Origin of the sequence: Kurthia sibirica (assembly GCF_003143975.1) — a bacterium.
Lineage (GTDB): Bacteria > Bacillota > Bacilli > Bacillales_A > Planococcaceae > Kurthia > Kurthia sibirica.
The window spans coordinates 1-101,015 of sequence record NZ_QFVR01000012.1 but is presented as its reverse complement, the minus strand read 5'-3'; the positions used below and the strand labels follow the sequence as shown (position 1 = coordinate 101,015).

General features: G+C 36.6%; 104 protein-coding genes, 1 pseudogene and 3 riboswitches. Of the genes and pseudogenes, 72 read left to right on the top strand and 33 right to left on the bottom strand.

Translation table 11 applies throughout. The features are described 5' to 3' along the window. Positions 1-1,688: Ig-like domain-containing protein (locus DEX24_RS10330; protein WP_146192983.1), on the top strand; the 1,688-nt coding region annotated here is incomplete at its 5' end. A gap of 200 nt (positions 1,689-1,888) precedes the next feature. Continuing rightward, a complete protein-coding gene (locus tag DEX24_RS10325) occupies positions 1,889-2,182 on the top strand; it encodes a hypothetical protein (RefSeq protein ID WP_109306354.1) in 294 nt (97 codons plus the stop codon). Between the two features lie 53 nt (positions 2,183-2,235). On the opposite strand, the gene DEX24_RS10320 is transcribed toward DEX24_RS10325, so the two are convergent. Genes DEX24_RS10320 through fdhF form a run of 3 tightly spaced genes read right to left on the bottom strand, consistent with a single transcriptional unit; the run spans position 2,236 to position 6,715 of the window. After that, entirely contained in the window at positions 2,236-3,282 is a 1,047-nt protein-coding gene (locus tag DEX24_RS10320; protein ID WP_109306353.1) for a P-loop NTPase, read from the bottom strand. Between the two features lie 16 nt (positions 3,283-3,298). Next, positions 3,299-3,775: a helical membrane plugin domain-containing protein gene (locus tag DEX24_RS10315; RefSeq protein ID WP_109306352.1), complete on the bottom strand. Its 477-nt coding sequence runs from the start codon at positions 3,773-3,775 to the stop codon at positions 3,299-3,301. Between the two features lie 3 nt (positions 3,776-3,778). After that, positions 3,779-6,715 carry a formate dehydrogenase subunit alpha gene (fdhF, locus tag DEX24_RS10310; protein WP_109306351.1) on the bottom strand — a complete coding sequence of 979 codons (2,937 nt, stop codon included), beginning with the start codon at positions 6,713-6,715 and terminating at the stop codon, positions 3,779-3,781. 607 nt (positions 6,716-7,322) lie between these two features. On the opposite strand from fdhF, the gene DEX24_RS10305 reads away from it, so the two are divergent. Genes DEX24_RS10305 through DEX24_RS10290 form a run of 4 tightly spaced genes read left to right on the top strand, consistent with a single transcriptional unit; the run spans position 7,323 to position 10,359 of the window. Beyond that, entirely contained in the window at positions 7,323-7,670 is a 348-nt protein-coding gene (locus DEX24_RS10305; protein ID WP_109306350.1) for a Na-translocating system protein MpsC family protein, read from the top strand. Between the two features lie 12 nt (positions 7,671-7,682). Next, a complete protein-coding gene (gene fdhD, locus DEX24_RS10300) occupies positions 7,683-8,495 on the top strand; it encodes a formate dehydrogenase accessory sulfurtransferase FdhD (RefSeq protein ID WP_109306349.1) in 813 nt (270 codons plus the stop codon). A gap of 18 nt (positions 8,496-8,513) precedes the next feature. Then, positions 8,514-9,530, top strand: coding sequence for a GTP 3',8-cyclase MoaA (gene moaA, locus DEX24_RS10295; protein ID WP_109306348.1), 1,017 nt, complete (start codon positions 8,514-8,516; stop codon positions 9,528-9,530). 46 nt (positions 9,531-9,576) lie between these two features. After that, positions 9,577-10,359: a formate/nitrite transporter family protein gene (locus DEX24_RS10290; protein ID WP_109306347.1), complete on the top strand. Its 783-nt coding sequence runs from the start codon at positions 9,577-9,579 to the stop codon at positions 10,357-10,359. Between the two features lie 210 nt (positions 10,360-10,569). On the opposite strand, the gene moaC is transcribed toward DEX24_RS10290, so the two are convergent. From moaC to DEX24_RS10275, 3 genes are read right to left on the bottom strand one after another with little or no spacing between them, the layout of a single operon-like run. Continuing rightward, on the bottom strand, positions 10,570-11,052 hold the full coding sequence (gene moaC, locus DEX24_RS10285) for a cyclic pyranopterin monophosphate synthase MoaC (protein ID WP_109306346.1): 483 nt from the start codon (positions 11,050-11,052) through the stop codon (positions 10,570-10,572). Continuing rightward, positions 11,052-11,627 carry a molybdenum cofactor guanylyltransferase gene (gene mobA, locus DEX24_RS10280; protein ID WP_109306345.1) on the bottom strand — a complete coding sequence of 192 codons (576 nt, stop codon included), beginning with the start codon at positions 11,625-11,627 and terminating at the stop codon, positions 11,052-11,054. The genes moaC and mobA overlap by 1 nt, the downstream gene beginning before the upstream one ends. Next, on the bottom strand, positions 11,624-12,118 hold the full coding sequence (locus DEX24_RS10275; protein WP_109306358.1) for a MogA/MoaB family molybdenum cofactor biosynthesis protein: 495 nt from the start codon (positions 12,116-12,118) through the stop codon (positions 11,624-11,626). Before DEX24_RS10275 ends, mobA begins: the two co-directional genes overlap by 4 nt. Before the next feature lie 96 nt (positions 12,119-12,214). Between DEX24_RS10275 and DEX24_RS10270 the strand changes: the two genes are divergently transcribed. Genes DEX24_RS10270 through moaD form a run of 5 tightly spaced genes read left to right on the top strand, consistent with a single transcriptional unit; the run spans position 12,215 to position 15,720 of the window. Beyond that, the gene (locus DEX24_RS10270; protein ID WP_109306344.1) at positions 12,215-13,231 is read left to right on the top strand and encodes a MoeB/ThiF family adenylyltransferase; all 1,017 of its coding nucleotides are present in this window, start codon (positions 12,215-12,217) and stop codon (positions 13,229-13,231) included. Between the two features lie 11 nt (positions 13,232-13,242). Further along, on the top strand, positions 13,243-14,535 hold the full coding sequence (locus DEX24_RS10265) for a molybdopterin molybdotransferase MoeA (protein WP_109306343.1): 1,293 nt from the start codon (positions 13,243-13,245) through the stop codon (positions 14,533-14,535). After that, positions 14,502-15,029, top strand: a complete 528-nt coding sequence (gene mobB / locus DEX24_RS10260) for a molybdopterin-guanine dinucleotide biosynthesis protein B (RefSeq protein WP_109306342.1) — start codon at positions 14,502-14,504, stop codon at positions 15,027-15,029. Before DEX24_RS10265 ends, mobB begins: the two co-directional genes overlap by 34 nt. Continuing rightward, positions 15,016-15,483: a molybdenum cofactor biosynthesis protein MoaE gene (locus DEX24_RS10255; protein ID WP_109306341.1), complete on the top strand. Its 468-nt coding sequence runs from the start codon at positions 15,016-15,018 to the stop codon at positions 15,481-15,483. Before mobB ends, DEX24_RS10255 begins: the two co-directional genes overlap by 14 nt. Positions 15,484-15,486: 3 nt before the next feature. Next, a complete protein-coding gene (gene moaD, locus DEX24_RS10250) occupies positions 15,487-15,720 on the top strand; it encodes a molybdopterin converting factor subunit 1 (RefSeq protein WP_109306340.1) in 234 nt (77 codons plus the stop codon). Positions 15,721-15,813: 93 nt separating this feature from the next. On the opposite strand, the gene modB is transcribed toward moaD, so the two are convergent. Beyond that, positions 15,814-16,470, bottom strand: a complete 657-nt coding sequence (gene modB / locus DEX24_RS10245; protein WP_109306339.1) for a molybdate ABC transporter permease subunit — start codon at positions 16,468-16,470, stop codon at positions 15,814-15,816. Positions 16,471-16,473: 3 nt separating this feature from the next. Beyond that, positions 16,474-17,265, bottom strand: a complete 792-nt coding sequence (gene modA, locus DEX24_RS10240) for a molybdate ABC transporter substrate-binding protein (RefSeq protein WP_246131411.1) — start codon at positions 17,263-17,265, stop codon at positions 16,474-16,476. Between the two features lie 161 nt (positions 17,266-17,426). Here modA and DEX24_RS10235 point away from each other — a divergent pair, with 161 nt between their 5' ends. Further along, on the top strand, positions 17,427-18,356 hold the full coding sequence (locus DEX24_RS10235) for a helix-turn-helix transcriptional regulator (protein WP_109306338.1): 930 nt from the start codon (positions 17,427-17,429) through the stop codon (positions 18,354-18,356). Positions 18,357-18,596: 240 nt separating this feature from the next. Here DEX24_RS10235 and DEX24_RS10225 read toward each other — a convergent pair whose 3' ends face one another. Continuing rightward, on the bottom strand, positions 18,597-19,652 hold the full coding sequence (locus DEX24_RS10225; RefSeq protein WP_109306336.1) for an ABC transporter ATP-binding protein: 1,056 nt from the start codon (positions 19,650-19,652) through the stop codon (positions 18,597-18,599). 264 nt (positions 19,653-19,916) lie between these two features. On the opposite strand from DEX24_RS10225, the gene DEX24_RS10220 reads away from it, so the two are divergent. The 3 genes from DEX24_RS10220 (at position 19,917) to DEX24_RS10210 (ending at position 23,237) form a co-directional block, all read left to right on the top strand. Next, complete coding sequence (locus tag DEX24_RS10220) at positions 19,917-20,864, top strand: zinc-binding dehydrogenase (RefSeq protein WP_281288183.1); 948 nt, start codon at positions 19,917-19,919, stop codon at positions 20,862-20,864. Between the two features lie 154 nt (positions 20,865-21,018). Beyond that, the gene (locus tag DEX24_RS10215) at positions 21,019-21,996 is read left to right on the top strand and encodes a zinc-dependent alcohol dehydrogenase family protein (protein WP_109306335.1); all 978 of its coding nucleotides are present in this window, start codon (positions 21,019-21,021) and stop codon (positions 21,994-21,996) included. Positions 21,997-22,247: 251 nt separating this feature from the next. After that, on the top strand, positions 22,248-23,237 hold the full coding sequence (locus DEX24_RS10210) for an acrylyl-CoA reductase family protein (RefSeq protein ID WP_109306334.1): 990 nt from the start codon (positions 22,248-22,250) through the stop codon (positions 23,235-23,237). Between the two features lie 177 nt (positions 23,238-23,414). On the opposite strand, the gene DEX24_RS10205 is transcribed toward DEX24_RS10210, so the two are convergent. Then, positions 23,415-23,951 carry a TetR family transcriptional regulator gene (locus tag DEX24_RS10205; RefSeq protein ID WP_109306333.1) on the bottom strand — a complete coding sequence of 179 codons (537 nt, stop codon included), beginning with the start codon at positions 23,949-23,951 and terminating at the stop codon, positions 23,415-23,417. 142 nt (positions 23,952-24,093) lie between these two features. Here DEX24_RS10205 and DEX24_RS10200 point away from each other — a divergent pair, with 142 nt between their 5' ends. The 10 genes from DEX24_RS10200 to DEX24_RS10155 all read left to right on the top strand — a co-directional run bounded on the left by DEX24_RS10200 (position 24,094) and on the right by DEX24_RS10155 (position 35,814). After that, positions 24,094-24,918: a pirin family protein gene (locus DEX24_RS10200; RefSeq protein WP_109306332.1), complete on the top strand. Its 825-nt coding sequence runs from the start codon at positions 24,094-24,096 to the stop codon at positions 24,916-24,918. Positions 24,919-25,289: 371 nt separating this feature from the next. Then, positions 25,290-25,425, top strand: a riboswitch (cobalamin riboswitch). Positions 25,426-25,581: 156 nt separating this feature from the next. Next, a complete protein-coding gene (metE, locus tag DEX24_RS10195) occupies positions 25,582-27,873 on the top strand; it encodes a 5-methyltetrahydropteroyltriglutamate--homocysteine S-methyltransferase (RefSeq protein ID WP_109306331.1) in 2,292 nt (763 codons plus the stop codon). Positions 27,874-28,015: 142 nt separating this feature from the next. After that, on the top strand, positions 28,016-28,468 hold the full coding sequence (locus tag DEX24_RS10190) for a GNAT family N-acetyltransferase (RefSeq protein WP_246131409.1): 453 nt from the start codon (positions 28,016-28,018) through the stop codon (positions 28,466-28,468). A gap of 373 nt (positions 28,469-28,841) precedes the next feature. Further along, entirely contained in the window at positions 28,842-30,167 is a 1,326-nt protein-coding gene (gene brnQ, locus DEX24_RS10185; RefSeq protein ID WP_109306329.1) for a branched-chain amino acid transport system II carrier protein, read from the top strand. Between the two features lie 136 nt (positions 30,168-30,303). Further along, positions 30,304-31,260, top strand: coding sequence for a bile acid:sodium symporter family protein (locus DEX24_RS10180; RefSeq protein WP_109306328.1), 957 nt, complete (start codon positions 30,304-30,306; stop codon positions 31,258-31,260). Positions 31,261-31,402: 142 nt separating this feature from the next. Beyond that, entirely contained in the window at positions 31,403-32,590 is a 1,188-nt protein-coding gene (locus tag DEX24_RS10175; RefSeq protein WP_109306327.1) for an ABC transporter permease, read from the top strand. Beyond that, positions 32,587-33,240, top strand: coding sequence for an ATP-binding cassette domain-containing protein (locus DEX24_RS10170; RefSeq protein WP_109306326.1), 654 nt, complete (start codon positions 32,587-32,589; stop codon positions 33,238-33,240). The genes DEX24_RS10175 and DEX24_RS10170 overlap by 4 nt, the downstream gene beginning before the upstream one ends. 42 nt (positions 33,241-33,282) lie before the next feature. After that, entirely contained in the window at positions 33,283-33,915 is a 633-nt protein-coding gene (locus DEX24_RS10165) for a hypothetical protein (protein WP_109306325.1), read from the top strand. A gap of 96 nt (positions 33,916-34,011) precedes the next feature. Further along, complete coding sequence (locus DEX24_RS10160; RefSeq protein ID WP_109306324.1) at positions 34,012-34,968, top strand: aldolase catalytic domain-containing protein; 957 nt, start codon at positions 34,012-34,014, stop codon at positions 34,966-34,968. A 219-nt stretch (positions 34,969-35,187) separates the two neighbouring features. Next, entirely contained in the window at positions 35,188-35,814 is a 627-nt protein-coding gene (locus DEX24_RS10155) for a hypothetical protein (protein WP_109306323.1), read from the top strand. A gap of 34 nt (positions 35,815-35,848) precedes the next feature. Here DEX24_RS10155 and DEX24_RS10150 read toward each other — a convergent pair whose 3' ends face one another. Both DEX24_RS10150 and DEX24_RS10145 read right to left on the bottom strand, forming a co-directional pair. Further along, positions 35,849-36,199, bottom strand: a complete 351-nt coding sequence (locus tag DEX24_RS10150) for a YxeA family protein (RefSeq protein ID WP_170112911.1) — start codon at positions 36,197-36,199, stop codon at positions 35,849-35,851. Between the two features lie 93 nt (positions 36,200-36,292). Then, on the bottom strand, positions 36,293-36,571 hold the full coding sequence (locus tag DEX24_RS10145) for a hypothetical protein (protein ID WP_109306321.1): 279 nt from the start codon (positions 36,569-36,571) through the stop codon (positions 36,293-36,295). Between the two features lie 242 nt (positions 36,572-36,813). On the opposite strand from DEX24_RS10145, the gene DEX24_RS10140 reads away from it, so the two are divergent. From DEX24_RS10140 to DEX24_RS10130, 3 genes are all read left to right on the top strand, one after another. Further along, positions 36,814-37,563: an alpha/beta hydrolase gene (locus tag DEX24_RS10140; protein WP_109306320.1), complete on the top strand. Its 750-nt coding sequence runs from the start codon at positions 36,814-36,816 to the stop codon at positions 37,561-37,563. 110 nt (positions 37,564-37,673) lie between these two features. Beyond that, a complete protein-coding gene (locus DEX24_RS10135) occupies positions 37,674-38,156 on the top strand; it encodes a GNAT family N-acetyltransferase (protein ID WP_109306319.1) in 483 nt (160 codons plus the stop codon). 29 nt (positions 38,157-38,185) lie between these two features. Continuing rightward, the gene (locus DEX24_RS10130) at positions 38,186-38,509 is read left to right on the top strand and encodes a YnfA family protein (RefSeq protein ID WP_109306318.1); all 324 of its coding nucleotides are present in this window, start codon (positions 38,186-38,188) and stop codon (positions 38,507-38,509) included. A gap of 24 nt (positions 38,510-38,533) precedes the next feature. On the opposite strand, the gene DEX24_RS10125 is transcribed toward DEX24_RS10130, so the two are convergent. The 4 genes from DEX24_RS10125 to DEX24_RS10110 form a co-directional block, all read right to left on the bottom strand. Further along, complete coding sequence (locus DEX24_RS10125) at positions 38,534-39,589, bottom strand: sensor histidine kinase (RefSeq protein WP_109306317.1); 1,056 nt, start codon at positions 39,587-39,589, stop codon at positions 38,534-38,536. Next, positions 39,579-40,262 carry a response regulator transcription factor gene (locus tag DEX24_RS10120; RefSeq protein ID WP_109306316.1) on the bottom strand — a complete coding sequence of 228 codons (684 nt, stop codon included), beginning with the start codon at positions 40,260-40,262 and terminating at the stop codon, positions 39,579-39,581. The genes DEX24_RS10125 and DEX24_RS10120 overlap by 11 nt, the downstream gene beginning before the upstream one ends. A 15-nt stretch (positions 40,263-40,277) precedes the next feature. Then, on the bottom strand, positions 40,278-42,035 hold the full coding sequence (locus tag DEX24_RS10115) for an ABC transporter ATP-binding protein (RefSeq protein ID WP_109306315.1): 1,758 nt from the start codon (positions 42,033-42,035) through the stop codon (positions 40,278-40,280). A 118-nt stretch (positions 42,036-42,153) separates the two neighbouring features. After that, positions 42,154-43,044 (bottom strand): 3-hydroxyacyl-CoA dehydrogenase, encoded by an 891-nt coding sequence (locus tag DEX24_RS10110; RefSeq protein ID WP_109306314.1) that lies wholly within the window; start codon positions 43,042-43,044, stop codon positions 42,154-42,156. Between the two features lie 501 nt (positions 43,045-43,545). On the opposite strand from DEX24_RS10110, the gene DEX24_RS10105 reads away from it, so the two are divergent. From DEX24_RS10105 to DEX24_RS10090, 4 genes are all read left to right on the top strand, one after another. Next, on the top strand, positions 43,546-43,746 hold the full coding sequence (locus tag DEX24_RS10105; RefSeq protein ID WP_109306313.1) for a cold-shock protein: 201 nt from the start codon (positions 43,546-43,548) through the stop codon (positions 43,744-43,746). Between the two features lie 519 nt (positions 43,747-44,265). After that, complete coding sequence (locus DEX24_RS10100) at positions 44,266-45,381, top strand: hypothetical protein (protein ID WP_109306312.1); 1,116 nt, start codon at positions 44,266-44,268, stop codon at positions 45,379-45,381. A 222-nt stretch (positions 45,382-45,603) separates the two neighbouring features. Next, positions 45,604-45,789, top strand: a complete 186-nt coding sequence (locus tag DEX24_RS10095; protein ID WP_109306311.1) for a hypothetical protein — start codon at positions 45,604-45,606, stop codon at positions 45,787-45,789. Beyond that, positions 45,786-46,328, top strand: coding sequence for a histidine phosphatase family protein (locus tag DEX24_RS10090; protein ID WP_109306310.1), 543 nt, complete (start codon positions 45,786-45,788; stop codon positions 46,326-46,328). Before DEX24_RS10095 ends, DEX24_RS10090 begins: the two co-directional genes overlap by 4 nt. 238 nt (positions 46,329-46,566) lie before the next feature. Here DEX24_RS10090 and DEX24_RS10085 read toward each other — a convergent pair whose 3' ends face one another. After that, positions 46,567-47,442: an NAD-dependent epimerase/dehydratase family protein gene (locus tag DEX24_RS10085; RefSeq protein ID WP_109306309.1), complete on the bottom strand. Its 876-nt coding sequence runs from the start codon at positions 47,440-47,442 to the stop codon at positions 46,567-46,569. Between the two features lie 128 nt (positions 47,443-47,570). On the opposite strand from DEX24_RS10085, the gene DEX24_RS10080 reads away from it, so the two are divergent. From DEX24_RS10080 to DEX24_RS10060, 5 genes are all read left to right on the top strand, one after another. Then, a complete protein-coding gene (locus tag DEX24_RS10080; protein ID WP_109306308.1) occupies positions 47,571-48,098 on the top strand; it encodes a GNAT family N-acetyltransferase in 528 nt (175 codons plus the stop codon). A 26-nt stretch (positions 48,099-48,124) separates the two neighbouring features. Continuing rightward, entirely contained in the window at positions 48,125-48,421 is a 297-nt protein-coding gene (locus DEX24_RS10075) for a hypothetical protein (protein WP_109306307.1), read from the top strand. A gap of 215 nt (positions 48,422-48,636) precedes the next feature. Beyond that, positions 48,637-49,470, top strand: a complete 834-nt coding sequence (locus DEX24_RS10070) for a leucine-rich repeat domain-containing protein (protein WP_170112910.1) — start codon at positions 48,637-48,639, stop codon at positions 49,468-49,470. A 74-nt stretch (positions 49,471-49,544) separates the two neighbouring features. After that, a complete protein-coding gene (locus DEX24_RS10065; RefSeq protein ID WP_109306305.1) occupies positions 49,545-49,895 on the top strand; it encodes a PH domain-containing protein in 351 nt (116 codons plus the stop codon). Between the two features lie 300 nt (positions 49,896-50,195). Then, positions 50,196-52,307: an autotransporter outer membrane beta-barrel domain-containing protein gene (locus DEX24_RS10060; RefSeq protein ID WP_170112909.1), complete on the top strand. Its 2,112-nt coding sequence runs from the start codon at positions 50,196-50,198 to the stop codon at positions 52,305-52,307. A gap of 140 nt (positions 52,308-52,447) precedes the next feature. Here DEX24_RS10060 and DEX24_RS10055 read toward each other — a convergent pair. After that, positions 52,448-53,143: pseudogene (locus tag DEX24_RS10055) on the bottom strand (transposase); the annotation flags it as partial. A gap of 349 nt (positions 53,144-53,492) precedes the next feature. On the opposite strand from DEX24_RS10055, the gene DEX24_RS10050 reads away from it, so the two are divergent. From DEX24_RS10050 to DEX24_RS10040, 3 genes are all read left to right on the top strand, one after another. Continuing rightward, on the top strand, positions 53,493-53,837 hold the full coding sequence (locus DEX24_RS10050; RefSeq protein WP_109306303.1) for a hypothetical protein: 345 nt from the start codon (positions 53,493-53,495) through the stop codon (positions 53,835-53,837). Positions 53,838-53,860: 23 nt separating this feature from the next. After that, positions 53,861-54,367: a DNA-deoxyinosine glycosylase gene (locus DEX24_RS10045; protein ID WP_246131580.1), complete on the top strand. Its 507-nt coding sequence runs from the start codon at positions 53,861-53,863 to the stop codon at positions 54,365-54,367. Between the two features lie 401 nt (positions 54,368-54,768). Continuing rightward, positions 54,769-54,897, top strand: a complete 129-nt coding sequence (locus DEX24_RS10040; RefSeq protein ID WP_380042010.1) for a transposase — start codon at positions 54,769-54,771, stop codon at positions 54,895-54,897. 215 nt (positions 54,898-55,112) lie between these two features. Here the strand turns inward: DEX24_RS10040 and DEX24_RS10035 are convergent, their stop codons facing one another. Continuing rightward, entirely contained in the window at positions 55,113-55,733 is a 621-nt protein-coding gene (locus tag DEX24_RS10035; RefSeq protein ID WP_109306302.1) for a trimeric intracellular cation channel family protein, read from the bottom strand. A 113-nt stretch (positions 55,734-55,846) separates the two neighbouring features. Beyond that, the gene (locus DEX24_RS10030) at positions 55,847-56,659 is read right to left on the bottom strand and encodes a lipid II flippase Amj family protein (RefSeq protein ID WP_109306301.1); all 813 of its coding nucleotides are present in this window, start codon (positions 56,657-56,659) and stop codon (positions 55,847-55,849) included. A 177-nt stretch (positions 56,660-56,836) separates the two neighbouring features. Between DEX24_RS10030 and DEX24_RS10025 the strand changes: the two genes are divergently transcribed. The 4 genes from DEX24_RS10025 to cydC all read left to right on the top strand — a co-directional run bounded on the left by DEX24_RS10025 (position 56,837) and on the right by cydC (position 61,827). Next, complete coding sequence (locus tag DEX24_RS10025) at positions 56,837-57,547, top strand: hypothetical protein (RefSeq protein WP_109306300.1); 711 nt, start codon at positions 56,837-56,839, stop codon at positions 57,545-57,547. A gap of 93 nt (positions 57,548-57,640) precedes the next feature. Continuing rightward, positions 57,641-58,132 (top strand): hypothetical protein, encoded by a 492-nt coding sequence (locus tag DEX24_RS10020; protein ID WP_109306299.1) that lies wholly within the window; start codon positions 57,641-57,643, stop codon positions 58,130-58,132. Between the two features lie 288 nt (positions 58,133-58,420). Further along, positions 58,421-60,127, top strand: coding sequence for a thiol reductant ABC exporter subunit CydD (gene cydD / locus DEX24_RS10015; protein ID WP_109306298.1), 1,707 nt, complete (start codon positions 58,421-58,423; stop codon positions 60,125-60,127). Next, complete coding sequence (cydC, locus tag DEX24_RS10010) at positions 60,124-61,827, top strand: thiol reductant ABC exporter subunit CydC (RefSeq protein WP_109306297.1); 1,704 nt, start codon at positions 60,124-60,126, stop codon at positions 61,825-61,827. Before cydD ends, cydC begins: the two co-directional genes overlap by 4 nt. Positions 61,828-62,005: 178 nt before the next feature. Here the strand turns inward: cydC and DEX24_RS10005 are convergent, their stop codons facing one another. From DEX24_RS10005 to DEX24_RS09990, 4 genes are all read right to left on the bottom strand, one after another. Next, a complete protein-coding gene (locus DEX24_RS10005; protein WP_109306296.1) occupies positions 62,006-62,713 on the bottom strand; it encodes an ABC transporter ATP-binding protein in 708 nt (235 codons plus the stop codon). After that, positions 62,713-63,801, bottom strand: a complete 1,089-nt coding sequence (locus DEX24_RS10000; RefSeq protein ID WP_109306295.1) for an ABC transporter permease — start codon at positions 63,799-63,801, stop codon at positions 62,713-62,715. The genes DEX24_RS10005 and DEX24_RS10000 overlap by 1 nt, the downstream gene beginning before the upstream one ends. 110 nt (positions 63,802-63,911) lie before the next feature. Next, positions 63,912-65,303, bottom strand: a complete 1,392-nt coding sequence (locus DEX24_RS09995; RefSeq protein ID WP_109306294.1) for a sensor histidine kinase — start codon at positions 65,301-65,303, stop codon at positions 63,912-63,914. Next, complete coding sequence (locus tag DEX24_RS09990; RefSeq protein WP_109306293.1) at positions 65,300-65,977, bottom strand: response regulator transcription factor; 678 nt, start codon at positions 65,975-65,977, stop codon at positions 65,300-65,302. Before DEX24_RS09990 ends, DEX24_RS09995 begins: the two co-directional genes overlap by 4 nt. A 158-nt stretch (positions 65,978-66,135) precedes the next feature. Between DEX24_RS09990 and DEX24_RS09985 the strand changes: the two genes are divergently transcribed. From DEX24_RS09985 to DEX24_RS09965, 6 genes are all read left to right on the top strand, one after another. Further along, a complete protein-coding gene (locus tag DEX24_RS09985) occupies positions 66,136-67,371 on the top strand; it encodes an MFS transporter (protein WP_109306292.1) in 1,236 nt (411 codons plus the stop codon). Positions 67,372-67,453: 82 nt separating this feature from the next. After that, positions 67,454-67,596: riboswitch (cyclic di-AMP (ydaO/yuaA leader) on the top strand. Positions 67,597-67,707: 111 nt separating this feature from the next. Continuing rightward, on the top strand, positions 67,708-69,534 hold the full coding sequence (locus tag DEX24_RS09980; RefSeq protein WP_109306291.1) for an APC family permease: 1,827 nt from the start codon (positions 67,708-67,710) through the stop codon (positions 69,532-69,534). 89 nt (positions 69,535-69,623) lie between these two features. Further along, positions 69,624-69,788 carry a hypothetical protein gene (locus DEX24_RS17200; RefSeq protein WP_170112908.1) on the top strand — a complete coding sequence of 55 codons (165 nt, stop codon included), beginning with the start codon at positions 69,624-69,626 and terminating at the stop codon, positions 69,786-69,788. 38 nt (positions 69,789-69,826) lie between these two features. Then, positions 69,827-70,258, top strand: coding sequence for a hypothetical protein (locus tag DEX24_RS09975; protein WP_109306290.1), 432 nt, complete (start codon positions 69,827-69,829; stop codon positions 70,256-70,258). Positions 70,259-70,353: 95 nt separating this feature from the next. Next, on the top strand, positions 70,354-71,244 hold the full coding sequence (locus DEX24_RS09970; RefSeq protein ID WP_109306289.1) for a hypothetical protein: 891 nt from the start codon (positions 70,354-70,356) through the stop codon (positions 71,242-71,244). Between the two features lie 236 nt (positions 71,245-71,480). After that, positions 71,481-72,368 carry a DMT family transporter gene (locus DEX24_RS09965; protein WP_109306288.1) on the top strand — a complete coding sequence of 296 codons (888 nt, stop codon included), beginning with the start codon at positions 71,481-71,483 and terminating at the stop codon, positions 72,366-72,368. A gap of 406 nt (positions 72,369-72,774) precedes the next feature. On the opposite strand, the gene DEX24_RS09960 is transcribed toward DEX24_RS09965, so the two are convergent. Genes DEX24_RS09960 through DEX24_RS09945 form a run of 4 tightly spaced genes read right to left on the bottom strand, consistent with a single transcriptional unit; the run spans position 72,775 to position 74,419 of the window. Further along, on the bottom strand, positions 72,775-73,206 hold the full coding sequence (locus DEX24_RS09960; RefSeq protein WP_109306287.1) for a GNAT family N-acetyltransferase: 432 nt from the start codon (positions 73,204-73,206) through the stop codon (positions 72,775-72,777). A gap of 14 nt (positions 73,207-73,220) precedes the next feature. After that, positions 73,221-73,721 carry a GNAT family N-acetyltransferase gene (locus DEX24_RS09955; RefSeq protein WP_109306286.1) on the bottom strand — a complete coding sequence of 167 codons (501 nt, stop codon included), beginning with the start codon at positions 73,719-73,721 and terminating at the stop codon, positions 73,221-73,223. A gap of 54 nt (positions 73,722-73,775) precedes the next feature. Next, positions 73,776-74,090 carry a DMT family transporter gene (locus DEX24_RS09950; RefSeq protein WP_109306285.1) on the bottom strand — a complete coding sequence of 105 codons (315 nt, stop codon included), beginning with the start codon at positions 74,088-74,090 and terminating at the stop codon, positions 73,776-73,778. Then, positions 74,090-74,419, bottom strand: coding sequence for a DMT family transporter (locus tag DEX24_RS09945; RefSeq protein ID WP_146192982.1), 330 nt, complete (start codon positions 74,417-74,419; stop codon positions 74,090-74,092). The genes DEX24_RS09950 and DEX24_RS09945 overlap by 1 nt, the downstream gene beginning before the upstream one ends. Before the next feature lie 63 nt (positions 74,420-74,482). Next, positions 74,483-74,592: riboswitch (guanidine-I (ykkC/yxkD leader) on the bottom strand. A gap of 115 nt (positions 74,593-74,707) precedes the next feature. Between DEX24_RS09945 and DEX24_RS09940 the strand changes: the two genes are divergently transcribed. The 5 genes from DEX24_RS09940 to DEX24_RS09920 all read left to right on the top strand — a co-directional run bounded on the left by DEX24_RS09940 (position 74,708) and on the right by DEX24_RS09920 (position 79,057). Next, on the top strand, positions 74,708-75,637 hold the full coding sequence (locus DEX24_RS09940; RefSeq protein ID WP_109306283.1) for a 1,4-dihydroxy-2-naphthoate polyprenyltransferase: 930 nt from the start codon (positions 74,708-74,710) through the stop codon (positions 75,635-75,637). A gap of 84 nt (positions 75,638-75,721) precedes the next feature. Further along, positions 75,722-76,573 (top strand): putative RNA methyltransferase, encoded by an 852-nt coding sequence (locus tag DEX24_RS09935; protein ID WP_109306282.1) that lies wholly within the window; start codon positions 75,722-75,724, stop codon positions 76,571-76,573. Between the two features lie 75 nt (positions 76,574-76,648). Next, on the top strand, positions 76,649-77,110 hold the full coding sequence (locus DEX24_RS09930; RefSeq protein WP_109306281.1) for an ASCH domain-containing protein: 462 nt from the start codon (positions 76,649-76,651) through the stop codon (positions 77,108-77,110). Between the two features lie 97 nt (positions 77,111-77,207). Beyond that, a complete protein-coding gene (locus tag DEX24_RS09925; RefSeq protein ID WP_109306280.1) occupies positions 77,208-78,536 on the top strand; it encodes an FAD-dependent oxidoreductase in 1,329 nt (442 codons plus the stop codon). Between the two features lie 14 nt (positions 78,537-78,550). Then, complete coding sequence (locus tag DEX24_RS09920) at positions 78,551-79,057, top strand: GNAT family N-acetyltransferase (RefSeq protein WP_109306279.1); 507 nt, start codon at positions 78,551-78,553, stop codon at positions 79,055-79,057. Positions 79,058-79,193: 136 nt separating this feature from the next. On the opposite strand, the gene DEX24_RS09915 is transcribed toward DEX24_RS09920, so the two are convergent. After that, a complete protein-coding gene (locus DEX24_RS09915; protein WP_109306278.1) occupies positions 79,194-79,679 on the bottom strand; it encodes a VanZ family protein in 486 nt (161 codons plus the stop codon). A 112-nt stretch (positions 79,680-79,791) separates the two neighbouring features. On the opposite strand from DEX24_RS09915, the gene DEX24_RS09910 reads away from it, so the two are divergent. The 11 genes from DEX24_RS09910 to DEX24_RS09860 all read left to right on the top strand — a co-directional run bounded on the left by DEX24_RS09910 (position 79,792) and on the right by DEX24_RS09860 (position 88,097). After that, positions 79,792-80,766, top strand: a complete 975-nt coding sequence (locus tag DEX24_RS09910) for a YecA family protein (RefSeq protein ID WP_109306277.1) — start codon at positions 79,792-79,794, stop codon at positions 80,764-80,766. After that, on the top strand, positions 80,735-81,841 hold the full coding sequence (locus DEX24_RS09905) for a GTPase (protein ID WP_246131432.1): 1,107 nt from the start codon (positions 80,735-80,737) through the stop codon (positions 81,839-81,841). The genes DEX24_RS09910 and DEX24_RS09905 overlap by 32 nt, the downstream gene beginning before the upstream one ends. Before the next feature lie 324 nt (positions 81,842-82,165). Next, a complete protein-coding gene (locus tag DEX24_RS09900) occupies positions 82,166-82,507 on the top strand; it encodes a DUF7662 domain-containing protein (protein WP_109306276.1) in 342 nt (113 codons plus the stop codon). A 54-nt stretch (positions 82,508-82,561) separates the two neighbouring features. Beyond that, positions 82,562-82,774, top strand: a complete 213-nt coding sequence (locus DEX24_RS09895; RefSeq protein ID WP_109306275.1) for a hypothetical protein — start codon at positions 82,562-82,564, stop codon at positions 82,772-82,774. Positions 82,775-82,851: 77 nt separating this feature from the next. Then, positions 82,852-83,376, top strand: coding sequence for a DUF2179 domain-containing protein (locus DEX24_RS09890; protein WP_109306274.1), 525 nt, complete (start codon positions 82,852-82,854; stop codon positions 83,374-83,376). A gap of 491 nt (positions 83,377-83,867) precedes the next feature. Then, the gene (locus DEX24_RS09885) at positions 83,868-84,467 is read left to right on the top strand and encodes a lysophospholipid acyltransferase family protein (protein WP_109306273.1); all 600 of its coding nucleotides are present in this window, start codon (positions 83,868-83,870) and stop codon (positions 84,465-84,467) included. Positions 84,468-84,569: 102 nt separating this feature from the next. Continuing rightward, complete coding sequence (locus tag DEX24_RS09880) at positions 84,570-84,842, top strand: helix-turn-helix domain-containing protein (RefSeq protein WP_109306272.1); 273 nt, start codon at positions 84,570-84,572, stop codon at positions 84,840-84,842. Between the two features lie 171 nt (positions 84,843-85,013). After that, positions 85,014-85,568, top strand: coding sequence for a signal peptidase I (lepB, locus tag DEX24_RS09875; protein WP_109306271.1), 555 nt, complete (start codon positions 85,014-85,016; stop codon positions 85,566-85,568). 100 nt (positions 85,569-85,668) lie between these two features. Then, positions 85,669-86,520: a KPN_02809 family neutral zinc metallopeptidase gene (ypfJ, locus tag DEX24_RS09870; protein WP_109306270.1), complete on the top strand. Its 852-nt coding sequence runs from the start codon at positions 85,669-85,671 to the stop codon at positions 86,518-86,520. Between the two features lie 146 nt (positions 86,521-86,666). Next, positions 86,667-87,383 carry a YebC/PmpR family DNA-binding transcriptional regulator gene (locus DEX24_RS09865; RefSeq protein WP_109306269.1) on the top strand — a complete coding sequence of 239 codons (717 nt, stop codon included), beginning with the start codon at positions 86,667-86,669 and terminating at the stop codon, positions 87,381-87,383. A gap of 138 nt (positions 87,384-87,521) precedes the next feature. Beyond that, positions 87,522-88,097, top strand: a complete 576-nt coding sequence (locus DEX24_RS09860) for a YdcF family protein (RefSeq protein ID WP_109306268.1) — start codon at positions 87,522-87,524, stop codon at positions 88,095-88,097. Positions 88,098-88,166: 69 nt separating this feature from the next. Here the strand turns inward: DEX24_RS09860 and DEX24_RS09855 are convergent, their stop codons facing one another. Next, entirely contained in the window at positions 88,167-89,195 is a 1,029-nt protein-coding gene (locus DEX24_RS09855; RefSeq protein ID WP_109306267.1) for a YecA family protein, read from the bottom strand. Positions 89,196-89,388: 193 nt separating this feature from the next. Between DEX24_RS09855 and DEX24_RS09850 the strand changes: the two genes are divergently transcribed. From DEX24_RS09850 to DEX24_RS09830, 5 genes are all read left to right on the top strand, one after another. Beyond that, positions 89,389-91,086 carry a M3 family oligoendopeptidase gene (locus DEX24_RS09850; RefSeq protein ID WP_109306266.1) on the top strand — a complete coding sequence of 566 codons (1,698 nt, stop codon included), beginning with the start codon at positions 89,389-89,391 and terminating at the stop codon, positions 91,084-91,086. Positions 91,087-91,389: 303 nt separating this feature from the next. Further along, a complete protein-coding gene (locus DEX24_RS09845) occupies positions 91,390-92,469 on the top strand; it encodes an AI-2E family transporter (protein ID WP_109306265.1) in 1,080 nt (359 codons plus the stop codon). Between the two features lie 104 nt (positions 92,470-92,573). After that, entirely contained in the window at positions 92,574-93,038 is a 465-nt protein-coding gene (locus DEX24_RS09840; RefSeq protein WP_109306264.1) for a hypothetical protein, read from the top strand. Positions 93,039-93,309: 271 nt separating this feature from the next. Then, on the top strand, positions 93,310-93,918 hold the full coding sequence (locus DEX24_RS09835) for an alpha/beta hydrolase (protein WP_109306263.1): 609 nt from the start codon (positions 93,310-93,312) through the stop codon (positions 93,916-93,918). Positions 93,919-94,011: 93 nt separating this feature from the next. After that, positions 94,012-94,311 (top strand): hypothetical protein, encoded by a 300-nt coding sequence (locus DEX24_RS09830; protein ID WP_109306262.1) that lies wholly within the window; start codon positions 94,012-94,014, stop codon positions 94,309-94,311. Between the two features lie 58 nt (positions 94,312-94,369). Here DEX24_RS09830 and DEX24_RS09825 read toward each other — a convergent pair whose 3' ends face one another. From DEX24_RS09825 to DEX24_RS09815, 3 genes are all read right to left on the bottom strand, one after another. Beyond that, positions 94,370-96,475: an MMPL family transporter gene (locus DEX24_RS09825; protein WP_109306261.1), complete on the bottom strand. Its 2,106-nt coding sequence runs from the start codon at positions 96,473-96,475 to the stop codon at positions 94,370-94,372. Between the two features lie 163 nt (positions 96,476-96,638). Next, positions 96,639-97,649 carry an inorganic phosphate transporter gene (locus DEX24_RS09820; protein ID WP_109306260.1) on the bottom strand — a complete coding sequence of 337 codons (1,011 nt, stop codon included), beginning with the start codon at positions 97,647-97,649 and terminating at the stop codon, positions 96,639-96,641. Positions 97,650-97,664: 15 nt separating this feature from the next. Continuing rightward, on the bottom strand, positions 97,665-98,285 hold the full coding sequence (locus tag DEX24_RS09815; protein WP_109306259.1) for a DUF47 domain-containing protein: 621 nt from the start codon (positions 98,283-98,285) through the stop codon (positions 97,665-97,667). 634 nt (positions 98,286-98,919) lie between these two features. On the opposite strand from DEX24_RS09815, the gene fumC reads away from it, so the two are divergent. Beyond that, positions 98,920-100,299, top strand: coding sequence for a class II fumarate hydratase (gene fumC, locus DEX24_RS09810; RefSeq protein WP_109306258.1), 1,380 nt, complete (start codon positions 98,920-98,922; stop codon positions 100,297-100,299). Positions 100,300-101,015 lie beyond the last annotated feature (716 nt).

Here is a 101,015-nt window from a genome sequence, read left to right as displayed (position 1 = left end):
ATACTGGGCAAAATGTAGGAACACCAACGGATGCGACAGTAAAAGATGCACCGTATGATGCGGATGCACATAAACCAACGATCAAAGAACCAACTGCAGGCGACAATAAAGTAGATGGTACAGGTGTGCCAGGCGATACAATCATCTTAAAAGATAAAGATGGCAATAAAATTGGTGAAGGCACGGTCGATAAAGATGGCAACTACACGATCCCAACGGATCGCCCACTTGAAAAAGGTGAAGTGATTACAGCTACACCAAATACTGGGCAAAATGTAGGAACACCAACGGATACGACAGTAAAAGATGCACCGTATGATGAAAAAGCGCATAAGCCAACGATCAAAGAACTAACTGAAGGCGATAATAAAGTAGATGGCACAGGTGTACCAGGCGATACAATCATCTTAAAAGATAAAGATGGCAATAAAATCGGTGAAGGCACAGTGGGAGAAGATGGAACATTCATCACATCTACTACACGTCCATTGAAAAAAGATGAAGTGATTACGGCTACACCAAATACTGGGCAAAATGTAGGAACACCAACAGATGCGACAGTAAAAGAAGCACCATATGATAAAAAAGCGCATAAACCAACGATCAAAGAACCAACTGAAGGCGATAATAAAGTAGATGGCACAGGTGTACCAGGCGATACAGTCATCTTAAAAGATAAAGATGGTAATAAAATCGGTGAAGGCACCGTCGACAAAGATGGCAACTATAGCATCAAAACCGACCGTCCATTGAAAAAAGATGAAGTGATTACGGCTACACCAAATACTGGGCAAAATGTAGGAACACCAACGGATGCGACAGTAAAAGAAGCACCATATGATAAAAAAGCGCATAAACCAACGATCAAAGAACCAACTGAAGGTGACAATAAAGTAGAAGGTACAGGTGTACCAGGCGATACAATCATCTTAAAAGATAAAGATGGTAATAAAATCGGTGAAGGCACCGTCGATAAAGATGGCAACTATAGCATCAAAACCGACCGTCCACTGAAAAAAGATGAAGTGATTACGGCTACACCAAATACTGGGCAAAATGTAGGAACACCAACGGATGCGACGGTAAAAGAAGCACCATATGATGAAAAAGCGCATAAACCAACGATCAAAAAACCAAACGAAGGTGACAATAAAGTAGAAGGTACAGGTGTACCAGGCGATACAATCATCTTAAAAGATAAAGATGGTAATAAAATCGGTGAAGGCACGGTCGATAAAGATGGCAACTATAGTATTCCGATTAATCGTCCTTTAGAAAAAGGTGAAGTGATTACAGCAACGCCAATTACTGGTGATCATATGGGAACACCAACGGAAGCTACTGTTTCTGATGCACCAAAAACGGGTGGAGTACCAACAGAAAAGAATCCTATAGAATCAATTACACCAACACCAATACCAAATAATGGTTTGGGTTCGTTAAATGATACGATTAAGAAAGATTTACCGAATAATTTAGCAACTAATAATGGAACAACACCATTAGCAACACCAAATTTACTAAATAGTACAGTTCCAAAAACTAATGGGCAAGGTAATCTTTCTACATTACCTCAAACGGGTACTGAAAATACATTTACTAAATTATTACTTGGTTTAGGTACAATGTTTGTAGCACTTTCAGCATTTATGTTTAAAGGGTTGAGAAGAAAGAATAAAATGAACTAAAAAAAATCCTGCAAGCAATGATGTCTCATTTTTTAACAGAGGAATCTTATATGAGCTACTTCGAAAGAAGTAGACTTATATAAGGTTTTTTTTATTTTTAGTAGGAGAAGGGGGTATGGTGAAATAATAGGCACCAAATAATGAAAAATAGTATACTTATAATAGGAAGAAACTCAAATTATAAAAGGTGGTTTTAATCGATGGATGAGCAAATAACGCTGTGGATTACACAATTTCAAAAAAATAAGGATGCCGATGCACTAGGAAGTTTAAAGGCGCATTGTGCGAGCATGCTTGAACCTTTATTTTTAGAATTTACAGAGAAATATGGAGAGGAAGCAGGAGAACTCTTACGTTTGAAATGGGATAAACGATTTTTCTTTATTTTTTCAAAATATCAACTGAATGTTGGTTTACCCTTAGAAAGCTTCGTTGAAAATACATATCGCTTTTATTTTATACAAGTATTACGTAAAGCAGGTTACACGAAGTAATACACAAAAAAATCCCCCTCACTTGATGATTACAATCAAGGAGGGGGATTTTTTTAACTAAAGGCGATGTCTTCTGCTAGATGTGTAAATACTTCACCTACGGTAGAGTCTTCATCATAAATAGATGAACCGGTATTTTCTTCTGGTTTTGCGAAAGGTACACGAGCGAGCACACTACAATTTAATGAGCGTGCTAGGTTATCGCCGCCACCTTGTCCGAGTATATAATTTTTCTTACCATCTGGCGTTTCAAAATAGGCCATGTTTTCTACAACCCCTAATACTTCATGCTTCGTATGAAGTGCCATCATGCCTGCACGTGAGGCTACGTAGGAAGCTGCATTATGAGGTGTTGTTACAATAATTTCTTTGGCTTGTGGAATCATCGCTGCAACATCAATTGCTACATCGCCTGTACCAGGAGGCAAGTCTAGCAGTAAATAGTCGAGCTCACCCCAATGTGTATTCACTAGGAAATTACGAATCCATTTATTTAGCATGGGACCACGCCACATAACGGGTTGATTGTCCTTCGTATAAAAGCCCATCGACATAATTTTTACACCATCGATTTCAACGGGAATCGCTATTTTATCAATCATCGTTGGTTTTTGCTGTGCGCGCATCATTGCTGGAATACTGAAACCATAAATATCTGCATCAACAATTCCGACTTTTTTACCAAGACGTGCAAGAGCAGTTGCTAGATTAATCGTAATCGTAGATTTACCAACGCCTCCCTTGCCACTTGTGATTGCGATAAATTGCACGCCAGAATCAGGTGCAAGCATTTTTGGCATACCTTGACCATCCACATTCTGCGTTTTTAAAGACGCTGTTAAAATCATGCGCTCCTCATCTGTCATCGTACCAAATTGTACGGAAACTTTTGTCGCACCAAGCGCCATAATGGCTTCTTCAACATCTTGTTGGATTTTCGCTTTTAATGGACAGCCTTTAATAGTGAGAATAATTTCTAGTGATACATGCGAATCGGAAATTTGTACATTCCTTACCATATTCAGCTCAACAACACTTTTATGGAGCTCCGGATCATGGACATCTTTTAATGCATTTACAATGTTTTCGTTCGTTAACATTCGGTATACCACCTTACTATTTTAAATTGCTGCCGAGTCCTTTTAAGAAATGAATGCCGAAATTCATCGCACGATTTACATCCGGATCATTCATCATTTTGATTAGTTTGAGTTTGCTGATTTTATCGGTCGTTTCAATCGCTTTATTGGCCTCATCGACACCACTCATCAAACCAGCCACAAGTTTTGTTGTAACAGCGGGATCTAATTCAGCAAGAGCACCAGCAGCACCCATCATATTATTAATCATATTCGTCACGGGTTTGCTTGTCAGCTGACCTAATGCGATATTTGCTACTTCTTCTTTCGCTTCAAGCATTTTATTGGCGGCTTCTAGTGCGCCAATTGAATCCAATTCACCGATGAGCGTCAAAATTTGTGTAACAGCGCGATCATTGTCAGTGACAAGTTTTTTCAAACTCGCTAATTTTTGAGTCGTTATTTGTTCTTCAGATAACACTTCTTTTTTAATCGTTTTTATTGGTGCAGCCATTGCTTACTCCCCCTTATCAGTTGTTAAGTGAACATAATCTGGGCGATTCCATTTACGTTGCACTTCGACTCCATTTTGTGGATGACGTTTTTTATAACGTGGGTTTGTACGAGGAAGTGGATTTTTCCCTCTTGGTTTTAATACTTCCACTTTGACCTTCGTTTGTTTATAAGCTGGAGTAGAAGTACGAATATCAGCACCAGGGCCTGTCAAGAAGTTAATTGCCGAATCCTTACTTGTCGAATTCATCGGTAAGAATAATTCATTGCCAGATACACGGTCTGTGACAAGAGCGCTCAATTTTAATGCACCAAACGGTGACACAAGACGTATGAGGGCACCTGTTTCAATCTGACGTTCTTTGGCAAGTTCAGGAGATACTTCAACGAAAATTTCTGGTACTTTTTCTTGAATTCCTTTTGATTTATTCGTCATATTCCCCTCATGAAAATGCTCCAGCATACGGCCGTTATTAATATGACAATCATATTGATCTTCGAATTCATATGGCGTTACCCAGTCATATAAAGCAAAGCGTGCTTTTTTATCTGGAAAGTGGAAACCATTTTCATAGAGTAATGGTGTATCTGTACCATTTTCTGCATCTCCCCAACAGAAGCTACCCCAATCAGCTAACACATCATAATTGGCTTCTTTGAATAGCGGAACAAGGCTGACAATTTCATCGAAAATATCGCTTGGATGGCTATAATTCCAGTCAGCACCTAAACGGTTAGCAATCAACTGCATAATTTCCCAATCAGCTTTCGAGTCACCAAGTGTTGGTAAAGCTTTGTATAGACGTTGGACGCGGCGCTCTGTATTTGTAAATGTACCGTCTTTTTCTAAAGAAGGGGCAGCTGGTAATATAACATCGGCATATTGTGCTGTACGTGACATGAAAATATCTTGTACGACAAAGAAGTCCAATTCAGATAATACTTTATCAACATGGTTAGCGTTGCAGTCTACAAGTGCCATATCTTCGCCAACTAAATACATGGCTTTCATCGTTCCTGCTTCAATAGCATCGAGCATTTGCATATTGGTTTTTCCTAATTCAGGGCGGATAGTTACGCCATATGCTTCACCAAATTTAGTACGAGATTCTTCATCTAATACTTTTTGATACCCAGGTAGTAGATTTGGTAATGTACCCATATCACAAGCACCTTGCACATTATTATGTCCACGAAGTGGATAGGCACCTGCACCAGGGCGGCGATAATTACCGGTAGCTAATAATAAATTAGAAATTGCAGCGGATGTATCTGAACCGCCAGTGTTTTGTGTTACACCCATACCCCAGAGGATACACGTACCATCCGCATCGCGAATCATTTTTGCTACATTAATCAATGTTTCAGGTGAAAGACCTGTGTGTTTCTCAGCATATTGTAAGGTGTATTTTTCTAAGACATCGTTAAAATCATCGAAAAAATTAACATTCTCTGTGATGAATGCTTCATCATGCCATCCTTGATCAATCATATATTTTGTCACAGCCATTAACCACACTTGATCCGTACCTTGTTTTGGATGAAGATGGATATCGGAGCGTTCGGCCATTTCATTTTTACGAACATCAGCCACAATCAGCTTTTGGCCGTGTAATTTATGTGCACGTTTCACGCGAGTCGCCAATACAGGATGACCTTCTGCAGGATTTGCGCCGATGATGATGACAAGCCCAGCTTGTGCGATATCTTTAATCGTGCCAGCATCGCCCCCCATACCTACTGTACGGAATAAGCCATCTGTTGCTGGAGATTGACAATAACGTGAACAGTTATCAACGTCATTTGTTTCAAATAATTGACGTGCCATTTTTTGCATGAGGTAGTTTTCTTCATTCGTAATTTTGGATGAAGAAATAAAGCCGACAGAACCGTGACCAAATTCTTTTTTATAGCCACCTAATTTAGTTGCGACTAAATCCAAAGCCTCATCCCAAGATGCCTCAACAAATTCGCCATCTTTACGAATTAATGGTGTTGTAATACGTTCTTCCGAGTTAACAAAGTCCCAACCGAATTTTCCTTTGACACATGTTGAAATAGCATTGACAGGACCTTCTGATGGTTGTATTTTAAGGATTTTCCGATCTTTCGTCCACACTTCGAATGAGCAACCAACACCACAGAATGTACAAACGGTTTTTGTTTTTTTCGTACGTTTACTACGCATAGCAGCCTCTACTTCAGAGATAGCGAAAATACCGCTATAACCAGGTTCAACCTCTTTGATTAAGTCAATCATTGGTTCTAATGTTTCTGGTTTGATGCTCGTCATAAAGCCAGCCTCACCTAGCATTGATTTTTCCATTAATGCATTACATGGACAAACTGTGACACATTGACCGCAACTGACGCATGACGAATCATTGATATCAACACCTTCATCCCAGATGACACGTGGTTTTTCAGCTTCCCAATCAAGCGATAATGTTTCGTTTACTTGTAGGTTTTGACATACTTCAACACATTGACCACACGCGATACATTGGTTAGCATCGTAGCGATAAAAAGGGTGTGATGAATCGATAGGGTTTTCTTCAACCTTAGGTGTATAGGGGTATTTTTGATGTTCGATGCCCATCATTTCAGTCGTATTATGCAGTGTACAGTTACCATTGTTATTATCACAAACTGTACAATACAACATATGATTTTCTAGTAGGCGATCCATCGCTTCCGTTTGTGCTGCTTTAGCGCTTATTGATGCGAGTTGGATATCCATGCCGTTGACAGCTTTTGTCGAGCAAGAACGGACAAGTTTGCCATCTACTTCTACAATACAAGTATCACAAGTTTGGATAGGGTCAACTGTTGGTACATAACAAACCTGGGGATGTTCAAGCTTATGAGCATTAATTGTTTCTAAAATGGTAGCATCATCTGCTACATCATAGGGTGTACCATTAATTTTGATTTGGGTCATGGCTATTTCCTCCGTTTTCATATTCTGATACTTATGAACAGCAAGTTAGCTTTGAAAGTAAGTAGGGAATAGTGAATCGAGCTATCTATTTTAATTGTCTTGTTATATTAGCTATTCCCTATTTGCTACAAATATATGATTAAAATGTAATAATGCTGAAAAATTAACGAGTGTACATCTGCGTATCAGAACTTTCTAAAAAAAAATCCACCATGAATCAACATACGCAAAAAAGTATGTTGACTATACATGGTGGATAAAATTATTAACATGACTTGCTAATAATCCAATCTACTTTTTAATTGAAAAAAATTGAATAAAAGATATCACTCATTCCAATCATTTAAAGTATTCGCTCAGTGCTACTGAATAAGAAAATACCAAAAATAATAACAAGAAGAAAAACCCATTATTAACTGAAATAATTATAGTACTTTTAGCAAAGTTACACAATAACAAATAAGAAATATTGTTTGGTGATAATTATTCTCATTAAAATTAATACTTTAAATTTCCTGTAAGTTGCTATATCATTAACGAATTGTAAGGGTATCCTCACAGTCGAAATAGAAAAATAAAGTAAAAAAACGTTGGGGGAATCTTTAATATGTCTCAGAAAATCCATGAATTTAACGATATCATTCGTAAACTACGAAAGGATTTGTTTGGCAAGGGTCCAGAACGTATCCATACAGTTTTTGTAGAAAACATGGCAATATCAACTTTGACAGGCAATGTGACACCAACGGAAAAATTCATCGCAAGTACGGCAGATGGATTGAAGATGGTGCATGCTGCGCGTACAACAATGATTCAAGACCTCTATGCGCAACAGACACCAGAAGGTATGGAGGAATTAGTTGGCTCGAAGCTACTCCATCTTTTTTCAGATATTAAAATTGAAGAAGATATCGCCATATCCGTATTTGTTTTTGAAGATCCGATTAGTCAATAAAGGAGGTGCCTGATGGAAAACACAGTGACAAGGCAGGTGCTACGTATTGTTGGTGACGATGTCCAGAAAGTGAAAGATACAGTCGTTACAGAATATGCAGTGACTGTAAAAATTAATCAAGAAGAATTTGTAACGATGGTTTGTACACCGGAATACGTAGAAGATATGGTGATTGGGTATTTGGCATCTGAACGGGTGATTCGTAATTTTGATGAAATCGAAAGTATTTGGCATCAGGAAAAAGAAGGCTTTGTTCATGTGAAAACCAAAAAAGTAAATCCTTATTTTCAACAAATGCAAAATAAGCGTTATATAACTTCTTGCTGTGGCGCTAGTCGTCAAGGTTTTGTATTCGCAAATGACGCCCTTGTAGCCAAAAAAATGACAGACGTACATGTGCGTGTCACACCTAAAGATTGCTACCGCTTGATGCGTGCGTTACAAAATTCAGCGGATGTTTTTCAACAAACAGGTGGTGTTCATAATGCGGCACTCTGTGATAAATCAGGTATTGTCTTAGGTCGTATGGATATTGGACGCCATAATGCACTCGATAAAATATATGGCTATTGCTTAAGAAATAATATAGTGATGCACGATAAAATTATTGTATTTAGTGGGCGAATCTCTTCAGAAATCTTGTTAAAAGTTTCTAAAATTGGTTGTGAGATTGTCCTATCGAAATCTGCACCAACCGAACTTGCTCTTGAATTGGCAGAGGGTTTAGGGATTACGACTGTTGGCTTTATCAGAAAAGACGCGATGAATGTATATACGCATGAAAAACGCATTCAATTACAAAATGACAGTTCATTGAACTCGTGATAGAAGGAGGAATTGCATATGAAACATGTAGTAGACCAACTTCAAAGACCGCTTAGGGATTTACGTATATCCGTAACAGATCGTTGTAATTTTCGTTGTAGCTATTGTATGCCAGCAGAAGTATTTGGACCAGACTATGCATTTTTACCACATGAAAAAATCTTAAGTTTTGAAGAAATTGAAAGACTGGTAAAAGTTTTTGTAGGATTTGGTGTACAAAAAATTCGCATTACAGGTGGAGAACCTTTACTACGCAAAGATTTACCGCAATTAATCAAGAGGATTCATGGGGTTGAGGGTGTAGAAGATATTGCTATGACAACAAATGGAACCTTGCTTAAAAAATATGCACAAGCTTTAAAGGATGCGGGTTTGGCACGTGTATCAGTCAGTTTAGATTCATTGGATGAGGATCGTTTCTTAGAAATGAATGGTCGAAGAGGTAAAGTAAAGACGGTTCTTGAAGGAATTGAAAAAGCGGCACAAGTAGGGCTGCAAGTAAAAATTAATATGGTTGTAAAAAAAGGGAAAAATGAACAAGATATTGTTCAAATGGCCGAATTTTTCAAAGGTAAACAACATATTCTTCGATACATCGAATATATGGATGTCGGCAATTCAAACGGTTGGCGATTAGATGATGTTGTAGCAAAAAAAGACATTATTGAACAGGTGAATACTTTTTCACCGCTTGAAGCAATTGCTCCAAATTATAAAGGAGAAGTGGCATCACGTTTTGAGTATCAGGATAAAAAGACAGAGATCGGAGTAATCTCCTCCGTGACAGAATCTTTTTGTTCAACATGCTCACGTGCACGCATTTCTGCTGAAGGTAAGCTCTATACATGTTTATTTGCCACTAAAGGGACAGATTTACGTGAATTATTGCGAGTTGATGAGGACGATACAGCCATCAAGAACTGTATTTCGACTGTATGGAAGGAACGCAAAGATCGTTATTCCGATGAACGTAATGAGCAGACAATGGCCGAGAGAAAAAAATCGAAAATTGAAATGTCTCATATTGGTGGGTAACGAGCGTAAATTTGATACTTAGACACTTGAGGAGATGTAATTTTTAATGGCTTTTAATAAACCTGCAGAAATCGCTGATATAGCAATTAATATCGGTGTAGAAAAAGTAGATTCAACAGTAAAAAAAATGCTTGTGTTAGGATTTTTAGGTGGCGCGTTTATCGCATTAGGCTTTTTATTAGATATTCGTGTGATGGCGGCAATGCCTGCTGAATGGGGAAGTTTTGTCACATTTTTAGGTGCAGCTGTCTTCCCACTTGGCTTAATTTTAGTATTATTGGCTGGAGCAGATTTAATTACAGGGAATATGATGACTGTACCAATGGCTTTTTTTGCAAAAAAAATAAATATTTCGCAATTATTATATAACTGGTTTTGGGTGACGGTAGCTAATTTACTTGGGGCACTATTTGTAGCCTTTGCATTTGGGCATTTTTTAGGCTTAACAGAAACAGGTGTTTTTTTAGATAAAACAATCGCAATTGCAGATGCTAAAATCGGTGACTCATTTTTACATACGTTTGTATCAGCAATTGGCTGTAACTGGCTAGTATGTTTAGCCTGTTGGTTATGTTTTGGTGCCAATGATTTCGTCGGTAAAATACTGGGGATTTGGTTCCCGGTAATGGCTTTTGTTACATTAGGATTCCAACATGTTGTCGCAAATATGTTCGTGATTCCAGCAGCAATCTTTGCTGGTCATGCAACATGGATGCAATTAATTGATAATGTAATTCCAGCATTTTTGGGTAATGCAGTGGGTGGCGCATTATTTGTAGGCGCTATATACTTTGTTGCTTATAACAAAAAGAAAGCAGTAAATATATAAAAAAAGAGCCTGAGACAAACGTATTTTCAACAGAGAAAATCCCGTATGATTTTTCGAAATCATATGGGATTATTCATTTCAATCAATTTCCACTGCGAAAAACGCTTTCCGCGGACATGGCTGAAAACGCCTCGTCACTACGTTCCATTGATTTGATTATTCGTATTGGAGGCATGTTATTTTTGTTCTGTCCCAGCCCCAATAGTTTGTTTACTCGTAATTAAAAGTTCCACTTTTACCGCCTGTTTTTTGTACAAGATACGTATTTTTGATGACCATTGTTTTATCGACGGCTTTACACATATCATAAAATGTTAGTGCAGCAACAGACACGGCCGTTAATGCCTCCATTTCGACACCGGTCTTTCCGCTACATGTAACAGCTACCTCTATATGAAGTTCATAGCCTTCTGCCGTTTTTTTATAATCAAACGTAAAATCTGTACCTTGTAACATAATAGGGTGGCACATCGGAATAATATCCGCTGTTTTTTTGGCACCCATGATGCCAGCAATTTGCGCGACCTGTGTGGGATCTCCTTTTTTAATCTGTCCATTTTGAATAGCATCATAAACGGCATTTGATAATGTAATGATACTTCGGGCGATCGCTGTACGTTTAGAAGGATTTTTATCAGAAATATCGACCATTTTGGGTCTACCTTCTTCATTCCAATGTGTAAAGTTTGTCATCATTTATCTCCTTTGGGCCAATCTGTTTCATAATTTATATTTGTAAAAACATTGTCGTTAACTGAGAAATCTACATAATGCACACGAATTTCAGCAAGTAAAGCTTTCATGCTCCGGTGATTATTTGCCACTAGTTTCGTTGTAGTTGCTAGCGCGCTCCGGCGATAGAGTGCAGCTAATGGCTGTATACGTGCAGACTGTTGTGGTATAACTGCATCATAGCAACTATCGATTTTTTGCAGTAATAATTTTACGAAGTCTGCAGACATATAGGGCATATCACTTGCGATGACGAAAAACCATTCGATATCAGGGTTCTCAATAAAGAGCTGATGCAATGCAAAAAGCGGGCCTTGATGACTTGGTGTTTCAATGAGCCAAGTGACATCGCTATGCGGTGGAAAAGATGGGAATAGTGCATCATTCGTTGCGATAATAATGGGGCAAAGATTGTTTTGTCTAAGCGCATTAAGGCTATGGTGGTACAATGGCAAACCCTGAAAAACTTCAAACATTTTATGGCGACCAAAACGTGAAGACTGACCACCCGCTAAGATGACACCTGCAATGATCATGGGCGATTCAATTCCCCAACAAAATGTTGGACGGTTGGTATAATCAATTGTTTCATCGCCAAAGTAACGGCATTTTTAGAACCAGGGATGAGATAAATAGCAGTTTGTTGACGACAACCAGCTGTTGCACGACTGAACATCGCCTTTGGACCAATGGCATCATAACTTAAAGAGCGAAAGAGTTCGCCAAAGCCTGTCATTTCTTTTTCAAATAACGGTGTCAGTGCTTCAAAACTTTGATCTCGTGGTGAAAATCCACTACCGCCAGTGACGATAATCGTATTGATTGAGGGATTTTGGCACCATTTTTTTATATGTTCGATTAACCGAAGTGGTTCATCCTTTTCAATCAGATAAGCTTGAATTGAAAAAGAGGCAGCAGATAAAGCTTCATGAATGTACAGACCACTGCTATCTGTTTTTTCGGTTCGCGTATCACTAACCGTTAAAATGGCAGCAGAAATTGCATGCTCATTATGTGTCGGGTGCATCATTAATAGCCTCCTTACTAGTATAGTGAGTTTTATTATAAAGCTATAAATCCAAACGTCAAATTAAAATAACAAAAAGAAGGGTGGAGAACATCAATGGAGGATCGTTATTCGAGACAGCAACTATTTCGTCCAATTGGCATGAATGGACAACAATTATTGCAACAAAAACATGTCCTCATTATTGGTGTTGGCGCGCTAGGCAGTGCTAGCGCAGAAGCACTAGTAAGAGCAGGTATCGGTCGATTAACAATTGTTGATCGCGATTATGTAGAGTGGAGTAATTTACAGAGGCAACAACTCTATACAGAAGCAGATGCACATGAAAAACTACCAAAAGTGATTGCAGCAAAAGCACGTCTACAAGCTATTAACTCACAAGTAATAATTGATGCTCATATTTTAGATGCATCGAGCCCCGAGTTGCTACTACTTCTAGAGACAGTGGATGTTATGATTGATGCTACGGATAATTTTGATATTCGTTTTATCATCAACGATATAAGTACAAAATATAAAATCCCATGGGTGTATGGTTCATGTGTGAGTAGTTATGGTGCAGTGTATACAATTATTCCCGGAGAGACACCTTGTTTCCATTGCTTACTTGATGTTATACCAACTTCAACGTTAACTTGCGATACAGCGGGCATTATTAGTCCAGCTGTTCAAATTGTTGCAGCTTACCAAGTAGCAGAAGCCTTGAAATTAGTAACGAATAATAAAGAAGCTGTAAATCGGAAATATAAAACTTTTGATGTTTGGCAAAATCAGAATATGGACATCGATGTTGGAAAGATGCGAAAAATGCAGTGCCCATGCTGCGGTGAGCAGGCGATACATCCTTATTTAGCATACGAAAACCAAACAAAACTTGATGTATTATGCGGTAGAGATGCTGTGCAAATTAGACCACCGAAAGCAATTCAGTACAATTTTTCTGAATTGGTCCAACAGCTTCAGCAACATGGTCATGTTCAAAGTAATGCTTATTTATTGTCTTATGAAGTGCCGGAGTACCGTTTTGTTCTTTTCCAAGATGGACGTGTTGTTATACATGGTATACGAGACGAGCAACAAGCAAAAAAAATCTATTATCAGTTATTAGGATAGGAGTGTTGAATATGGTAGAAAAAAGAATCCCTCTGGCTGTTTCACAGGCAGTGCAACATATTATGAATTATGCTAGTGAAGGACCGGAAGAATATGTTAGTTTAGAATCAGCTTATACAAGGTTTTTAGCACAGGATATCGCAGCAGATCAAGATGTTCCACCATTTAATCGTTCTCCATACGATGGTTTTGCCATTCGTGCGATGGATAGTCAGTCAGCAAGTGCCGAACAGGCTGTGCGATTTAAAGTTGTTGGTACAATTGGTGCAGGTTTTGTCTTTGAAGAAAGAGTCCAAGCATTTGAAGCGGTGCGAATTATGACAGGTGCCCCAATTCCATTGGGCTGTGATGCAGTAGTTATGTTGGAATTGACGATGAATGAAGAAGTTGATGGACAAGCATTCATGTCTATTAAACGACCATATACAACCGGAACGAATATATCCTATCAAGGTGAAGATGTAAAAAAAGGTGACATACTTATTGAGAAGGGGCAGTCTATTAACCCAGGAATAGTCGCTTTACTTGCCACATTTGGTTATGCAGAGGTACCGGTATTTCGTAAGCCAATCGTCGGCATCATCGCGACAGGAAGTGAATTGTTAGAACCTAATGAAGCCCTAGTTCCAGGGAAAATTCGCAATAGTAATGCCTATATGACAATGGCACAAATCGAACGTGCAGGTGCTACGGTAAAATATTTTGGTAAATTTAGTGATGATTTAGCTGTTTGTATCGATGTGGTAAAGGAAGCATTGTCAGAAGTAGATTTACTGATTACAACAGGGGGCGTATCTGTTGGAGATTTCGACCACCTACCAGCAATTTATGCAGCGCTTGAAGCGGAAGTATTATTCAATAAAGTGGCGATGAGACCTGGCAGCGTAACGACGGTTGCAGCACTAAATGGTCAACTATTATTTGGATTATCGGGTAATCCATCAGCTTGTTATGTAGGATTTGAATTATTTGTAAAACCAATTATTCGTCGTATATTGGGCAGTGCAAAGCCACATTTACGAAAAGAAAAAGCGCTACTAGGTGAAGATTTTACGAAAGCTAATCCATTTACGCGCTTCGTACGTGCGACTATTCATTTTGCTAATGGTCAACTTATTGCGACGCCATCCGGTTTTAATAAATCGAGTGCTGTATCTTCTTTGGCAACAGCAGATGCTTTCATTGTTTTACCAGGTGGTTCAAGAGGTTACGAAAAAGAGATGTTAGTTGATGTATTATTACTAGATGATTTACAAGGAAGTGAGTGGCCATGGGACAATATCACAAAGTACTCCAAGTTGTAGGTTATCAAAATAGCGGTAAAACGACATTGATGGAGCAGTTAATTATACAAGCTGAAAAAGACGGCTATCGCGTCGCAGCAATCAAACATCATGGGCATGGTGGGATGCCAAATAATGATCAATCAAAGGATAGTGCGCGTCATGAAAAAGCGGGTGCGATAATCACAGCGGTTGAGGGCGACGGTATGCTAAGGATGAGTATTCACCAGCAGGAATGGTCGCTTGCTACTATATTAGCTATTTATGAAAATTTTGATATCGATCTTGTCTTAGTAGAGGGATATAAAAAAGAAAAATTCCCTAAAATTGTAATTTTACAATTAGAGGAAGATTTCTCTTTATTAAAGAGTTTAGAAAATATTATATGTGTTTTGTATTGGCCAACCTACACTGGACCAGCTTGTACGCAATTCCCCGCTTTTTCAATCGATGATTCACAACAATATATGGCGTTTTTACGTAAGGAAATGGGGCAGAATCATGCAGCACAATAAATTTGAAATTGTCGATGAGGCAATTGATGTAGAGCAAATGCGTCAAAAAGTGATGAGTCGTAATGCCGGTGCGCTCACGTTATTTATCGGTACGGTACGCGAAATGACAAAGAGCAAAAAAACATTATCCTTACAATATGAAGCCTATGCACCAATGGCAGTGAAAATGTTCGAACAGATTGAACAAGAAATTCTCGTGAAATGGCCGGATGTTTTACTAGCTATTACACATCGCGTTGGTCATCTGGCCATTTCAGATATTGCGGTGGTGATCGCTGTTTCTTCGCCACATCGAAAAGTAGCCTATGAAGCAAATGAGTTTGCTATTGAAAGAATTAAACAAATTGTTCCTATTTGGAAAAAGGAATATTGGGAAGATGGAACTGCTTGGATTGGCGATCAGTTGGAGAATATTCCCTATCCACAAGGTAAACCAAAGAGAGAGGAGGAATAAGCAATGATTGAAATTTTCTTTTTCGCTCATCTTCAAGAAGTGATGGGGAAACAAAAATTATCTGCACCACTTGCAAATCAATGTGTGGCTGATGTGAAAAAGTGGTTGATGATAGAATATCCATTGATGTCATTAGCGCAGGTCATGTCTGCAGTCAATGAGGAATTTGCAACCGATGATACAATTGTTAAAGAAGGAGATACGATTGCCTTCATTCCACCTATTAGCGGTGGTTAATAGTATTAAAACTCCTGCCAAATAGACAGGAGTTTTTTTGTTTTATCTCAAATTTAGATGATTGCTTGTTTTTGGACAGGTAACTTTTTCTTGTCACATTTTTATAAGATGGACGAGTAATAACATAATGAAGGAAATGGCAATCATACTAATGACCAACGACCAAGCGAGCGTCATATTACCGGAGTCAATAGCCATGTAAATAGCGAGGGGCGCAGTTTGTGTTTTCCCTGGTAAATTTCCTGCAAACATGAGCGTTGCACCGAATTCACCAAGTGCACGGGTGAAGCTCAAAATGGCACCGGATATAATCGCTTTTGATGCTAGGGGAATGGAGATGAAGAAAAAGACCTGCCACTCTTTTGCGCCGTCAATGCGCGCAGCGTTTTCGATATCTTCATCAACACCTTCGAACCCTGTTTTGGTTGATTGATACATAAGTGGGAAGGCGACAACAATCGATGCGATAACAGCTGCCCACCATGTGAACATGATGGGGGCATGGAATAACCACACGATGAAATCGCCAGCAAAGCTGTTTTTCCCAAAGAGTATAATGAGTAAAAATCCTACGACAGTGGGCGGTAATACGAGCGGTAATAAAAGTACTGTTTCGAATAAAAGCTTCCCTTTGAACTGTCTTTTTGCCATCCATTTGCCTAATAGAATGCCGACAACTAAGACGATGATTCCTGCTACAAATGCGGTTTCGATCGATAGTTTAAGAGGAGTCCAAAATTCGGTACTCATAGATTAATTTGCTCCTTTAAAACCGTATTTTTCAAATACTTTCATCGCTTTTTCACTCTGTAAAAACGCATAAAATGCTTGCGCTTCTTCCATATGCTTACTATCTTTAATAATGCCTACTGGATAAATAATAGGCGTGTGCCACTCACTTTTTGCTGTAGCTATAATCGTCGCTTTGTTGGTTGTTAGGGCATCTGTTTTATAAACAATTCCTGCATCAACATTACCTGTTTCAACATATGTTAAAACTTGTCGAACGTCTTTAGCGTAGACAGTTTTTGCTTCAAGCGTGGTCCATAACTTCAATTTTTTTAATGTTTCAAGACCATATTGACCTGCTGGTACTACTTCAGGTGTGCCAAGTGCAATTTTTGAAGCTTTTGTTACATCTTTAAATGCATGTATTTTTTTTTCATTGTCTTTTGGAACGACTAATACAAGCTCATTTGATAAAAGATCAATGCCATGTTTTTTTTCAATCAACTCATCTTTGATTAGGGCGTCGAACTGATTTTGAGCAGCAGAGAAAAATAAATCTACTGGTGCACCCTGTGAAATCTGTTGTTGTAATGCACCTGACCCGCCGAAATTGAATTGTAATGTAACATCTGCGTGTTCCTTTTTATAAATCGTTTGAAGGTCCACTAAAGAATCCTGCAAGCTTGCAGCTGCTGAAATCGTTAATTCAGTCGTGTGCTTTTTTGAAGATTCTTTCGAAGCATCATTACTTGTACATCCTGTAAGGATCATCATAAATAAGAAGCTCATTCCTAATAAACTATAAATCTTTTTCAATGAAATTCGAACTCCTTTTATAGCTCGTTATAACAAGACATAACCAATTATAATTAGTTATAACAAAAAAGGAAAGAAAAAATATAAAAAAGATTTCTTTTTGCCATATTTTTTATAAATACGGTAGAATTATAAAGAGCAGCATGGGAGGAGAGTTAGACATGCCACAGGATTATTCATATACGATTGAAGAGGTTGCGCAGCGATTAAAAGTGTCAAAACTTACTATATATGATTTAGTGAAAAAAAAGGAATTAGCTGTTTTTAGGGTAGGACGTCAAATGCGTGTAAATGAAGAGGATTTACATGCGTATATTAACCGCAATAAAACAGGCAGTCATGAAAAAATAAGTATAGAAACATCGAAAATACTTCCTTCACCTGCCCCTTCAAAACTAATTATTAGCGGGCAAGACGTCGTTTTAGATGTTTTAGGTAAATATCTTGAAAAAGAGACGGAAGCTAAAATATTACGTTCACATGAAGGTAGTTATAATGGTGTGTTAGCGATGTATAATGGTGACTGCGATATTGCGAGTATGCATATGTACGATGGAGATACGGGTGAATACAATACTTCCTATTTGAAAAAAATATTCGTTAGTCATCCATATATTCTAATCAATTTATTAACACGACGTGCTGGTTTTTATGTTGAAAAAGGTAACCCTCTCGGCATTGAAAAATTTGAAGACATTACTCGACCTCATTTACGTATAATCAACCGAGAAAAGGGTTCGGGTGCACGCGCTTTACTGGATGAAAAACTGCGTATTCATCAAATTCCTCGTACGACTATTATGGGGTATGAGGATGAAGAGAGGAGTCATTTAGACGTAGCATCTATAGTAGCGCGCGGCTATGCTCAAATTGCTGTAGGAATCGAGCAAACGGCTAAACTCGTCAATGTTGATTTTATACCACTTGTTGAAGAACGTTATGATATTGTCTTGTTTAAAACAGCAGCTAACGAAGTATTAATAAATAAGGTCAAATCGATCTTAACGTCACGATTATTTCAAGAAGAAGTGAAGGCACTTGGAGGCTATAATATTAGTCAGATGGGTGAGGTAATCTATGAAACCTTATAAAAAAGAGCCTGAGACAAACGTGTTTTCAACAGAGAAAATCCCGTATGATTTTTCGAAATCATACGGGATTATTCATTTCAATCCATTTCTGCTGCGGACATGGCTTCCAACGCCTCATCATTACGTTCCTGTGGAGTTTTCAGCTCATGCTATTCCCGCAGGCGTCGTTTTCTGTGCGTTCCATTGATTTGATGATTCGTATGGGAGACATACTATTTTTGTTCTGTCCCAGGCTCTTTTTTATCGAATGAAGTTTGTTGTATGAGCATCAAAAAAAAGAATAGTTGTAGCTGTGAGGGATAAGGACTCACCAACCTGATAATGATGTTGACCTTGTAAAGTAAGCGTCCAACTTTGCTCTTTCATTTGTAACGTAATATGCGTTTCATGACCAAGCTGTTCCAGCGCAACAATAGGTAATTCAAAGTCACAACCAATTGTTAGTTGTTCCGGACGAATACCGATGATCAGTGCTGTATCTTGAGGCAATGCAGCATATTGCTGTTCAGTCACCGTTAGTGAATAACAGCCTGCAATAATTAATGTATGGTCATTCAAAATAGCATGCGCGCTATTAATGGTAGGCGAACCGATGAACTGTGCGACAAAAAGATTGGTTGGTTGATTATACAATTCAAGTGGTGTACCAATCTGTTGAATGTCACCTTGATGTAATACCATGATACGATCGCCCATAGTCATTGCCTCTGTTTGATCATGAGTGACATAGATTGTTGTTAATCCCAAAGTCTGTTGTAATTGTTTGATTTCTATACGCATTTGCGCACGTAACTTAGCGTCAAGATTGGATAAAGGTTCATCCATTAAGCAAAGAGGGGCATGACTGACGATTGATCTAGCTAAGGCTACACGCTGCCGTTGTCCTCCTGAGAGCTCTTTTGGTTTTCGTTTACTATAAGGTGCAAGCCCAAGTAGTGTGATACATTCTTGCAGTCGTTTTTGCTGTTGCTCTTGATCGAGTCCCTTGCATTTTAGACCAAAAAGAATATTATCTTCTACGGTTAGGTGAGGATAGAGTGCATAATTTTGAAAAACCATTGAGAGATTTCTTTCTCTTGGTGAACGTGTATCCATACGCTCACCATTCAAAAGAATTTGCCCACCATCCATTTTTTCTAAACCAGCTATTATTTTGAGTAAGGTGCTTTTTCCAGAACCGGAAGGACCGACAAGAACAAAAAATTCACCTTCTTCTATCGTTAAGCTGATATTATGTAATACCTTTGCTTCACGATGAAAGGATTTGTGTATGGCATTTAATTGTAAGAAGCCCAAGCTTATCACCTCATTTTCTAGAATCATTGTCATTCTAACATATAGTATGTATTGATGTAGCAATATATCGTACTTTTCCGTTGAGTGTTACGCATAATGTGACTATACTAAAGTAGTAGTATTGTGACAATTTTTTCTAATTCAAAAGGGGATGAATAGATGAAAGCAGCGTTAATATACAATGCCAAAGATGTTCGAATTGAAGAGGTAGAGGTAGCACAAGTAACAACGGGTTTAGCAAAAGTCGCAGTGGAATAGACAGGTATTTGCGGCTCTGATTTACATGCATATCATCATGGTGCAGGTATTCCTATCGAAGCAGCTCATGCTTTTACAGGCGATCAAGCACCTTTGGTATTGGGCCATGAATTTGCAGGCACTGTCGTGGAAATTGGTGAAGATGTGACAAATGTGATGGTGGGAGATCGCGTAACGATAGAACCTATTTTATATTGTGGTAAATGCATTCATTGTAGAAAAGGTAGCTATAATTTATGTACAGTATCTCAAGGAGCATTTCTCGGTCTTGCTAAAGATGGAGGTTTCGCAGAATTTGCGGTGACGGAAGCATCAAGAATGCATAAAATTCCAGATAATATGTCGTTGGAAGAAGCCGCATTAGTCGAACCAACTGCAGTAGCTTTCCATGCAGTGCGTAAAAGTGGCTTGAAAGTAGGGCAAACTGTAGCTGTTTTTGGTGCAGGACCAATTGGTTTATTAACATTGTTAGCGGCACAGGCTGCTGGTGCTACAACGACATTTGTCGTCGATCTCTCTAAAGAGCGACTTGAGAAGGCGCGAGAGCTTGGTGCAACATATACGATTAACCCGTTAGAAGAAAATGCGGTTGAAAAAATAATGCGTATAACAGGTAGTGGAGTGGATATTGCTTTTGAAGCTGCGGGCGCACAACCAACATTTACGAGTGCGATGAATGCTATCGATGCAGGTGGTACAGTAACGGTTGTAGCGGTCATTCCAATTGATGTAACGATGAATGCTATCATGCCATTAATTAAAGAAACAACATTGAATTTTAGCTGTGCCTATGCCAATGAATTTCCACAAGTAATTGACTTAATTGCATCTGGGAGATTGGATGTTAAAAAAGTAATTACCAAGAAAATTACTTTGGCTCATTTAGTGGAACAAGGCTTGGAACTACTTTTAGTAGATAAAAGTCAGGCGAAAATAATAGTTAGTCCCAAGTAAGTATTTGAAACCATATACCAAAAGCATTTAATCGCTTTTGGTATATGGTTTTTACTAAATAAAAAGTGGTTTATTTATTTGAATTACAACCTACAGTTGCGTATCATACTAGTCAAGATCATAAAACGACAGCAAAAGGAGAGAGGCCAATTAAATGAGAGGACAAAGATTAATATGCCGAACATTTGGGCAGCCAGAAAAAGTGCTGCAGTTAGAGGACATTTCCATCTCTCCACCACAACAAGATGAACTAGTAGTACGCATGATTGCTCGACCGATTAATCCTTCTGATCTAATACCGATTCGTGGTTCATATAGTCATCGTATCGATCTGCCCTATATACCGGGTTATGAAGGTGTTGGTATAGTAGAACAAGTGGGCAGTAGCGATTATAAGCATTTAATTGGTCAGCGTGTCTTACCGCTTCTTGGGCAAGGCACATGGCAGCAATATGTGACTTCACCGGCCCGTTTTGCAATCCCGATTCCTAGTAGTATTGATAATATAACTGCTGCCCAATTATATATAAATCCATTGACTGCTTTTGTCACAAGTAGGGAAGTGCTACAGTTGAAAATGGGAGACGTTTTGCTCGTCAATGCCTGTAATTCAGCTATTGGTAAACTCTATATTCAACTATCAAAAATCTACGGTTTTCGCGTCATTGCAGTGACAAGAAATAATCATCATACAGAGGAGTTACTGCGTCTTGGAGCGGAGGTAGTTATTGATACAACGACGATGTCATTATTTGAAACAGTCATGGCATTAACAAATGGTTGTGGAGCGGATGCCGCTATTGACTCAATAGGAGGAAGACAGGGCAATAACTTAGCTTTTGCTGTGCGTCCCAATGGCCAATTTTTGACGATTGGATTACTTTCGGGTGAGCAAGTAAATTGGTCAGCAATTGTCAATAAAGCATATGTAGAGGCAAATATTTTTCATTTGCGTCATTGGAATCATCAAGTAACTGTTGAGCAATGGCAATCGACCTTCAAACAATTAATTCAGCTCATAGAGGCCGGAAAGTTGGAGCTAATGAAGCCGAGTGCGCAATTTAGTTTACAGCAATATAAAACAGCAATTTCAGCAGTAGAAGACCAGATTGGCAAGGTGTTTTTAGTGTAGTGGTATTTTGGGCACGTTATTTTCCGCTTTTTACAATGGATAAAAAAACAGAATTGCTAGCTATGTAAACCATTAAGAGCAGCAATAGGATAAAAGAATAGCCTATTTTCACCGCCGCGATCTCCTGTAATTGTCGCAGTGAATAGCGAGGGAAAACAATACGATTACTCGAATTTTAAAGGCTATCATTTGTAAAAATGATGAAATATCCCGTACTATTCAAATTATAAAAAAAGAAGGAGAATGATCATATGACAGAAAAATTTAATGCGCTCATTGTAGACGATACAAATGATTTTGTAGTTGAGGTTCGTCAATTAACTTTGGCTGATTTACCAGCTGGAGACGTCTTGATTAAGGTAGCCTATTCATCTATTAACTATAAGGATAGCCTTGCTTCTATCCCAAATGGCAATATAGTAACTTCTTATCCATTTGTTCCAGGCATTGATTTGGCGGGTGTTGTCGTATCATCAGAGGATCCTCGTTATAAAGAAGGCGATGAAGTAATCGCAACAAGCTATGCAATCGGCGTATCTCATTTTGGTGGTTTTAGTGAATATGCACGAATTTCTGCTGAATGGATTGTACCGTTGCCAGCAGGTCTATCGATGAAAGAAGCGATGACGATTGGAACAGCGGGTTTTACAGCAGCATTATCTGTCATGCGTTTAGAAGAAAATGGCTTGACGCTGCATAAGGGAAAGGTATTAGTCACTGGTGCTACTGGTGGAGTAGGTAGCTTCGCTGTCTCCATTTTATCAAAATTAGGATATGATGTGGAAGCAAGTTCAGGTAAAGAGCAAGAGCATGCTTATTTAACGCAACTAGGGGCTAAAACTATTATTTCGCGAGAAGCTGTATATGATGGTAAAATTCGTGCACTAGGACAACAAAACTGGGTAGCAGCAGTTGATTCGGTTGGCGGTGAACCTTTAGCAGCATTATTAAGTCAAATTACGTATGGTGGATCGGTAGCCAGCAGTGGTTTAACAGCAGGAACCAATTTACCAACTAGTGTATTTCCATTTATATTGCGCGGCGTGAATTTACTGGGTATTGATTCTGTATTTTGTCCGATGGAAAAACGACGCCAAGTTTGGCAACGACTCGCAACCAATTTTAAACCAACCAATTTACAGGATTTTATCTTAGAAGAAATTTCATTACAGCAACTACCAGAAAAGTTGCCTATGCTCCTAAAAGGACAGGCACGTGGAAGAATGCTTGTGAAATTATAAACATGGGAAGGCATCTCCTTAACAAGGGAGATGTCTTTTTTATGGACACCACACTTCAAATGGCATACAACAAGAAGTGATTTTATGATGGGTGAAGATAATTGCTCATCATGTCTAGCTTTTTACGACATGATCACAGTTGTTGGTGTATTTTGTATAATGATGTCAAAAAGCTAGTTATATTAATCGAATAAGCTGTTGTGCAGTGAATTTCGCAAGCTCATTTACGGACGTATTTTTTTCTACTAGCGATTGTGCATAAGCGGCATACATCGCCCAACTAATCATTGTAGCAGTCGTTGTTTGATAGCTGTTAGAAGGCAGTAAAGCAGCGATGAAATCTGTCATCATACGCTTGATGGTTTCCTCGACAAGTCTGTGAATGGACTGATAGCCTGTGTGGCATTGAGAAGCCATCTGATTATGGACATCAAAGATAGCAAGCATCATTTTTTCAAGTGTTTCTTCAGTTAATGCTTGATGACAAGAAAAGTGAGTCTGCATAATCATTTTTAATTGTGAGCCTAAAACAGTATCGAGCATCTCATATTTATCTAGGTAATGCGCGTAAAATGTTGCACGATTTACGCCAGCATTTTCCGTAATATCTTTGACGGTAATTTGCTCAAAACTCTTTTTACGAATCAATGTATTAAATGCACCATCGAGTAATTCTCGTGTTCGAATGGCTCGTGGATCAGTAATCTCTGACATATAGTGGACCTCCTTCACAACAATTCACATAGCGTGTTGCCTAAGCAACAAACGATGCATATTGTTCGTTGTTGTTTTCTTCATTAGCGTTTATACTTCAACTATACAACAACTGTTGTCTAGATGAAAGGGGCCAATTATCATGTTAAAACCAAATGAAATTCACACGATTCCACTACAACAAAGCGAGGGACGTGCAGTACGTTTAGTTTTAGATACAAGGGATTTACAAGCGAATGATCCGTTTGTTATTTTGGCAGATGATACATTTGCTCATAATACATTTGCAGATCATCCCCATAAGGGAATTCAAACGGTGACGTATGTGCTTGATGGTAGCTTGACACATTATGATAGTAAAACGGGGACAGGTGGCCGTTTATCAGAAGGTGATTTTCAAATAATGACAGCTGGACGAGGTATTATTCACAATGAAAACCCGGATCATGGTGAGGAAGCGCGTGTTATGCAATTATGGGTTAATTTATCAAGTGAGCATAAAAAAGTAGATGGCCAATACGAAGATTTAGCATTTAAAGATGTGCCTACAGCTAAGATAGAAGGCGGTTTACTAGAAGTATATGCTGGTAAAGTTGGAGAGTTGATCTCGCCTCTAAAACAATTTACGCCATTCACTTTTGCGGTCGTGACATTACAAGCAGGTGCGAGCTATCACTTGCCAGTACAAGCTGATTTTAGCAATAATGTCTACGTCTTAGAAGGTGATCTCAAAATTAGTGGAGAAAACGCTAGTAAATTTCAAGCAGCAACATTTGCTGTCAATGACGAAGCTACTACTATTAGTTTCGAAGCAAAAACGCCAGCGAAAATTGCCTATTTTGGAGGGCAGCCAATCCGTCAACCAATTGCTGCAAGAGGTCCATTTGTTATGAATACCAATGAAGAATTAAAAGAAGCATTTGCTGACTATCGTAATGGTCAATTTTTAGATGGTGCACCTTATTAATTTACCGTAACATGTAGCGTGATTATACGCTGCATGTTTTTTTGTCCTATTATAAATCACAGAAAGGGTGAGCAAATGATGTGTTCAATGGATATAGATTAATAGCGGGGGTAAAATATGCTCCGATGGCATAATGAAAAGATCATTGAATGAATTTCTTAAAAAAACTATACGAAAATGACAGCATCAAAATGAACAAAAAATAAAAATAATAGACGATTAGAAATTAGAATACGGCAATAAAATGACATCAACTAGCAAAATAATGATCAGGCGATTTGTTTGTTATGTTAGAATAATTAGAACAAAAAGAATATTCAGAAATAATACCCTATTACTCCGATATGTATGATATAGTGTATTAAATAATTCAATAACGTATAAGAAATGGTGCTTTTTTGAAAGCTTAAAAGGGAAGTTCGGTGAAACTCCGACGCTGTCCCGCAACTGTAAATCAATTGTAGTCGATTGATTAGCCAGATTACCTGCCAACTTCTAGTACAGCCAAAACCTACGTGGAAATAGGTGGTGATGCGTACGATGAATGTCTATAAAAAGAGATTGAATGATCTTTTTTGTATTCAACGAACCTCCCAGTCGTTTCCTTTAAAGGAAACGACTTTTTTGTTTTTGGATTATAAAAATATAATGGGGGTACGTTGTATGAATTTAGTAAAAACAGTCGTTGGTTATCCGTATATTGGAGATAATCGTCAGTGGAAACGTGTCGTAGAATCATTTTGGAAAGATGCTATTAGCGAAGAGGAATTTAGACAGCAAATGCATGATTTGCGCATAGCGTACTTAAAACGTCAGCAAGCTTTAGGCGTAGATTTGTTGACGGTTGGTGATTTTACATTATACGATCGCATATTAGATTTATCAGTGATGTTTGGTCTCGTGCCGGCACGTTATCATACACAGGGAAATCAGCCATCATTAGATACATATTATGCGATGGCTAGAGGTGCAAAAGATGTAGTAGCATGCGAAATGACCAAATGGTTCAATACAAATTATCACTATATTGTACCTGAATATGAAGAGGATGCTCTATCTTTTCAACATAACTACCTACTTGAGTACTTTGAAGAAGCAAAAAATGAGTTGGGTGTCATTACGAAGCCAACTTTAATCGGACCATATACTTTTTTAACATTAACAAAAGGATATAGCAAACAACAACGAGCGGCATATATTTTAGCGTTAATTCCACTATATGCACGAGTAATCAATGAGTTAACTGCAGCGGGCGCTACATGGATTCAGTTAGAGGAACCCGCATTAACAAAAACGTTAGCAGACGACGAAGTGAAGCTTGTCGAAGAAATATATCAACAATTAGCAGCTGAAACAACGGGTGCTCAATTGCTTATAGAAACATATTTTGAAGCATTGACGGCCTATGATCGACTTATTAAATTACCTGTTGCAGGTATTGGACTTGATTTTGTTCATGGAAAAAAAGAAAATATGGAAGCTATACGCAAATTTGGTTTCCCAACAGAAAAATTAATAGCGATTGGTTGTGTAAATGGGCGTGATATTTGGTCAGCAAATTTGGCGCAAGTAACTTCAGATGTCAAAACAGTATTGGCGTTAAGTGGTGTAGAGAATGCATGGATTCAATCTTCATGTAGTTTACAACATGTTCCGGTTACGACAGCTTCAGAACAAAAAATTGCAGTGGTTTTAAAAGAAGCCTTATCATTTGCTGATGAAAAAATCCAAGAAATTATTCAGATTGCCGATCATCTTGTAACAACTGATGAGGGTGCTAAACAGACTGTATCTCATAGTACGAACGCAATTGAGGCATTAGCAGCGGATGCTTCACGTCAAAATCAAAAAGTTAAACAATTAATTGAAGCGGTAACAGAACAACAATTTTCTCGTGAAACATCGTATGAAAACCGCCAAATAGCGCAACAAGAAGCTTTACAATTACCAGATTTTCCAACAACGACAATCGGAAGTTTCCCTCAATCAGCTGACGTGAAAAAAATGCGTGCACAATGGCGTAAAAAGGAAATAACAGATGAGCAATATGCTGATTTTGTAAAAAAAGAAACAGCGCGCTGGATTCACATTCAAGAAGAAATTGGTCTAGATGTTTTTGTCCACGGTGAATTTGAAAGAACGGATATGGTTGAATATTTTGGCGAAAAATTGACTGGTTTTGCTTTCACAGATAAAGCATGGGTTGTATCATATGGTTCACGTTGTGTGAAGCCGCCTATTATCTATGGTGATGTAGAGTGGACTGAAGCCATGACTGTCAAAGAAATCGTAAATGCCCAAAGCTTGACTAATAAGTATGTAAAGGGAATGTTGACAGGGCCGGTGACAATTTTGAATTGGTCCTTTGTGCGCGATGATATTCCACGCGAGCTAGTGGCCAATCAGATTGCCTTAGCGCTACGTCAAGAAATCGCTGCACTAGAAGAAGCGGGTATTGTTGTCATTCAAGTGGATGAACCGGCTTTACGTGAAGGCTTACCTTTGCGTCAAGAAAACAAAGATGATTATTTAAATTGGGCAGTGCGTGCATTTAAACTAGCTACATCATCTGTCTTACCAACGACACAAATTCATACACATATGTGCTATTGTGAATTTAATGATTTCATTGGACCAATTCGGGCATTGGATGCGGATGTTATTTCCTTAGAAACATCGCGTAGTCATGGTGAATTAATCGATTCATTACAAGAAAACCACTATGAACTAGGTATTGGTTTAGGCGTCTATGACATCCATAGTCCACGTATCCCAAAAATAGAAGAAATCACTGCTATATTAACAGATAGTTTACAAGTGATCGATCGCAAACAGTTTTGGGTCAATCCAGATTGTGGTTTAAAAACACGACAACAGTATGAAACGGTTGAGGCGTTGAAGAATATGGTGGCTGCTACACAAAAATTAAGACAACAAGTAAAAACGGTGAACTAATCGAGTGTTTTAGATGAGGGGCAAATAACAGAGAAATAACTCAAACCCGTAGGATGTTAAAAAATCATACGGGTTTTGTAGTGTTCAAGCTATTTTGATATAGATATTGTATACTAATAGACAGTAAAGGGTGATGGATATGATGCAATTAATCACAATGACAAAACAAGCTTTTGCTGATTATTTACCATTAGCAATTAGTCAATTTGCAGAAGAAAAAGTATTAGCAGGTAATTGGACTGCAAATGAATCAGTGCAGTTATCACAAGAGACATTTGCCAATTTATTGCCGAATGATGAGAATACAAAGGATCATCATCTATTTTCGATTCAACAAGATCTGTTGCTTGTTGGGATGATTTGGTTACATCAATCTTCGACGACAGCCAGCTTTATTTATGATTTCATCATTTTCGATGAATTTCAACGTAAGGGGTATGGAGAACAAGCGATGAAATTATTAGAGATAGAAGCAAGGAAGTTGGGAATTGAAGAAATTGGATTGCATGTCTTTGGACACAATAATGGAGCAATCAAACTCTATAACAAGCTTGGTTACATAACGACAAATATATCAATGACCAAAAAAATTTAAAATAGCATACAAGTTATCATCAATTAGAGTCTGAGACAAACGTATTTTCAACAGAGAAAATCCCGTATGATTTTTCGAAATCATATGGGATTATTCATTTCAATCTATTTCCGCTGTGAAAAAAGCTTTCCGCGGACATGGCTTCAAACGCCTTGTCACTGCATCCTGTGGTTTTCAACTCATGCTATTCCCACAGGAGTCATTTTCTGCGCGTTCGATTGATTTGATTATTCGTATTGAAGACATACGATTTTTGTTCTGTCCCAGGCTCTTCTTTTTTTTTGGGAAAATAGTGGTTGTTGTTCCTTGAAAAAGTTGTTAATATACTTAAAATACTATTTGAAATAAAAAATTAATATCATAAGGAGCAATAATGAAGAAAAAAATCTCATTTTCTACCTACGCAATTATTGGAACAATGTTATTTGGCATGTTTTTTGGTGCTGGAAATTTAATTTTCCCTATTCAGCTTGGTCAATTATCGGGAACAAATTTTTGGATGGCTTTAACCGGTTTTCTTGTAACAGCAATCGGTTTGCCATTCATGGGAATATTGGCTATTGGTTTATCGGGTAGCAATGGACTACGCGATTTAGGTAATCGTGTTCATCCAAAGTTTGGCCTTCTATTTTCATTTGCCCTCTATTTAACAATAGGTCCCTTTTTCGCCATCCCAAGAACGGCAACCGTCCCATTTACTGTGGGTATTGAGCCATTTATAGCGCCAGAAAATATGACGTTTGTATTAGCATTATTTAGTTTTATATTCTTTTTAATCGTTTATTATTTTTCTTTAAATCCTGCAAAAATTATGGATTATATCGGTAAATATTTAACACCTGCATTTTTATTATTTCTTTTTGTATTGATTATTACAAGCATAGTAAAGCCGATGGGGAATTTTCAAAATCCGATGGGGGATTATGTCAATCAAGCTTTTATGACAGGTTTTAAAGAAGGGTATAACACGATGGATGCGCTTGCCTCTTTGGCATTTGGGATTGTCGTGATCAATGCTATTAAGCGTCAGGGTATTACTTCGACTAAAGACATTGCCAACGCCACTTGGAAGGCTGGTATATTCGCTATGGCTCTCATGACCGTTATTTATACATGCATAACATATATGGGCGCATCGAGTCTATCTGCTGTCGGCAGTTTTGAAAACGGTGGCTTAATATTTGCTGCAGTCGCGAAGCACTTCTTTGGTCCATTGGGTGGTCTATTATTAGCAATAATTATTATATTAGCCTGTCTGAAAACAAGCATTGGTTTAATCACTTCATGTAGTGAATTTTTCCACGAAATCTATCCTAAGATTAGCTATAAGTGGTTTGTCTTTTTATTGAGCTTTGTTTCTTTTGCAATCGCGAATGTGGGTTTGAGTAATATGATTAAATTTGCTGTGCCTGTTTTAATGTTCTTATATCCACTAGCGATTGTATTAATTTTATTAACATTGCTATCACCACTTTTCAAAGGGCGACAAAGAATTTATAGTGGTGCGATATTCTTCACATTTTTCGTAAGTATAATTGATGGATACAATGCTTTAGTACTCAGTGTTCCCCAAGCAAGTATGGCATTCTTAACGAATATATCAACTTTTTATGAAACGATTCTTCCATTCTATTCAATTGGTTTAGGATGGATTGTACCAGCAGTTATTGGTGGGATTATGGGTGCTATTTTCAAATGAAGTAAATTAATTATATTTGAGAGATACCTTTATTTTTCAATATTTATTTGCATGATCAGAGTAAAAATCCATTCCAGTAAACTGTATAATCTGATAGGATGAGAGGACAAAACCAGTGAAAGAGGTCCTGTATGTCATGCGGATTTTTAATTTATTTTTACAAAAATGGATGCCGATTCTAACACCGTTGAGTCTTATATTAGGTGTATTATTGAAGGATATCGGTCATCAATTATTATTTCTAATACCATTGATTTTTGCTTTTATGACGTTTGCTAGTAGCCTAAACATGACATTCGGAGATGTGAAAGGTGTCCGAAAACATCCTAAATTAATCCTAATGAGCATTGCTTTTTTACATATACTGATGCCAATATGGGCATATTTTTTATCCGTTGTTATTTTTGATGATCATTTATTGACAATTGGTTTTATGCTGTCTGTTGCGGTACCAACAGGTGTTACGAGTGTTATTTGGGTGAATATTAGCAAAGGTAACTTACCTCTATGTTTGTCAATTATACTGATTGACACGTTGTTAGCACCATTTATAATGCCGTTTTTATTGAAAATAATTGCAGGTCAGTCGATTCATTTTGATACGACATCACTTATTTTCGATTTATTATGGATGATTGTTGTACCATCTATTTTAGGAATCCTGTTAAATGAGTTGTCAAAAGGGAAAATTCAAAAGCGTTGGGGCCCATTATTAGCACCTTTTTCAAAACTGAGTATTTTTGCCATCGTTATGATTAATAGTAGTGTCATCGCACCGTATTTATTAACGGTCAATGGTGAGTTATTTATCGTCATAATCGTTGTGTTTTGTCTCGCTTTTTCAGGTTATGCATTCGCTTTGTTAATGGGTCACTTTTTATGGAAAAATACAACAGATATCGCCACTTTTCTTTTTACTGGGGGTATGAGAAATATTGCTGTGGGTGTTGTTATTGCCACTACTTATTTTCCAGCTAAAGTAGCTATGCCCATCGTATTTGGCATGTTATTTCAGCAAGTATTAGCTGCTATTTTTTATAGAATTTTTGAGAAATATCAAAAAAATAAATCAATAAAAGTCGCAACAATGTAATACTTTCAGCGTCCTATTAATTACTCATTATATTCTTGAAAAAAGAGTTGTCTCAAAAGGGCAACTCTTTTCATTGCGTCAAAGTGCGCTTAACGTATAAACTTGCATATAGAAGGTAATAATCATAAAGGTGGAAAAAATAGTGAAGGCTTTGTTCATATTGTTTCAGCAGAATCGTTTGTATAACATTATTTTGGCTTTAGTAGCAGTATTATTTTTCTCGACGTTCTATTTAGTCATTTTACATTCGACTTATTCTACGAATGAAGCGAAGGGTGGTACATCATTTAATGGCATGAATCGCTATAGTTTGTCCGTTTTAAAAAACGATGCGACAATCGAGCAATTACACAATTTTGACGAGCAGCTGAAAAGTTCCAATAAAGCTACGCCGTATGTAGCCAAGAATGTAGATATGTACATTAGTCAGTTTTCTGGGGGAGAAGATTTTACACCACTGAAGAAAAAAGAAAAGGCAGGAGCTTCCCCTGTGCTTGGCATACAAGTTAATGAATATGCCCAAAAATTAAATTCGTTTGAATTAGATTCTGGTCGATTTTTTACGGCGAAGGAATTTCAAGATTATTCACCAGATCAACCATTGCCAGTGGTTTTAGGTAGTAGCTTTTTTAATTTATATGATGTAGGTCAATCTTTAACAATCGAGGTATTCGATACGAAGGTGAAAGCGAAAATCATTGGGTTTTTAGCTTCAAGTCAAACAATCGTAACGGCTGAACTAGCACAGCAAGGTTTGAGTCATGCCGTCTTATTCCCTACACAACATTATGCACAAACACCTGCTGAAACGGATACATTCGCTCATGCATCGCTTATGAATTCAGCTAACTCTATGTTATTATCAACAGCTTCGAAAATTGGTATTCGGGATGTTATGACAGAGATTTCAACAAAAGCGAACTTTTGGTCGGTTGCAATTGTTGGAGCAGGTGGAAATGTGGTTAATATTTTTAATAGTATTGTGAAGGCAAATTCAACATTTATTTGGGGACTATTTCTCGCGATATCAATAGGTAGTGCCATTGCTTTATTCGTCTTACAACCACTGCGTAATAAACGACAACAAACCATTTTTACGATACTCGTCCTTTCGGGAATGAGGAAACGTGAACTATTTAAATATGTGCGTATCGAATGGCTAATCATGATTACACTTGGTTGGTTAATACCACTTATACCATTCTTTATCGTGTCACAAATGGCAATCCTACAGCTGGTGTTTTACGTATTTGGTAGCCTCGTTCTAGTGCTGTTATTGATGATTATCTTAAAAAATAGAACGACTATACAAGAGGTGGTGGGCCGATGACAAAAATCAATTTAAATAATGTTCAGGTAACACCATATAAAAATAAAGTAACATTGGTCGTTGAAAAAGGTGAGTTTTTAGCTATTTCTGGCGAGCATAAAAAAGTATTATTAGAAATTATTGTTGGATTAAGGGAGATAGAGTCTGGCACCTATCATCTGGACTACCATCGTAATGAAACGAAGGATTTAGATGATTTATCGGCAATGAGACAAGAAAAAATTGGTTATGTACCATATGAAATGTATTTGTTGCCAAGTATGACTTTTATACAAAATATTGAAATGCCCTATTATTTTCAATCATCTGCAAGTCGTATGGATGCGACAAAACATCAACGTTTAGAGCAGCAGTGCAGATTATTTGGCGTACAGTCATTATTGGCTAACAAGGCATCTACCCTTACGTATGCACAACAAAGGTATATGGTTATTTTACGAGCCTTATTAAATTCACCGGCCATTCTTGTTTTAGACGAGCCTTTTAAAGGGCTTAATGATGAAGAAATCACCTCGATTATACGCTTTTTACGTCTGTTGAAAAATGATGGAGTCACTATTATTATAGGCTTGTCTGATGAACATCTGATGACACAATGTGATCGTCACTATACAATTGATTTTATTGAAAAAAACGCTGAAGCTAACTAAAGCTAACTTTTTTTGGGTAGTAATAGTTAAAGAGGTGATGATATGGAACGTGATTTGTTAATGAATGCGATCATCAATTATTCAGATTGGTGTGAGGCAATCAGTAAAACACATAGAATTCCCACGCAAAAAGATGACATGATTTGGTTTGCCAACACCTCCATGCCAAGTTATTTTCCAGATATTATTTCATTGGTAAAAGAAGCAACTTTACCTGATTTAATCGCTACGGCAAATACAATATTTGATAGTTTTAATCAGTTTTCCGTACCCGATTTTTCAACTATTTTTCATGCGCAATGGATTACTTCATCCTCCGTTGTGCCATATAGTGGCGACTGGCGGTGGATTCATGATGAAGAAGGACTAGAGAATTGGTCGCAAAAAGCGGCTTTACAAAGTATTGTTTTGCCAACCATCTTAGAAGATCAACATGCGCTGTTTTTTTATAAAGACGATTTTGGTGGTTTCGCAGCCTATCATAGTCATGATGTCATGGGCATTACAGCGGTTTTTGGTGACAAGTTAGTACGCCAAGAAATCCCCGCAGTATTGGCTAATTTTTTCCCTGATTTTCCAGTTGTCGGTTTTGATGCAGGTGAAGGTTTAAACAATGCACTGCATAGTGGATGGACAGCGTTAGGACCATTAAATGTTTGGACGAGAAACCGCTGAATTTTCATAGCGGTTTTTTTAATAAAATAAATATTTAAAAAATTCAGTTTTGTGGTATAATCATAGTTATTTTAAAAAAGGACAGGAGAGACGACAATGAAATCAAAAAATGTAAAAATAGTAGACTGTACGATTAGAGACGGTGGATTAGTAAATAATTGGGATTTTAGCGTTGATTTCGTACGTGATACTTATGAGGCACTAAACGCTGCTGGCGTCGACTATATGGAAATCGGCTATAAGAACTCACCGAAGCTAGTCGACGCTGAAAATTGTGGTCCATGGCGCTTTTGTGAGGATGACTTCATCAAAGAAGTTATCCCAGAAATCAAAGGAACTAAATTATCAGCAATCGTAGATATCGGTCGCGTCGATCCTACAGATTTCCTTCATAGTGATGATAGTCCTTTTTCAATGATTCGCGTAGCTTGCTATTTAAAAGATGTCGACAAAGCGATTGATTTAGTTACGAGCTTCAACGAACTTGGCTATAAAACGGCTATCAATATTATGGCCGTATCAAACTCTATTAATTCACATTTGATCGATGCATTGCAAAAAATCAATGAAAGTCCTGCGGATATCGCATACATCGTTGATTCGTTTGGTAGCTTGTTCAACCGTGATATCGAACATTTAACATCATTATTTAAAGAGCATGCACCATCTAAAAAATTAGGTATTCATACACATAATAATTTGCAGATGGCATTTTCAAATACCTTACATGGAATTGAGCTAGGTATTGAATATTTAGATACCTCTGTCTTTGGTATGGGGCGTGGTGCAGGAAACTGTCAAACAGAGTTAATACTCGGCCACTTAACAGCATCAAAATATGATATGAAACCTATCTTAAAACTCATTGATGAACGTTTCGTACCTCTACGTAAAGAAGTAGAATGGGGTTACAATACAGCCTACGCACTAACTGGGCTGTTCAATGAACACCCGCGCAGTGCAATTGCCATGCGTAAAACAGAGGATAAAGATAATTTTTTGGGTTTTTACAACAAATTAACGAGCGTCGAATCACATCTAGACATTAAATAAGACCTTCAAGTAGTTGTCTCACTATAAATCAAGCGTTCTATAACAAATAACAAGATAGAAATCTACTTAGTTGAATGATTTCTTATCGCGCCAATTTGTTGGAAAACGCTTGATTTATTGCGGAGACAATTTTTTATTTTCTGTAATAAGATGTTAATAATATCTAGTTTAGGGAATAGATACATCATGTTATTTGTCAGAAAGAATGGAGTGAAGTGAATGTATGATTGGTTGGAAAGGCAGCAATTATTTCCTCTCGAAGCAAACTTAGAAATTGAAGAATTTAGAGCGAAAAAACTCAAGTTACCACTAGATGTAAAACGAAAATATTCGGTATTAACCCAGTTTTATTGTTTGGCAGCATTCGATAGTGAGCAAAGTACGGTTTTACATTTATCAATTCAAGACAATCCATCCTCTGCACTGATTGAAGAATTATTATTACATTTCAAAGAAGTGAGGATTTTTCATCATGAAGATCAGCCGTTTGAGTTAATGTTACAATATGTGCGCCCCTCATCCATCACAGAAATACTGAGCAGACCATTGAATCCAATAATTGAAGATTTATTTGGTAGAAAATCACGTGAAATAGATCGCTCTTGGTTTCCACAACGGGGTGTTTTTGAGGTGAAATCAGAACTATTAGAAAATTATTATGATGAAGAATTTGAACGTTTATTGTCTCAATTACGTCAATTTAATACGACGAGTATTGTTATGAACACCTTGTTAAATGATAAACGCAAAAATTCCATTGCTTTTCGTTGTTTGAGTCATGCTAGCCAAAAACTTGAACTGACAGTTAATGAAAATAATCATATTACATTATTAACATTTAAATAATAAAAGCTGGAAATCCCTGTTGATTTCCAGCTTTTTACTGTAAGCGATTGAAGACCTTATTCGGCATAGCCCTTTGTTCCACCACGACCGAGGATACGATATAATTGCCCTTTAAAACGAGTTTCAAATAGACGTCCTTCGTCATTTTTTGTGGACTCTTGAACGTCACTAAACGCTTTTTTCCTTGTGGTGTGACCCCGTTTGTTTCGTAATAGTAGTGATTCGTAGTAGCCTGTTGAATCCCATCGTCGGCATGGATGCCTATATAGACGATTTCTTTTTTGACCCATGGTAGATAGCGATCTCCAAAAATTACATATGTACTGCCAAAAATAACGGCTATGACACAGCTAGACATGAATAAAAATTTGAATAGACGTTTCAATTTACTGACATCCTTTCTTGATAGAATCATCATATCGAAAAAAGAATGAAAGAAAAAAGGTCTCGGTCTGTAGTTTTACCTCAGACCTGAGACCTAGACAATCTGTAGTTGGCTACAGACATCATGAATAGCAGCTTGTTCTTCCGCAGAATATAATGATGAAAATTCTAATGGGAACTGGGCTTGCTGTTGTTCTAATTCTTCAAATGATATCGTCTGTAATAGCACGGTACCTTCTATAGTTAATGCTGCGTTTTTTGCTCGGTTTTCACATATATAAGCAGTTGCTTCGTCTATGTTCTCAACAAAACCTTGTGGAGCAAAATATCCTGCAGATGTAGAAATGACAAAGAAATGCAACGAGTCATCCACAATATTCACCCTCTTTTCTAAAAAACTGACGAAACTTAGTCTATAAAAAAAACGTATTATTTGCAAACTTTTAAACTCGACAAATGATTGTTTTTTTTGAAAAAAGACTATATAAACTGGTATAACAAGGTTTATAGTAGAAAATTTTTTTCTCTAGATCATAGGAGCGATAAGTTTTATCATATCGTAAAGAGCATCATATAGCTATACTATTTATATAAAACAAGCGGAGGTTAAACTTGATGAAATTTTTAGCACCGAGACCATTTCAAATTACAGCAGGAAAAAAAGCGGTCTTATTATTACATTCATTTACAGGTTCAACGATTGATCTACGTAAACTGGGGAAATTTTTAGCAAAAAACAGTTATAGTGTCTATGCACCTATGTATAGTGGTCATGGTCAAGCAGCAGAAGAATTACTACGATATGGACCAGCGCAGTGGTGGGCAGATGTGCAAGCTGCATATGAACATTTAGAGGATGAAGGATTTGAAGAAATTGCCGTTGTAGGAATTTCTCTAGGTGCTATTTTAGCATTGAAAACAGCCTATGAACTTTCACCAGTTGGTCTGGTTACAATGTCTATTCCGTTAGCGCGGGATGAAGTAATATTACGTAAGCGTGTCGTTCATTATGCGAAAAATCATATGCAATATGAGGACAAAACACCGTTAGAAAGGCAGCAAGCACTTATGGATTTAAAGGCTGCTAAAATGGAAATCATTCCGCAATTTACAAGATTTATCGATGAACAGTTAGCAAATTTAGCAGAAATTAATATACCAATTCTAACGATGTATGGTGAGCAAGATGATATTCTTTATAAGGAAAGTGCACACTATATCATCAATAATAGTTCATCACAACGAACGATACTACGTCATTATAAAGAGGCAGGTCATCTTCTGACAATGAGCGCAGATCAGGATGCAGTTAATGAAGATATTTTACAATTTTTAAATAGTTTGCAATGGAAAAATAATAGGTGACAAACAATTGTTTAGAAAAAAAGAATTTTGTTATTGTAATGTAATCCTTTTATTTGTTAAAATTAAATATGATTACCATAAATGTTATTATTTAAAAACGGGGTGTAAAAATGACAACAACAGTCAGAATTATGACAAAAGATGATATATCGATCGTGCGTAAGATTGCGATTGAAAGCTGGCATTCTGCATATGAAAATATAATACCCATACAAGTACAAGATGACTTTTTAGCGATGGCTTATAGCAAAGATGTTCTCGAAAAAAGAGTAGAATCAACACCATTCTATGTCGTAGAAACAGTAGAGGAAGTCATCGGTTTTGCAAATTTTTCACAACCTAAAGCCAATGGTGCATTGGAGTTATCAGCTATTTATATTTTGCCGTCTGAACAAAATAGTGGGGCAGGTACACAGTTGTTAGAATATGGCATAAAAAATCTTCAACCACAAAAAATATATATTAGTGTAGAAACAGATAATGAGAGTGCAATAAATTTTTATAAAGCAAAAAAATTTATGATGATTGACGAGTACGATGAACTATTTCATACTCATGTGTTAAAGACAACTCGTATGTGTTTAACTCTTTAAAAATAACTGAAAGAAGTGATTATGACTAGATGCAAGCTATGTTATTATTCATTATTGCTGGTTTAGCTGAAATTGGTGGTGGCTATTTAATTTGGCAATGGTTAAGAGAAGGGAAAGGCCTGTCTCTTGGCGTCTTTGGAGGGATTTTACTCATTGCATATGGAATTATTGCGACCTATCAATCATTTCCGACATTTGGTCGTGTATATGCAGCATATGGTGGGGTATTCATCGTGATGTCGGTATTATGGGGATGGGGCATCGACCGAAAAATGCCAGATCTTTATGATTTTATTGGTGCAGGTGTTTGTATAATTGGTGTTGTGATTATTTTATTTGCACCAAGACACTAAAAAGAGCTCAGATCGAGCGGATGTTTAATCCCCTGCGATCTGAGCTCCTTTTTTAATGTGGAAACGCACTTCAAAAGTGGTTGCTACATGTGGTGTAGAGGTTACATGAATGACGCCATCATGTAACTCAATAATTTTTTTAGCGATGGATAAACCAAGACCGTTACCACCTAATGTATGATTTCTTGACGCATCGGCTTTATAAAAACGTTCAAAAACATAAGGAAGTTCGCTTGAGGAAATACCAGAGCCATTATCGGTAATGTGGATAACTATTTCTTCGTTTGCATTTCTAAAGTTGTGGATAACTATTTTTCCGTTATTTGGCGTGAATTTCGTCGCATTGTGGATAATATTAATGAAAACTTGACTCATAAGATCCTTATCTGCATAAATAGTCATTTTTTCAAGCTGTAAATCAAGTTCAATTTCTTTGTTAGACCATGCGGGTTCCGTTGCAAGTAAACAATCTTGTAATTGCTGATCCAAGCGGTAGGTTGTTTTTTCAAAAGGATGTTGCTCAGATTCTAAAGACGTTAATTTTAATAAATTATCACTTAATTTTGATAGACGATGGCTTTCTACTTCAATTATATTTAAATAATGTAGTCGGCTTTCTTCTGATAAATCAGCAGCTCTTAAAACCTGTGCAAAACCTTTAATGGATGTTAAAGGTGTTTGGATTTCATGGGAAACATTGGAGATGAATTCCTGTCGCATGGTCTCCATCTGTTGTAAATTAGATGTCATATCGTTAAATTGTTCAATAATGGACCTAAATTCAGAACGTGTAGTATCTGGGGTCGCTAGTTTGACGGAAAAATCTCCATTCGAAATTTTCCTGAGTGCAGCGATTATTTCTAAATAGACATGTAATTGTTTTTTCTTTGAGAAGAAATGAATAATCATAGCGGTCGTGAACATAATGCTTAAGCCTAAAAAAAGAGTTAGTAAAAATATAATGAATGGTGCGGCCTTTACATGTAATAAAGAAATAAGCCAATAGGACAGTGACATAGAGGCGACAAAGAAAAAAAGCATTTGTAGAAAACCAAAAAGCATTTTAAGCTTATTTTTCATTAGGTGTAAACTCCAATCGATAACCTAGACGCCAAATGGTCGCGATTTTAAAACCGACTTGTGCTTCTGAAAAACGTTCACGTAAACGTTTAATATGCACATCAATCGTTCGTTCATCACCTTCATAGTCGTATCCCCAAATATCTTCTATTAGTTGGGCACGTGAAAATGTTTTATTTGGATAACTAGCAAACTTGAACAGTAATTCAAATTCCTTTTGAGGAATTTGAATCGTATTATTGCCAAGTTGAATGCTATTGGAATGATGATCAAGCGTTAAATAGCCAACAGTTACTTGCTGAGAACTAGCAATTTTATAGCGTTTCAATAATGCTTTGATCCGCATAACAACTTCGATAGGTTCGAAAGGTTTTGTTAAATAATCATCTATACCAAGCGAGAAACCACGTACTTTTTGCGCAGTTTCACCTTTAGCAGTCAGCATGAGTAAAGGAATATCACTATAGCTTCGAATGGCTTCAACAAGTTCCCAACCATCCATTTCTGGCATCATGACATCTATGATAGCAGCGTCAATTTTTTGTATATCCAGTTTTTCAAGGGCGACTACACCATTTTCTGCCTGTATAATTTGATACCCCTCTGCCGATAAAAAAAGCTGTAAAAGTTCTCTAATATTATCATCATCATCAACAATCAATAATGTTGTCATAGATTCCACTCCCTTTTAAGACATCTCTATGCGACTATGCAGTTGTTGATCGGTGAATTCTTTGTAGAGTGCATGGGTATGGTATAGTTCTTCATGTACACCAGAACCAGTTATTTCACCGTGTTCTAGGAAAATGATTTTATCTGAATTAATAATAGTCGAAAGTCGATGAGCGATGACAATTGTTGTACGACCAGACATTAATTGTTCGAGCGCTAATTGGACAACTTTTTCAGATTTACTATCTAAACTTGATGTCGCTTCATCAAGCATGAGAATTTTCGGATTACGTAAAAATGCTCGAGCAATCGCTAGACGTTGGCGTTGACCACCCGAAAGCTTCATACCCCGTTCGCCTACTTCCGTATAGATACCATTTTCAAGATTAGTAATAAACTGATCAGCGTAAGCCATTTTAATAACCGTATCAATTTCCTGATCCGTTACTTCATATTCTAAACCATAAACAATATTGTCACGAATCGTACCTGCTATAATGGGACTTTCCTGTGATACATAGCCAATTTTGCTACGCCAAGATAATAATGAGAAGTCTTGAATCGATTGATTACCCAATAAAATATCGCCAGATTGTGGCGTATAGAAGCGTTCAAATAATGAAAATAACGTTGTTTTACCACTTCCACTTGGCCCGACAATAGCTGTTACTTTACCAGGTTCAATTTCAAAGTTAATATTTTTCAATATGGGTGTATCTTCTTTATAAGCGTAATGTACATTTTTTACTGTAATTACTTGTTCCATATTGTGTACTTCTTGTGTACCATCTAATTCTGAATCGGCATCCATGATTTCAATAATGCGTTCTGTTGCACCTGACGCTTTTTGAAATTGAGTGAAGAAATCAGCAATTTGAGCAATCGGCATAATAATTTGAAATAAATACATGATGAATGCAACTAAAGAACCAGCAGATAATGCTCCAGAAGAAACACGCATCCCACCATAACCAAGTAGGACAACCAATAAAACCATCATAACAAGATTCATTATAGGTCCTACTAATGAATTGATTTTCGCTTCACGCAAACCAAAGATAAAAAGGTTATGAATGCCTTTGCGACCATTTTCTTCTTCTATTTTTTCAGAATTCGATGATTTTACTAAACGAATTTCTGATAAAACCTGCGTTAATAATGCGGTGAATTTACCAGTTTCAGTTTGTGTTTCTTTTGAAATCGAGAACATTCTTCTACCAAGTGGTACGAGTACAAGTGCCGCCAATGGAAATGCGACAAACATCGCAGCCGTCATGCGCCAATCTAGCATGAATAACACGATTACTGCACCAATGATTGAAATAATACCAGCGATAAAATTGGCTGTATGGTCAGAAATTAGTGTTTTTACAATAGTCGTATCATTGGTCATACGGCTAACTGTTTCACCTGACGGATGTTCGTCAAAATAATCAATCGGTAATACTAATAGTTTTTTCCATAATTTTTGTCGGATACCGGCTACAATTGTTTGGCCGATACGATTGAGTAAATAGATGGAAAAACCAGAAGCAAGTGCTTGGAGTAAAATAGCGCCTACTAAAATGCTGATCGTTGAGGCGGTAATCGAGTTGACAGTAAAATCATTGATTAGATTTTTTGTAAATAACGGAACCATTAATGCTACGGCGGTTGAACCTAAAGTGAGGAGCAAGGCAATACCAATTAATAGTTTCGGTGGCTTTGTTTCTTTTAAGAGTCGTAGGAATCGCTTCCAACCTTTTTCTTTTTTCAAATTAATTCTTCCTTTCAAAGCAATCTTCAGTACATGAAATGAGTATATAGACTACTTATGAATTAATTATGAACTAACAAATACTAAAAAAGCGAATAAAAAAAGCAAAGCTCATTACAGCTTTGCTTAGAAAATATTATTTTAAAAAGTTAGGATCTAAAAATGCAGGGTTTGGATATTTGTAGAAACCTTCACCTGTAGCAACACCCATTTTACCTTTATCAATAAAATCTTCTTTTAATTTTTTAGCAATTTTTGCAGCACCGGGATCTTTTGCAGCAGCATTAGATACAATATTATATGCTGTTTGCAGACCAACGACATCTAGAATGCCAAATGGTCCTTGAGGAGCTCCTGTGGCAATCATCCATGTTTTATCGATTGTTTCAGGGTCGGCAATATCATTGGCATATAAATATTGGCCGGCATTTAATAATGGGACTAATAATGTGTTTAAAATATAACCCGGTTGTTCTTTTTTAATATGCAAGGCTACCATGCCAATTGCTTTAGCAAACGCGATAACATCTTCTTCTACCGCTGGATTTGTACCATCATGACCCATTATTTCAGCCGTATTATTTTTCCAAATCTCATTGGCAAAATGAAGGGCAAGAAATTTCTCTGGGCGTCCTGTATATTGACGGAATTGACTAGGGACCATCGTAGAAGAGTTTGTAGCGAAAATTGTTTTTTCAGGTGCAACTTTAGCTAATCCTTCATAAAAGCTCGCTTTAATTTCCATTTTTTCTGGAACTGCTTCTATCACTAAATCTGCATCTGCAACAGCTAAACGAAGATCAGTGAAAAAGCTTAATCTCTCTAAAGTTGCTTGAATATCTGAGTCAGTTGCGGATACAGCGACTTTATATGTTTCAGCAAGCTGTGCCACACGATCTTTTGCAGCATCAATTGCTTGATCATTAATATCATAAATACTTACATTAAAACCTTTAAAAGCAGTTTGAAAAGCAATTTGACTACCGAGTACACCGCTACCAGCGACAGTTACATTTTTAAAATTCATTAAAAAACACTCCTTCAAATTATAGTTAATTACTATATTCCATTCCCATAATAGGTGAAAAATAATCAGGTAATAAAAGTAATCTGAAGTGAGTATAGCGTATTTTCATTAAAAAAGATAGTGAGTACTCACTTTAAAAGGATTTTTTTGATGATCACTTAAAGGGGAATATAACCATTTAATATGGTATAATTAACTAGATAAAGTAATTAGTGGATTGTTTCTATAGCAAGGTTTCAAGGTGTTTTTTGTCATAAAATATAATTGAAAATTTTTGACATAAATACGATTGACGTTGAAATACCTCACTTTCTCATGCAGATTTTTAGACAAATTATTGGGAATAGTATATACTAATGTTAATAATGAAATTGGCTCAGCGTATACAATACATTCATCTGTTCAAGAGACTTGTATAAATACGGTCTCAGTGATCAGGTGTTTTTTTTATTCCGGTTGAACAATACTATTATTGAATTCATTAATAGGAGGTCATTTAAAATGACACAAGGTACAGTAAAATGGTTTAACGCAGAAAAAGGTTTTGGCTTCATCGAAGTTGAAGGCGGAAACGACGTATTCGTACATTTCTCAGCTATCCAAGGCGAAGGATTCAAAACTTTAGACGAAGGTCAAAAAGTTGAATTTGAAGTTGAAGAAGGTAACCGCGGACCACAAGCTACTAACGTAACTAAACTTTAATCATAAGGTTTAAAACAATAGGAGTCGTCTTTACGACATTTGTGGTAAAAAGGGTAAGGTCTATATGACCTTACCCTTTTTCGAATGTAAAAATGTATTTATATACATTTTTTAGAATTATAATTCATTTTATAGTAACTAGAATTGGAAAAAAAGACATTGAAATTTGGAAATGTATTGAACGTATCAGATTATTGGATTTTGCAACTAGGCATTTATATAAGCTTTCAAATAAAAAAGAAGTGTCTACGACTTTTCACTAGGCGGTGAACTCAAAAAACTACTGAGAATAGCAGTATAAAATTCTTTGTTGAGCATAATAGTGACTATACCTATTTATAGCTTTGTAACAGAACCAAAAAACGTCTCTTATTATAAATAAGTTACTTTTGAGGTGCGCACTGTATTTTATTTATATGTTGATTATAAAATCCGAATAGTATTATAGTACACCTCAATTTTGTGTAATAATCAATTATATAGTAAAATGATGGCAATATTGTATAAAGGTGGGGTAACGTGAAAAAAACATTATTGTTGTCTTATATTGCATTGTTTTTAAGTGTGATAATCGCCGTTACATTTTTTTGGCAACCAGCTATTGTTGATGCAGCAAAATCATCAGTATATAAAGTTACAAATGGCCAATTGTATAAAAATAACAAACTATTTTCAGGTAATTATAAAGGATATTTATATACCACTGGACTAAAAGCACAAGGCAGTTTTCCGGCATTAAAATCAAACGGTAGTGCTTTAACTAAGGGGCTGTCTAAGGAAGATCAAGCAAACGCCATTTTTTCTATGGCATTTCGTTATTATAAAAATGGTAAAGTTGCCAAAGCAGATCAATGGCTACAACTTTCACTAAAGCAACGTATTGGTAATTCACCTTTGGCCAAAAAGTATTATGAAAATAAAGTTAATAAAGCATATTTGGATGCTTATTATGGTGATTCTTCTAATAAAGCCTATTATTATATTGCCACAGACAGTAATGTCTGGGGTCTTACGAATTTACTTTATAAAACAACGGGCAAAAAATACAATGCAGCCAAAGCACCCGATGCTATGACCTATGATATCTATGGCGTTAAAGCGAGAGGCAGTTTTAAGATGCCCTCACTTGTGAAAAGTACAGCAACATCAAATTTATTACCTCAGGACAATGATTTGCGTTTATATAATGAGGGGAAATTAGTGAAAAGTGGTTGGTTAACTGTAGTAGATCAGCAAAACAACTATCATTTTTATGCAGATAAAAATGGGCGTGTGATCGCAAAAAAATATACGGATGGCAAAATTTATTTTGATGGAGTATTAGCAGATGGTCGTGTCAATAATCGTGTGATCTATAAAAAAGGACAACTCGTAAAAAAAGCGTGGTATAAAAAAGGAAGCCAATTATGGTATGCAAATGCTGCAGGACAAGATACATTAAAGACAGATATAAAAGGCGTGTTATGGATTAATGGGAAGAAAGCACATGGTGTTTTCAATGGAAAAGCCTATTATTACGGTAAACTCTTGAAAAATGCTAGTTCTGCCGTTTATGATTTCGATCAATATGGTGATAGCGTTGTTATTTTAAATTATATGGGTGATAAAAATGGTCGGGGTAAGATACTTAAATAGTAAAGTGATTGTTCATTCGTTATACTAAAGCTATTATAGTTTGGAGTCGAGTGCATGATAAATAGTATGTTAAACAAGTTAAAATGTATGGGCAAAAGCCTCATTTTTTATATTGTGGCAATAATTATACCGTTGTATTTAATTTGGCTTATATTTCCGTGGTGAGAGTTCGCAAACTCTCACCTTTTTTGTGTATAATAATGGGGAATAAGGGGTGGGAACATGAGAAAACTAATATTGATGCTAAGTATTTTAACTTTGTTAATGATCGTAATTTTTTTAAACAAATTAATTACATATAAAACCTTTGATTTTCCAAGCTTTTTTTGTGCGATGGCACTGTCGATTGGTTTATTGTCTCTACAATCGTATCGAAAGCAGGATCGTAAAACAGGAGGGACTGAATGAAGAATATTTATATTGTCCGCCACTGCTCAGCAGATGGTCAAATGCCAAATGCCCAACTAACTTCAGAAGGGGTGAAGCAAGCAGAAGAGCTGGTTTCTTTTTTTGAACATATTAAAATTGAGCGTATTATTAGTAGCACTTATGACCGTGCACTCCAAACAATCGAACCCTTAGCACAAGCACGCAATTTACCAATTGATAAAGAACCACGTCTAACCGAACGTATTTTTAGTACAGTGGCAATAGATGATTGGCAAGAAAAATTAAAAATCTCCTTTCAAAATCCAGATATTTCCTATGAAGGTGGTGAGTCTTCGCGTGAAGCACAAGCGCGTATCATCGCCGTGATGGAAGATATATTTGCAGGAGAAGATGACCATATAGTAATCGTCAGTCATGGTAATCTGATCATCAATTTCCTTTTGACAATTAACGCAAACTTACACTATAAAGATTGGCAAGCACTATCTAATCCAGATGTCTTTCTCGTGACTCAAATGACAGATCGTATTAGTTATGAACGTCTATGGGGAAAATAATTTTACCAAAAATAGAGCATTTTTTCATGTAACGATCGTTATATAGCAACAGTGAAAGCAAAAAAGGTCTTAAATCAAGGACATTCAAGGCGATAGAGTGGTGTATTACATCTAGTTTTTTGTCCGCATATTTAGTAAAATAGAAGATGGAAACGAAAAGGTATGCCGCTTTTCTCCAAAAAATTGCTTACACTTTTTGAACCAAAAAACGCTAAGGATAATTATCCTTAGCGTTTTTTTAGTTATTTTTAAGTTTTTCAATGAGTGATGGTAACCAATCATCTAATGTAGAAAAAGAGAATCCCAGTGAAGCTGCGTAATCTGTATTCATATACCATGATTGAGGGATGGCGAAGGGTGACAGGTTTTTTTCATCATCGGCATTGGTAATCATCGCTTGCATAGTTGTTTTATGTTCTATTAAAGAAATGAGTGACTGCATCGAAATCTGCCCGTGTGAAGCGGCATGGATTGGTCCAGTGAAGGTTTCACGACCAGCCCAAAATAAAAAATCAGCGGCCTCATCAGAATGGATAAAGCCCATTTCCGCATCGAGATTTACGAAAGCAATCGTTTTTTGTTGCTCAATGCGCTCGATATGAAATAGTAGACGTTGTGTATAATCATCTTCCCCTAACACCATGGGAAAACGCACTGCTACAACCGGGAAAGCTGCTTTTTGAAAATAAGCCGCTTCTGCCTGTCGCTTTCCTTCACCATAGTCGAATTGTGAAGAATCACCAGCAATCAAAGGGTATGTAGTAGGGTCAAAATCATTTTCAACTTTTGCACGCCCATCCATATCGTGAACAGACAATGTAGAAGTGAAAATATAACGAGGATTTGATTGTGCAAAGACTTCGATTGTTTGAGTGGCCTCCTGCGGTGAATAATTGATATTATCATAAATAATATCAAAGGTTTTTGCACCGATTGTTGTTTTAAAGTCTTCAAAATTTGTACGATCACATTGTAGGTGGTTTACGTATCCCTGAAATTCAGGTGGTAATGAAGTGCGTGTCATGACAGTAACTGTATCCCCATGGTCGATTAGCCTTTTTACCAATTTTTTGCCGAAAAAACGTGTACCACCAATTACTAGAATAGATGCCATATAAATCCTCCTATAAAGTTCTTTTTTTTAAGTATACGATAAAGAGTTGATGACAACGACCAAAAACAGTTAACAATGGCAGATGATGTAGTCATATAGTATATTTACTAAAAGAGGAGGCTGAGTCTATGAGAATGTCCGAATTGACAAGTGCGGAAGCATCCGCCTATCGCACCCTAAGATTAAAAGCATTGCAAGAAGAAGCATCAGCATTTGGTGCATCATTTGAAGATGAGGTGACGTACCCATTATCAGTCTTTGAAGAAAAATTGAATGCACAAAATAACTATACAATTGGTGCATTCGAGGGACATCAGCTTATCGGTATCATTACATTAAAAAAACAATTATTTCTAAAAAGAGCTCATATTTCAGAAATTGGTGGCATGTATGTGCATCCAGATTTTAGAGGGCAGGGTGTTAGTAAATCAATCATGGCTTCAGCAATTATGCGTGCGAAAGAATTAAAATGTGAACAAATTCATTTGAATGTAAACATTGAAAATAAAACAGCAAAAAATGTATACACATCTTTTGGTTTTGAAATTATTGGTATGGAAAAAAAGATTATTAAGCTTCATGATGGCAGCTATATTGATGAATATCGAATGGCCTTATATTTTGCCGAGTGGACAGATAGTAGTGAAGCAAATTAAACGAAGAGATATGAGGAGTAATAAACATGATGTGGAAAGATTTTTTACCGACGACGGTGGTTGCCTTATGCCTAATTGTTCTCGGTTTCTATATTTTAAAAACAAAAAATTTGCATGTATTAATTGGTTATAATGCCGATTTCATTAAAGGGGATCGTCGAAAAATAGCCAATAAATCGACCCTTTTTATTTTTAGTGCAGCGTTATTAACACTGGCTTTACCATTGTTAGAATCAGTAGCAATCATGGCAGTTTTTATCGTATTAGCAGTAATTTTTGGTTTGCTACTTGGTCTGATGTGGTACTTAAAAAAACAGCAATAATAAAATAGCACTAAAACAAACCTAATCTCCATTTTTAAAGTGAGAAACAATATTGTTTCTCATTTTTTCTTATAAATATACTATAAAATGTCAGTGAAATGACGAAATAATAGTTAATAGTATAATTAAGATTTCAGATCACAATAGACTGAAAAAGACTTCTACCAGCGCTGTGGATTTTGATGAGGCGTTGCACTGAAGATAGGAGGGTTTTTATGAAAATAGGTTACCCGAATACCACAGAGAACACCATGAGTAGCGATTCAAAAATCTTCAAAAGTTCACATCAAAATCTTAAGAGCTTTCCAAGTCAATTAAAAAATAATAAAACGGTACGCACCATTGACTTATCGTTTAATCAACTTGATTCAATCCCACAACATATTCAGTATTTTAATAGTTTAAAAGAACTGAGTTTACATGATAATTATATAAAAATTATTCCAGCAGAAATTGGGATATTAGAGAATTTAGAAAATCATTTATATTTACATAATAATAAAATTAATGAATTACCTATTACTATAGGGAATCTACGCAAGCTCAAAACATTGGATGTTAGTAATAATTTCCTTGTTGCTCTACCCGAAGAAATCGGTATGTTATCACAACTTTCTCGTTTTATATCTAACAATAATATGATTACGACGATTCCACAATCCTTCCGAGCATTACAAAACTTAGAGGATTTTGAAATGGACGGCAATCAGCTGATGCTATTACCAGAAATCTTTAAGGAAATGCATGCATTAACTGCTGTATCATTGAAACATAATCAATTAAATACATTACCAAGTAGCATGAGTGCTTGTAAATGTTTGAAATCCCTCAATTTAAATAATAATAATTTTAGAGAGTTACCAGCTATTATTAAAAATCTTAGAGAACTCGAAATAGTAGAGCTAAAAAATAATCAGTTATTAAGATTACCCGATTTTATTTTAGCACTACCAAATTTAAAAAAACTTGATGTCTCGGGAAACCCTTTATTAGAACAACCAAAATGGCTTTTTGAGCTTCGAATAACTGGCTGTGAAGTTATTTTGTAAAACATAATACTCAGAATTTAGGGTATAGAATAACAAAGTTATAGTCAAAAAATACTTAGTAAAGGGTGCTGTTTATGACGCAAAATCAACTGTATCAAGATCGTCTTTTGGAGGGTGAAGTGATTTTGGCAGAAATACGTGGTGAATTACGATCACCAGCGGCAGCAAAAGGGCAATGTAACGGGCGACTAGTAGCTACGACAAATCGCCTCCTGTTCTTTTGTGAACGAGATCGTCAGCATAGATTTGATGAATTTGCTTACCATAAAATTGAGGCTATTTCATTAAAGCGAAATTTCAAAAATGAATTGCGTATTATTTTTGATACAGATGATGAACTTCAAATGGTTGAAAAGCTTGAAAATGATGAGTTAGCTCAATATTTTGTTGAACTCATCCAATCTAAAATCCTTGAAAACTTCTAGAACCTCTAGAAGTTTTTTTATATCTAAAATCATTTTTTATGAGAATAATTCTTTCCTAGTATGAGGATAAAGAAGGTAATAGTGGCACAAGATTTCTTTCGTAGAATATCCTCGCTTTTTTGTATAGAGGAGCAAATTGGTAATGAATATTTTTTATTTTATCGGGTAAAGTAGGTTGAAAGTAGATAATAAGAAATAATCGACGGGGTGTTTTTACCATAATGCTCAGTCGATTATTGCATGGATTTTTTTAATTGGATATCAATTAATGGATGGAATAGTTTAAAGGAGGAGTTTTACATGATCGGGCAGAAAAAAAACATCGTTCAAAAATTATTATTTTCAACGTCATTATTAGCAGGTCTTGGTTTCTTTGCAGTGAGCGATGCACAAGCATCAACTGAAACTGTGCATGATAGTGCAGAATTAAAAAGTTTTGTAGAAAATAGTACGGAAGATATGACGTTAATTTTAGCATCTGAATATGATCAAACGGCAGCGCTTACGCTCAGTAAAACATCTTCATTTAATATTGAGATTGATGGCTCTAAATCGGAAATTGGACAGCGTATTACACTCGCTTCGAATCCAGCTGGGACATTTACATTTAATAATATGGACTTTAATGGGGGCGCGGTGACCAGAAATGCAGGAATTACGATTAATGGTTCAGAGGGAGAAGTCTTCATTAATAATTCCAAATTTGAAAATGCTAGCGGGACAGCGATTATTTCAAGTGGAGCGGGTGCAAAAGTTACTGTCGATAATACGTTAATTAGAGGCAATAAATCTGCGTCAGGTGGTGCTATTAAACTCAATGATAATAGTACGCGTAACTTCACAATCAAAAATTCTTCGGTTGTAAATAATTTAAACGACAGCTCCGGTTACTATGGTGGGGCTATGTCGAGTAAGCAGTATAATGGTGTGTTTACGATTGAAAATACACACTTTAAAGGGAATAAGGCGACAGGTGCAGGTGCAGTATCTGCAGGTGGTGGCGCAATTTATATGTATTCAAATGGTGCAAATTCAAAACTAGCTATTAAAAATAGTTATTTTGAGAGCAATGAGACAAATTTAGACGTTTTTGATGTTCAAACTATTGATGGTGGTGCAATTGTAGTCCGCAATCATGTGAGCGATGCGACAATTAGTATTGATGGCACGACATTTTATGATAATAAAGCGGGCGATGATGGTGGGGCAATTTTATTTGAGTCACTCGGTATTAATAAAAATACGTCGATTACGAATTCAACATTCTATAAAAACATAGCAAAAGGACAAGGGAATGATGAGGGTACTAGTGGCGGTGCTATTCAAATGTACGGTAATCGTGTTGGATTTTCTGGTGGAACAGAACTACAATCATTAAATAATACGTTTTATGGTAACGGTGCACTCGCTAAACGTCCTAATCAAATACAAAAAGGTGGGGCTTTGACGACGAGTGGTTTCACCCGTCTAGGTAATTATACGAATAATCTACTATTAGGTAATTTTGTTGAAAAAGATGGAGTGATTGACCTTAAATCTCTCTCGAAAAATACCAGTGTTAACAGTTCCTCGAAACGTTTGGATACGCTTGGTTTTGATAACGGTATGACGGGCGTCAGTGAAATGTTAAACACGCCTCAACAAGCCTATGGTACTGTACCTGTTGTATTTGGAGCCAACAAAGGGAAAATTAAAGCAGGTTATTCTGGTGATGAAGTTGTCATCCCAACATTGCCAATCATTCCTAAATTTGTCGATGCAGATGACGAAGTGATTGCAGGCATTGCCAATGAAACAGGTGGTGATGGACAAGAATTTGATCAACGAGGATATGCACGACTAGGTAAAAAAGATGTTGGTGCTGTTGAAATTGCTTCCACTATTTATGATGCAAATGGCGGTCAATTTAATCTACCGAAGTTAGAAGAGTATACTGGTACGACATACTATGAGGGGACTACACCAACACAATATGCTTCAGTAGGTACACCGGGTTATATGTCTACAATTATCAATGGTAAAACGGAGTTAAATCCGAGTTATGAGCGTCATACTTTCTTGGGCTGGTCAAAAGATAAAAAAGCGAAACTGCCGGATGCAGCTCTAAAAACAGGTGCAAAAATGATCGTTGATGATCAAGAGAAAGTTTACGCAGTATGGAAAGAAGAGAAAATGGTTGTAAAATACTATGGTAATGGGAATACAACCGGTATTGAACCAGTGCAAGCAGCTGTTAGTTATGACAAAGAAATCACGATAAAAGATAAAGCTACATTAAAGAAAAAAGGCTATACATTTATAGGCTGGTCTACAAAAGCAACGACAATCAAACCAGATGAAAAATTAGCACCGGGTAAAAAAGTGAAAATTACGAAGAAAACTGGTTATTATGCAGTGTGGAAACGGAATTAAATTTGGTAAAGAAGCATTCGATAAAGAAGAGGGCACTGAAAAACTTACGTTTTTTATGACGAGTTGATTTTTTAGATAAAAATAAGGCACTTTCTGTTCGATTTGAACAGAAAGTGCCTTATTTCATTGTCTATTTCTTACTCTTTTTCATTTAGCAGTTTTAATATCCGCTTAAGATTGACAGCGAATATCGTTGTGGCACCTTGTATTTCCATGCGTGTCTCTTTACTTTTCTCTACAAGCTCTTGAAGATATTGACCATCACTTTTTTCACCCGTTGTCACAATTGCAGCTGTAATAATACGTTCATCACTCATCGCAATATGTGTTTTAAATCCAAAGAAAGCTGAGTCCGCAGATTTATGTCCTACGCGTGCGTCTGGATCACTTGAGTAACTCAGTTGTACTTCATAATCATCAATCACTTCTTTTAAAACATTTAACTTTTCTTTTACAGCCGGGATATGCGCTATCTTTGATTGAGTTTCCACAACTTCTACAACTTGACGACAGTAGTCCAATTCTTCACCAACTTCATTTGACGTTGGTTTCGTAGGGAATTTCCCTTTCATACTTTCATCGAGTTGGTAGACGGCTTTGCGCACATTTTTTGATTTTTCCTGTAAAAATTCTTTCGGTGATTTTTGATTATAACGAGCTTTCGTATGTGTGGCATCGACAATAATTGTTTTACTTGTGATAAGACCTTTTTCTAAAGCAATTTCTACTGTCTTACCAATGAGTAAATCTAATAAATTCATGTCTTGAAGACGAAGTCGACGAAATTTTGTCAGTGAACTTGAATTGATGACATCCTCTTCAGGTGCCATGTCTAGACCACATTTTAACCCATGAATAGTACAATTTGATGGAGTGCAGGCGGCGACTTCTGCGGGAACAAGCACGAGCGGAAGCACCCGGACTGAGCGAAGCGAAGGAGAAGGCTGGAGCCGTGCCCGCGAAAAGCGCCCGCCGGAACGGAATCAACGGCTACTAGGAAAAGCGAGGACAGGAACGAATTTCGTTCCTGTCCTCGCTTATCTGTGCATAAGTGGACTTTTTCAGTGCCCTCGATAAAGAATGCTTCTTTTTTTTGAGCGTGATACCATTCGTTTTTCAGTAGCTATGCTACAATTATAGAAGTATAAATAACTAAGAGAATGGTATAGAAGGGTCGTTAGAAAAATGGACGCAGCTAATAGTAATATGTTAATGGATGCAGCAGACAGTGTTTTAACAAATGCAGAGGCGATGCAAAAAGGAGCTTCAATCGGTAAAAAAGCGATGGATCATTTTACACGTTATAGTGCATCGGTACACTCATTTTCAGTGTATACATATATGGATGCTGATTTTGAAAAGGTTAAACAGTTAAGTGAATTTCAGCAAGCCATTGATGCTTACACAGAACATTATGTTGCATTGCGCAATTTAATAGACGTAAAAGTTAATCAAAAAGAAGCCATGGCTGATTTTCAACATTTACAACAAGCATTAGCAGAGTTGAAAAAAGGGATTGCGAATTTTTAAAGTGTAGAAAAGGGGAGATCGTATTGGTAGAGCAACTTACGAATAATTTGCCGGTCATCGTTCAGTTGAATACGAAGGTCATGATCCTCGGCTCGATGCCAAGTACATTGTCATTAGAAAAACAACAGTACTATGGTAATAAACGCAATCATTTCTGGCCCATTATGAGTGAAATTTTAGCTTGTCCACTTCCAGAAAAATACATGGATCGAACTACGATGTTATTGGAAAATGGTATTGGATTATGGGATTCAATTGCAAGTTGTGAACGACAAGGTAGTCTGGACGCAACGATTACTGAAGAAATACCCCATGATTTCGCACAATTTTTTTCTAGTTATCCAGCGATTCAAGCTGTATTTTTCAATGGTGCGAAAGCAGAAACCATATTCAAAAAATATAGTTCTATGCAACAATTTTCACATATTACATTTTATAAAATGCCATCGACAAGTCCTATTCCAGGCAAAAATATAAAATCTTTTGACGAAAAAGTAGTCTGTTGGAAAAAAATAATACAGTATTTGTAATGGAAGCGTATATTTACTTTTTCAGCTCTATAACAAAAAAGAGCCTGAGACAAACGTATTTTCAACAGAGAAAATCCCGTATGATTTTTCGAAATCATACGGGATTATTTATTGGTTCTATTATATATGTTGAGGTATCGAAACAATTCATGTTTTAGACAATTAGAAATAGCGAGAGCTTTCCGCCGACAAGTAACGCACTATTTATTTTCACCGTAGGTGAAAATAAAGGATTGCTTACTACTTGTTTTTCGGCAGGAGTCCTCGCTATTTCTTTTAATCCCAAAAGTTGAAGAAATTGAGGTAAGTATGCTCTTTTTATAGAAATACCGAAGCGTTCACCTATTTGTCCAGCTTGTCAGTCCATTACTTCGAAAGTACATGATGATCGCATACAAAAAATGAACCATTTAAAATGGTTTGATTGGGCCAAAAATTCGAATGGCTTTTTAGAAGGTATTAATAACAAAATGAAAGTAATGAAACGACATGCATATGGTTATAAACGATTTGAGCGAAGATCTTACTAACATTAAAGTATAAAGAAGTTGGTTTACATCTGAGTTAAATGGAAAAGGTGAATGAAATTGAAAATCCAATTTCATTCACCCCAACATTTGACACAGAGCCTATCCATTTCAATCCATTTCCGCTTCGAAAAACGCGTTTAATTGATTTGATTATTCGTATGGGAGACAGACTATTTTTGTTCTGTCCCAGGCTCATTTTTTGATGGTCCGTTACTTTATTTATTTTTAATAATCGTTGGTTTCAATGATTTGAAAGGCAATGACCATTTATAGATATATGAAATAATACGCAATGCAGTTATAACGACAAATAATGTGTATAGTAACAAATCCGATTCAATCCATCGCATACCGATAATCACTCCTGCAATAGCAGCCCATACGGCATACACTTCATGCTTCAATACGAGTGGGCGACGACCAGCGAGTAAGTCACGAACGATCCCACCACCTGAACCAGTCAAGATTGCCGCAACTACAGCCGCAGATACAGGTAAGCCAAGTTTGACCGCAAAAAGTGCCCCTTGAATAGCGAATGCCGAAAGACCAACAGCATCAAAATAATTTCCCCATCTATTCCAATGGGTAAGGCTTTTATGAGGGAATAGAAAAACTAAAGTAATCGACACGAGTGCAATTTGAAACATCACAGTTTGACCCCATAATGCGGAAACAGGTACACCTATTAAGGAATTACGAATGGCCCCGCCGCCGAAAGCTGTGACAATACCTAATAAATAGACACCAAAAATATCGTATTCTTCTTCCATAGCAACAATAGCACCTGATATTGCAAAGGCAATCGTACCGATAATACTAAATACTTCCCACGTCATAAAGACACCTCCAATTTACGTCACAGATTGTATTGTAACAAATTGCAATGGAAAAACAAATATAATATCTTAAATAGCATTTTTAAAACGTAATAAAGTGATTTGTAGTTTGATTAAAAAAAACGAGTAAACCAAGCAATATAATAAGCTGCTGGTAGAAAAATGAGCTGAGCGAGTAAGGTACCACATAAGCGAGACATCACCATCATGAAGCTGGCAGTTTTTAATTGTTGGTAACTCCCTTTTCCTTTAATAACTTTATCCGCCATAACAGAAATTTTAGGATCAATGAAAATAATGAGCAAAATTGTGGCGATGCCATTGACCAAACCGGATGCCATAACGGCTGTCGCACTATGTGCAGGTACTAAAAAAGCTGCAAAGAGAGCGGATAAAACGCCAATTGTATAAATAGCTGTGATAAAAATATTGACGAAGAATAATCGTACGGGAACATCTTTGAATTGAATATTTTTCACAGTCGAAATTTTGGGTAAATGGATATGTTTAAGCGCACGCTTAATATAGCTTGGTGACAGCCCCTTTTTGAAGAGGGCAGGAATGGAGCCATCTACTTCTGCTAAATGGATGATGGCACGTGAAAAAAGAGCAATAAATGTTGGGAAAAGAATAATTCCGACGATTGTACCGATTGTGGATGCACCGATTATAAAACGAAATTGTAGTGCTAAAAACTCAAACGTATTATCTTTTGGTGCATTGTCGAGAAGGCTACCCGTAAATGGCTGCTGCATCATATTAGACATACGAGATACCATGACTAATATATTAAAAAGTGATAGGGCAGAAGCCAATAAACCAACGCGTGCGCCTGAAAGGCGGACAGCGTATGCTAGTGTTTCAATTGAATGGATAATTAAAATAAAAACTGCAATTAAAATTAATTGTGTCGTCAATAATGCCATATGAAACCTCCCTCAGTCCTGTCATAATCGTTGCTAACTTATGAAGACATATCGTCATTATAAAGGTTTGGTAAAAAAAAGTAAATGTATTTTATTCATATGGAAAAGGTGGCTAACTTACGTTTATGAAGCGTTTTGACAGGGGATTTATTTAGAAAGGGTAAAGGGGTGTAATGGATGAAGAAAATAATGATTGCTATTATGACTGTAACCATGTTCTTGCTGCCTACTTTTTGTGTAGAAGCGCTCTCTAAAAGTACGATTATGCCAGCAGAGGTGCTACAAAAATCGATTAAAAAATCAATAGCTACACCAATCGCAATTGTATTGCCACAACGAATACCAGTAGCTAAAAATCCATATATTACTGCGAAAACAACATCGACAGCAACGAGTTATAAAGTAGTGTATTATGCACTGAAAAAACCGACCACTGTCAATTCACCACAGGCTCTTCATGCAAGTAAAAAAGATGCTATTTTAAGAATAACTGCGAAAAAATATCATTCACAAGCTATGGCTATGAAAAAAATAGAAAGTGTTAATCATTTTACTGCTGCTGGTAAAGTAATTGCTATTATGCCTACTGTCAAAGGTTATCAAGATGCAGGGGCTGGCTCACAGTGGACTTCTTGGAAAATGGGACGCTGGTCGTTGACGAGTCATACGACAACGAATCGACCAACCGCCGATGTAACAAGAGCACAACAGATTATACGTTATTTACAAAAACATCAATTGCCCATACCACGACAAAATGGTGTCGTGATTATAGGGGAAGATGGCCAAAAAAATGCTGTCATATGGCAAAATGGGGCCGTTGTGTATACGCTCGATTATACAGCTAAAGCACTCGATGTAATTCAAGCAGCAACTTCTTTAAATTAATCAGAGGGTAGTTCACTAGAGCTACCCTTTGATTAGTCGTGTGAAATAGTATTTGGTATGATAGCAGTAGTTTATACACATAGGGAGAACGACATGAAGAAAAAATATTATTTTATTTTACTAGGTATTATTTTAGTGACGGCAACATTTTATATTTTATTGGGCAAAGGGGGTATGGATCCACGAGTAGTTGTGGAAGCATATGATAAAGAGTGGGGTATTGTGATTCCAAATCCTACAGAAGAGAAGGCAGTATTTGCCTCAGAGGCAAATGATGACGGGCATGGTCAATGGTTAACAGTGTATTCTTATGAGGAGCAAGCAGATTTTTCTAACAGTAATATGGAGTTAGTGACAGAAGAAAAACGTGTCTTTTATAACAAGAAAATCCAAAAATTTGAGCAAGATACTTTTTCAGCCTATTCTAAAAAGGCACAAAAAGATATGGAATTGGCATTTGAAGACCATCATTTGAAAGTGAAAAAAGGTGATTATGCTTTTTACAAGAAAAAAGAAGATGGTCAAAGTTATTTTATTGCAATTTATTCAAATAAAGAGTTATACACATATAATTGGCATGAATAATAATAGAGCAGTTCAAAAAGTAAATAATGTCTAATACCAGTTTTAAACATACTGGTTGTCAGATATTGCGATACTTTAGGGACAGCTCTATTTTTATATAGAAAAATAGGTTCTATTATAAAATTAAAATAGCATAGAAATTTGTCGAATTATTTACAGTTATCTTTGAATGTGAAAACTGTTTGTAGTATTTGTGTATGAAAAAGGAATTCATTGAAAAATAGGGTAATTAAGAAGGAAGGATCACTATTTATCTTTTATAGTGAGATGTATAGGAGGTGACGTCATATGTTATGGCTACAACAAAATATACTGAAGAATAAAGGATTATTAATTGCGTTCATAGTAGTGTCTATATTGGTTGGTGGTGCAATTATTTTTCAATCTTTTTACATCGTCAAAATTGTGAATGCAGTATTCATTGAGAATAGCTCTTTTGCTAGTTTACTACCGACTATATGGTTATTAATAGCCGTCGTGATCGCGCGCGTCCTATTGACGACTAGCAACAGCTATTTAGGTGTACTACTATCCTCTAAAGTGAAGCAAACTATTCGTGAACAACTGTTGTTAAAATGGCAAAGTAATCCACTTCAAAGTACATTACAAGGTCAATCAGGTAGCAAGGTAACGATGCTAATCGATTTGATTGATGAACTAGAAAGTTTTTATCGCGATTATATTCCTCAAGTAATAAAATCAATCATCGTGCCGCTAATGATTATAAGTGTTATTTTTTACACACATTTTTATAGTGGGTTAATTTTGCTTATTACAGCACCGTTTATTCCATTATCTTATGTGATTGTCGGTTTACAAACACGTAAAAAAGCTGAGCGCCAACTCGTTGAACTTTCCACGTTTTCTGGAAAGTTTTTAGATTTACTCCAAGGACTTCAAACATTAAAACTTTTTGGTCAAGGGAAAAAACAAAGGATTCATTTAGAAGAGAGTAATAAACAATTCCAAAAATCGACGATGACGTTATTAAAAACCGCATTTGCTTCGACTTTTTTCATTGAGATCGTAGTGACGTTGGGCATCGGTTTAGTCGCAATTGAGATTGCGTTTCAAATGATTACGTTTGAAGCAATGACCTTTGCACAGGCCTTTTTCATATTAGCGTTAGCACCAGAATTCTTTAATGCTATAAAAGATTTAGGTGGTGCTTTTCATACAGGAAGATCGTCTCTTGCTGCTGCTGAATTAGTACAAAAAGAACTAAATCATGAGGAAGCGTCGGTACAATGGGGTACAGAAGAAATACCGAAAAATATAACATTACGTCTAATAGATGGTGGTTTTTCATATGGTGGGAAATTTAAGATGAAGCAGTTAAATATAACCATTGAAAAAGGAGAGCAGGTTGCAATTATCGGACCAACTGGACAAGGAAAAACAACACTTTTGAACATTCTAGCCGGTGTCTATGACTTACAAGAAGGCGAAGTCATAATTGGTGATAAAAGACGTGCGCTAGTAGATCAGCAACAGTGGTTTCAGCGTATTGCGTATATTTCTCAAAATCCTTATTTATTTGCGGGGACAATTGCTGAAAATATTCAGATGGCCAAGGGGCAATGCGACGAAAAAGCATTGAAAGAGGCACTAGAAAAAGCGCAGCTAGACGAGTGGCTTCAAGAACTACCAGATGGTTTTAATACATCGGTAGGAGAGGCAGGTCGTGGTTTGTCAGGCGGAGAAAAACAGCGTATTGCGCTTGCACGTGCTTTTTATAAAAAACCACAAATTGTATTTTTTGATGAGCCGACGATGGGTTTAGATCTGAAGACGGAGCGAGCTATTCAGATTGCGATAGAGCGTTTGGCACAGCAAACAACAATGGTTACGGTTGCGCATCGTATGCATACAATTTATAATGCCGATAAAATTATTCTGTTAGATCAAGGTGTTATTCAAATAATGGGTACACATGAGGAATTGAAAAATACGAATGATCAATATCAGCAGATGATTGGAGGTCAGTCATCATGAACGAGTTAATCGATACTGTATTAAAAGAAAAGCGAGCGGTATTAATCGCAATTATTCTAGGCTCGATTGGTGGTATAACATCGGTTGCATTATTTTCACTTAGTGGCTTTATTATTTCCAAAGCGGCATTGCTACCACCGTTGTATATTATTTTGTTTTTAGCGGCATGTTTAAAGCTTTTTGGCTTTTTAAAATCACTTAGTCGCTATGGTGAGCGCCTTATTTCGCATGAAGCGACATTAACTATTTTAAATGATTTACGCATGACTTTTTATGATCAATTAGAAAAAATAACGCCACGTGTTTTTACAAAATATCGTAGTGGCGATTTATTATCACGCGTTGTAGGCGATGTGGAGACTTTACAAAATTTTTTCCTACGTGTCTTTTATCCCCCGATCGTCACAGCGATTGTTTTTATATGTACGATGTTTTTTACATGGTTTTTCTCGGCTTGGATTGCCGCCATTATTTTACTAAGTTTGCTAGTAACGACAGTGGTGTTACCAGCGCTTATCCTGATGCACCAACGTAAAAAAACAGTAAAAATTTTATTGGAACGCAGTGCGCTATCAACGGAAATGACAGAATTTTTATTTGGTTTTCGTGATTTGGTGATCAGTGATCAATTGAGTAACAAAACAAATGATTTACTGCATTTGGCAAAGCGTTACGCACAGCAACAACAAAAACGCAGCACAGAAATTATTCGTCATCAAGCATATAATACGCTACTAGCGATGTTGACGGTTGTAGCTGTACTCACTATCGGTGCTTATTTTGTAACGACTCAGCAATTGGATGGCTTATATTTAGCGATGCTTGTCCTGTTGACGTTAACAGTATTTGAACTGGCGATTCCAATGGCGTTAGTGCCGAGTTATATGGAAGAATCCAAACAGGCGATGGAGCGGCTACAAAGCGTCATGATCGATCATGATGAAAAAATAGATGCTGTCGGAACGACGATTAAAAAACAACCGTTTTCTGTCAGTTTTCATACGGTGAATTTTCGGTATGACGAAGCCCATCAAATGACATTGAAAAATATTAATTTTGTCATTCCACAAGGTACACGAGCAACGATTGTTGGTGCGAGTGGTTCTGGGAAATCCACTATATTTCAACTACTTCTGGACTATTACAGCCCATCTTCTGGTGTAGTTTGTGTGGCAGGTCAGCCTTTAGAGAGTGTGTGTTCAGAAGATCTTTGGTCAAAGACAACGGTCATGTTACAACAAAATCATTTCTTTTATGGTACAGTGCGAGATAACTTGGTTCTGGCAAAAGATGATGCAAGTGACGCGGAATTATTGTCAGTATTACAAGAAATGGAATTAGATTTTGAATTGGATGAAATTATCTATGAAAAAGGTGAAAATTTATCTGGTGGAGAAAAGCAACGCTTAGCCTTAGCGCGAGTTTGGTTGAAAAATACACCAGTTTGGTTGTTAGATGAACCATTTTCAGCACTGGATCCGCAAACAGAGCGTCGAATTTATGAACGTATGATGCAAAAAACAATGGGTAAAACAGTCGTGATGATCAGTCATCGTTTAATGGCTCTACAACGTATGGACCAAGTTTTAGTTATGGATAATGGTGAACTTGTCGAAGTGGGTCACTACGATGATTTAATGCAGAAAAAAGGCTATTTGTATGATTTGAAGCAGTTGGAAAATAACAGGTTACCATCTTGAATAAAAAAAGAGCCCGGGACAGAACAAAAATAGTCTGTCTCCCATACGAATCATCCAATCAATTGAACGCGCAGAAAACGACTCCTGCGGAAATAGCTTGATAATGAATAATCCCGTATGATTTCGAAAAATCATACGGGATTTTCTCTGTTGAAAATACGTTTGTCTCAGGCTCTTTTTAGAGTGTATTAGATGGTGAATGTTTACGTAAACGAAGCCCACCTTCAAACATTTCATATACTTTATCACAATAGCATAGAACCGATTCATCATGTGTTACCATGACAGCAGCTTTATTTTTATCATGGACTTCTTTAGCGATCAGCTCGACAATTTCTTTACTACGTGAAATATCAAGTGCTGCTGTTGGCTCATCTGCTAAAATTAGCTCCGGTTCGTTCATAAAAGCACGTGCAATGGCAACACGTTGTTTTTCACCACCAGATAAAGTTTGTACATTCTTCGTCATTTTTTTTTCGAGTCCGACTGATATTAATAGGTCAGTTGCACGTTTCTTCGCAGCAGCATTCCATTCACCTGCTAATTCTGCAACGAGTTTTAACTGATCGAATACCGAAAGAAACGGCACGAGATTGGATGCTTGGAAAATGTAACCAATTGAGCGTAAGCGAACATTCGCTTTATCGTGATCATTGTATGTTGTAATATCTTCACCATTGATTAAAATTTCACCAGAATCGGCTGACTGTAATGCGCCAGCGATTGACAGTACAGTACTTTTACCAGAACCAGATGGCCCAACAACGGCGACAAATTCACCACGTGCAACATGTAAATTCAAGTTTTGTAAAATCGTTAATTGGCGATCACCATCCTGGAATTGTTTGTTAATAGACGTTAATTTTAAAGGTGTATTTGTAGTCATTATTCAGCTCTCCCCATCGCTTGTAGTGGATCCGCTTTGACAATGCTTATTGTAGAGAATAGCGCTCCTAATAGTGATACAGCTAACAAAGCACCACCAAATTGGAAAATTAGCGCAAAATCAAAGACGAACGGAATCCCTGCAGGCATAATTTTTTGAAGTACAAAGGCGAAACCAATAGCCAAGCCAATACTCACTATAGATAAAATGAACACTTGCAGCATTGTAGAGCCAATTAAGAAACTATTTTTAGCGCCTATTGCCTTTAAAATACCGAATTGATTTACTTTTTGAATAGTCATAATGTAGAAGAATGCACCGAGTACAAAGACAGCAATCACAATTAGGAAAGCGAGCATCATATACAATGAGCTTTGTTCTGCTTCATATCCCGGAATTGTTTTGACTAAATCATCTTTTTCGACCCATTTACCATCAGCAACGACTTTAGAAACGGCGGCTTTCGTTGCTGCAGAATCACTATTAATTGCAATAGCATTAAAGGCAGAGTGATCCTTGCCACCAAAAATTGTATACCAAGTATCATTGTTAACGATGACAGTAGGCGTATGACTATATGTTTGATTTTCGGTGAAACCAACTATTTTGATTTTTGATTTTGTATTTTCGTCATAAAGAAAATCACCGATTTTAGCGCCTTCTTTTTCTAATTTATTATCAACTACTGCTTCATTTTTCGAGCTGTTTGTAATCGTATCACCAGCAATGACAGCAGGCATTAAAAATTGTTTTGGGTTGACAGTCATTAAAGTAACATCCACTTTTTTATCGGTTGTTTGATTTTTTAAAGATAACATTTGGATACCGAGTGGTTGTGCGTTTGAATTGTCAATTTTTTCAACATCTGTTGCCGTTAATCTTGAGCGATCCATGCGATTTTCGGAATCCTTCGTTACATAATAAGATGTGGCATTCATATTTTTCATAGCAGATGCGTTATCGTTTGCTAAGCCATTTGCAAGGCCACTAATAATGAAAACTAACGCAGCAACAAAAAATAAAATGAAGCCGATTAGTACATATCTAAGTTTGAAAAAGCGTATTTCCTTAAGGGATAGAGAAAACATTGTACATCATCCTCCTAGTTAGTCTGTTTTGTTGATACCCTAACTATACGAAGTCAATGTGAATGGAGTATGAATAAAAAATGTAAAAAAAACCCAAGTACATAAAGTACTTAGGTTTTCTGCTCTTTAGGAAATGTAATGGTGAAGACGGAACCTTCGCCTAATTGACTGTCAATCGAGATGGAACCATTATGCAACTCAACCATTGATTTGACGATGGATAAGCCAAGTCCTGTTCCAATAACTGTATGGGTTCGAGAAGAATCAGCACGGTAGAAGCGCTCAAAAATTTGTTGTTGTTGTTCCATGGTCATGCCGATCCCGCTATCTTTAAATTGTATGATGACGCGTGAAGTATGTTCCCGCATATCGATGTCAATACGTCCACCATCTTTATTGTATTTAATCGCATTTGTAATGAGGTTATCAAATACTGTCGTAAGAAATGTCGCATCACCTTCGATTACACAGTTTGCTGGTAGCGAGTAGCTGAGCATAATATTTTTGTCACCTATGGACCAATGATGTTGTTTGACGAGTTCGCGTAATAACTCTGCGATATCAATTTTTTCAATCGTCATCATGCTGCTTCCTTGATCAAGTGAGGTTAAGAGTAGCAGTTGTTTTGTTAAATCTGATAAACGCTGGATTTCAGCGTTGATAATCGTAATATATTGTTCTTTTTGTGTATGGTCTAAATGAGCGTTCCCCAATAAATTTGTGTATCCTTTAATATTCGATAAAGGTGATTGGATATCATGTGACACATTAGAGATAAATTCTTTACGCGTCGCTTCTGTTTTTTCAAGTTGTGTTGCCATATACGTAAAGCTTTGCGCAAGTTTACCAATCTCATCTTTATGACTCACATCTAATTTAACGTCAAAATGGCCACTTGCGAGTTTTTGAGTAGCTGAAGTTAATGTGCGAATCGGTTTCACTAAATATTTTGTACTGATTAAAACGAAGATAATACTTAACAGCACACCAAGAGCAAACAAAATACCAAAAAGAATATGCATTTCATTAAATAATAATTTAATATCGGGGCGCATAAATAGCGCATAATTTTCACCACTATGTTGTAAGGGGACACCGATTGAATTACGTTGTTCATTAGCAAAAAAACCGGTGACAAATGTTTTTTGTGGGAAGTTTTGAATGCCATGGAAAACATGGCCGGCTAATACCGTATCAATATCTTTTGCTGTAAGGTTATTTTCACGAAAATCTGCACCAAATGACCAATTTTTGCCATCTTGTCGTTGTAAGTAGAATTGATAGCCAGTAGAAGCGGTATTTTGTAAATACTCATCCAAGTCAATGGAGGGATGCGAATCCGCAAAATCCGCAATATCCAATGCAATTCGCGTGTTTTTTGCATCATTTACAGGTTTGAGTTTTTGTTGATAATATTCGTTTGCAAGAAGAAATGATAGCAGGCCACTTCCCAACATAATCGCAATCGTATAAACAACAAATTTTGTATAAAGTGATTTCATAGCTGTTCCTCTAACATATAACCAACGCCACGAATCGTTTTAATATGGACATTGTCTACGAGGTCTTTAAAATGTTCGCGTAAGCGTTTAATATGAACGTCTACAGTACGCTCATCTCCAGAAAAATCCATTCCCCACACATGCTCAATTAACTGCTCGCGACTTAATATTTGTTTTTTATGCTGTGCTAAATAGACAAGCAGTTCAAATTCCTTTGGCGGTAAAAACATAGAACGCTGTTGTACGATGATTTCATAGGTTTGAACATTAATCATGAGATCACCAACTGTGATGATGTCACGAACTTCATCGATGGCATAGCGGCGTAGTAGTGCTTTTATGCGAAATAATAACTCCTTTGGTTCAAAGGGTTTGACAAGATAGTCATCTGTACCTGCTTCATAACCGGTTTCTTTATCGGTTATTTGATCTTTAGCCGTGAGCAAAATAATTGGAATATCATATTTTTTACGAATTTCCTTCGTCAGTTCAAAGCCATTCATAAAGGGCATCATCACATCTATAACCGCTAAATTACATGGCTGTTTTTTTAGCTTTGTTAATGCGTCTGAGCCATCCATAGCTTTTACAACATGGTAGTTGTGTTGGAGTAGATGGGTTTCGACAAGTTCTAGTATTCTTATGTCATCATCAACGAGCAATATTGTAGTCATAATCAAAACTCCTTTTTCATCCTTAGTGCCACTATAATACGTCTTGAATAAAAAAGGCAATTTTTTAATAGGTATTCATTACTAATGACCCTTTACATCATTCAATCGTCTGATAATATTATTTATTACGAATATCGAAATAAAAAAGGAGTGTTTTCATGCCGCAGTCGCCGATTGAGATAAAGGCTAATCGTAATCTCATCACATTTTTCGTTAGTAAAATGCTAACATCATTAGGTTTTACCGTTTTTAGTTTTGGAATCAGTTTATATATTTTAGCCCTAACAGGTTCGGCTCTATCATTCGCTACTAATATTGTTTTTAATGTTCTCCCACGTGCATTAGCTGCACCGTTTGCAGGTTATGTAGCAGATCGTTTTTCCAAAAAGAAAATTGTGATTTTAAGTATGACAGGTATTACATTATCTGTAGTTAGTCTAATCGTTTATACAGCGCTCTATGGTATGTCGGTCTATGCTATTTATACGATCACTGCTATTTTTTCAACAATTGGTGCATTTAATGGCGTTGCCTTTTCGAGTGCAATTCCGAGTTTAGTGGGAAAAAATCGCATTCAAAAAGCCATGTCATTCAATCAAATTTCGTATTCAATTGGTGGTATTGGTGGACCAGTAATTGGTGGGATGTTGTATGGTTTTGTATCGATGCAAGTGTTTTTAATCATAATGGCGAGTGCCTATTTTATTGCATTGCTGTTAGAGGCTTCAATGAATTTCACATTATTTGAGGTACCGCTCACAAAGAAAAAAGAAAGTATGTCGGAAAGTATGAAACAAGGCTGGGCTTATTTACAAACGCAACCGATTGTAAAGTCCTTGTTATGGATGAATTTATCGTTAAATTTCTTTGCATCTGCCATCAGTGTTGGTGTGGTATTCATTCTCGTTGAAAAACTCGATATTGCCTCAAATTACATCGGTATGATTCAAGGATGTGGTGCAGTAGGCATGTTGATTGCTTCCATTTACTTATCGATGAAACGTCAAATGGATCATGCGATTCCTTTTATCAAAAAATCGGCATTAGGCGTCTGCTTTTTCATGGCATTACTGGCATTACCTTTGTTTTTTGATTTTACACAATCCATGTATTTTCTTTACTATAGCGCACTATTATTGTGCTTATCCGCTATGACTATTTGTACAAATACGCCAATTGGTGTCATGATTCAAAAATATGTCGATGATGAATACCGCGGTAGGGTTTTCGGTATTATTGAAACAATTTCTATTGGTTCAGGTCCTATCGGTGCCTTATTATTTGGTCTATTGTTTGATTTTGTTGATGCACGCATTCTCTTGATTATCGTAGCTGTAAGCTTAGCATCCTTATTGTTACTATTTATGTCTAAGATAGAAAAACGTCTGGTCTGAATCGTTTGAAATTGATTCTTTATTATTGTTTACAAAAGAATTGGCAAGGAGTATTATAACTACACAATTTAAAAAAGTTTCATTTTTTAAATCGCTGAAGTAAAAACGCGGGGAACCCAATATTTTTGAAATCGATGTATTTCTAGGGGTGAATCCATTTCTATGGTAGGGTAACTCTTTATCCGAATCCGACAGCTAACCTCGTAAGCGTTACAGAGAAGAATATGAAGCTTGTAGGACAAAAAATACATTGTCTACAGGTGTCTTTCGTGATGCCTGTAGCTTTTTTATTCTCTTTTTCATTAAAAAATTGAAGTTTGAGGAGACGATGTAGTGATGTCTGGTTTAATAAAACGATTTTTATTGGGGCGACCATTGAAATCAAGTGATTTAGGACAACAAAAATTAAATAAAACGAAAGCGCTCGCTATTTTATCATCGGATGCATTATCTTCAGTTGCCTATGGACCGGAACAAATATTGATTGTCTTAATGGCTGTCGGAGCAGCTGCATATTGGTATTCTATTCCGATTGCTCTGGCGGTGATTGTGTTATTGGCGGCATTGATTTTATCATATAGACAAGTGATTTATGCCTATCCACATGGCGGTGGGGCGTATATTGTATCAAAGGAAAATATCGGACAAAAAGCGGGGTTAGTAGCGGGGGGTTCACTACTAGTCGACTATATATTAACGGTAGCAGTAAGTGTGTCAGCTGGAACGGATGCCATTACATCGGCATTTCCAGCGCTTCATTCTTATAATGTTGAAATGGCCATTCTGTTTATTATTTTATTGACGATTTTAAATTTACGGGGTGTGACAGAATCTGCAACGATTTTAGCCTATCCAGTTTATTTATTTGTACTGTCACTTATTATTTTAATCGCTGTTGGATTGTATCGTGTCATGATGGGAGATGTGCCAGCAGATTTGCACACGCCTATTGGAACACCAGTTGCCGGTATAAGCCTTTTTATTTTATTAAAAGCTTTTGCATCAGGTAGCTCGGCTTTAACTGGAGTCGAAGCAATTTCTAATGCCATTCCTAATTTTCGTAAGCCTGCGCCGGTAAATGCCACACGTACATTATTGGCAATGGGTGGTATTTTAGCGATCTTATTCATTGGTATTGTTTTTCTCGCTTATTTTTATGGTATCTCACCAAATGGTCAGCAAACCGTCGTATCACAAATTGCAGAAGAAAGTTTTGGACGTACGATTATGTATTTTGTCATTCAAGCAATGACAGCGTTGATTCTTGTCTTGGCAGCGAATACTGGATTTTCAGCATTTCCACTATTAGCAGTAAATTTATCGAAGGATGGTTATATTCCAAGAATGTTTCAAATTCGTGGTGATCGCCTTGGCTATTCGAATGGCATTATTATGTTAGGTTTAGCAGCTATTTTATTAATTATCATTTTCCGCGGGAAAACAGAAAGTTTAATCCCTATGTATGCAACAGGTGTGTTTATCCCTTTTACACTCGCTCAAACAGGCATGATGATTAAATGGTTGCGTCAGCGCCCAGCGGGGTGGGGATGGAAATTTGCAATTAATACTATTGGTGCAACCATATCTTGCACTGTGGCTATGGTATTTTTACTAACAAAATTTTCACATGTTTGGCCAATACTTGTGTTTATCCCGTTGATTTTACTCTTCTTTTTACGTATAAAAGCACATTATGACATGATTGGTCCACAGCTTGAATTACAAGTTGAAAAGCGTCTTGAATCATTAAATGGCAATGTTTTTATCGTACCAGTATCTGCTATGACAACATTAGTCGAAAAATCATTAAATTATGCAAAATCTTTACAGCCAGATGTTATTTTAGCGGTATATATTGCATTTGATAAAGAGGATATGAAAAAATTTGAAGAACAGTGGAAAATATGGCAGCCGAATGTACGTCTTGTGACTTTGTATTCGCCCTATCGTAGTTTACTAAATCCGCTGACAAAATTTATCGATAAGGTGGAGAAACGAGCGTTGGATGGGAATTTCCAATTATCGGTGATTATACCTCAATTCATCCCCAAAAAGGGTTGGCAAAATATATTGCATAACCAATCAAGCTTATTAATTCGCACCTATTTATTGTACAAAAGAGATGTGGTTTTAATAACTGTACCGTATCATTTACGTCGATAAAGTTTATTTTTAAGTCATTTAGGGTATTATTTTTGTTTATAAGGTTGTTTTCGAAATAAACAAAATCAAGGCGTAAGGGGTGCTAATCAATGAATTATCGTATATTATTAACAATAGGAATTCTTTTTTTATTAATTGGGTTATTATATCCATTAGGCATTGTGGAGTCAGTAGTGTTAAAATATAGTATATATGCTGGCGTCGTATTATTAGGTATTGGTATTTTAGCTTTACCAGGTAAAGACAATTCATAATGAAGTCTATTTGCTATCTTTTGAAAAGAGGCGAGAATATGTACGTGCGGATCGAAAATCATCATGGCTTCATTATTAAAGGATTTCGTAGTCAAATCGTAGGTCTGGAAGACTTTTCTCGTGCAAGAAAGAAGCTTTTAAACTCTTTAGATAAAATAAATATTAACCCAAGAGTGACATATGGTGTCATTTTGTCTCCACAAAGTGATATGCTTACAGTAGAGGCATATATTGCAGGTATTATTGGCAATTCATCCATGACGCTTAACGGCATGCAAGAAGTGCTGATTTCATCAGGACGTTATGTCATCGCTTCAATGGGAAACGAAACATATGATGTATTTGAATTACTTACCTCACTTCGAGATGCTGCTTTTTTTCGTTTCAGACAAGCACCAATCGTTGAGAAATATATACGAAACACTGAGACAGGCGAATGCGATATCGAGCTTTGGGTACCGATTGAATGACAGCTATCTTCTTTAGTGAAGGTAGCTTTTTTCAGTGGATATGTGGGCATATGTAATACAGTATTAAATTGTAAAGAAAAGGAGCGTAATAACAGATGAATTTTGAATTATGTAAAGCGCAAAGAAAAATGATTAGTATGCATTCAATTTTTTCACCAGATGACACTAAATTTTTCACAATAATGAGTTCTAAGGTAGTAGTAAGGGACAGTAAAACATTAGAAAGAATAGTGGAAATTCCAATTAAAAATGCGGCGTTCATTCATTTTTCTAAAGATGGCAAAAAAATCTTCATTAATAACACATCAGGTTCAGTTTATATTTATGAAACAGAATTATTTAAATGTGAAAAAGTTCTTCGTTCGACAAAAGCGAGAAGCTTAATGGATAGTGATTTCTTTGTTGACGATGCTGGCGTAAACTTATTCGTCGAAATGTCTTCAGAGATTGCTTTGATGACATATATTATGGATGAAGATGATTGGCAAACGCGAGAAAATTTTGCAGGATCATCGGTTAGCTTCCAAACTTTAAACGAAGATACCGTATTATTTATCGTATGCCAAGGTGAAGAAGGTTGTTATGTGGTAGAGAATAAAGTAAATTCCGGTGAATTTAAAAAACATCGATTATCAGATGCCATCGAACATAAATCATTCTTCCTACATGAAGATAAATATTACAGCTATTATAATACGCTGACGCAACTGAAAGAAGTAAATGACGAGCTAGTATTAGGTAACGACTCTGTAATTGATTCAATTAACTTAGTAGAAGATGAAACGATTAAAGATGTTCTCGTTGCTTCTACAATTGATTTAATCGTCATTACTACTTCGAATCGTACGATACTAACATCTAAAGACTTTACTGTGTTACAAGATATTGATGTGCCAAATTGCATGGCAGCAACGATTAACCATGCAGAGGATTTAATCATTATCAATAGCGAAGATGATAGCTTGGCTATTAAAATTACACACTAATTTTACCGAAGCCATTCCTTTAAAGGAATGGCTATTTTTTTGTCAGTGTACCTCAAATACAATAATAACGCTACAATAAAGTAGCATTATTGTTGTATTTTTTTTGATAATAAAAGAGGCGGAATAAAGAGCGCTTTTGAAGTACCTAGACTTTCCAAAAATCGCCTAGTATACTGAACAGAATAATTGTCACATACTAAAATAGACAAAATTCCTTTAGAAGTAGGCGTGCATGAATGAATATGACAGCAGTAATCCAATTAACAATTTCAATGGCTATCTTTGGTTCGGTTGGTTTTTTCACAATTAATACAGGCATACCCGCAGAGGAGCTTGTCTTCGTCCGTTGTATTTGTGCAACGCTATTTTTAGGTGGTCTATGGCTGATAACAAAAGGTTATAAAACAGAGAAATGGTCGAAGAAAGAACTTCTTCAAACGTTGATTTGTGGCGTGTTTCTTGTTTTAAATTGGGTATTTTTATTTAAAGCATTTTATGCAATGGAGATTTCAATTGCCATTTCAATTTACAATCTAGCGCCCATATTTGTCTTGTTATTGGGCCATGTTTTTTTGAAAGAAAAAGTAACCATTCCAGGAGTAATCGCAATTTCAATCTGTTTTTTAGGTAGCCTATTAATCGTAGGAATCGAACAATTGCAGTCTTGGTCGCTAGTACTAAATTCCGGTTTGATTTGGGCATTATTGTCGGCAATCTGTTATGCACTGACCATGCTTTTTGGTAGAGGTGTTACGCAGCTATCAACCTATGCGCTAACATGGATACAAACAGGACTCGGCATTATTATTCTCTTACCATTTATTCATCTCGATGTATTTAGAGGGCTATCCCCGACAAATTGGCTGTATATTTTAGGTACGGGCTTGATTCATACAGGTTTTGTCTATTATTTATTTTTTAATAGCATACGTCTGTTACCAACTTTAATTGTTTCAGCACTTCTGTTTGTAGACCCACTTGTCGCTATTTTATTAGATGTAGCCATTTTAGATTTTCGTCCAGCAGCACTACAAACTTTAGGCATGCTGTTTATTTTTGGAGGAATTATTTATACAATTGTTAATCCTCCCAAAACAACGAACTCTCTAAAAGAGGGCGGCTAGGACAAAATATTAGCCAAAATTAAAAGGAATGAGTCTGAGACAAATGTATTTTTAACAGAGAAAATCCCGTATGATTTCGAAAAATCATACGGGATTATTCATTTGAAGCCATTTCCGCTGCGAAAAACGCTTTCCGCGGATATGGCTTCAAATGCCTCGTCACTGCGTTCTTGTGGGGTTTTCTGCGCGTTCAATTGATTTGATTATTCGTATGTGAGACATACTATTTTTGTTCTGTCCTAGGCTCGATTCTTTTCACAGGCATGGCCATAGTCGAAAATCATGTTAAAGATTATTTTATGTGTTCAATCGGCACTTTAAAAAACAAACAACAAGGGGAATTGCCGAAGTTAATTCCTTTTTTGCATGAATGGAGACCACATGATGTTCCAGTCTCATTATTTTTCTATAATGATTTCACCATTAATACATGATCGATCCCGGCATCTTGAAAAACGTCTGATTGCACTTCATAACCAAGTTTTTCATAGAAGCCAATTGCATGTACTTGAGCATCTAATTTCACTTTTGTTGCACCAAGTTCACTTGCCAATTCTTCCAACTTTAAAATAATTACTTTGCCAAAACCATGTTTTCGATACGATTGTAAAATGGCTACACGTTGTAATTTACCGTAATGTTCCACAAGACGAACACGGCCTGTACCAACAGCCTCTTGGTCCACAGTTAATAATACATGGCTACAAGCGCCATTCAAGATATCAAATTCATCAACTTCAATGTCTTCGGGTACTTTCTGTTCCTTCACAAATACTTCCTTTCGAATCTTCAAAGCTCGTTGTAGGTCATCGTTATTCGTTATTTTAATGCTATTCATCTGATTCATCCCCTCTATAATCCAGCAATTGTACTGCGACGATCTAATAATAAAACATCGCGCCAAACTCCGTTTAGTTTACCGATTTTTTGGCGTACACCAACTTCATAAAAGCCGAATTTTTTATGCAAATAAATACTACTTTCATTTTCAACAAAAATTTGAGACTGCATTAACCAAATATTTTCTTTTTCACTTTCTTCAATACATGTTTTAAGCAGTAAAGAGCCAATACCTAAACCCTGTGCTTTATGTGAAATATAAATGCTATCTTCCACCACTCCGCGGTGACAATCTTTACTTGAAAAAGGGGATAATGCAATCCAACCCATTACTTCATCGTTTAGTGTGGCAACGAAACGGCAACTTTGCAAATGCCCTTCATCCCATTGTTGCCAAGAAGGGGCAGTCGTTGTAAATGTAGCGTTGCCACCAGTGATGCCCTCTTTAAAAATTTCCAGCACCGCTGGCCAATGAGCCGTGTGCATTTTTTCGATTTTGATGTCATTTGTCATTTTACAAACACCCCATGCGATTTTTAAAATTATTATAACGTAAATGGCGAGCGATTATGAAAATAATTTTAAACCAATAGCAGAGCATAAAATGAGCATGATAAAAATTAATCTTCTCCAGTCCTTAGATTCTTTAAAGAACAACATTCCGATTAGTGCGCCACCAGCGGCACCAATACCTGTCCATATTGCGTAGGCAGTACCCATTGGTATAGTTTCCATGGAATAAGATAACAGCATGAGACTGATACCAAAGCCAATAATAAGCGCAACAATGGTTTGCCAATTTTTATAAAGTTGCCAACGATTCATCATAGCAACACCAAATACTTCACATAATCCTGCGGCAATCAAAGCAATCCAAGCCATTATGAAGAAACCTCCTTGTCAGGTGTTACGAGTTTAAGACCGATGACACCTATTAATAGTACAGCGATTAAAATAATTTTTACTGCCTCGATCGGGGCATCAAATAAAATAATGTCACTGATGACTGTACCAGCTGTACCTAAACCAACAAAAACAGCATAAAGTGTACCAACTGGTAGATGGTTTCCGGCATCCAATAATAATTTAAATGTGTAGACAACTGCAGCTAAAGTAATCAGCCATTGCCACCAGACATCTGAATGTTTTAAACCAATTACCCATACTACCTCTAACAAGGCTGCAAATAGAACAATTCCCCAGTATTTCATCGAACTCCTCCTTATTTTTGCATAAAAAAATAGCCGCAAGCATGCTGTTGTAAAAAAACAGTCATCTCCCAGGCTTTTATCCTTCCGTGACATATCCAAATAAGCTAGATATGGAATTTCTCTTGGACCAGACAAAAACAAGCATGTTTTTCGGAACCCTAGAAATTCTCGTATGCAATTAATTAACTATATCCTATCAAATAAAATAATGAAATTCAACTTTTAGCTTTCAACAACCTTTTCATGTACTATAATATAGTTAGAGTAAAGTACGAAAGGAAGTTTATTATGTCTCAACAACAAGGGCAGGTTATAGAAGATATTAGCACGGCAAAATTGATGTGGCAATTGACGCGTCCTCATACTTTAACGGCAACATTTGTCCCTGTTATTTTAGGTACAGTGTTAGCGTTAAATGACGTGGCGATTAATTGGCTGCTATTTACGGCTATGCTTGTATGCTGCTTGTTTTTACAAATTGCTACAAATCTTTTCAATGAATATTATGATTTTAAACGAGGATTAGATACAGCTGATTCAGTCGGTATAGGTGGTGCGTTAGTCCGTCACGGGACGAATCCTTCTACGGTTCTTCGTTTTGCACTAATTCTTTATGCTTTAGCAATCGTTATCGGCGTGTATATTTGTATGAGTTCTAGCTGGTGGTTAGTCGTAATCGGCATCATCGGCATGTTGATTGGTTATTTATATACAGGGGGACCTTATCCAATCGCTTATACACCTTTAGGTGAATTATTTGCAGGTTTAAGCATGGGAATTGGTTTTATCTTGATTGCTTATTTCATCCAAACAGGTGAGGTGAGTATGATCAGTTTCCTTGTTTCATTACCTTTAGGTGTCTTAGTTGGCGCAATTAATATGTCGAATAATATTCGTGATATTAAAGAAGATACAATCGGTGGTCGTAAAACATTAGCCATTTTATTAGGTAGAAAAAAATCGATTACTGTGTTAGCTATATCGTTCATCGTGTCGTATCTGTGGATTATAGGTCTGGTGATTTTTTCAGTAGTTAGCCCATGGTTACTGCTCGTATTATTAAGTATTCCAAAACCAGTAGCAGCGATTAAAAATTTCCAAGCTGGTGAACAATTCCCGATGAAACAAGGTTTGGCGATGAAATCTACTGCATTGACAAATACCTTCTTCGGATTTCTTTTATCGGTTGGTCTTGTCATTGCGTACTTGGTCGCATAAATTTTTTAAAGGATATGCTAAGACTTAGCATATCCTTTTTTCATGTATACTAGAATTATGAAAAAGTGAGAACGGAGTGTTTGTATGGCCTTATCAAAAAAAGAAATGAGCGCAGTGTTAATTGGTGATAATATAAAAATCTTTGCTTGTCCCCATTGTGGAGAATCAGTTATTTTACATCAAAGTAAATCGCTTGTTTGTACGAATAACCATAGTTTTGATTTAGCAAAACAAGGCTATGTAAACATGTTGACACATAGTGTTACGTCCATGTATGATCAATCGCTTTTTGAAGCGCGTAAAACAGTTATTGATGCGATGTTATACCATCAGATGTACGAGGTCATTGTCGAGAAATTACAAGCATTAGGAGACATAATACATGTTCTTGATACAGGTTGTGGTGAAGGAACACATCTTTATAAAATCCAACAACAATTTGATGGAGAGTTAATTGCTTCAGGTATCGATATTGCCAAGGAAGGGATTCAAGCGGCTGCTAAAAATTATAGCAGTGCTATATGGATTGTTGGGGACCTTGCGAAAAGTCCATATGCATCACAGTCTTTTGATGCGATTCTCAATATTTTATCACCTGCAAACTATGGAGAATTTAAACGTATTTCCAAAGACGGGGGCAAAATTATTAAAGTTGTTCCTCAAAGTGGTTATTTGAAAGAATTGCGTGAACTCTACTACGCTAATTCAGATAAAGAAGATTATTCGAATGATAAAACGGTTGCCCGCTTCCAAGAAAATTTTGATGATGTTGTCATTGAACGTGTAACATTGACGCAAAAATTAGCTCCAGAGCTTGTACCATTGCTCGTTCATATGACACCAATGGGTTGGCATCAAGAGCAGCAAATTGATGCCAAACAATTACCACAGATCACGATTGATCTAGATATTTTAATCGGTACGGTAAAAAAATAGAATATAATCACTGAGCGTTGTAGCGTAGAATTTTTTAGTGAAATAGCCTATTTGTTTAGGGGATGGAGGTATTTTATGACGGTATCAACAAGCCTATTTTGGCAAAGTTATATACGAGAAAATAATATGCCGGAAATTGCAGTGCCAGAAGCATGGCAATTTGGTGATGGTACGAAAGCGATGGGGGATGAATTATCGGCGTTAGTAGTAGCAGGAAGAAAAACAGCTACTTGCTCTGCATATGAATTATACGCATTGGAAGGTGAGCGTTTGCCAGTGGTCGGTCAGTTCGATATTGTTTTAAATGGTGATGACGAACCAGTTGCAATTATTGAAACGACGAAGGTTGAAGTGAAAAAAATGAGCGATGTTACACCGGAATTTTCCTATGCTGAAGGAGAAGGCGATTTGACGCATGGTTATTGGTATAGAGTACATGAACAATTTTTCACGATACTTTTACATCACTATAATCGTCCATTTTCAGCAGATATACTATTGATTTGTCAATATTTCAAAGTAGTGAAAATAGCATAAAAAAACATCTTGGCTAGCGGTGAATGACCGTCAGTCAAGATGTTTTTTTGTTTATACTAACTCAAATTTCGGGTAAAGAATAGGAGAGGTGATCAAGATGAAATATGTCATTATTGGTGGAGATGCAGCAGGTATGTCAGCAGCGATGGAAATATATCGACATGATGAGTCAGCGGATATTACAACTTTAGAGAGCGGTCATAATTATTCTTATGGTCAATGTGGTCTACCGTATGTCATTGATGGTCGTGTCGGGTCGACAGAGGAAGTAATCTCTCGAACACCCCAAGTATTTCGCGATAAGTACAATATAGATGCACGAACAAAACACACGGTAACACATATTGATACGGCTAGACAAATTGTTTATGGTGAAATGACAGATACACGAGAAGCTTTTTCTGTACAATATGATCGTTTACTTATCGCTACAGGAGCGAATGCACGCCGACAAAAAATTGATGGTCGTCTGTTGAAGGGGATTCGTTCCCTAAAGACAATACCTGATGCAGAATCCATTATTGGTGAAGTGAAGAATGTTAAACATGTTACGCTTATTGGCGGTGGTTATATTAGTTTGGAACTTGTAGAAGCACTAACCTTACTTGGGAAAAAAGTACGGATTATTTTGCGCAGTGGTCAAGTTGCAAGCTTTCTGGATTTTGAATTGGCAAAAAAAATACATGAAGAAGCATATAAACATAAGGTTGAAATTATTTTTAATGAAGAAATTATTCGCTATGTAGGTGAAGAGTGGGTACAGGCAGTGCAAACATCAAAAGATCGATATGCTACGGATTTTGTGATAGAGGCTATTGGTGTAAAACCTAATACAGATTTCCTTCAAGATAGTGGCATTGAATTAGCAGATAATGGTGCGATTCGTGTCGATCCCCATATGGCAACAACGATTAAATACGTCTATGCAGCAGGTGATTGTGCGATGCATTTTAATCGGATGAAACAACAAGCTGATTATATCCCACTCGGTACAACAGCAAATAAGCAAGGGCGTATTGCTGGTTTAAATATGGCAGGAATCAATGAAACTTTTGCAGGTATTGTTGGTACTTCTATTTTGAAGTTTTTTGATGTAACGATTGGTAAAACAGGTCTTAATGAAAAGGAAGTGAAGAGTCTTCATTTTGACTACGACCTTGTGATTAAAGAGGTAACCAATATTTCGAGTTATTATCCGGGTGGTGAAGATATGCTCGTAAAACTTATTTGGAAAAAAGATAGCAAACGATTACTCGGTATGCAAATTATTGGTGGAGCAGGTGTTGATAAACGTATCGACGTTGGTGCAGTAGCGTTGTTCCATCGTATGACACTACGCGATATGCTCGATTTGGATTTATCTTACGCGCCGCCTTTTAATAGCGTATGGGATCCACTTCAAAAAATAGTGAAACAGCAGCTTTAATGGAGGGTAAAACTATGTTAGAAATTCGTAAATTACAAGAAGATGATGCACAAGCTTATTGGACATTACGAAAAGAAGCATTAATAGAAGTCCCAGATGCCTTTGGAATGTCCTATGAAGAAGCAATGGCTATTGAAAACCCAATCGATGCTGTGAAAGAAGTAACCAATGCAGATCGAGAAGATATCTATGGAGCATTTTTAGAAGATGAATTAGTAGGTGTAGCCACATTAACACAAGAAGCGGCTATGAAAATGTCACATCGCGCAAATATTGGTGGTGTATATGTATCTTCAAAAGCTAGAGGTACTGGTGCTGGTGCAGCACTACTGCAAAAAATAATTGATGATGCACATGAAGATCCAGTGCTTGAAAAATTAAATTTAAGTGTAGTGACGACGAATAAAGCAGCAGTCAAACTATATGAAAAGTTAGGTTTTAAAATAATTGGTACGGAACATCGTTCGATGAAAAAGGATGGTACGTATTTTGATGAATATTTAATGACATTATTATTATAATGATGTGACAGGATGTGTCATGTTAGCCCCTTTTTAATTAAATATGTTTCTTCTCTAATTAGTATAGTAGGTTTTGTGTGGCTGGAGTTTGAATAAAATAAAACCCGTATGATGGGAAAATCATACGGGTTTTATTTTATTCAAACTGCTTTTCCTTAGTCTTCTTTTTTTTGAATAGGCGTAAGATGACTGTAAATAAAGTAAGACAGATGAGACCGCCTACGGTATCTAACCAAACATCGGACATTGTAGCTGTTCTTCCTATGGTAAATGACTGATGAAGTTCATCTGCACATGCTAAGGCAAATGTAATAACTAGCGCATATAGATAACGTCTTTTACGTGGGTAAAGAGCGATATATAGAGCGATTGCTATTGCGCCAAAAGAGAGCATATGGGCTGCTTTACGAATGAGGAATTCGAGAAAATAATAATAGCCTCTTTCTTGTATAGATACGTCAATGCCCCAATATGGAATATGAAAGAGGGAAAGGAAATCAAATAATGGCTGATTAGGTAAAAGCTTTTGTAAAGTAGGTACGATGGATTGTTGCTCATAGCTTTGACTGGAAGAGATGAAAATAATAACGATTAATAAAGCCAATGGGATATATTTTTTCATATTTAAAAAATAGCATACTTCGAAAGGAATTTCATTAAATAACGTCTGTTTTATAAATTGTAGGAAAAATGGTATGCTATATCAGCAATAATGTAAATAAGGAAGTGTAAAGATGATAGGAAGAAATGACCCGTGTCCATGTGGCAGCGGCAAAAAATATAAAAAATGCTGTGCCAATAAAGAGGCAATGACAGTAGAAGCAGTTTATGAGGAAGAGGTGGAACGTGTATTACAGACGTTCTATGATAAATTCCCATTAGAAAAAGATTATGATAGCTATAACGAGGTAATCGAAAAATGGCATGCCGTATTGAGCAAGTATTTAGATTTAGATATGGTTGAAGGAATCGCTATGGATTATTTCTTTTTCCATGAACGAGAGGATATTTGGCAAGATTATTTAGGCAAGGTGATCAAGGAAACGATTCGTCCAACAACAGCGAAAATTTTAGCGCAATGGCAATCACCAGAAATGGTCTTTGCTAAAGTCATATCTTCGGATGAACGCTATTTACAAGTGGAAGATATTTTCTCACATGCACTCTTTAATATTCGTCGTGAAGGCGACAAACCAGTACCTGAAAATGTTCATGTATTTTGTTTCATCTTACCGGATGATTCAATGACGGAAGGGAATATGTTAGCAGTATCAAGCATGATTTTCTTCCCGACAGATCATCAGCAGGTTTTCAAAGACTTTATGAAGACAGCTAAGGGTGATGAAAAAGAATTTTGGCTGGAAAATGCGATGACACTGTGGACAAAACTTGGTGAAAATGGTTTTGTAGGGAATGAATATACGGATTTTGAAGCAGAAGTCTTTGATAAAGTAATCGCGTATTTAGTAGAGAATGATCGCGTATCACAAGAACTTGTAAATTTAGTTGAAGATTTTGTCGTAGAACGTCAGCCAAAAGCTAGAAAACCAGTAGCGATTGCTGCCGGTGCCATTCGCTTTGGGAATGAAAATGATTATTTTGCACCAATTGATACAACGATTAAAGCATTAGCAGAGGCATTTGATGTTTCCGCTTCTTCAATGAATAAGTATTATAATGAAATTACAGCGTACGCAAAAACGAAATAATCGCAACTTTTTATTGTTAGCAAAAAAAGGGTATGATAACTTCAAAATGATGAAGGAGTTGAGTGTAATGGGGCAACAGCCTTTTTCAGATCAACAATTTGATGATATATTTGCTGAAAAATCAGCCGAAATAAATAAGCAGTTAGAACAAGAGATACTCATTGCGATGATTGGCGATGTCAATGCTGGGAAATCTTCCACTATCAATCGATTGATGGATGGCGAAGTAGCAAAAGTGGGAGCGAAACCGGGTGAAACGACAGCTATTGAAAAATACAGTCTGCACGATAAAATCACCTTCGTCGATACGCCGGGATTGGATGATATAAAATCGGAGAATTCGCAACAGACACTAGCCTATTTCAAGGAAGCCGATATTATATTATTCTTTTTAAATGCAGCTGGTTCAGTACTATCTGAAACGGAACTAAAAACCTTGAAGACGCTTCATGAGGTAAACTCAAATATTTTAATTGTACTCAATAAAATCGACGCAGCAGATGATATTCCAACTTTAGTGAAATATGTGCAAGATCATACGATGTATAATTATCCAGTCATTCCCATCTCTTCTCGTACGGGTGAAAATATGGCTATGTTACAAGAAAAAATATTAGCGATTTTAGAAACCGAAAAAAAGGACGTACTGATGGCTTCCTATATGGCAGATAAGTCGACAACTGCCAACAGATGGATACTCGCTTCAGGTGCATCTGCGGCAGCTATCGGTGCTATACCTATTCCTGGTGCGGATTTTGGCCCCTTAACGGCATTGCAAGTGGGTATGATGATAAAACTATCGAAACTTTATGATAAACCAATAACAAAGGATCGTGCGAAGGAAATGATTATCGCAACAATTGTCGGTAATATTGGTAGAACCGTATTTCGACAAATTGTCAAAATTGTGCCCGGTGCAGGTTCAGTTGCAGGAGCAAGCGTTGCAGGAGCAATGACTGTATCACTTGGCTATGCCATAAAATATGCCTATGAGCGCAATATTAATTTGGATCCAAATGAGCTAAAACCGCTCTACGATATGTTTTTAAAGGAACAAAAAAATAAGAAAAAATAAGAATGAAAAAGCCTGAAACAAACGTATTTTCAACAGAGAAAATCCCGTATGATTTTTCGAAATCATACGGGATTATTCATTTCAATCCACTTCCGCTGCGAAAAACGCTTTCCGCGGATATGGCTTCAAACTACTCGTGTGGGGGTTGAAGCTTATGTGATTCTCGCAGGAGTCGTTTTCTGCGCGTTCAATTGATTTGATTATTCGTATGGGAGACAGACTATTTTTGTTTTGTCCCAGGCTCTTTTATACACATTATTTTTAGAATATTTAATTTATTTATGTTAAAATGAGACAATGATTTTAACGAAAGGAAGTCCGATGATGACTAGACGTAAATTTTCAAGGAAATATTATCCGTTATTTGATTATTTATCGAAACAGGTAGAAGATCAAATTATCTTGAGTTTTGATCAAGTTGAGCAAATAATCAATAATAAGCTTCCAAAGTCTGCTTATACTTATCAAGCATGGTGGGGGAATACGCGTAGCGGCACGTATGTGCAGTCAGCTGCATGGTTAGAGGCTGGCTTTCGTGTGGAGACGATTCAATTTGGGCATAGCGTCGAATTTAATCGTGTATCAGAATTATTATTAACGAAAAAAAGACATAAATCAGCTGTTCGTATACCACCAATTTTACGCAATAAAAATTCTTTGCAATAGAATAATCAATTTGAACATGCTACTATACATAAAAAGACTAAGGGATGTGTTGTTATGTTAAAAAAATTCACATCAATCGTCCTCTTAATTGCAAGTGGTTCTATTGCCATAACCTTTGCTATAACACATAGTCTACAGCCAACTGTTTTTTGGACGCTTTTTATAGGTGGCACAGTATTGAATATAGGCGGTGTACTATTACTCAATAGTAAATTCCGACAACTCAATAAAATAGAAGAAAAAATAAAAAAAATAAATAAAGCATAATTACCCCAAGTATTGATTAGAATCTTTCAAATAGGGAATATGTATATGTGATTTATGTTTTAGGGGGAGACTTTAGTATGCTCGAAACGATTGCCCTAATCATTGTAATAAACGTAGCATATATGACCATGACAACCTTGCGTTTAATACTAGTGATAAAAGGATATCCTCGTGCAGCATCCTTGCTATCGATGTTTGAGGTATTCATTTATTTAATCGGTTTGACGATGGTATTAGATGATTTAAGCAATCCGTGGAATATGGCAGCCTACTGTCTAGGTTGGGGATTAGGTGTGTTTATTGGTAGTTTGATCGAAGGAAAGCTCGCTCTTGGTTACGTCCTCTTTGAAATTATTATTAATTTGGAAGATGCGGACATAGTGAATGAACTTCGCTCTAAAGGTTACGGTGTTACATCGTGGTTAGCGGATGGAAAAGACGGTAAGAAAATTTGTATGCGCGTAATTGCTAAACGTAAAAATGAGAAAAAATTACGTAAAACCGTTTTAGAAATGTGGCCAAAAGCATTTATTATTTCATATGAGCCAAGTAAATTAGACGGTGGCTTTTTAGTCAAACAAATGAAAGCAGCTAGAAAATAAAAATAGTAACAGCCGTCGTTTTCTCTATAATAATCGACGGCTAGCCTATTTTTAATACATAAGTTAGTCGAGCGTAAAATGAATTATGGCTATAAAGTTATCGTCAATCCATCATTTAGACAATTGGGAATAAAAGCATCTTTTTGAGGAGTACAATCATTCTTTTAAAAGATTCAATTATGAAATGGGCATGCTACTTTTTTCTTTGTTGTAAAAGGCTTTTTTCACCTATTTCTATATGATGTTTAATTTTTTTGAAAAAACTAAATATTTTATTTTTTTTTTGTACATTGGCTACACATTTTTCCAGTTTTCTTTTACAATAAGAATATGGATATTAATTTAGTATATTCAGTTATGAAAAGACATGAACTGTCGTATCGTTTATAATCAATATAACGTTAATTTTTTTCGAAACGTTGAGTATAAATGATAAAACTACGCCTCTGTGAAAGCAACTATTGTAGTTTATTGTGTAAGGGAGTAAGAAATTGTATCGAATCGTCGCTTATTTAGTGAAAATATTTTTAGGTTTATTCAATAAAGTCAAAGTATATGATAAGGATAATCTACCAAAGGATGAGGGCTATATTATCGCCTGTACACATACTGGCTGGATTGATATGTTGAACTTAGGGATATCGCTTTACCCAAAGCCAATCCATTTCATGGCAAAGAAACAACTGTATGATCGCAAAGCGTTAGGATGGTTTATCACAAAGATGAATGCATTTCCCGTGGATCGTGAAAATCCGGGACCGAGTGTTATTAAGGTACCAAGACAGCTGATTAAAGAGAAAAAAGTTGTTGGTATTTTCCCGAGCGGTACACGTAACGCAGAAGGTACTTCTTTGAAGCAAGGAGCGATTACTATTGCTCAGCTATCAAAAGCGCCTATTATTCCTGCTGCATATATTGGCCCAAACAACCCAAAAGATGTATTTAAAAAGACAAAGGGATACATTATTTACGGTACACCGATTTATGTGACAGCCAAAGGCAAAGAAGGACGAGAAGAGTTCACGAAACAGCTCGAGGATCAACTCGTCAACCTTCAACAAGAATTACAAAAAAAGATAGACCTAGAATAGTTTAGATATTCGAATTCAGGGGAGTTCGCAATATGTAGTCGAGATTGTAAAGTTGGATGGGAATAAGAATCGCAAAAAACTATATTATAGGGGTGTCGTAAAATGGTATCAGTAGATTCATACGGTCAGGAACAAAATATTGCAGTAGTAGAAAAATCTGCTTTAGAATTAATGGCTGAAAAACGTAGTCAAATTATTTTTAAACAGAGAATGACAGTTGGTCTTACGCAATCACAGCTTGCAGAGCGTGCAAACGTAACACAGAAAACAGTTAGTCGAATCGAACGTGGGGATACGAAGGTTCGTGAAACTACATTGCAAAAGGTTTATGAAGTGCTAGGTATTACTGAGAATCATTTACAAGAGCTACATTAACTACATAATGCAGACATCAATTAGATTACGGCAAAATAAAAGGCTATCCTACACAAAAAAAGTGTTTGCGATAGTCTTTTTTTTGCGAAACTAGGGTATAGATTGATTATGGAATAGTAGAAATGTCATAATTGACTAGAAATATAACTTAAGTAAAAGGTGATGAATAACATGGAACATACGGAAAAAAAGCCTTCAAAAGGTAAAGAACTGATGTCTTGGGTATGGCCAATCATTATTGCAGTAGCAATTGCATTTTTATGTAGACAATTTTTATTTGCGCCAGTAACCGTAAAAGGTGAATCGATGGAGAATACGTATCACAATAATGATCGTGTCATTATTAGTAAAATAAGTAAGGTCGAACGCTTTGATGTCATCGTATTTTTAGCACCAGATGTTGAAGATCATTATATCAAACGCGTGATTGGTATGCCGGGAGATACGGTGAAAATGGTTGATGATACGCTGTATGTTAATGATAAAAAATATGAGGAAACCTATGAAGCTGACCACGTAAAAGAATATAAAGCGGATGGTGTAAACTTCACAGAAGATTTCACCATGCAAGATATTACGGGAGAAAAAGTTGTGCCAGATGGCCAATACTTTGTTCTTGGAGACAATCGTCAAAATAGTGCAGACAGTCGTGAATATGGCTTTATTAGTAAAGATTCAGTTGACGGTGTCGTCGTCTTTAAATTTTGGCCTTGGACGAGTAAATAATAGCTAGCATGAACGGAATCCACTCATTGGATTCTGTTTTTTTATATGAATATATATGATTTGGAAGGGGTATACAGTAAAAAAATAAGGAGGACGTTCTATGGAGTGGAAAGGGCGAAGAAAGAGTGAAAATGTCGAAGATCGTCGCGGTAAAAGTCCAGCAGTAATTGGTGGAGGACTTGGAGGCATCGGTATTATAATCGTTATTATTTATACCCTTCTGGGTGGTAATCCGAGTGATATTTTAGGAGGAACAGACCCGACACAAGTAAAAACAGAAACAGCTTCCAATTATAAACCAACAGCTGAAGAAGAAGAAATTGCAGATTTTGTCCAAGTGATTTTGGCAGATACTGAAGATGTTTGGGCATCTGTTTTTACAGAAAATAATCTTGAGTATAAAAATCCAACATTGGTTTTATATACTAACTCAGTTTCTTCGGCCTGTGGTAACGCAACAGCAGCTGTAGGTCCATTCTACTGCCCAGGCGATCAAAAATTGTATATAGATCTAAGTTTTTATGATGAATTGCGCACGCAGTATAAGGCACCAGGTGATTTTGCTATGGCATATGTGGTAGCACATGAAGTAGGGCATCATGTGCAAACATTGCTCGGAACATCACAAAAAGTAAATAATCAACGTAATAAAATTTCACAAAAAGCGTATAATGATCTATCAGTACGTTTAGAATTACAGGCGGATTACTATGCGGGAGTATTTGCAAAACATGTTCAAGGAGAGGGTTATTTAGATCGTGGTGATTTCCAAGAAGCACTCACAGCCGCTCAAGCAATCGGCGATGATACTTTACAGAAAAAGGCACAAGGATATGCTGTACCAGATTCTTTTACACATGGTACATCTAAGCAACGAATGACCTGGCTTGAAAAGGGATATGAATACGGCGATATTCAACATGGCGATACATTCAAAGCAAGTAACCTATAATTCATTTTCAATTCGGAATATAGGTTTTTATCACTTTTTGGTGTATAATGTGACAGTAAATAATTAGGCAATAAACTGGTTGAATTACTGTGATTTGAACACTGATTTATACTAAGTGACCTAATATCGAAAGAGAGTGAACTCACATGGGACGTAAGTGGAATAATATTAAAGAGAAAAAAGCTTCAAAAGATTCAGCAGCAAGTCGTATCAACGCAAAATTTGGTCGCGAAATTTATGTAGCGGCAAAATCTGGCGATCCTAGTCCGGAATCAAATGGTGCACTTAAAATCGTATTAGAGCGTGCTAAAACATATAGTGTTCCAAAACACATCGTAGATCGTGCAATAGAAAAAGCAAAAGGTAATACGGATGAAGTATTTGAAGAGTTACGCTATGAAGGCTTTGGTCCAAATGGTTCTATGGTGATTGTAGATGCTCTAACAAATAATGTAAACCGTACAGCTGCAGAGGTTCGTTCTGCATTCGGGAAAAATGGTGGGAATATGGGCGTAAGTGGATCGGTAGCCTATATGTTCGATCGTACTGCAGTTTTTGGTATCGAAGGAAAATCAGCTGAGGATGTCTTAGAGTTACTAATTATGGCTGATGTAGATGTTCGTGATGTTTTCGAGGAAGAAGAAACGACGATGATTTATGCAGAGCCAACTGAATTTTCAGCAGTTCAAGAAGCATTAAAAGCAGAAGGAATTGAAGAATTTACAGTAGCAGAAATTGCTATGCTTGCTCAAAATGAGTTACCTTTAGATACAGAATCTCAAGAGCAATTCGAAAAAATGATTGATGCACTTGAGGAACTAGAAGATGTTCAGCAAGTATATCACAATGTAGAATTGGCTTAATTGTCAACAAATCAAAGGCGTACAGGCGAAGTGATTTCGTATTGTACGCCTTTTTTATAACACTATAATAAAGCGGATTAATGGAACGTAAACATCTCCTTATCGTTCTAGTTAGTAACGATAAGGAGGTTCATATATATGAGGTGGTTAATAAAAATGATACTAGTACTCATGATTATTTTTGGTGGTTTTTGGTTTGGTATGGGGTATCTAATTGATAGAGGCCAAAAGCCGGTAGCGGATGGTAGCGCAAAATACGCTATCGTATTAGGTGCAAAAATTAAAGCAAATGGCGTACCATCACAAGCCTTAAAAAATCGTTTGGATGCAGCCTATAATTACGCAAAAAAATATCCACAAGTGCAACTCATTTTATCTGGAGGACAAGGTGCCGATGAAAATGAAAGCGAAGCGGTAGCAATGCGCAATTATTTGCTGGCTAGAGGGATGGATGAACAGCGTTTAATACTGGAGGATCAATCTACATCGACCTATGAAAATATAAAATTTTCTATGGCGAAAATGTTGGAACCTCAACAAAAAACAACGATTATTTCTAATGACTTTCATTTAGCGAGAGGCAAAATGATCGCAAATTATTTTGGTATGGATGCAGATGTTGTTTCTGCAAAAACACCAACAACAATTGCCTTTAAAGCAGGAGTACGTGAACGCTTAGGGCTTATCGCCCAAAAAATCACATTGTGGAAATGACAAAAAAAGACAGGGCCAATCGATGAATAATCTATCATCAAGGCATCTGTCTTTTTAGGGTGCTGCGGCTTATTTTTCTAGATATTCGGTAATTTGTTTACGGTATTTAGCTAAAGTAGATGATGATACTTCATAGTATTCAGCCACATCTTTTACTTTAGATAAGCCACCTTCAGGAATAGTTGCAGTTGCTTGACCCGCAAGGATCGCACTGGCAGCTACAGTTTCAGGTTTTTTGGCTTTCACTGTTTCTTCCGCTAGGAATGCAGCAAGTTTTGTCGTGAAAGTAGATGCTTCTAAATTATATTCTTTGATATATTTAGCCGTAAGTTCGATTACTAAATCTTCAAAAGTAGATGCTTCATCTTGCATAGCAACGGCTACGATTTGTTCATCAGTAGTTGACGCTACTTCAACTGTTGGAGCATCTTCCACAACGATTGCTGAATCATGATTCGCTAAAGAAAACTCTTTGTAAAGTTCAAATGTATCTGTTACACCAGCTTGTAACTTAGCAAGTAATGCATCTTTCACTTTTACATCAGCTTTAGGGATGAATAGTGAAGAACTCTTCACAATCATGCCGTGATCGCCTAAACGTGAATCGGGCATCGCGATACCGAATAACCATTCACCAGGTACAGAACCTTCGGTGTTATGGATTGTGAATAGTTCACCCGACACTTCATCTTTTAATGTAATCGATGTGTCATCAGTACTTTCAACATGTGCAAGTAAGTAGCGTGGGTTTGCCCAGTGAGAAATAATATCCTGCACCTGTTGACGCATTGTCGTTTCACTTTGTTCAGTGATAAAAGTATGCCAGTGTTCTGGTTCAGCAATATAAACATTTGCCTCAATATTAATTGCATTTATTAAAAAGTCAGGGAACACTGACGATAATTCTGTGCGCAATTGTTGATAACTTTGAGTTAATTTGTAATTTGCTGCTGGGTTTACTTCTTGGATGAATTTACGCTCAATACGATTTAATTCAGCATTTACTAGTTGGATAATGTCGGTGTTAGCAGTGTTACCATGGCATTTTTTGTACTTTTTGCCACTACCGCACGGACATGGATCATTACGACCTATCATTTGTATTGCACCTCGCTTAAAAAATTAGACATAAAAATAGATTAGCATAAAACGCGACAAATTATAAGCTCTGACGTTCGGTTTTTCATATTTAGGCATAATATTAGTATAGATAATTGCAATTTTTATCGAAATATTCAATAATAAAGAAAACTATTTCGAATTTCGAAAAATTAGAATTGAGGGAAAATATATGATAACTTTTGAAGAATATCAATATTCAAGACCAGATATTGCAGAAATAAAGGAAGATATGAATGCCCTGCTTGAAAAATTCACTACTGCGGACACAGTAGAACAACAAAGTGAATGCATCGATGATATTAATGCTATTCGTAATCGTTATTCTACGATGGAGAATTTAGTTTATATACGCGCATCAGTTGATACGAATGATACATATTACCAAGAAGAACGTGACTTTTTAGATGAACAAGGTCCGATTATGCAAGAACTAGTAACAGAATATTATAAAGTATTAAATGCTTCTGTATTCCGTCAAGCACATGAAGAAAAGTATGGTAGTCAATTGTTCAGTCTTGCTGAATATCAAGTGAAAGGTTTTTCTTCTGACACAATTGAATTGTTACAAAAAGAAAATAAACGATCATCTGAGTATTCGAAATTAGTAGCATCAGCAGAAATTAATTTCCGAGGTGACGTATATACTTTGGCACAATTAGGGCCATTCACGGAGTCTAAGGATCGTGCGATACGTAAAGAAGCAACTGAAGCACGTTCAAATTTCTTTGCAGAACATGAAGATGAATTTGACCGCATATATGATGAACTTGTAAAAATTCGTCATGAAATTGCTGTGACAATGGGCTATAAAAATTATGTGGAGCTAGGGTATATCCATATGAACCGTGTAGATTATAATGCGGAAATGGTGAAAGGTTATCGCGATCAAATTAAAAAGTATGTCGTACCATATGCCAATGAATTACGTCAACGCCAAGCGAAGCGCATCGGTGTTGACAAGTTGAAGTTTTATGATGAAGGCTTCACATATGCTACGGGCAATCCTGTACCAAAAGGAGATGCCGAGTGGATTGTGGCTCAAGGCGCGCAAATGTATAAAGAATTGTCACCTCAAACAAATGAATTTTTCCAATTCATGCAAGACCGTAATTTGATGGACTTGGTCGCGAAAAAAGGCAAAGAGGGTGGCGGGTACTGTACGTTTATTGAAGATTATAACTCACCGTTCATCTTTTCGAACTTCAATGGCACATCAGGTGATATCGATGTTTTAACGCATGAAGCAGGGCACGCATTCCAAGTATATTCTAGCCGTAATTTAGGAATCCCAGAATATTTATGGCCAACATATGAGTCTGCAGAAATTCATTCAATGAGTATGGAGTTTTTCACATGGCCTTGGATGGAATTATTTTTCAAAGAAGATACTGAAAAATATAAATTCTCACATTTAGAAAGTGGTCTATTATTTTTACCATATGGCGTGGCTGTTGATGAATTCCAACATATTGTCTATGAAAACCCAAATTTTACTCCAGCAGAGCGTAAAGCAGCATGGAAATCAATCGAAGAAAAATATTTGCCACACCGTGATTATGATGGTCATGAATATTTGGAAGCGGGTGGTTTTTGGCAACGTCAGGCGCATATTTATGCGAGTCCATTCTATTATATTGACTATACATTAGCGCAGGTTTGTGCGTTCCAATTTTGGAAGCGTTCAAGAGAAAATCATGAAGCTGCTTGGAAAGATTACGTCCACCTTTGTTCACTAGGCGGTTCCATGTCATTTACAAAATTAGTATCAGAAGCCCATTTAATCTCACCATTTGAGGAAGGTTGCTTAGATGAAGTAATCGTATCCATTCGTGAGTACTTAGATTCGGTTGAAGACGATCAATTATAAAACAGAAGAGCCTGGGACAGAACAAAAATAGCCTGTCTCCCATACGAATAATCAAATCAATTAAACGCGCAGTGACGAGGCGTTTGAAGCCATGTCCGCGGAAAGCATTTTTCGCAGCGAAAATGGATTGAAATGAATAATCCCATATGATTTCGAAAAATCATATGGGATTTTCTCTGTTGAAAATACGTTTGTCTCAGGCTTTTTTTTTTGGAAATAAGAATCAGAAGCCCAGTTCATATTTTCTTATTGAAAGCCGATGTCGTATACTTTTATATATGAAAAGAAAGGAAGTGAGTGTTCTTGACGAAAAAGGTATGGTTCCAATCTGCAGTAGGTATACTCTTGCTCTTATTAATCATTAAATACTTTTTGGAAATTAAACATATATTCTATCCAATAGTCGTTTTACTAAGTGCGATATTCACCCCCCTATTAATTGGCGGTGTCTTGTTTTATATAACAGAACCCTTACAAAAATTTTTAGAAAAACGAAAATTTCCTCGTTGGGCAAGTATATTAACAATTTTAGTGTTACTAATTGGTATTGTAGCAGGATTTGTGTCTTTTATTTGGCCAATGATATCCACACAGTTAAATAATTTTATTCAAGCTTTACCCTCTTTAATGAATGAATTATCAAAAGGAACAAGATATATTATTGAACAACGTGAAAACTTACCATCCCAGGTTCAAGATGCAATTGAAACGGCGATCAATTCGATTAAAGATTATGCCATACTGACAAGTAAATTCCTTGTAGATGTTATTGCGACCATTGTATCATGGGCATTCGTTTTAATATTAATACCATTTTTCTTTATCTATATGTTAAAAGATCATGAGAAATTTGCTCCTCGTATTTATGGCTTATTTAGTGGTCAACGTAAAGAATGGGTAGCTAAAACTTTAAAAGAAGTAAATGATGTGTTAAAAAACTATATTCAAGGTCAGATGCTGATCAGTTTAATTTTGGCAACAATTATGTACATCGGTTACCTTATCATCGGATTAGAGTTTGCACTCCTCCTCGTGATTTTTGCATTCTTTATGAATATTATTCCGTTTATCGGTCCATGGATTGCCTTCATTCCAGCTCTAATCATCGGTTTATTAAATGATCCAATACAGGCTTTTTGGGTCTGTGTAGTCACATTAGTTGCGCAACAAACAGATAGTAATTTCATCACACCAAATGTGATGGGTAAAACATTAGATATTCATCCACTGACAGTGATTACAATTATTTTAGCGGGTGGTAATATAGCTGGGTTCCTTGGTATCTTGCTAGGAGTACCATTCTATGCAGTTGTAAAAGTGATTGTGAAAAATATTTATGAACGTCGCATAGAAATTAGGCAAGCGGCGACAAAAGAGATATAATAATCTCTTGCTAACATCGAACCTTATATAAAATTTGTACAATTGTTGCAAACAAAATATCGGGAAATGTTATACTAAAATGAACCGATAAGAAGGAGTCTATTATGCTAACATTTGAACAAAAGAAAGAAATTATAGGTCGTTTTTCTGAGCTAACTGAAAAATCGATTTCAATGAACCGCCTAAACTATCATTTTGAAGGTAGTAAATATGACAAAAAAATTGTTGTAGAAAAATTACATCCGAATGGAAATGGCTTTGTCTATGTAGGCGATTTACTTGCTTATAAATCAGATGAACGTGGATTATTTAATATTCGTGACGTAACCGAACAACAATTGTTAGAAGTTATTGAGGATTCAATCATGTATTTAACAGAAGTAGATGAACCTAAAGAAGAAGTGAAAATTGAAGAAAGCTGGAGAAATGCGAGCCATGATCAATTGCTATTAGTGCAAGAAGATGAATATTGGAACGTTTATCACGGCTTCAATTTAGAAGAGAGCTTTGGCACAAAAGAAGATGCTGAACAATACTTGATTGATGAAGGTTTCAAAGAAGCTAAATAGTATAGAAGAACAAGAGGTGCAATGCGAATGTCTGGTAAAAAAGTTGCCGTAATAATTGTTGCTCTAACTTTCATTGCAGTCGGGTGCGTGTATATTGCACTTCAACTGTTCCTGTCCTCTATTAGTTAAAATAGTATGCCGCCAACTGATGTCTAGTTGTCGGTATTTTTTTATTGCACGCATCAATTAGTACAAGGGTCTTTCATTGACCTTATGTATATATTCTATTATAATTATCTTGAATTCGAGATAAAATCGGGGGTAGATACGAATGGAAAGTGTTTTTATAAAAGGTTTAGATGAACATGTCCCAACTTTATTATTATTACATGGTACGGGTGGTAACGAAAAAGATTTATTGGGTCTCGGAAGACAATTAGATGCACAAGCTAATTTACTTGGTGTACGTGGTAGTGAAACCGAAAATGGAATGCCTCGTTTCTTCAAACGATTAGGGATGGGTGTTTTCGATTTAGATAATTTATCAATGCGTACGAAAGAGCTAGCAGCCTTCATCGATGAGGCAGCGCGTGAGTATGACTTTGATCGCGATAATATAATCGTGGTTGGTTATTCGAATGGTGCAAATATTGCAGCGAATTTATTCTTTGAAATAGGTAAGATTGTCAAAGGAGCTATTTTACACCATCCGATGATCCCAAGAACAGATGTCGACATGCCTGATTTAAATGGTCTACAAGTGTGGATTGGTGCTGGTCAAAATGATCAAATGTGTCCGATTGAACAATCGACAGGTTTAAAAGACTATTTAGAGCAAGCAGGTGCAGAGGTTGATATGTACTGGCATGACCATGGTCATCAATTGACGGCCGATGAAGTAAATGCTGCTAAAAAATGGTATGACACAACAATGAAATAATTAGGGAACGAGCAACGAATTCTTGTTGCTTGTTTTTTTGTCTACATATTTGAGTATTCACGTCGAACTAATACTAAGGAAGAGGTGACAATCATGCATGAAATAAATCATGTACAGACGCAATTTACAATGCTCAATCACCAGGTGAACAAGCAATCGGCTGATGCACAGAAATGCTCAAAGGATGTAGAAAAAAAGTATATGCCTAAAAAAACAATATCACCTTTGAATTATTCACAAGCTGATATCAAAAATAGCGAAGCACCTAAAACAAAGGCAGATCAGCATAAGCTGAAGATGCAAGAAGTATTAGACGGTGTTGAGAAGAAACAAACGGCAAAAAATAATGCAACAAACTATCGCTTTATGTTAGCGAAATCAAGCTATTGGTAACTATGAAAATAAATAAGCCTACAAAGCGATTAGGTTTCAATCGTTTGTAGGCTTATTTTTATTTATTCTTTTTAGAGAATGGTAACCACCAGTTCCAGTCACCAAAAAGTTTCATAAGGCTTGGTACGAGTAATAGACGAATGATTGTCGCATCAATCGCTATAGCAATCGCTATACCGACACCTATCTGTTTAACAGGTAAAACATCCGTAAAGGCGAAAGAACCCGTTAAAACGATCATGATGAGCGCTGCGGATGTAATAATCTTACTCGTCTGCGTCAGACCGTCAATTGTTGCTTTTGTATTGTTATGTTCTTTTAAATATTCTTCTTGAATACGAGAGATGAGGAATACTTCGTAATCCATACTTAATCCAAATACGAGACAGAATGTAATAACAGGAATAATTAAGACAATGGTACCTGCTTCTAGACCAAAATGTCCGTATTGGAAAATATAGACGAGCAAACCAAATGCAGCAGATAGACCAAGAATATTCATTAAGATGGCCTTAATTGGGATGACAATAGATTTGAAAGCAATCATTAAAATAATGAATGTTGATAGGATGATAATGGTTAAAGCAAGGACGATATTATCCGATATTTCATCGAAAATCTCTTGGTTGAATTTTGGAGCGCCCGCAAGTTGGAAATCATCTGATGACCAATCACGTGCCCATTGTTGAGCTGCAGAGGAATCACCTTCTACATTTAAAGTAATTGGGATGAAAAGTTGCTCATCTTTAATGAATGCATCCTGTGTTTTCGTCAATGCAGGTTTGAGCTGTGGAACGGTCATCGCTTGTTGCCAATCAGCAACGCTATCGATATCGCTTGCTGTAAAGATTGTCGCTACATCTTTGACGAGCGAATCATCTTGTAATTTTTTTTGCAGTTTACTAATTTCTTTCAAAGCGGCTGTAGAATGCCATCCATCTGGTCGTTCAACAAGAGCATAAACAGAGGAAGTTTTACCTAAATCAAATTCTTGATCAAGCTTCTCATAGGCACTGCGAGCATCAAAAGATTTTGGCAACGCATCAATTTGAGGGATTGTTAATTTAATATCCTTAATAGGAATCATCATCGCCCCTAAAATAATCAAAGCAGTAATGACAATCAATACAGGACGTTTCATAACAGCTGTAGCAAAAGCATGCCAACGAGATGTCGCAGTCGGTTTTACACGAATGATTGTCCACTTGTTCAAACCATCACCAAGAACCATTAGAACGGCTGGTGATAGCGTTAGACCAGTCAAGACAGCTATGAAGACCACAATTGAACCGCCTAGCGCGATATTTTGGAATAATTCAACGCCAATTACACTCATTGCACCAAGACCAATCATGACGCAAACTGCCGAGAAAATTATTGATTTGCCGGCTGTTTTAATTGCGATATGAATGGCATTTTCAATGCTATTTGTTAGACGTTCTTCACGATAACGATTAATAAACAGCAATGAAAAATCAATGCTTAATGCGAGTCCAAGCATCGGGATAATATTTAAGACATAAATAGACAACGAAACATAATCACCGATGAGAACCATGATGAAAAAGGTAGTGATAATCGTTGCAACACCAATAAGTATCGGTAAAATAGCAGCCACTACTGTGCCAAATGCTAGCAATAGTACGATGATGGCAATTGGTAAACCAATCATCTCCGCTTGGACAAGATCGGATTGACTTGCGACATTCATATCTTTTGAAATAACAGGTTGTCCTGTATAGCTAACGGATGGATCTTTTTTTGTTAATGCGCGTAAATTATCAACAATTGGATTTAAATCTTCATCAGTATCATTAAAATTAAGTACGGCATACGATAATTTTTTACTATGTTGCTGAGGTAATTCAATAGGTGATTGAATTGTATCAATTTCAGTTATATTCTTTTTAATTGATTGCAAGGTCTTTTTAATTGCATCATCCGATTTATTCTCGAAGACGACAAGTATAGAATGAGCGGGTACATCGAAGTTTTTATTCACTTCTTTCATAACAGCAGCATGTTGTCCATCTACTTCAAAACCATCACCTTGTAGTTGGGAAGGGAGTTTAAGTGCGAAAAACGAACCGATTACGATGATGATTAACCAGAGAGCAATAATGATTTTTGCATGTTTCGTAATGAATTGTGCATAGCGAGTCATGGTGGAGCCACCTTTCCTTTATCTTACTTCTATAAGTGTACGCAAATAGCTCACTAATTACTATTATTTCTGTGAAAAAGCACAAAAAATCTCCTCAAATTAAAATGTTTCGCACAGCAAGCTGTAGATCTAAAACATTTTAGTTGGAGGAGATCAGTGCGTTCTATTTTATAAATAGTTTGAAAATTGTAAAGATGAGTGCGCCCATTGCTGCGGAAATCGGTAATGTAATAATCCAAGTAATTACGATACTACGAGCAACGCCCCATTTCACACCTTTCACATTTTGTGCTGCACCTACACCCATGATAGAGGATGAGATGACATGTGTTGTTGAGACAGGTAAGTGTATTTGAGTAGCACCAAAAATGATAATAGCAGAAGAAAGATCGGCTGCTACGCCATTAACAGGTCTGATTTTCATAATCTTACCGCCGACTGTTTTAATAATTTTATAGCCACCAATTGAAGTACCAAGACCCATAGCAGTTGCTGCTGCAATACGAACCCACATTGGGATGCCAGCATCAGCAGTTAAATAACCGCCAGCAATCATGGCCATAGCAATAATACCCATTGATTTTTGTGCATCATTTGTCCCGTGCGCAAAAGATTGCACAGCAGCTGTCACGATTTGCACACGTCTAAACCCTTTGTTTGAACGATATAAATTCATGTTCTTAAATAAAACTTTAAATAGTGACATCATGAGGAATCCAAGGATTATAGCCATGAATGGTGACATGATTAACGCTTTTAAAATTTTACCGAACCCTTCGCCATTTATAGCGCTAAATCCACTTGCGACAAGGGCAGCACCCACTAGGGAACCAATCAATGCATGCGATGAACTAGATGGTATACCAAAATACCAGGTAGCTAAATTCCATATAATAGCTGAAACTAATGCGGCTAAGATAATGATTACACCATAGCTACCATCAAGAGCGATCGGATTAACAATATCTCTTGCAATAGCGGTTGCGACACCTGTGAAGGTAATCGCACCGATAAAGTTCATGATAGCAGCCATCGTAACGGCTACCTTAGGTGGTAAGGCTCTAGTGGATACAGCGGTTGCAATTGCGTTGGCTGTATCATGGAAGCCATTTATAAAATCAAAAGTTAACGCAGTAATTACGACTAATATCGTTAATAATAATACAGTATCCATCTTTACTTACAGCTCCTATGCATTTCGCATGATTATTGTGTCCATTGTATTCGCGACGTTTTGACAGTAATCAGCAACTTCTTCAAGTTGCTCGTATATATCCTTAAATTGGATAATGCGAATGGGATCTTTTTCATGTAAGAATAACTGCTTGATTGATGTGCGTAGTACTTCGTCACATTTACGTTCATAATCTTTGATTAGAATCGCATGATCGCGCATATCAAGTAGCTTTTTATTCAATAAATGCTTCATAGCGGCAACGATTTCATCTGTACTAAGTGTAATGAATTTTAAGAAATCACGCATATAGTCATCTACTTCAGTAAGAGAGAACATTTCGAAATGAGCGATACAACCTTCGATCCCATCAATAATATCATCCATACGAACAGCTAACTCTAAAATATCTTCACGTTCGATTGGCGTCATGAATGATTTGTTTAACATTTGAATCAATTCATGAATTAATTTGTCACCATCTGTTTCATATTTTTTCAATGTTACGCTAAGCTCTTTTAAGTCAGCGATGCTTGTAATTTTAAAATCCTGTGCATAATGTGCGGACTTGTTAATATTTTCAGCAATCTTGTGTAGTGCTGCAAAGAACGGGTCTTCTTTTTTTGAGCTAAACATGTGAATCCTCCTATTTATATACATCGATCTGTTATTTCAAACGCACCATTAATAATAGCAAATTCATGTCAAATACAGTACAAAAAGAATGCTCAAATAAATGAAAATTTACAATGCTGTAATATAAGAAAATAGGTGATTCTCAATTAAAGAGAAAAATGACTTTTATAATAGGAAATAATCAGGGCGTTCTTATGGAGTGGAATTTCTGTGTAAAGTTTGTTATACCAGTGGTTTATCGCTGTTTTTAAGCAAGAAAAGCAAGACTCATTTTTCTAGTTTAAAAGGTCTACTAAATAGTACGGAATTATGTCGAAAAATAATATTTATTCATTAAAAATAAAGATACGTGGACGTTTTCGTTCATCTATATTTAGTATGTGGAATACGGTTTTTTATGCTGAAAGAACTAGTTAATGGGTGTAGTTTCCATATTTATTAATTTCCAAATAAATGAAGGTAATTGAGAATAGAAAAGCTGTCACAAAATTTTAAAAATCTGTCGAAAAAACCTTTTCGATGAGGTGTTTTGTCTGATTTGAAGCACAATGAAAGACAAGTTATTCAGAAAACGATATGATAGAGCCGTAAGAAATGAAAAACTTTTTTAAATAATGAAACGGAGATGACTGTCTTGGAATACCGTATTGAACATGATTCTATGGGTGAAATAAAAGTACCAGCAACTAGTAAATGGGGAGCTCAAACACAACGTAGTACGCAAAATTTCCGCATTGGTTCGGATGTGATGCCAATCGATTTTATTCATGCTTATGCAATCTTGAAAAAATCTGTCGCAACTGTCTGTGTTGAGCTGGGTACATTATCATCAATAAAGGCTGATGCAATCGCTCACGCTGCAGATCAAATCGTAGCAGGCGAGTGGGATGATCAATTTCCTCTAGTCATTTATCAAACAGGTTCAGGTACGCAAACAAACATGAATGTTAACGAAGTAATTGCTCATCTTGGTAACGAATACCTTGAAGCACAAGGTTCTGAAGAGCGCCTTCATCCAAATGATGACGTTAACAAATCTCAATCTTCAAATGACTCATTCCCCACAGCAATGCATATTGCAACTTCAATTGCTGTAGAGAGAAATCTGCTGCCAGCTTTGGAGCAAATTAAAGCAACTTTACAAGCAAAATCGCAAGAATTTATGCACTTAATTAAAATTGGCCGTACACATCTACAAGATGCAACACCAATTACGCTTGGCCAAGAAATTAGTGGCTGGTTATACATGATTGAAGCTTCTGAAAAAATGATTAAAGAAGCAGCGTTAAATATGCGAGAATTAGCTATTGGTGGTACAGCTGTAGGTACTGGTTTAAATACACCAGATGGTTTTGATGCTAAAGTTGTAGCTGAAATTTCAAAAGAGACTGGATTAGCATTTATTCCTTCTCCAAATAAATTTCATGCTCTAACTTCTCATGATCAAATCACAACAACACATGGCGCAATGAAAGCTTTAGCAGCCGATTTAATGAAAATCGCTAACGATGTTCGCTGGTTGGCTTCAGGTCCTCGCTCTGGTTTTGGTGAGATTTCTATTCCAGAAAATGAGCCAGGTTCTTCTATCATGCCAGGTAAAGTAAATCCAACACAATGTGAAGCGGTGACTATGGTTGCTGTACAAGTGATGGGAAATGACGTGACAATTGGTTTTGCAGCATCACAAGGTAATTTTGAACTGAATGTTTTCAAACCCGTTATTTTACACAATTTTATGCAATCGACAACATTATTAGCGGATGTAATTCGTAGCTTTGATGAACATTGTCTAGTGGGGATTACCGCAAATGAAGACAAACTAGAACATTTCTTAAATAACTCATTAATGCTTGTGACAGCATTAAACCCACATATTGGTTATGAAAATGCAGCATCAATTGCAAAAAATGCCCATAAAAAAGGATTAACGCTTAAGCAATCAGCACTTGAATCAGGTCTTCTTACAGAAGAACAATTCAATGAATGGGTTGTTCCAAGTAAAATGATCAAATAGTAATAAAATACGAAGAGCCTGAGACAAACGTATTTTTAACAGAGAAAATCCCGTATGATTTTTTGAAATCATATGGGATTTTTTATTTCAATCCATGTCCGCTGCGAAAAACGCTTTCCGCGGATATGGCTTCAAACGCCTCGTCACTGCGCTTCTGTGGGGTTTTCAGCTCATGCTATTCCCGCAGGAGTCGTTTCCTGCGCGTTCAATTGATTGGATGATTCGTATGGGAGACAGACTATTTTTGTTCTGTCTCAGGCTCTTTTCGTGTTACATATTAAAAACGTTCGTGAAGAAAAAACAGGCATCTGAAAAAGGGGATGTGCTGAAACTTCATGAACGTTTTTAACAACGAAATCAAGTACGTACCTATCAATTTTTGAAAAAAGTTATACACATTATAGAAAAAGGGTAGGGGAATTTACAGTATAAACACTACGTGGACATGAAAGTAGCCGCTTTTTTTTCGAATGAAGAATACGGACTGTGGATAACTATTATCTCGAAAAGTTGTGGATAACTAATTTTTAACAATCAAAAAAAGAGCTATCTTTGTGGGAGGGCACTGAAAAAGTCCACTTATGCACAGATAAGCGAGGACAGGAACGAAATTCGTTCCTGTCCTCGCTTTTCCTCGTAGCCGTTGATTCCGTTCCGGCGGACGCTTTTCGCGGGCACGGCTCCAGCCTTCTCCCTCGCTTCGCTCAGTCCGGGTG

Bases quoted from the DNA above. Each gene is read 5' to 3' on its own strand.
- mobA (WP_109306345.1), bottom strand. From the start codon at position 11,627: ATGATCATTGCAGGTGTCATCTTAGCGGGTGGTCAGTCTTCACGTTTT.
- DEX24_RS10165 (WP_109306325.1), top strand. From the start codon at position 33,283: ATGGAACGTGATTTGTTAATGAATGCGATCATCAATTATTCAGATTGG.
- cydD (WP_109306298.1), top strand. From the start codon at position 58,421: ATGTTATGGCTACAACAAAATATACTGAAGAATAAAGGATTATTAATT.
- DEX24_RS09950 (WP_109306285.1), bottom strand. From the start codon at position 74,090: ATGGCTTGGATTGCTTTGATTGCCGCAGGATTATGTGAAGTATTTGGT.
- DEX24_RS10085 (WP_109306309.1), bottom strand. From the start codon at position 47,442: ATGGCATCTATTCTAGTAATTGGTGGTACACGTTTTTTCGGCAAAAAA.
- DEX24_RS17200 (WP_170112908.1), top strand. From the start codon at position 69,624: ATGAATTATCGTATATTATTAACAATAGGAATTCTTTTTTTATTAATT.
- moaC (WP_109306346.1), bottom strand. From the start codon at position 11,052: ATGACAAACTTTACACATTGGAATGAAGAAGGTAGACCCAAAATGGTC.
- DEX24_RS10205 (WP_109306333.1), bottom strand. From the start codon at position 23,951: ATGTCAGAGATTACTGATCCACGAGCCATTCGAACACGAGAATTACTC.
- DEX24_RS10140 (WP_109306320.1), top strand. From the start codon at position 36,814: ATGAAATTTTTAGCACCGAGACCATTTCAAATTACAGCAGGAAAAAAA.
- fdhF (WP_109306351.1), bottom strand. From the start codon at position 6,715: ATGACCCAAATCAAAATTAATGGTACACCCTATGATGTAGCAGATGAT.
- DEX24_RS10070 (WP_170112910.1), top strand. From the start codon at position 48,637: ATGAAAATAGGTTACCCGAATACCACAGAGAACACCATGAGTAGCGAT.
- DEX24_RS09955 (WP_109306286.1), bottom strand. From the start codon at position 73,721: ATGACAAATGACATCAAAATCGAAAAAATGCACACGGCTCATTGGCCA.
- cydC (WP_109306297.1), top strand. From the start codon at position 60,124: ATGAACGAGTTAATCGATACTGTATTAAAAGAAAAGCGAGCGGTATTA.
- DEX24_RS10060 (WP_170112909.1), top strand. From the start codon at position 50,196: ATGATCGGGCAGAAAAAAAACATCGTTCAAAAATTATTATTTTCAACG.
- DEX24_RS09880 (WP_109306272.1), top strand. From the start codon at position 84,570: ATGGTATCAGTAGATTCATACGGTCAGGAACAAAATATTGCAGTAGTA.
- fdhD (WP_109306349.1), top strand. From the start codon at position 7,683: ATGGAAAACACAGTGACAAGGCAGGTGCTACGTATTGTTGGTGACGAT.
- DEX24_RS09945 (WP_146192982.1), bottom strand. From the start codon at position 74,419: ATGAAATACTGGGGAATTGTTCTATTTGCAGCCTTGTTAGAGGTAGTA.
- brnQ (WP_109306329.1), top strand. From the start codon at position 28,842: ATGAAGAAAAAAATCTCATTTTCTACCTACGCAATTATTGGAACAATG.
- DEX24_RS09820 (WP_109306260.1), bottom strand. From the start codon at position 97,649: ATGGATACTGTATTATTATTAACGATATTAGTCGTAATTACTGCGTTA.
- DEX24_RS10155 (WP_109306323.1), top strand. From the start codon at position 35,188: ATGTATGATTGGTTGGAAAGGCAGCAATTATTTCCTCTCGAAGCAAAC.
- DEX24_RS10135 (WP_109306319.1), top strand. From the start codon at position 37,674: ATGACAACAACAGTCAGAATTATGACAAAAGATGATATATCGATCGTG.
- DEX24_RS10040 (WP_380042010.1), top strand. From the start codon at position 54,769: ATGAACCATTTAAAATGGTTTGATTGGGCCAAAAATTCGAATGGCTTT.
- DEX24_RS09840 (WP_109306264.1), top strand. From the start codon at position 92,574: ATGCTAACATTTGAACAAAAGAAAGAAATTATAGGTCGTTTTTCTGAG.
- DEX24_RS10270 (WP_109306344.1), top strand. From the start codon at position 12,215: ATGGAGGATCGTTATTCGAGACAGCAACTATTTCGTCCAATTGGCATG.
- DEX24_RS10210 (WP_109306334.1), top strand. From the start codon at position 22,248: ATGACAGAAAAATTTAATGCGCTCATTGTAGACGATACAAATGATTTT.
- metE (WP_109306331.1), top strand. From the start codon at position 25,582: ATGAATTTAGTAAAAACAGTCGTTGGTTATCCGTATATTGGAGATAAT.
- DEX24_RS09825 (WP_109306261.1), bottom strand. From the start codon at position 96,475: ATGACTCGCTATGCACAATTCATTACGAAACATGCAAAAATCATTATT.
- DEX24_RS10215 (WP_109306335.1), top strand. From the start codon at position 21,019: ATGAGAGGACAAAGATTAATATGCCGAACATTTGGGCAGCCAGAAAAA.
- DEX24_RS10120 (WP_109306316.1), bottom strand. From the start codon at position 40,262: ATGACAACATTATTGATTGTTGATGATGATGATAATATTAGAGAACTT.
- DEX24_RS10035 (WP_109306302.1), bottom strand. From the start codon at position 55,733: ATGACGTGGGAAGTATTTAGTATTATCGGTACGATTGCCTTTGCAATA.
- DEX24_RS10305 (WP_109306350.1), top strand. From the start codon at position 7,323: ATGTCTCAGAAAATCCATGAATTTAACGATATCATTCGTAAACTACGA.
- DEX24_RS10170 (WP_109306326.1), top strand. From the start codon at position 32,587: ATGACAAAAATCAATTTAAATAATGTTCAGGTAACACCATATAAAAAT.
- DEX24_RS09975 (WP_109306290.1), top strand. From the start codon at position 69,827: ATGTACGTGCGGATCGAAAATCATCATGGCTTCATTATTAAAGGATTT.
- DEX24_RS10290 (WP_109306347.1), top strand. From the start codon at position 9,577: ATGGCTTTTAATAAACCTGCAGAAATCGCTGATATAGCAATTAATATC.
- DEX24_RS10275 (WP_109306358.1), bottom strand. From the start codon at position 12,118: ATGCACCCGACACATAATGAGCATGCAATTTCTGCTGCCATTTTAACG.
- ypfJ (WP_109306270.1), top strand. From the start codon at position 85,669: ATGGAGTGGAAAGGGCGAAGAAAGAGTGAAAATGTCGAAGATCGTCGC.
- DEX24_RS10105 (WP_109306313.1), top strand. From the start codon at position 43,546: ATGACACAAGGTACAGTAAAATGGTTTAACGCAGAAAAAGGTTTTGGC.
- DEX24_RS09905 (WP_246131432.1), top strand. From the start codon at position 80,735: ATGAAATTACAGCGTACGCAAAAACGAAATAATCGCAACTTTTTATTG.
- DEX24_RS10020 (WP_109306299.1), top strand. From the start codon at position 57,641: ATGAAGAAAAAATATTATTTTATTTTACTAGGTATTATTTTAGTGACG.
- DEX24_RS10050 (WP_109306303.1), top strand. From the start codon at position 53,493: ATGGACGCAGCTAATAGTAATATGTTAATGGATGCAGCAGACAGTGTT.
- DEX24_RS09960 (WP_109306287.1), bottom strand. From the start codon at position 73,206: ATGAATAGCATTAAAATAACGAATAACGATGACCTACAACGAGCTTTG.
- DEX24_RS10180 (WP_109306328.1), top strand. From the start codon at position 30,304: ATGCGGATTTTTAATTTATTTTTACAAAAATGGATGCCGATTCTAACA.
- DEX24_RS09915 (WP_109306278.1), bottom strand. From the start codon at position 79,679: ATGAAAAAATATATCCCATTGGCTTTATTAATCGTTATTATTTTCATC.
- DEX24_RS09995 (WP_109306294.1), bottom strand. From the start codon at position 65,303: ATGAAATCACTTTATACAAAATTTGTTGTTTATACGATTGCGATTATG.
- DEX24_RS09900 (WP_109306276.1), top strand. From the start codon at position 82,166: ATGACTAGACGTAAATTTTCAAGGAAATATTATCCGTTATTTGATTAT.
- DEX24_RS09860 (WP_109306268.1), top strand. From the start codon at position 87,522: ATGAGGTGGTTAATAAAAATGATACTAGTACTCATGATTATTTTTGGT.
- DEX24_RS09850 (WP_109306266.1), top strand. From the start codon at position 89,389: ATGATAACTTTTGAAGAATATCAATATTCAAGACCAGATATTGCAGAA.
- DEX24_RS09830 (WP_109306262.1), top strand. From the start codon at position 94,012: ATGCATGAAATAAATCATGTACAGACGCAATTTACAATGCTCAATCAC.
- DEX24_RS09990 (WP_109306293.1), bottom strand. From the start codon at position 65,977: ATGACTACAATATTGCTCGTTGATGATGACATAAGAATACTAGAACTT.
- DEX24_RS09855 (WP_109306267.1), bottom strand. From the start codon at position 89,195: ATGATAGGTCGTAATGATCCATGTCCGTGCGGTAGTGGCAAAAAGTAC.
- DEX24_RS10160 (WP_109306324.1), top strand. From the start codon at position 34,012: ATGAAATCAAAAAATGTAAAAATAGTAGACTGTACGATTAGAGACGGT.
- DEX24_RS09895 (WP_109306275.1), top strand. From the start codon at position 82,562: ATGTTAAAAAAATTCACATCAATCGTCCTCTTAATTGCAAGTGGTTCT.
- DEX24_RS09910 (WP_109306277.1), top strand. From the start codon at position 79,792: ATGATAGGAAGAAATGACCCGTGTCCATGTGGCAGCGGCAAAAAATAT.
- DEX24_RS10025 (WP_109306300.1), top strand. From the start codon at position 56,837: ATGAAGAAAATAATGATTGCTATTATGACTGTAACCATGTTCTTGCTG.
- DEX24_RS10320 (WP_109306353.1), bottom strand. From the start codon at position 3,282: ATGTTAACGAACGAAAACATTGTAAATGCATTAAAAGATGTCCATGAT.
- modB (WP_109306339.1), bottom strand. From the start codon at position 16,470: ATGAGTACCGAATTTTGGACTCCTCTTAAACTATCGATCGAAACCGCA.
- DEX24_RS09940 (WP_109306283.1), top strand. From the start codon at position 74,708: ATGTCTCAACAACAAGGGCAGGTTATAGAAGATATTAGCACGGCAAAA.
- DEX24_RS09835 (WP_109306263.1), top strand. From the start codon at position 93,310: ATGGAAAGTGTTTTTATAAAAGGTTTAGATGAACATGTCCCAACTTTA.
- DEX24_RS10030 (WP_109306301.1), bottom strand. From the start codon at position 56,659: ATGGCATTATTGACGACACAATTAATTTTAATTGCAGTTTTTATTTTA.
- DEX24_RS10325 (WP_109306354.1), top strand. From the start codon at position 1,889: ATGGATGAGCAAATAACGCTGTGGATTACACAATTTCAAAAAAATAAG.
- DEX24_RS10125 (WP_109306317.1), bottom strand. From the start codon at position 39,589: ATGAAAAATAAGCTTAAAATGCTTTTTGGTTTTCTACAAATGCTTTTT.
- DEX24_RS10095 (WP_109306311.1), top strand. From the start codon at position 45,604: ATGAGAAAACTAATATTGATGCTAAGTATTTTAACTTTGTTAATGATC.
- moaA (WP_109306348.1), top strand. From the start codon at position 8,514: ATGAAACATGTAGTAGACCAACTTCAAAGACCGCTTAGGGATTTACGT.
- DEX24_RS10130 (WP_109306318.1), top strand. From the start codon at position 38,186: ATGCAAGCTATGTTATTATTCATTATTGCTGGTTTAGCTGAAATTGGT.
- DEX24_RS10315 (WP_109306352.1), bottom strand. From the start codon at position 3,775: ATGGCTGCACCAATAAAAACGATTAAAAAAGAAGTGTTATCTGAAGAA.
- mobB (WP_109306342.1), top strand. From the start codon at position 14,502: ATGGGACAATATCACAAAGTACTCCAAGTTGTAGGTTATCAAAATAGC.
- DEX24_RS09925 (WP_109306280.1), top strand. From the start codon at position 77,208: ATGAAATATGTCATTATTGGTGGAGATGCAGCAGGTATGTCAGCAGCG.
- moaD (WP_109306340.1), top strand. From the start codon at position 15,487: ATGATTGAAATTTTCTTTTTCGCTCATCTTCAAGAAGTGATGGGGAAA.
- DEX24_RS10080 (WP_109306308.1), top strand. From the start codon at position 47,571: ATGAGAATGTCCGAATTGACAAGTGCGGAAGCATCCGCCTATCGCACC.
- lepB (WP_109306271.1), top strand. From the start codon at position 85,014: ATGGAACATACGGAAAAAAAGCCTTCAAAAGGTAAAGAACTGATGTCT.
- DEX24_RS09815 (WP_109306259.1), bottom strand. From the start codon at position 98,285: ATGTTTAGCTCAAAAAAAGAAGACCCGTTCTTTGCAGCACTACACAAG.
- DEX24_RS10075 (WP_109306307.1), top strand. From the start codon at position 48,125: ATGATGTGGAAAGATTTTTTACCGACGACGGTGGTTGCCTTATGCCTA.
- DEX24_RS09965 (WP_109306288.1), top strand. From the start codon at position 71,481: ATGAATATGACAGCAGTAATCCAATTAACAATTTCAATGGCTATCTTT.
- DEX24_RS09890 (WP_109306274.1), top strand. From the start codon at position 82,852: ATGCTCGAAACGATTGCCCTAATCATTGTAATAAACGTAGCATATATG.
- DEX24_RS09930 (WP_109306281.1), top strand. From the start codon at position 76,649: ATGACGGTATCAACAAGCCTATTTTGGCAAAGTTATATACGAGAAAAT.
- DEX24_RS10065 (WP_109306305.1), top strand. From the start codon at position 49,545: ATGACGCAAAATCAACTGTATCAAGATCGTCTTTTGGAGGGTGAAGTG.
- DEX24_RS09935 (WP_109306282.1), top strand. From the start codon at position 75,722: ATGGCCTTATCAAAAAAAGAAATGAGCGCAGTGTTAATTGGTGATAAT.
- DEX24_RS09920 (WP_109306279.1), top strand. From the start codon at position 78,551: ATGTTAGAAATTCGTAAATTACAAGAAGATGATGCACAAGCTTATTGG.
- DEX24_RS10000 (WP_109306295.1), bottom strand. From the start codon at position 63,801: ATGTTTTCTCTATCCCTTAAGGAAATACGCTTTTTCAAACTTAGATAT.
- DEX24_RS09865 (WP_109306269.1), top strand. From the start codon at position 86,667: ATGGGACGTAAGTGGAATAATATTAAAGAGAAAAAAGCTTCAAAAGAT.
- DEX24_RS09980 (WP_109306291.1), top strand. From the start codon at position 67,708: ATGTCTGGTTTAATAAAACGATTTTTATTGGGGCGACCATTGAAATCA.
- DEX24_RS10200 (WP_109306332.1), top strand. From the start codon at position 24,094: ATGTTAAAACCAAATGAAATTCACACGATTCCACTACAACAAAGCGAG.
- DEX24_RS10110 (WP_109306314.1), bottom strand. From the start codon at position 43,044: ATGAATTTTAAAAATGTAACTGTCGCTGGTAGCGGTGTACTCGGTAGT.
- DEX24_RS09970 (WP_109306289.1), top strand. From the start codon at position 70,354: ATGAATTTTGAATTATGTAAAGCGCAAAGAAAAATGATTAGTATGCAT.
- DEX24_RS10235 (WP_109306338.1), top strand. From the start codon at position 17,427: ATGCCACAGGATTATTCATATACGATTGAAGAGGTTGCGCAGCGATTA.
- DEX24_RS10190 (WP_246131409.1), top strand. From the start codon at position 28,016: ATGCAATTAATCACAATGACAAAACAAGCTTTTGCTGATTATTTACCA.
- DEX24_RS10005 (WP_109306296.1), bottom strand. From the start codon at position 62,713: ATGACTACAAATACACCTTTAAAATTAACGTCTATTAACAAACAATTC.
- DEX24_RS10090 (WP_109306310.1), top strand. From the start codon at position 45,786: ATGAAGAATATTTATATTGTCCGCCACTGCTCAGCAGATGGTCAAATG.
- DEX24_RS10265 (WP_109306343.1), top strand. From the start codon at position 13,243: ATGGTAGAAAAAAGAATCCCTCTGGCTGTTTCACAGGCAGTGCAACAT.
- DEX24_RS10255 (WP_109306341.1), top strand. From the start codon at position 15,016: ATGCAGCACAATAAATTTGAAATTGTCGATGAGGCAATTGATGTAGAG.
- DEX24_RS09985 (WP_109306292.1), top strand. From the start codon at position 66,136: ATGCCGCAGTCGCCGATTGAGATAAAGGCTAATCGTAATCTCATCACA.